This window comes from Thalassospira profundimaris WP0211 (assembly GCF_000300275.1).
Taxonomy (GTDB): domain Bacteria; phylum Pseudomonadota; class Alphaproteobacteria; order Rhodospirillales; family Thalassospiraceae; genus Thalassospira; species Thalassospira profundimaris.
The window spans coordinates 115,344-230,686 of sequence record NZ_AMRN01000006.1; the positions used below are offsets into that span (position 1 = coordinate 115,344).

109 protein-coding genes, 2 tRNA genes and 1 riboswitch (2 of these 112 cut by a window edge) are annotated in these 115,343 nt (G+C 54.5%); of the genes, 53 read left to right on the forward strand and 58 right to left on the reverse strand.

Annotated features, from left to right (window positions below; translation table 11 throughout):
- From TH2_RS12560 to TH2_RS12590, 7 genes are all read right to left on the reverse strand, one after another.
- A protein-coding gene (locus TH2_RS12560; protein WP_008890811.1) for a glycosyltransferase family protein crosses the window boundary here: on the reverse strand, positions 1 to 716 show its 5' portion. 487 nt of this gene lie to the left of the window's left edge; 716 of the gene's 1,203 nt are visible here — the first part of the coding sequence; it begins with the start codon at positions 714 to 716; the stop codon falls past the left edge of the window.
- Between the two features lie 133 nt (positions 717 to 849).
- On the reverse strand, positions 850 to 2,424 hold the full coding sequence (locus TH2_RS12565) for an MBL fold metallo-hydrolase (protein ID WP_008890812.1): 1,575 nt from the start codon (positions 2,422 to 2,424) through the stop codon (positions 850 to 852).
- 85 nt (positions 2,425 to 2,509) lie between these two features.
- On the reverse strand, positions 2,510 to 3,763 hold the full coding sequence (locus TH2_RS12570; RefSeq protein WP_008890813.1) for a molybdopterin molybdotransferase MoeA: 1,254 nt from the start codon (positions 3,761 to 3,763) through the stop codon (positions 2,510 to 2,512).
- Between the two features lie 80 nt (positions 3,764 to 3,843).
- A complete protein-coding gene (locus TH2_RS12575) occupies positions 3,844 to 5,604 on the reverse strand; it encodes an ABC transporter permease (RefSeq protein WP_157194092.1) in 1,761 nt (586 codons plus the stop codon).
- 81 nt (positions 5,605 to 5,685) lie between these two features.
- A complete protein-coding gene (locus TH2_RS12580; protein WP_008890815.1) occupies positions 5,686 to 6,711 on the reverse strand; it encodes a Fe(3+) ABC transporter substrate-binding protein in 1,026 nt (341 codons plus the stop codon).
- A gap of 236 nt (positions 6,712 to 6,947) precedes the next feature.
- On the reverse strand, positions 6,948 to 7,964 hold the full coding sequence (locus TH2_RS12585) for a Fe(3+) ABC transporter substrate-binding protein (protein ID WP_008890816.1): 1,017 nt from the start codon (positions 7,962 to 7,964) through the stop codon (positions 6,948 to 6,950).
- Between the two features lie 201 nt (positions 7,965 to 8,165).
- Entirely contained in the window at positions 8,166 to 8,999 is an 834-nt protein-coding gene (locus TH2_RS12590; protein ID WP_202949020.1) for a 3'-5' exonuclease, read from the reverse strand.
- 367 nt (positions 9,000 to 9,366) lie between these two features.
- Between TH2_RS12590 and TH2_RS12595 the strand changes: the two genes are divergently transcribed.
- Together TH2_RS12595 and TH2_RS12600 are read left to right on the forward strand one after the other, a co-directional pair.
- Positions 9,367 to 10,398, forward strand: a complete 1,032-nt coding sequence (locus TH2_RS12595) for an ABC transporter substrate-binding protein (protein ID WP_008890818.1) — start codon at positions 9,367 to 9,369, stop codon at positions 10,396 to 10,398.
- Positions 10,399 to 10,555: 157 nt separating this feature from the next.
- Positions 10,556 to 12,166, forward strand: coding sequence for a pentapeptide repeat-containing protein (locus TH2_RS12600; protein WP_008890819.1), 1,611 nt, complete (start codon positions 10,556 to 10,558; stop codon positions 12,164 to 12,166).
- A gap of 40 nt (positions 12,167 to 12,206) precedes the next feature.
- Here the strand turns inward: TH2_RS12600 and TH2_RS12605 are convergent, their stop codons facing one another.
- Positions 12,207 to 12,575: a thiol-disulfide oxidoreductase DCC family protein gene (locus tag TH2_RS12605; RefSeq protein WP_008890820.1), complete on the reverse strand. Its 369-nt coding sequence runs from the start codon at positions 12,573 to 12,575 to the stop codon at positions 12,207 to 12,209.
- Between the two features lie 195 nt (positions 12,576 to 12,770).
- Here TH2_RS12605 and TH2_RS12610 point away from each other — a divergent pair, with 195 nt between their 5' ends.
- Complete coding sequence (locus TH2_RS12610; RefSeq protein ID WP_008890821.1) at positions 12,771 to 13,634, forward strand: ABC transporter permease; 864 nt, start codon at positions 12,771 to 12,773, stop codon at positions 13,632 to 13,634.
- Positions 13,634 to 14,659, forward strand: coding sequence for a quaternary amine ABC transporter ATP-binding protein (locus TH2_RS12615; RefSeq protein WP_008890822.1), 1,026 nt, complete (start codon positions 13,634 to 13,636; stop codon positions 14,657 to 14,659). The genes TH2_RS12610 and TH2_RS12615 overlap by 1 nt, the downstream gene beginning before the upstream one ends.
- Positions 14,660 to 14,680: 21 nt before the next feature.
- On the opposite strand, the gene TH2_RS20585 is transcribed toward TH2_RS12615, so the two are convergent.
- Positions 14,681 to 15,184, reverse strand: coding sequence for a M67 family metallopeptidase (locus TH2_RS20585; protein WP_008890823.1), 504 nt, complete (start codon positions 15,182 to 15,184; stop codon positions 14,681 to 14,683).
- Positions 15,185 to 15,211: 27 nt separating this feature from the next.
- Complete coding sequence (locus TH2_RS12625; protein ID WP_040823765.1) at positions 15,212 to 15,583, reverse strand: hypothetical protein; 372 nt, start codon at positions 15,581 to 15,583, stop codon at positions 15,212 to 15,214.
- Between the two features lie 223 nt (positions 15,584 to 15,806).
- Here TH2_RS12625 and TH2_RS12630 point away from each other — a divergent pair, with 223 nt between their 5' ends.
- The gene (locus tag TH2_RS12630; protein WP_008890825.1) at positions 15,807 to 16,778 is read left to right on the forward strand and encodes an RluA family pseudouridine synthase; all 972 of its coding nucleotides are present in this window, start codon (positions 15,807 to 15,809) and stop codon (positions 16,776 to 16,778) included.
- A gap of 119 nt (positions 16,779 to 16,897) precedes the next feature.
- The gene (rpoH, locus tag TH2_RS12635; protein WP_040823769.1) at positions 16,898 to 17,764 is read left to right on the forward strand and encodes an RNA polymerase sigma factor RpoH; all 867 of its coding nucleotides are present in this window, start codon (positions 16,898 to 16,900) and stop codon (positions 17,762 to 17,764) included.
- Between the two features lie 81 nt (positions 17,765 to 17,845).
- On the opposite strand, the gene TH2_RS12640 is transcribed toward rpoH, so the two are convergent.
- From TH2_RS12640 to TH2_RS21535, 10 genes are all read right to left on the reverse strand, one after another.
- Entirely contained in the window at positions 17,846 to 18,331 is a 486-nt protein-coding gene (locus TH2_RS12640) for a hypothetical protein (protein ID WP_008890827.1), read from the reverse strand.
- A 9-nt stretch (positions 18,332 to 18,340) separates the two neighbouring features.
- Entirely contained in the window at positions 18,341 to 20,476 is a 2,136-nt protein-coding gene (locus tag TH2_RS12645) for a serine/threonine-protein kinase (protein ID WP_008890828.1), read from the reverse strand.
- A 246-nt stretch (positions 20,477 to 20,722) separates the two neighbouring features.
- Complete coding sequence (locus tag TH2_RS12650) at positions 20,723 to 22,018, reverse strand: adenylosuccinate synthase (RefSeq protein WP_008890829.1); 1,296 nt, start codon at positions 22,016 to 22,018, stop codon at positions 20,723 to 20,725.
- A 35-nt stretch (positions 22,019 to 22,053) separates the two neighbouring features.
- On the reverse strand, positions 22,054 to 23,220 hold the full coding sequence (locus tag TH2_RS12655; RefSeq protein WP_008890830.1) for an ATP phosphoribosyltransferase regulatory subunit: 1,167 nt from the start codon (positions 23,218 to 23,220) through the stop codon (positions 22,054 to 22,056).
- Positions 23,221 to 23,376: 156 nt separating this feature from the next.
- A complete protein-coding gene (locus TH2_RS12660) occupies positions 23,377 to 24,558 on the reverse strand; it encodes a phosphoserine transaminase (RefSeq protein ID WP_008890831.1) in 1,182 nt (393 codons plus the stop codon).
- A gap of 173 nt (positions 24,559 to 24,731) precedes the next feature.
- On the reverse strand, positions 24,732 to 26,603 hold the full coding sequence (locus TH2_RS12665; RefSeq protein ID WP_008890832.1) for an SLC13 family permease: 1,872 nt from the start codon (positions 26,601 to 26,603) through the stop codon (positions 24,732 to 24,734).
- A 266-nt stretch (positions 26,604 to 26,869) separates the two neighbouring features.
- Positions 26,870 to 27,694 (reverse strand): PhzF family phenazine biosynthesis protein, encoded by an 825-nt coding sequence (locus tag TH2_RS12670; protein ID WP_008890833.1) that lies wholly within the window; start codon positions 27,692 to 27,694, stop codon positions 26,870 to 26,872.
- 78 nt (positions 27,695 to 27,772) lie between these two features.
- On the reverse strand, positions 27,773 to 29,203 hold the full coding sequence (locus tag TH2_RS12675; protein WP_008890834.1) for a pyridoxal phosphate-dependent decarboxylase family protein: 1,431 nt from the start codon (positions 29,201 to 29,203) through the stop codon (positions 27,773 to 27,775).
- On the reverse strand, positions 29,200 to 30,162 hold the full coding sequence (locus TH2_RS12680) for a threonine dehydratase (protein ID WP_008890835.1): 963 nt from the start codon (positions 30,160 to 30,162) through the stop codon (positions 29,200 to 29,202). The genes TH2_RS12675 and TH2_RS12680 overlap by 4 nt, the downstream gene beginning before the upstream one ends.
- A gap of 130 nt (positions 30,163 to 30,292) precedes the next feature.
- Complete coding sequence (locus TH2_RS21535) at positions 30,293 to 30,556, reverse strand: DUF1127 domain-containing protein (RefSeq protein ID WP_008890836.1); 264 nt, start codon at positions 30,554 to 30,556, stop codon at positions 30,293 to 30,295.
- Between the two features lie 79 nt (positions 30,557 to 30,635).
- Here TH2_RS21535 and TH2_RS12690 point away from each other — a divergent pair, with 79 nt between their 5' ends.
- From TH2_RS12690 to TH2_RS12700, 3 genes are all read left to right on the forward strand, one after another.
- A complete protein-coding gene (locus TH2_RS12690; RefSeq protein WP_008890837.1) occupies positions 30,636 to 32,102 on the forward strand; it encodes an aminotransferase-like domain-containing protein in 1,467 nt (488 codons plus the stop codon).
- A gap of 181 nt (positions 32,103 to 32,283) precedes the next feature.
- Complete coding sequence (locus TH2_RS12695) at positions 32,284 to 34,668, forward strand: ATP-binding protein (RefSeq protein ID WP_008890838.1); 2,385 nt, start codon at positions 32,284 to 32,286, stop codon at positions 34,666 to 34,668.
- Positions 34,669 to 34,670: 2 nt separating this feature from the next.
- Positions 34,671 to 35,450, forward strand: a complete 780-nt coding sequence (locus tag TH2_RS12700; protein WP_008890839.1) for an SPOR domain-containing protein — start codon at positions 34,671 to 34,673, stop codon at positions 35,448 to 35,450.
- A gap of 8 nt (positions 35,451 to 35,458) precedes the next feature.
- On the opposite strand, the gene TH2_RS12705 is transcribed toward TH2_RS12700, so the two are convergent.
- On the reverse strand, positions 35,459 to 35,767 hold the full coding sequence (locus TH2_RS12705; RefSeq protein ID WP_008890840.1) for a DUF5818 domain-containing protein: 309 nt from the start codon (positions 35,765 to 35,767) through the stop codon (positions 35,459 to 35,461).
- A 146-nt stretch (positions 35,768 to 35,913) separates the two neighbouring features.
- Between TH2_RS12705 and TH2_RS12710 the strand changes: the two genes are divergently transcribed.
- Positions 35,914 to 36,618 carry a GGDEF domain-containing protein gene (locus tag TH2_RS12710; RefSeq protein WP_008890841.1) on the forward strand — a complete coding sequence of 235 codons (705 nt, stop codon included), beginning with the start codon at positions 35,914 to 35,916 and terminating at the stop codon, positions 36,616 to 36,618.
- 38 nt (positions 36,619 to 36,656) lie between these two features.
- Here the strand turns inward: TH2_RS12710 and TH2_RS12715 are convergent, their stop codons facing one another.
- Positions 36,657 to 38,003 (reverse strand): flavin monoamine oxidase family protein, encoded by a 1,347-nt coding sequence (locus TH2_RS12715; protein WP_120224869.1) that lies wholly within the window; start codon positions 38,001 to 38,003, stop codon positions 36,657 to 36,659.
- A gap of 371 nt (positions 38,004 to 38,374) precedes the next feature.
- Here TH2_RS12715 and TH2_RS12720 point away from each other — a divergent pair, with 371 nt between their 5' ends.
- From TH2_RS12720 to TH2_RS12730, 3 genes are read left to right on the forward strand one after another with little or no spacing between them, the layout of a single operon-like run.
- Positions 38,375 to 40,243: an EAL domain-containing protein gene (locus TH2_RS12720; protein ID WP_008890843.1), complete on the forward strand. Its 1,869-nt coding sequence runs from the start codon at positions 38,375 to 38,377 to the stop codon at positions 40,241 to 40,243.
- Positions 40,240 to 41,976: a sensor domain-containing diguanylate cyclase gene (locus TH2_RS12725; RefSeq protein ID WP_008890844.1), complete on the forward strand. Its 1,737-nt coding sequence runs from the start codon at positions 40,240 to 40,242 to the stop codon at positions 41,974 to 41,976. Before TH2_RS12720 ends, TH2_RS12725 begins: the two co-directional genes overlap by 4 nt.
- Positions 41,977 to 41,988: 12 nt before the next feature.
- On the forward strand, positions 41,989 to 43,383 hold the full coding sequence (locus TH2_RS12730; protein WP_008890845.1) for a DUF2336 domain-containing protein: 1,395 nt from the start codon (positions 41,989 to 41,991) through the stop codon (positions 43,381 to 43,383).
- Between the two features lie 34 nt (positions 43,384 to 43,417).
- Here TH2_RS12730 and TH2_RS12735 read toward each other — a convergent pair whose 3' ends face one another.
- Entirely contained in the window at positions 43,418 to 43,909 is a 492-nt protein-coding gene (locus TH2_RS12735; RefSeq protein ID WP_008890846.1) for a GNAT family N-acetyltransferase, read from the reverse strand.
- 41 nt (positions 43,910 to 43,950) lie between these two features.
- Positions 43,951 to 44,202: a sulfurtransferase TusA family protein gene (locus TH2_RS12740; RefSeq protein WP_008890847.1), complete on the reverse strand. Its 252-nt coding sequence runs from the start codon at positions 44,200 to 44,202 to the stop codon at positions 43,951 to 43,953.
- Positions 44,203 to 44,322: 120 nt separating this feature from the next.
- On the opposite strand from TH2_RS12740, the gene TH2_RS12745 reads away from it, so the two are divergent.
- The 3 genes from TH2_RS12745 to TH2_RS12755 all read left to right on the forward strand — a co-directional run bounded on the left by TH2_RS12745 (position 44,323) and on the right by TH2_RS12755 (position 46,746).
- Positions 44,323 to 45,246, forward strand: coding sequence for a sulfite exporter TauE/SafE family protein (locus TH2_RS12745; protein WP_008890848.1), 924 nt, complete (start codon positions 44,323 to 44,325; stop codon positions 45,244 to 45,246).
- Positions 45,246 to 46,013 (forward strand): TIGR02186 family protein, encoded by a 768-nt coding sequence (locus TH2_RS12750; protein WP_008890849.1) that lies wholly within the window; start codon positions 45,246 to 45,248, stop codon positions 46,011 to 46,013. The genes TH2_RS12745 and TH2_RS12750 overlap by 1 nt, the downstream gene beginning before the upstream one ends.
- 229 nt (positions 46,014 to 46,242) lie before the next feature.
- The gene (locus TH2_RS12755) at positions 46,243 to 46,746 is read left to right on the forward strand and encodes a universal stress protein (RefSeq protein ID WP_008890850.1); all 504 of its coding nucleotides are present in this window, start codon (positions 46,243 to 46,245) and stop codon (positions 46,744 to 46,746) included.
- Positions 46,747 to 46,767: 21 nt separating this feature from the next.
- Here the strand turns inward: TH2_RS12755 and TH2_RS12760 are convergent, their stop codons facing one another.
- The 4 genes from TH2_RS12760 to TH2_RS12775 form a co-directional block, all read right to left on the reverse strand.
- On the reverse strand, positions 46,768 to 48,762 hold the full coding sequence (locus tag TH2_RS12760) for a glycosyltransferase (RefSeq protein WP_238538701.1): 1,995 nt from the start codon (positions 48,760 to 48,762) through the stop codon (positions 46,768 to 46,770).
- An 8-nt stretch (positions 48,763 to 48,770) separates the two neighbouring features.
- Positions 48,771 to 49,994 (reverse strand): HlyD family secretion protein, encoded by a 1,224-nt coding sequence (locus tag TH2_RS12765; RefSeq protein WP_008890852.1) that lies wholly within the window; start codon positions 49,992 to 49,994, stop codon positions 48,771 to 48,773.
- A 97-nt stretch (positions 49,995 to 50,091) separates the two neighbouring features.
- A complete protein-coding gene (locus TH2_RS12770) occupies positions 50,092 to 52,548 on the reverse strand; it encodes a tetratricopeptide repeat protein (RefSeq protein ID WP_338010105.1) in 2,457 nt (818 codons plus the stop codon).
- A 240-nt stretch (positions 52,549 to 52,788) separates the two neighbouring features.
- Positions 52,789 to 53,895, reverse strand: coding sequence for a saccharopine dehydrogenase family protein (locus TH2_RS12775; protein ID WP_274517100.1), 1,107 nt, complete (start codon positions 53,893 to 53,895; stop codon positions 52,789 to 52,791).
- A 140-nt stretch (positions 53,896 to 54,035) separates the two neighbouring features.
- Between TH2_RS12775 and TH2_RS12780 the strand changes: the two genes are divergently transcribed.
- The gene (locus TH2_RS12780; protein ID WP_008890855.1) at positions 54,036 to 54,473 is read left to right on the forward strand and encodes an Lrp/AsnC family transcriptional regulator; all 438 of its coding nucleotides are present in this window, start codon (positions 54,036 to 54,038) and stop codon (positions 54,471 to 54,473) included.
- 46 nt (positions 54,474 to 54,519) lie between these two features.
- Positions 54,520 to 56,364, forward strand: a complete 1,845-nt coding sequence (locus tag TH2_RS12785) for an adenylate/guanylate cyclase domain-containing protein (RefSeq protein WP_157194094.1) — start codon at positions 54,520 to 54,522, stop codon at positions 56,362 to 56,364.
- A 113-nt stretch (positions 56,365 to 56,477) separates the two neighbouring features.
- Here TH2_RS12785 and ykgO read toward each other — a convergent pair whose 3' ends face one another.
- Positions 56,478 to 56,603, reverse strand: coding sequence for a type B 50S ribosomal protein L36 (gene ykgO, locus TH2_RS12790; protein WP_007090004.1), 126 nt, complete (start codon positions 56,601 to 56,603; stop codon positions 56,478 to 56,480).
- A gap of 161 nt (positions 56,604 to 56,764) precedes the next feature.
- Positions 56,765 to 57,823 (reverse strand): methyltransferase domain-containing protein, encoded by a 1,059-nt coding sequence (locus tag TH2_RS12795; protein ID WP_040823880.1) that lies wholly within the window; start codon positions 57,821 to 57,823, stop codon positions 56,765 to 56,767.
- A 182-nt stretch (positions 57,824 to 58,005) separates the two neighbouring features.
- Between TH2_RS12795 and TH2_RS12800 the strand changes: the two genes are divergently transcribed.
- Positions 58,006 to 59,361, forward strand: coding sequence for a DnaJ domain-containing protein (locus tag TH2_RS12800; protein ID WP_008890858.1), 1,356 nt, complete (start codon positions 58,006 to 58,008; stop codon positions 59,359 to 59,361).
- A 48-nt stretch (positions 59,362 to 59,409) separates the two neighbouring features.
- Here the strand turns inward: TH2_RS12800 and TH2_RS12805 are convergent, their stop codons facing one another.
- The 3 genes from TH2_RS12805 to TH2_RS12815 all read right to left on the reverse strand — a co-directional run bounded on the left by TH2_RS12805 (position 59,410) and on the right by TH2_RS12815 (position 63,300).
- The gene (locus tag TH2_RS12805) at positions 59,410 to 60,870 is read right to left on the reverse strand and encodes an aminoacyl-histidine dipeptidase (protein WP_008890859.1); all 1,461 of its coding nucleotides are present in this window, start codon (positions 60,868 to 60,870) and stop codon (positions 59,410 to 59,412) included.
- A 188-nt stretch (positions 60,871 to 61,058) separates the two neighbouring features.
- Positions 61,059 to 61,568, reverse strand: a complete 510-nt coding sequence (locus TH2_RS12810; RefSeq protein WP_008890860.1) for a GNAT family N-acetyltransferase — start codon at positions 61,566 to 61,568, stop codon at positions 61,059 to 61,061.
- A 100-nt stretch (positions 61,569 to 61,668) separates the two neighbouring features.
- Positions 61,669 to 63,300, reverse strand: coding sequence for a sensor domain-containing diguanylate cyclase (locus tag TH2_RS12815; protein WP_008890861.1), 1,632 nt, complete (start codon positions 63,298 to 63,300; stop codon positions 61,669 to 61,671).
- Positions 63,301 to 63,587: 287 nt separating this feature from the next.
- Between TH2_RS12815 and TH2_RS12820 the strand changes: the two genes are divergently transcribed.
- A complete protein-coding gene (locus tag TH2_RS12820; protein WP_008890862.1) occupies positions 63,588 to 64,199 on the forward strand; it encodes an NUDIX domain-containing protein in 612 nt (203 codons plus the stop codon).
- Between the two features lie 138 nt (positions 64,200 to 64,337).
- On the forward strand, positions 64,338 to 65,336 hold the full coding sequence (locus TH2_RS12825) for a cysteine synthase A (RefSeq protein ID WP_008890863.1): 999 nt from the start codon (positions 64,338 to 64,340) through the stop codon (positions 65,334 to 65,336).
- Positions 65,337 to 65,396: 60 nt separating this feature from the next.
- Here the strand turns inward: TH2_RS12825 and TH2_RS12830 are convergent, their stop codons facing one another.
- The gene (locus TH2_RS12830) at positions 65,397 to 66,755 is read right to left on the reverse strand and encodes an MFS transporter (RefSeq protein ID WP_008890864.1); all 1,359 of its coding nucleotides are present in this window, start codon (positions 66,753 to 66,755) and stop codon (positions 65,397 to 65,399) included.
- A gap of 111 nt (positions 66,756 to 66,866) precedes the next feature.
- On the opposite strand from TH2_RS12830, the gene TH2_RS12835 reads away from it, so the two are divergent.
- The 4 genes from TH2_RS12835 (at position 66,867) to TH2_RS21285 (ending at position 70,823) form a co-directional block, all read left to right on the forward strand.
- Complete coding sequence (locus tag TH2_RS12835) at positions 66,867 to 67,757, forward strand: LysR family transcriptional regulator (RefSeq protein WP_008890865.1); 891 nt, start codon at positions 66,867 to 66,869, stop codon at positions 67,755 to 67,757.
- A gap of 130 nt (positions 67,758 to 67,887) precedes the next feature.
- The gene (locus TH2_RS12840) at positions 67,888 to 68,907 is read left to right on the forward strand and encodes an LLM class flavin-dependent oxidoreductase (RefSeq protein ID WP_008890866.1); all 1,020 of its coding nucleotides are present in this window, start codon (positions 67,888 to 67,890) and stop codon (positions 68,905 to 68,907) included.
- 181 nt (positions 68,908 to 69,088) lie between these two features.
- Complete coding sequence (locus TH2_RS12845; RefSeq protein WP_008890867.1) at positions 69,089 to 70,663, forward strand: L-lactate permease; 1,575 nt, start codon at positions 69,089 to 69,091, stop codon at positions 70,661 to 70,663.
- A 1-nt stretch (position 70,664) separates the two neighbouring features.
- Positions 70,665 to 70,823, forward strand: coding sequence for a hypothetical protein (locus tag TH2_RS21285; RefSeq protein WP_157194096.1), 159 nt, complete (start codon positions 70,665 to 70,667; stop codon positions 70,821 to 70,823).
- Between the two features lie 54 nt (positions 70,824 to 70,877).
- On the opposite strand, the gene TH2_RS12850 is transcribed toward TH2_RS21285, so the two are convergent.
- Complete coding sequence (locus TH2_RS12850; protein WP_008890868.1) at positions 70,878 to 71,510, reverse strand: LysE family translocator; 633 nt, start codon at positions 71,508 to 71,510, stop codon at positions 70,878 to 70,880.
- A 355-nt stretch (positions 71,511 to 71,865) separates the two neighbouring features.
- Between TH2_RS12850 and TH2_RS12855 the strand changes: the two genes are divergently transcribed.
- Both TH2_RS12855 and TH2_RS12860 read left to right on the forward strand, forming a co-directional pair.
- On the forward strand, positions 71,866 to 73,539 hold the full coding sequence (locus TH2_RS12855; protein WP_008890869.1) for an inverse autotransporter beta domain-containing protein: 1,674 nt from the start codon (positions 71,866 to 71,868) through the stop codon (positions 73,537 to 73,539).
- A 72-nt stretch (positions 73,540 to 73,611) separates the two neighbouring features.
- Positions 73,612 to 74,775 (forward strand): PA0069 family radical SAM protein, encoded by a 1,164-nt coding sequence (locus TH2_RS12860; protein WP_008890870.1) that lies wholly within the window; start codon positions 73,612 to 73,614, stop codon positions 74,773 to 74,775.
- Positions 74,776 to 74,822: 47 nt separating this feature from the next.
- Here TH2_RS12860 and TH2_RS12865 read toward each other — a convergent pair whose 3' ends face one another.
- The 3 genes from TH2_RS12865 to TH2_RS12875 all read right to left on the reverse strand — a co-directional run bounded on the left by TH2_RS12865 (position 74,823) and on the right by TH2_RS12875 (position 76,678).
- Positions 74,823 to 75,101, reverse strand: coding sequence for a tyrosine--tRNA ligase (locus TH2_RS12865; RefSeq protein ID WP_008890871.1), 279 nt, complete (start codon positions 75,099 to 75,101; stop codon positions 74,823 to 74,825).
- Positions 75,102 to 75,403: 302 nt separating this feature from the next.
- Positions 75,404 to 75,931 carry a hypothetical protein gene (locus tag TH2_RS12870; RefSeq protein ID WP_040823776.1) on the reverse strand — a complete coding sequence of 176 codons (528 nt, stop codon included), beginning with the start codon at positions 75,929 to 75,931 and terminating at the stop codon, positions 75,404 to 75,406.
- An 87-nt stretch (positions 75,932 to 76,018) separates the two neighbouring features.
- The gene (locus TH2_RS12875) at positions 76,019 to 76,678 is read right to left on the reverse strand and encodes a hypothetical protein (protein ID WP_008890873.1); all 660 of its coding nucleotides are present in this window, start codon (positions 76,676 to 76,678) and stop codon (positions 76,019 to 76,021) included.
- 271 nt (positions 76,679 to 76,949) lie between these two features.
- Here TH2_RS12875 and TH2_RS12880 point away from each other — a divergent pair, with 271 nt between their 5' ends.
- The 6 genes from TH2_RS12880 to rpmF all read left to right on the forward strand — a co-directional run bounded on the left by TH2_RS12880 (position 76,950) and on the right by rpmF (position 80,478).
- A complete protein-coding gene (locus TH2_RS12880; protein ID WP_008890874.1) occupies positions 76,950 to 77,660 on the forward strand; it encodes an alanyl-tRNA editing protein in 711 nt (236 codons plus the stop codon).
- Positions 77,661 to 77,675: 15 nt separating this feature from the next.
- Positions 77,676 to 78,014, forward strand: a complete 339-nt coding sequence (locus tag TH2_RS12885; protein WP_008890875.1) for a hypothetical protein — start codon at positions 77,676 to 77,678, stop codon at positions 78,012 to 78,014.
- 139 nt (positions 78,015 to 78,153) lie between these two features.
- Positions 78,154 to 79,011, forward strand: a complete 858-nt coding sequence (gene sseA, locus TH2_RS12890; protein ID WP_008890876.1) for a 3-mercaptopyruvate sulfurtransferase — start codon at positions 78,154 to 78,156, stop codon at positions 79,009 to 79,011.
- Positions 79,012 to 79,055: 44 nt separating this feature from the next.
- The gene (locus TH2_RS12895; RefSeq protein WP_008890877.1) at positions 79,056 to 79,574 is read left to right on the forward strand and encodes a GNAT family N-acetyltransferase; all 519 of its coding nucleotides are present in this window, start codon (positions 79,056 to 79,058) and stop codon (positions 79,572 to 79,574) included.
- Complete coding sequence (locus tag TH2_RS12900) at positions 79,571 to 80,257, forward strand: GNAT family N-acetyltransferase (RefSeq protein ID WP_008890878.1); 687 nt, start codon at positions 79,571 to 79,573, stop codon at positions 80,255 to 80,257. The genes TH2_RS12895 and TH2_RS12900 overlap by 4 nt, the downstream gene beginning before the upstream one ends.
- A 41-nt stretch (positions 80,258 to 80,298) precedes the next feature.
- A complete protein-coding gene (gene rpmF / locus TH2_RS12905; RefSeq protein WP_007090029.1) occupies positions 80,299 to 80,478 on the forward strand; it encodes a 50S ribosomal protein L32 in 180 nt (59 codons plus the stop codon).
- Positions 80,479 to 80,607: 129 nt separating this feature from the next.
- Here the strand turns inward: rpmF and TH2_RS12910 are convergent, their stop codons facing one another.
- Entirely contained in the window at positions 80,608 to 81,564 is a 957-nt protein-coding gene (locus TH2_RS12910) for a threonine ammonia-lyase (protein ID WP_008890879.1), read from the reverse strand.
- Between the two features lie 168 nt (positions 81,565 to 81,732).
- Between TH2_RS12910 and metC the strand changes: the two genes are divergently transcribed.
- Positions 81,733 to 82,917, forward strand: a complete 1,185-nt coding sequence (gene metC, locus TH2_RS12915) for a cystathionine beta-lyase (protein WP_008890880.1) — start codon at positions 81,733 to 81,735, stop codon at positions 82,915 to 82,917.
- An 83-nt stretch (positions 82,918 to 83,000) separates the two neighbouring features.
- Here the strand turns inward: metC and TH2_RS12920 are convergent, their stop codons facing one another.
- The 4 genes from TH2_RS12920 to TH2_RS12935 all read right to left on the reverse strand — a co-directional run bounded on the left by TH2_RS12920 (position 83,001) and on the right by TH2_RS12935 (position 85,697).
- Positions 83,001 to 83,513 (reverse strand): DUF3429 domain-containing protein, encoded by a 513-nt coding sequence (locus tag TH2_RS12920; protein WP_008890881.1) that lies wholly within the window; start codon positions 83,511 to 83,513, stop codon positions 83,001 to 83,003.
- A gap of 81 nt (positions 83,514 to 83,594) precedes the next feature.
- Positions 83,595 to 84,401: a metal ABC transporter permease gene (locus TH2_RS12925; protein WP_008890882.1), complete on the reverse strand. Its 807-nt coding sequence runs from the start codon at positions 84,399 to 84,401 to the stop codon at positions 83,595 to 83,597.
- A complete protein-coding gene (znuC, locus tag TH2_RS12930; RefSeq protein ID WP_008890883.1) occupies positions 84,398 to 85,240 on the reverse strand; it encodes a zinc ABC transporter ATP-binding protein ZnuC in 843 nt (280 codons plus the stop codon). Before znuC ends, TH2_RS12925 begins: the two co-directional genes overlap by 4 nt.
- Positions 85,221 to 85,697 carry a Fur family transcriptional regulator gene (locus tag TH2_RS12935; protein WP_008890884.1) on the reverse strand — a complete coding sequence of 159 codons (477 nt, stop codon included), beginning with the start codon at positions 85,695 to 85,697 and terminating at the stop codon, positions 85,221 to 85,223. The genes znuC and TH2_RS12935 overlap by 20 nt, the downstream gene beginning before the upstream one ends.
- Before the next feature lie 151 nt (positions 85,698 to 85,848).
- Between TH2_RS12935 and hisI the strand changes: the two genes are divergently transcribed.
- From hisI to TH2_RS12970, 7 genes are all read left to right on the forward strand, one after another.
- Positions 85,849 to 86,247 (forward strand): phosphoribosyl-AMP cyclohydrolase, encoded by a 399-nt coding sequence (gene hisI, locus TH2_RS12940; protein ID WP_008890885.1) that lies wholly within the window; start codon positions 85,849 to 85,851, stop codon positions 86,245 to 86,247.
- Between the two features lie 40 nt (positions 86,248 to 86,287).
- Positions 86,288 to 87,421, forward strand: coding sequence for a CobW family GTP-binding protein (locus tag TH2_RS12945; RefSeq protein WP_008890886.1), 1,134 nt, complete (start codon positions 86,288 to 86,290; stop codon positions 87,419 to 87,421).
- 336 nt (positions 87,422 to 87,757) lie between these two features.
- Positions 87,758 to 88,588 (forward strand): aldo/keto reductase, encoded by an 831-nt coding sequence (locus TH2_RS12950; protein ID WP_008890887.1) that lies wholly within the window; start codon positions 87,758 to 87,760, stop codon positions 88,586 to 88,588.
- A gap of 196 nt (positions 88,589 to 88,784) precedes the next feature.
- Positions 88,785 to 89,447: a YitT family protein gene (locus tag TH2_RS12955; RefSeq protein ID WP_008890888.1), complete on the forward strand. Its 663-nt coding sequence runs from the start codon at positions 88,785 to 88,787 to the stop codon at positions 89,445 to 89,447.
- Between the two features lie 99 nt (positions 89,448 to 89,546).
- Complete coding sequence (locus TH2_RS12960) at positions 89,547 to 89,825, forward strand: type II toxin-antitoxin system RelE/ParE family toxin (RefSeq protein ID WP_008890889.1); 279 nt, start codon at positions 89,547 to 89,549, stop codon at positions 89,823 to 89,825.
- Positions 89,825 to 90,148, forward strand: a complete 324-nt coding sequence (locus TH2_RS12965; RefSeq protein WP_008890890.1) for a HigA family addiction module antitoxin — start codon at positions 89,825 to 89,827, stop codon at positions 90,146 to 90,148. The genes TH2_RS12960 and TH2_RS12965 overlap by 1 nt, the downstream gene beginning before the upstream one ends.
- Positions 90,148 to 90,810 carry a hypothetical protein gene (locus TH2_RS12970; protein ID WP_008890891.1) on the forward strand — a complete coding sequence of 221 codons (663 nt, stop codon included), beginning with the start codon at positions 90,148 to 90,150 and terminating at the stop codon, positions 90,808 to 90,810. Before TH2_RS12965 ends, TH2_RS12970 begins: the two co-directional genes overlap by 1 nt.
- A gap of 6 nt (positions 90,811 to 90,816) precedes the next feature.
- Here the strand turns inward: TH2_RS12970 and TH2_RS12975 are convergent.
- The 5 genes from TH2_RS12975 to TH2_RS12995 form a co-directional block, all read right to left on the reverse strand.
- Positions 90,817 to 90,893, reverse strand: a tRNA-Arg gene (locus TH2_RS12975).
- A 142-nt stretch (positions 90,894 to 91,035) separates the two neighbouring features.
- Positions 91,036 to 91,329: an ETC complex I subunit gene (locus TH2_RS12980; RefSeq protein WP_008890892.1), complete on the reverse strand. Its 294-nt coding sequence runs from the start codon at positions 91,327 to 91,329 to the stop codon at positions 91,036 to 91,038.
- A gap of 144 nt (positions 91,330 to 91,473) precedes the next feature.
- Positions 91,474 to 91,550: transfer RNA gene (locus TH2_RS12985), tRNA-Pro, on the reverse strand.
- Positions 91,551 to 91,712: 162 nt separating this feature from the next.
- Entirely contained in the window at positions 91,713 to 92,159 is a 447-nt protein-coding gene (locus tag TH2_RS12990; RefSeq protein ID WP_008890893.1) for a DUF192 domain-containing protein, read from the reverse strand.
- Positions 92,156 to 93,370 carry an acetoin utilization protein AcuC gene (locus tag TH2_RS12995; RefSeq protein WP_008890894.1) on the reverse strand — a complete coding sequence of 405 codons (1,215 nt, stop codon included), beginning with the start codon at positions 93,368 to 93,370 and terminating at the stop codon, positions 92,156 to 92,158. Before TH2_RS12995 ends, TH2_RS12990 begins: the two co-directional genes overlap by 4 nt.
- Before the next feature lie 151 nt (positions 93,371 to 93,521).
- Between TH2_RS12995 and TH2_RS13000 the strand changes: the two genes are divergently transcribed.
- Positions 93,522 to 94,634 (forward strand): alpha/beta hydrolase family protein, encoded by a 1,113-nt coding sequence (locus tag TH2_RS13000; RefSeq protein ID WP_008890895.1) that lies wholly within the window; start codon positions 93,522 to 93,524, stop codon positions 94,632 to 94,634.
- A 100-nt stretch (positions 94,635 to 94,734) separates the two neighbouring features.
- On the opposite strand, the gene TH2_RS13005 is transcribed toward TH2_RS13000, so the two are convergent.
- Positions 94,735 to 95,865 (reverse strand): citrate/2-methylcitrate synthase, encoded by a 1,131-nt coding sequence (locus TH2_RS13005; RefSeq protein ID WP_008890896.1) that lies wholly within the window; start codon positions 95,863 to 95,865, stop codon positions 94,735 to 94,737.
- Between the two features lie 93 nt (positions 95,866 to 95,958).
- On the opposite strand from TH2_RS13005, the gene TH2_RS13010 reads away from it, so the two are divergent.
- The 6 genes from TH2_RS13010 to TH2_RS13035 all read left to right on the forward strand — a co-directional run bounded on the left by TH2_RS13010 (position 95,959) and on the right by TH2_RS13035 (position 102,318).
- Positions 95,959 to 97,314 carry a CoA transferase gene (locus TH2_RS13010; RefSeq protein ID WP_008890897.1) on the forward strand — a complete coding sequence of 452 codons (1,356 nt, stop codon included), beginning with the start codon at positions 95,959 to 95,961 and terminating at the stop codon, positions 97,312 to 97,314.
- Positions 97,315 to 97,383: 69 nt separating this feature from the next.
- Positions 97,384 to 97,495: riboswitch (TPP riboswitch) on the forward strand.
- On the forward strand, positions 97,486 to 98,271 hold the full coding sequence (locus tag TH2_RS13015; protein ID WP_008890898.1) for an ABC transporter ATP-binding protein: 786 nt from the start codon (positions 97,486 to 97,488) through the stop codon (positions 98,269 to 98,271). (Overlaps the previous riboswitch by 10 nt.)
- Positions 98,268 to 99,080: an ABC transporter permease gene (locus TH2_RS13020; RefSeq protein ID WP_008890899.1), complete on the forward strand. Its 813-nt coding sequence runs from the start codon at positions 98,268 to 98,270 to the stop codon at positions 99,078 to 99,080. Before TH2_RS13015 ends, TH2_RS13020 begins: the two co-directional genes overlap by 4 nt.
- 78 nt (positions 99,081 to 99,158) lie before the next feature.
- Complete coding sequence (locus TH2_RS13025; protein WP_008890900.1) at positions 99,159 to 100,112, forward strand: ABC transporter substrate-binding protein; 954 nt, start codon at positions 99,159 to 99,161, stop codon at positions 100,110 to 100,112.
- A gap of 210 nt (positions 100,113 to 100,322) precedes the next feature.
- Entirely contained in the window at positions 100,323 to 101,375 is a 1,053-nt protein-coding gene (locus TH2_RS13030; protein ID WP_157194098.1) for an MBL fold metallo-hydrolase, read from the forward strand.
- A gap of 91 nt (positions 101,376 to 101,466) precedes the next feature.
- Positions 101,467 to 102,318: an EamA family transporter gene (locus tag TH2_RS13035; RefSeq protein WP_040823779.1), complete on the forward strand. Its 852-nt coding sequence runs from the start codon at positions 101,467 to 101,469 to the stop codon at positions 102,316 to 102,318.
- Positions 102,319 to 102,353: 35 nt separating this feature from the next.
- On the opposite strand, the gene TH2_RS13040 is transcribed toward TH2_RS13035, so the two are convergent.
- Positions 102,354 to 103,667, reverse strand: a complete 1,314-nt coding sequence (locus TH2_RS13040) for an NAD(P)/FAD-dependent oxidoreductase (protein WP_008890903.1) — start codon at positions 103,665 to 103,667, stop codon at positions 102,354 to 102,356.
- 102 nt (positions 103,668 to 103,769) lie between these two features.
- On the opposite strand from TH2_RS13040, the gene TH2_RS13045 reads away from it, so the two are divergent.
- On the forward strand, positions 103,770 to 104,924 hold the full coding sequence (locus tag TH2_RS13045; protein ID WP_040823911.1) for a trans-sulfuration enzyme family protein: 1,155 nt from the start codon (positions 103,770 to 103,772) through the stop codon (positions 104,922 to 104,924).
- Between the two features lie 35 nt (positions 104,925 to 104,959).
- Positions 104,960 to 106,009 carry a ChaN family lipoprotein gene (locus TH2_RS13050; protein WP_008890905.1) on the forward strand — a complete coding sequence of 350 codons (1,050 nt, stop codon included), beginning with the start codon at positions 104,960 to 104,962 and terminating at the stop codon, positions 106,007 to 106,009.
- Between the two features lie 30 nt (positions 106,010 to 106,039).
- Here TH2_RS13050 and TH2_RS13055 read toward each other — a convergent pair whose 3' ends face one another.
- The 5 genes from TH2_RS13055 to TH2_RS13080 all read right to left on the reverse strand — a co-directional run bounded on the left by TH2_RS13055 (position 106,040) and on the right by TH2_RS13080 (position 108,816).
- The gene (locus tag TH2_RS13055) at positions 106,040 to 106,600 is read right to left on the reverse strand and encodes a Panacea domain-containing protein (protein WP_008890906.1); all 561 of its coding nucleotides are present in this window, start codon (positions 106,598 to 106,600) and stop codon (positions 106,040 to 106,042) included.
- 122 nt (positions 106,601 to 106,722) lie between these two features.
- Complete coding sequence (locus TH2_RS13060) at positions 106,723 to 107,169, reverse strand: hypothetical protein (protein WP_008890907.1); 447 nt, start codon at positions 107,167 to 107,169, stop codon at positions 106,723 to 106,725.
- Between the two features lie 127 nt (positions 107,170 to 107,296).
- Positions 107,297 to 107,824 (reverse strand): adenine phosphoribosyltransferase, encoded by a 528-nt coding sequence (locus tag TH2_RS13065; protein WP_008890908.1) that lies wholly within the window; start codon positions 107,822 to 107,824, stop codon positions 107,297 to 107,299.
- Positions 107,825 to 107,985: 161 nt separating this feature from the next.
- Positions 107,986 to 108,219 (reverse strand): hypothetical protein, encoded by a 234-nt coding sequence (locus tag TH2_RS13070; RefSeq protein WP_008890909.1) that lies wholly within the window; start codon positions 108,217 to 108,219, stop codon positions 107,986 to 107,988.
- Positions 108,220 to 108,549: 330 nt separating this feature from the next.
- A complete protein-coding gene (locus TH2_RS13080) occupies positions 108,550 to 108,816 on the reverse strand; it encodes a hypothetical protein (RefSeq protein WP_008890910.1) in 267 nt (88 codons plus the stop codon).
- Between the two features lie 247 nt (positions 108,817 to 109,063).
- Between TH2_RS13080 and TH2_RS13085 the strand changes: the two genes are divergently transcribed.
- From TH2_RS13085 to TH2_RS13095, 3 genes are all read left to right on the forward strand, one after another.
- On the forward strand, positions 109,064 to 110,776 hold the full coding sequence (locus TH2_RS13085) for a methyl-accepting chemotaxis protein (protein WP_008890911.1): 1,713 nt from the start codon (positions 109,064 to 109,066) through the stop codon (positions 110,774 to 110,776).
- A gap of 296 nt (positions 110,777 to 111,072) precedes the next feature.
- Entirely contained in the window at positions 111,073 to 111,867 is a 795-nt protein-coding gene (locus TH2_RS13090; RefSeq protein WP_008890912.1) for a motility protein A, read from the forward strand.
- Positions 111,868 to 111,878: 11 nt separating this feature from the next.
- Positions 111,879 to 112,571, forward strand: coding sequence for an OmpA/MotB family protein (locus tag TH2_RS13095; RefSeq protein ID WP_008890913.1), 693 nt, complete (start codon positions 111,879 to 111,881; stop codon positions 112,569 to 112,571).
- Between the two features lie 31 nt (positions 112,572 to 112,602).
- Here TH2_RS13095 and TH2_RS13100 read toward each other — a convergent pair whose 3' ends face one another.
- From TH2_RS13100 to TH2_RS13110, 3 genes are all read right to left on the reverse strand, one after another.
- Positions 112,603 to 113,427 carry an MBL fold metallo-hydrolase gene (locus TH2_RS13100; RefSeq protein ID WP_008890914.1) on the reverse strand — a complete coding sequence of 275 codons (825 nt, stop codon included), beginning with the start codon at positions 113,425 to 113,427 and terminating at the stop codon, positions 112,603 to 112,605.
- A 108-nt stretch (positions 113,428 to 113,535) separates the two neighbouring features.
- Positions 113,536 to 114,261: an SAM hydrolase/SAM-dependent halogenase family protein gene (locus TH2_RS13105; protein ID WP_008890915.1), complete on the reverse strand. Its 726-nt coding sequence runs from the start codon at positions 114,259 to 114,261 to the stop codon at positions 113,536 to 113,538.
- 135 nt (positions 114,262 to 114,396) lie between these two features.
- On the reverse strand, positions 114,397 to 115,343 hold the 3' portion of the coding sequence (locus TH2_RS13110) for an SPOR domain-containing protein (RefSeq protein WP_008890916.1). The gene runs 463 nt beyond the window's last position; 947 of the gene's 1,410 nt are visible here — the last part of the coding sequence; its start codon lies off the right edge, out of view; it ends in the stop codon at positions 114,397 to 114,399.

Genomic DNA, 115,343 nt, shown 5'->3' on the forward strand with positions numbered 1-115,343 from the left:
CAATCGACCAGATTGACGCCATCCCCACCGCCACCGGTCGTCACCAGATAATACGGTTCTTCAAGGCCAAGGGCACCGTGCTCCGGTGCGGGTCTGCGGGTGGCGGTACGTGGCAAATAGCCGGTATAGGACATCTTTTCTTCAACGCCCGGGGGCAAGTCGATCCCTTCGAGCGGATTACAGATTTCCTTGAGGCCATAAACCCAGATTTCATCATAGAGGTTTGCCAGGGCCGGAACGCATTGCTTGCGGTCCCATTCTTCGCGCAGGTTCACCGGATCATCCATCACATCGCGCAGGCCCATCACCAGACGGGTGCGCCGATGGCGCAACATCTGCAACGTAGACTCGACCTCGCCGCGCAAGCCAAGCGGTTCTTTATCGACGATAAAGATGTCCGGGTTAAACACATCGGCTGTGTGCTGAATAATCGATTCTCGCATTGCCAGAATCTGGTCGACATCGATATTGAGGTTAAGCGACGTATATTCGCCGTTAGACAGCTTGATCACGCCCGGAATGCGGACAAAGTCCACGCGCGAGCGGAACTCAAAGCTGCCGATAATTGGTGAGCCCGACAAAATCAGTACAGATACATCATCGCGATGCGATACCAGCGCATGCGCAATGGTACGGCAACGGCGCAAATGCCCAAGCCCAAAGGTATCATGGCTGTAAATCAGAACCCGATATCCGGAATTCCCTACGACTGACATATCCCCGCCCGCATGCGTAGTGGCCTCTGCTCCCCGCACAACCCATTAACAGGGTGACAGGTTCTTTGTTTATGGCAAGTAAATCCGTGAAGTCGGGGTTTGCGCCCTTCTTTCAGCTCCCGGACAATTGCTCTCATACTGAACCGATATCGCGCAAGACTTTTTCGAGCATCTCTTTTCTTTCTTCCGCAGTTTCAAGCGAACGAAGTTTTTCCGAAAGCGCCGTTACTGTACCAGCATAAAGATTATGCCAGTCATCGCGCGAGAGTTCTTCACCCGAAAGACGTGCTTGCGGAATAGCCGGCTGGCCTTTGCCCTTCTTGAGGGTGGCCGTGTCGTCAAGCATCGGCATGGAAATCAGCTTTTCCTCAATGCCCTGCGCCATCAGAACTTCTCGGAATGCCGCGCGTGCGCCTTCTTCACCGTGGGTGAGGAAAATCTGACGCGCGACTGGCAAGCGGTTCTTGGTCCATTGCAAAAGCATATCCTGATCGGCATGGCCGGAATAGACGTCCAACGTCCGAATACGGGCACGCACTTCGATTTCATCGCCGTGAATCCGCACATGTTTTGCCCCGCCCTGCAAAACACGCCCGAAAGAGCCCGCCGCCTGAAAACCAACCAGAAGCACGGTGCAATTAGGCCGCCACAGGTTGTTCTTCAGATGATAGCGAATGCGACCGGCATCGCACATGCCACTTGCCGAAATAATGATCGCACCGCTGGTGACCTGAGCAAGTTGTTTACTCGCCTGAACATCCGGCACCATATGGAACTTCGGATGCGACAGCGCCTGTGCGTCACCGCGCTTCAGGTGCTTGGCAAATACATCGGTCGCACGTTGCGCCAAGGGGCTATCGACAAAGACATTTGCCGGTGGCAACTGGCCGCGGTTGAAAAGATGCGCAAGATCAACAAGCAACTCTTGGGTTCTGGCAACGGCAAAACTCGGAATTACCAGATTGCCGCCATTACCCAGCGCATCCTGAACTTCCTTGCGCAGCATCTCACGGCGTTCTTCGTCGGTCATCACCGGACGGTTACGATCGCCATAGGTGGTTTCGACAAACAGATAGTCGACACCCGTCGGGGCCTCGGGCGCCTCGTTAAATACGGCCTCACCGGTTCCGACATCACCCGAGAACAGCAATCTTGTCGGCTTACCGTCTTTGTCGCCGTTCTCAATCTCCACCTCGATCGACGCGGAACCAAGAAGATGGCCCGCGTCCCAGAATCTCGCCCGCACACCATCAATCACCGGCAACCATTCGTGATATTCGACAGTCTTGAGCTGCGAAAGCGTATTTTCCGCGTCTTCACGGGTGTAGATCGGGGTGACTTCCGGACGACCGCGCCGCGCATTGCGACGGTTAAGGCGTTCGACTTCGCTTTCCTGAATGTATCCGGAGTCCGGTAACATATAGGTCAGAAGATCACAGGTCGGCTCCGTCGCATAAATTGGCCCGCCAAAACCGGCTTTGACCAACTTGGGCACCAGGCCGGTATGGTCAATATGCGCATGCGTCAGCAACACAGCCGAAATCCGGTCCGCCTCAAACGGGAACTTGCCATAGTTCAGTTCACGGACGGTTTTGCTGCCCTGGAACATACCGCAATCGACAAGGAAATTGCCCCGATCGGTCTGCAAAAAATAGCAAGACCCGGTCACCCCACCAGCAGCACCACAAAACGTCACCGATATCGTCATTCTATTCACTTTCGCGGATTGGAAACGATCCAACAGTCCGGCAAACCATGTTCGTTTGCAATGATGTGGATCATTTTTGATGAAGTCACTGCAGGCCTTGCAGCGGCAAATAAAGCACCAGATCTCCCTTGGAGACCTGCCCGCAATTTTCCGGCAGTTCAATCAGACCTTCGGCCCAGACCATTGATGACAACATCCCGGAACTGGTCGAAGAAAAAGCAATCGCTTCGAATTCGCCGTCATCATTGTGCACCAGGCGCGCGCGCAACCATTCCCTGCGCCCCGTGCCACGCTTGAAGTCAAAGCCGGCACGGACCGGAATACGTGCTGGCGTTAGCTCGGAATGATCCGCGCCCATCGCATGGCGCAGCAACGGCAAAACATATAGCAACCCTGAGACCAGGACTGATACCGGGTTCCCCGGAAGCCCGATCACCAGACAATCGCCGATCTTGCCGCGCATCAAAGGCTTGCCGGGCTTGATCGCAAGTTTCCAAGCGGTGATTTCACCAAGGCTCTCGACAACCGGCTTCAGAAGATCGGCCTTGCCGACCGAAACACCGCCAGATGTCATAATCACGTCATGTGACTTTGCCGCGCTCGCCAACGCGGTTTGCAACACATCAAAATTATCAGTGAGCAATCCAAGGTCTGTGACCTCGCAACCGATGGACCGCAACATCCCGATCATTGCGAAACGGTTGGAATCATAAATGCCCCCCGGCGGCAAAGGATCACCGGGCTTGGCCAGTTCATCACCGGTGGAGAAGACAGCAACTTTAAGGGGCCGCGCAACCGACAAGCTGCCAAATCCCTGCCCGGCCACGATTGCGATGTCCTGTGGGCGCAGGACTGTGCCTGCCTTCAAGACTGTATCACCGGTTTTGATGTCTTCGCCCAGCCAGCGGATATTTTGATGCAAGCTTGTGCGTGCGATCACGTCGGCATCAATTTCAATGATGGTTTCATCGGCATTGGCTTTGACGTTTTCCTGAATGATCACGCAGTCCGCGCCATCGGGGATCTCTGCCCCGGTCGCAATACGGATCGCGCATCCCGTTGGCAGGGTTCCGTCATAAGGGTGGCCTGCCAAGGATGCCCCGACCACCGAAACCGGGCCGTCAATCGCGGCCAGATCGGCATGGCGAAGGGCGTAACCATCCATGGCGGAGTTATCCACCGACGGCACGGAAACCCGCGCAATGACGTCCTTGCGCAAAATCGCACCGTAGCAATCACTGATCGGACGTTCTTGGGACGGCGTCATCACCGGCACTTCGGCAAAAGCAATGTCGAGCGCATCGGAAAGTGTTGTCAGTCCCGGTTTGATTGTTTGCATTCCGAAAGTTTCCTGCCGCCCTTGGTCTTGTTTTGTATTCCCATCCGTAATCAGGATAGCCCGATCATCGGCGGGACGCATCAGGATTGTCCGCTATGCCCCGGACGGGATTTTGAAATCGCACGGCTCAGCATAATCACCGGCACCACACCGACAAGCACAATGGTTAGCGCCCCAAGGGCAGCATGTTCAATCATTTCATCCTTGGCAAACTGATAGACATGGGTGGCCAGTGTATCAAAATTGAACGGACGCAGAATAAGCGTTGCTGGCAGTTCCTTCATGCCATCGACAAAGACCAGCACCGACGCCGCCAAAATGCCACCACGCACCATCGGGAAGTGAATGCGTTTCAGCGTTCCCCACGGGCTTTCGCCCAAGGTGCGCGCCGCATCATCCATGCTTGGTCGAACCTTGCCAAGGGCGGCTTCGATCGAGCCATAGGATACCGCCATGAACCGTACCGCATAGGCGAATACCAAAGCGAATACCGTCCCGCTTAACAGTAACCCGGTCGATATGCCGAAGGTATCGCGCATCATCGCATCCAACGCATTGTCAAACCGCGCAAACGGGATCAAAACCCCGATGGCCAAAACCGCGCCCGGCACGGCATAGCCGACCGATGACAGACGGACACAGAATTTCAAAAGCGGTTGCGGGAACAGGCGCAGTGCATAGGCCATAAATATCGCACAACCAACCGCAACAAGCGTCGCAAGCCCGGATACCAAAAGGCTATTGCCGGCAAATTCAAAGAAATCCGCCGTCCAGCTTTGATCAAAATAACCGATGGAATAATAAATCAGCACCAGCGACGGCACGACAAAGCCCAGCACAATCGGCAGGATACAAACCGCCAATGCCCCAGCCTTGGCAAGCGGGCTCAGTTCATAGCCCGGCAGTTCCTGAAAACGGCTGGTGGTGTCATGGAAACGCTGGCGGCGACGGGAATACCGTTCGATCACCATAAGCGCGATCACCACGGCCAACATGGTAAGTGCAATTTGTGCGGCACCACCGGCATTCCCCATCCCCAGCCAGACATTGAAAATGCCCGCCGTCAGGGTATGCACGGCAAAGAAATCAATCGTGCCAAAGTCATTGAGCGTTTCCATCAACGCGATCACGACACCAACAACGATGGCCGGTCGTGCCAGTGGCAAGGCCACCGTCAAAAACGAACTCCAGGCACTCCGCCCAAGGATACGGGCTGCCTCAATCGCACAGATGGATTGCGACAAGAACGCCGCACGCGCCAGCATGTAAACATAGGGATAAAGTGTCAGGCTGAGCACCATAATCGCACCACCCTTGGTGCGAATATCGGGAAACCAATAATCGGCCGCCGATTGCCAGCCAAACAAGTCCCGCAGGAAGCCCTGCAACGGTCCGGCATATTCCAGAAGATCGGTATAAACATAGGCCACGATATAGGCCGGAACCGCCATCGGCAGCAACATCGCCCATTCAAAGAACCGCTTTCCCGGAATTCGGCACATGGTCACAATCCATGCGGATGCAACACCGATCAGGGTCACACCAATACCGACGCCAAGCATCAGGATACCGGTATTCTTGAGGTACCTTGGCAACATGGTGGATGCCAGATGCGGCCAGATATTTTCGGTCGGAAACAGGGCAATCCACGCGACGGCAACAACCGGTGCCGCGACCATTGCTGCCACGATAAACGCGCCGATCAACCAAGCTGCAGACTGGCCACGCGGCAACCACAGCATCGCCTTACGTCCAGTGGGCGTGCGCATCGGATCAAAGGTTTCCGCCATGGCGCTCGGCCGAATGTCGTCTTCCTTTTGCGTCTGACAAGCGTTATTCAAGGCTGTTTCCGTTTCATTCGCCGAGGACTACTCCAAACGGTTCTGTTGGGCAGTCTTGATATCCCTGTATCGGTGTATCGTCTACTCGTTAAAGCCGACCTCATCAATCAAACGAATTGCCGCACCACGATTGGCCGCAACCGTATTGAGCGGCAGATCATCATGGACAAAAGTGCCCCAAGCCCGAACCTGTTCAGACCATGCAACGCCCGGTTTGACCGGATATTCAAAATTGATATCGGCATACATATGCTGGGCTTCGGCACCAGACAGGAATTCCACCAGCTTGATAGCATTTTCCTTGTTCGGCGCATATTTCATCAGCGCCACACCGGAAATATTGACATGCGTGCCACGATCGCCCTGATTGGGGAAAACGATGCGGACCTGTTTGGCGGCATCTGCCTTGTTCGGGTCATCAAGCATCTTGCCGTAATAATAGGAATTGCCAATCGCCACGTCACAGACACCCTGCGACACCGCCTCAATCTGATCGGTATCGGCACCTTGCGGTTTGCGGGCGAGATTATCCTTAAGCCCAGTCAGCCAGGTTTTGGTTTCTTCTTCACCATGATGGGCAAACATCGAGGCGATCAGGGCGATGTTATAAACATGCATGCCGGAACGCACACAAATGCGTCCCTTCCATTTCGGATCAGCAAGCTCTTCATAGGTGGTGATGGCATCGGGCTCCACCCGATCAAGCGAAGTGTAAAGCACGCGGGCACGCGTCGTCATCCCCACCCAAAGCTTGTCTTCATCACGGAACTGATCTGGAATGTTGGCATCCAGAACGGCACTTTCGATCGGCTGGGCGATATCGGCATCAACTGCATCCTGAATGCGTCCGATATCAACGGTCAACAGCAAGTCGGCTGGGGTGTTGCGCCCTTCGTGTTTGATGCGTTCCACCAGTCCACTTTGCGAGAAAAGCGTATTGACGCGAATACCGGTTTCCTCGGTAAAGCGTTTGAACATCGGCTCGATCAGAAAAGGCTGCCGGAGCGAATAGACATTAACTTCCTCTGCGGCATGGGCGGCGGGGAACATGGACAACCCCATCGCGGAAACAACAAGACCAAGAACGGTTTTGCGCAGAGAAATCATAAATGCCTCGTTTGGATCAGCTGCAGGTCGTACAGCAATTAGGAATGATTTGTATTTGCTGTGGCCGAAATTAAAGTGCCCGCACCGCCTTTTGCAAGCAAGAAAACCACATAAGAGCCATACCCGCAGTCACGAGTGCGCGACTGCATCCGGCCTTCGACCGCGTACCCAAACTGAAAAAAGGGGTGGCATTACACCACCCCTTTCAAAAAGCTCATCAGACTCAGTCGGTTTGACTATTCGTTATAACCGATCTCATCGACCATCTTGATCGCATCCGGGCTAAGGCGTGCGATTTCAGCCAGCGACAATTCATCCGCCTTGAACGTGCCCCAGGATTTTACATTATCGGCCCACTCGACGCCCGGCTTGACCGGGTATTCGTAGTTCACTTCAGCATAGATCTGCTGGGCAACGTCACCCGCCAGGAATTCCATCAGTTTGACGGCGTTGTCCTTATTCGGCGCGCTCTTGATCAGGCTCATGCCGGAAATGTTCATCGACATGCCGCGACCATCTTGGTTCGGGAAGACGATATTGACCGACTCTGCCCACGGACGCTGCTCTTCATTGTCCATCATCTTGCCGAAGTAATAGGTGTTGCCGATTGCGATATCGCACTCGCCTTCCTTGATCGCCTTGACCTGACCACGGTCATTACCCTGCGGTTTGCGCGCCAGGTTGCTCTTCAAACCTTCAAGCCACTCTTTGGCTTTTTCTTCGCCGTGAACCGCAATCATGGATGCGAACAGTGCGACGTTATAAACGTGTGTGCCGGAACGGGTGCAAACCTTGCCTTCCCATTTCGGATCGGCCAAATCTTCGTAGGAGGTAATTTCACCTTCTGCCACCCGCTCCTTGGAGGCATAAATCGCACGACCACGCTGGGTCAAAGCAAACCAGTGCCCTTCCGGGTCGCGGAGGTGGGCCGGAATATTGGCATCAAGGGTGTCATTCGAAACGGCCTCAGTCACACCGGCGTCAACTGCCTGCTGGATACGGCTGATATCAACGGTCATAAGGATATCGGCCGGGCTGTTTGCGCCTTCCTGCTTGATGCGTTCGACCAAACCTTTTTCAGCAAAGATCACATTAACGTCGATGCCGGTTTCAGCGGTGAACTTCTCAAAAAGCGGTTCGACCAGAAATTCCTGACGCAGGGAATAGACATTAACTTCCTGTGCCATCGCGGTTGTCGCAGCCATCGCTGTTGCGCCGGATACCGCACCACCGACGAGTTTCTTAATATCCATTTGAACGATCCCTGTTGAGTTTGACCCTGTTGAATTTGGGTGCGCGTTGAAACGTACTGACGTTGCAACTCAATTGCACATCCAATGCAATTAAGATCAACTCGCATTCAATTCAATAGTATTTCGCCCAGACAGACCTCGCAGTGTGACGCAATTCACTTATGCTAATTTGGCGCGCAAAAAAACGACGTTATGCCGCAGTCAAAGAACGTTAAACGACCCGCCACTTGATTGCTTCCATGCATCAAGGAATTCCTGATAGGCGGGAATGTCGCCTGCCCGTTCTTCAAGCCAGCCAACGGTCAGATTGATCGCATGGTTATAGCCATCATGATCGGTCAGCCCGGTATGAAGCGCATGACGCAGATACAACAAATAGGTATTCAAGACATCGGTCTCGCAATAGCGACGAATGCCATCAATCTCGCCATTGTCATACATGTCGGAAACCTTGCTGCCATCGACCCCGGTCTTGCCCGGCAGATCAAGGGCGGCACAAACCTCGTTCATCTTGGTACGGGCCGAGGCGCCATAATCGGATAAGACTTCCGCCAGATCACAATGCCAGTGCGGCGCATAGCGCGCGGTATAGTTTTCCCACTTGTTGGACGCCTGATGCAGCCAACGGGCTGAAACACCATGTTTCATCGCGCGGTATTTCAACACCGGCAAATCAAACCCACGACCATTGAAACTGACCAAACGCGGATAAAGCTTGCCACAATAGGCGAAGAACCCGTTCACAAGGTCCTTTTCCTCCGATGTCAATTCGCCGCCGGATCGCAATTCTTCGATCTCGTACATTTCGGTATCGCCGTCGCGCTGGATGGTCGCGCGCAGGAAGCTGATCGCCACCACCTTGTGAAACGGTTGGCGCGGGAAGCCATTGCGGCCACTGGTGATTTCAAGATGATAGTCTTCCAGCATCTTGCGACCGGTTTCAGGATCCGGCGCGTTTTCCCCGGTCAGCTGCGGCAGAACATCAATGTCGGGCACGGTTTCGATATCAAAAACGAACAGGTTTGTATGCATCATGACGGCCCCCGATTATCTGTGCCCGATTGGTTGGTTTGCCCAACATAACGACAAAGTCCGATAAATTCACGGGCAGAGTTAAACCAATCGCGCCGACAACCGTAAATCACATTACCTGACATCTCCTGCCATTCCTGTCAGGAGCATTCTGCAATGATATCAGCACGAAAACACTTATCACGTCGGCGTTATAATCGACACCGGGGGTTGCGCGCATTCTAACCACACGTCTAGAATTGCCGCACCTGTATCAGGGGCACGGTCAAATCGAAGTTCAGGATCACACCCGATCCCAAGCTTTGCGGGCTTCCCGCACCGACCATGCATTTGATGCGATTCCGGACCGCAACCACGAAGGGACAGAAGGATGAAAACCCTGCCTACCGGAGCCGCAATGCTTTTGGCCGCTGGCCTTGCATTTACTTCTCATTCAAGCGCAAACGCGCAAGATGCCACATGCGAGATTGATCGACCGGTGATGTTTGCCGGTCTCAATTACGACAGTGCGCTTTTCCATAACGCTGTTGCCCGCTTCATCATTGAAAAGGGCTATGGCTGCCAGACCGATGCCCTGCCCGGCGATGTCATCCCGCTTTTGACCGGGGCTGGCAAGGGCGATGTTGATATCGTCATGGAAATCTGGCGCGACAACGTTGCCGAAGCCTGGACCAAGGCCGAAGAAGCCGGCAATGTCAGCCAGATCGGGGTGAACTTCGATGACGCCGTCGAAGGCTGGTTCGTACCAACCTATGTTATCGAAGGCGATGCTGATCGCGGGATTCAGCCGATGGCGCCTGATCTGAAATCGGTCGATGATCTGGCGAAATATACAGAACTGTTCGAAGACCCGGAAGAACCGGGCAAAGGCCGTTTTTATAACTGCCCGTCGGGCTGGGTCTGTGAAAAGGTCAATTCGGCCAAGCTTGGTGCCTATGACCTTGATGACAGCTTCACCAACTTCCGCCCGGGCACGGGTGCGGCCCTTTCGGCTGCCATCGCATCGGCGCATAAGCGCGGTAAACCGGCCCTTTATTACTATTGGGGGCCGACCTGGGTAATGGGCCTTTATGACAGCACGCGTCTTGAAGAACCGGCTTATGACAAGTCGATCTTTGACGCGCTGAAAACAGAAGAAAACCCGACCAAGGCAACCGCCTACCCGCAAAGCACGATCACGATTGGTGTGAATAACGACTTCAAAGCCGCCGCACCAACCCTGATCAATTTCCTGACCAACTACGAAACCAGCAACGCGCTGGTATCGGAAATGCTGGCCTATATGCAGGAAAATGATGAAAAGCCCGATGGGGCCGCGATGCATTTCCTGAAATCCAAGCCAGACGTCTGGAAAGCGTGGGTGCCAGCGGATGTTGCGGCACGCGTTGAAAGTGCGATGTAACCTCGATACCATAACCTTATACAAACACCCCGCTGGAGAAACCTTGCGGGGTGTTTGTTCTTGATCCCCCATTCACATAATTCCCGATTGCAAACCAAGACCAAGGCACGTTTAATCAGTTAAACAGTATAAACCGCCTATTGAGTTGGGGAGCGACATGAATCGGCAAGAAACACTCGCTCTTCTGAAAGAAGGCAAAGATGCTTGGAACTCTTGGGCTACGAATATTCTCCGTAAGCGCCAGGACTTGGAAGATGCCGGGAACTGGTCGTCAACTTTCGATGAGAATACAGGTGCAGAAGTTGCCGAAAATCAGAAAACTCGAAAATGGTTTGAAGAAGCGAAGGCAGTGTTTAAGGGATTTTTTGCCAATGAGATATTTGAGCAACCTGTACTCATTAACGGAATAATATTTCCGGCTGATGTTCAAATGGAAAATCTCACTTACTATGGTGATCTGTTTCTTGAACAATGCGAATTTTTCGGAACACTATTCGCCTCAAATGTCGAAACAAGAAGGTTCACATCCTTTAAAGATTGCGTTTTTCACAAATCGGTACATTTTTCTGGTGCACAATTCGCATCTAATTGTTCTTTTCAAGGTGCAACCTTCAACGGGCGCGTTGAATTTCGAAAAGCCTATTTCGGTAAGGTAGCCATCTTCGATAACAGCACTTTTAGGGGTTTTTGCGATTTCGGAAGCGCGGAGTTCGAGGAAGGCGCGCGCTTTAAAAATGCAGTTTTCGAAGAGATATCGTTTTTCCGGAGCACGAAGTTTCGTTGGTATTCAGAGTTTACGAACACCGAGTTTCGCGCGGGAATCTCCTTCGACGAGGCTCAATTCTCCAAAGAAGTGCGCTTCAACTTAACCCAATTCGAGAAACCCGCATCTTTTAGAAGTTCTGTTTTCAAAGATGAAGTTTGGTTTCAAGGCTCACAATTCAAAAAGGCTTGCAACTTTGAAGATGCAACGTTCGACGGCACAGCACTGTTCAGTAACGCACGCTTTAAAGAAGAAGCATCTTTTGAGAACGTAAATTTCTTAAACCCTACCTCTTTCGAAAACTCTATTTTTGATGGACCTGCATCATTCAGGTACTCTGAGATCGGAAGAAAACTCGATCTTAATCAAACGTATTTCACAGAAGTTCCTGATTTTCGGCAAACCCATTGTGAAGAGGCCCCTTTACTTGACAACGTCAAAATTGATCAACGCATCGCCGAAATTCCAGCTATTTCCAATGGCGAGAACTTCTCCGTCACAGCGAAATATCGTGCACTCAAACGTCTTGCCATTCAGGGACATGATCATAAGCACGAGGTTGAGTTCTTTGCAGAGGAGCTCAAATCTCGCCGGTTGATGATTTACACACCGTGCGATCCGAATTGGTGGCTAAGTTTTCTCTTTGACGAATTATCTGATTACGGACGATCTATCGTCAGACCTCTGATGTATTGGATTGGCGTCGTCATGCTGTCCGCTGTGCATTACATCGCAATGGCGACACCATTGGACATTGTGCGAGCTGAAAAATGCTTTGCGGGTGCAGGTTCACAGGTAAACACCGCTTACCAATTGGCTTTTGCCAAAGGGTTGCTGGTTCCGGGATTAGCAGACCGGACGATTGTGACGCAGGCATATGACTGCCTTTTTGGTGATATCATTCCCGGAAGCGCCACTGTCGTCGCAAGTATCCAAACACTGTTGTCGGCAATCCTGCTGTTTTTGTTGCTGCTTGGTATCCGCAATCGCTTCAAGCTTAAATAGCCCAAGACTTCGCGGCGCAAAAGGATAAGAGGTTCCAGCCCTACTCGTTAGCTGCGGCAACCTGACAGTGCGTAAGGCGTTTGAAGCGCCATGCCGCCCATAGGCGATACACAAGATTTGCGATCTGGCGAACAATCGGCAAGGCAACAATAGCGGCCAAAACACCCCATCTGTCTAGCTGGCGCCAGATCAGAATGAACGCATCAGCACCGGCATGCCATTGCCCATCTGAGTCGAGGGCGCGCATTTGCTTTAAGCCTTCGACAAGGGAAATGCCGTACTTTTCAAGATCACCAGCGTGTTCCGTGACATCGCGCCATTCGAAAACGCCTCTTGGCGCGATCTTGCGGTAGTAATTGATTTCTCTGGAACACAGACCGCATTTTCCATCAAAGAACACAGTGATCATCGCAACCTCTCAGGAAAACAATATTGTCTATCATTTACGGCTTTGGCTGGCCTCTGGATTATCAATCACAGGAATAGGCGACCAAAAGAAGTCAGGAGATGTCAGCCAAAGTTCGATTTACGGTCGCGCGGCCCACATGATCTTGTTAGGCTCTTACGCTCATTGATTTTTTGAGCAGATCGGGCCAATTGCGCCATGTTTCCAGAACAGTTGAATGTGCCTTTGGGCAAGTGGGTCAATCAGTTTGTTGATTGGCTGGTGATCAATTACGGCGCGGCGTTTGAGGCCTTTGCCGACAGCTTGCTAACCGTTTTGGTGGCACTCGAGCAGGTATTGCGTGGTGCGCCCTGGTGGGTGGTTTTGATCGCCATTGCTGCCATCACCTGGCATGCCAGCAAGAACTGGAAACTGGTTACTGGCTTAGTGATCGCGATGTTTGCCATTGGCACATTGGGCCTGTGGGACAAAGCAATGCAGACCTTGGCGCTGATGATTGTCGCCACATCGCTTTCGGTTCTGATCGGCATTCCGGTCGGGATTGCCATGGCGATGTCCAATCGCCTGCGGGCCGTCATGTTGCCGATCCTTGATACGATGCAGACCATGCCGAGTTTTGTGTACCTGATCCCTGCCCTGATGTTGTTTGGATTGGGCAAGGTTCCGGCCATTCTGGCGACGGTGATCTATGCCGCCCCGCCCGTCATGCGCCTGACCGATCTTGGTATTCGCCTTGTTGATCAGGAAGTGCTTGAAGCGTCGCGATCATTCGGCGCCAGCCGCAAGGAGATCCTGTTTGGTGTGCAGTTGCCGCTTGCACTTCCCAACATTATGGCCGGGATCAACCAGACGACGATGATGTCAATTTCGATGGTGGTGATCGCCTCGATGATTGGCGCGCGCGGATTGGGGGAACAGGTCCTGATGGGTATTCAGCGTCTGGACGTTGGTGCGGGGATGGAAGCCGGTGTTGCGATTGTGCTTCTGGCCGTGGTGTTTGACCGGATCGGTCAGGCTTATGGCAAGCGATCACAACGATCGCACGATGCGGAGGACGCGTAATGAGCTACATCGAAATCCGCAATATTTTCAAAATCTTCGGGCCTGATCCGCAATCTGCACTTGAACTGGCAAAGGGTGGTGCTGACAAGGATGAAATCCTTGCCAAGACCGGTCATACGGTTGGTCTTCACGATGTGTCCCTGTCGATTGAACAAGGGGAAACCTTCGTCGTCATGGGCCTGTCTGGATCAGGGAAATCAACCCTGATCCGCCATCTTAATCGCCTGATTGATCCGACAGCGGGTGAAGTATCATTTGGTGGCGAAGATATCCTTGCCATGGATATCCCGACACTGAATGCGTTTCGTCGCAAGCGGCTTGGCATGGTGTTTCAGCGCTTTGGCCTGCTTCCCCATCGCAATGTGATGGATAACGTGGCCTATGGGCTCGAAATCCAGGGTAATGCGCGCAAGGAGCGCGAAGCCGCCGCATCTAAATGGATCGAACGTGTGGGTCTGGCGGGGTATGAGGCCAAATATCCCGATCAACTATCAGGTGGCATGCAGCAACGTGTCGGCCTTGCCCGGGCCTTGGCGACCGATCCAGAAGTTTTGCTGATGGACGAGGCTTTCTCGGCCCTTGATCCATTGATCCGATCCGACATGCAAGATGAGTTGATGAAGCTTCAGGCGGAGCTTCATAAGACCATCGTGTTTATTACCCATGATCTGGACGAGGCGCTTAAGATCGGCGACCGGATCGCGATCCTGAAAGACGGCAAGCTTGTGCAGGTCGGACGGCCGGAAGAGATCGTGCTTAAGCCCGCAGATGACTATGTGCAGGCCTTTACCCGCGACGTGAACAGATCACGCGTCTTGCGCGCAAAGTCGATTATGGAGCCGATCACATCTGGCGAAAACCAAGCGGCACACGAAGACTGGCCAAGCATCGCGGCAAATGCACGTCTTGCCGATATTCTGCCAGTTGCACTTGCGAATGGCACGTCAATGACGGTGCGTGATGCCAAAGACACTGCGATTGGGACGCTGTCGCCACAACAGATTGTCGAAGCACTGGAAGGTTAAGCCAGAGCGCATTGCGAGATCTTAGCGGTCAATAATCTGGCAGCGCCGAAAGTATCGTAGTTGTGATTGCTCTGCCGCGTCGGCGGTTGATTGGTGAATGATGCGATAAAGGCCGCTGTCGCCTGCGCGATTATGTTCGGTGGCAATGATCAGCCACAGAAAACCATGTTCATCAGCGCGTGCGCGGTCTGTCGGCGATGGCAAGGCCTTGCCATTGGGGTGGGAATGAAAACATCCCACAACGCGCTCCCGCTTTTGCCGCGCAGTACGATGCGCATCAATCAGGGTTTGCGGATCAATTTCAAACGTGGTCAGCGGATCTTCCGCGACGTTGCGCGCAAACACAACACGGTCGATCCGGTTCGGGGTATCGATGGCGGCAATCAGAAGGCCGCAGGATTCTTCCGGCCATTTAACAGCGGCAAAATCACGGATTTCTTCGAGAATCACCTTGCCAAGCGCGATGTGGGTCTGATCATCGCCACCTGATGAGCTGTTGTTTGCGATCCCCTGCCCGTTTGCCATCGCTGCCCGCGCCCTTGTGGTTTCAGACTACTGCGCGGCCTGTTGCAAAAGGATACGGCCAAGGACCTTCTTTTCGCTCAGGGAAACGATAACAAGACGCGCGCTGTCACCTTGTGGGCCTTCGATATGGAGCGTGGCCTGCGAACCATCGACAGAATAGCCAACAAGACGTTCTCCTTCATCAAGGTCGATAACAATGTCACCGAATGCGGCAAGAGCACCTTGCGAGGCCGCATTATCGCCACCTGCAAACGGCACGGACGGCGTCACCGTTGGTGTGTTTACCTCAACACTTGGATCGGTGGCGTTCTTGTCGAGCGACAGGCCATAGACGACAAGTCCGATACCCACCACGATCAGAATGCCCATGAACGCGACCAGAGCCTTAACTACACGCATCGTATTTCCAACTGACAAAGTTTGATGAAACCTGCATGCTCGCCAGAAGCGCGATCATACGTACCCTGTTTCAAGGCCATAGCGACAAGCACGATCAATTGCAAGGCAACAACGCAAATGAAGCAAGTTGTCGCAATTCGTTGCAATCGCCGGACAAAGCGCTAAAAGCGGCGAACACATGCATCATTACAGTCACCAAATCAAACCATGCCAATAGCAAACGATGTCTGAAAACCTGACCTATACCGCGACAAACCAGGACGAAGGTGCCCGCCTTGATAAGGTGTTGGCAACCGCGTGGCCCAATCAGTCGCGTTCGCGGATCAAGGCCTTGATCGAAGACGGTCAGCTTTGCGTCAATGGCACGCCTGCGACCAAGATGTCTGCCAAGGTCAAGGCTGGTGATGTTTTTGATCTGAGTGTTCCCGAACCGGAAATGGCCGAACCCACACCCGAAGACATCAAACTTGATGTGCTTTTTGAAGATGAAGACCTGCTCGTGATCAACAAGCCCGCCGGCATGGTTGTTCATCCTGCGGCCGGCAATGAAAGCGGAACACTTGTGAATGCGCTTCTGGCGCATTGCGGGGACAGTCTTTCGGGTATTGGCGGGGTTAAACGCCCGGGGATCGTGCACAGACTGGACAAGGACACCAGCGGTGCAATGGTGGTCGCCAAGAACGATGCCGCCCATCGCGCCCTTTCAAACCTGTTTGCCGAGGACAAGGAAAACATCGAGCGCGCCTACCTTGCGGTCGTGTGGGGTGTTCCCCGCCCCCGTTCCGGTGATATCGAAGGCAATATTGGTCGCAGCCCGCGCAATCGGAAAAAGATGGCGGTGGTCAAAAAAGGGGGAAAATATGCCCTCACACACTACAAGACTCTGCAGACTCGCGACGACTCGTTGGCGTCCCTTGTTGAATGCCGCCTTGCAACCGGACGGACGCATCAAATTCGTGTTCATATGAACCATATCGGGCACGCACTTGTATGTGATCCGGTTTACAGCCGAAACAGACCAGCTGGTAAACTCAACCTAGAAGCGCAACAGATTTTGAACGCATTCAACAAACAGGCGCTGCATGCCCGAACGTTAGGATTTCTGCACCCTCGCACCGGTGCCTATATATCCACAGAGGCACCTATACCAGGTGACCTTTTGGCACTGATGCGGGTCTTGGAACTATACCTTTGAATAGACAATACCAGACCTAACGTCTAATTTTCCATTGACGGTTTCTAATACTCCCGTATAAGCTCCTAAAAAGTGCAAGGGGTAAAATGCACTTTTAGAAAGCAATACGGGAGGCTTTGATGAAGCAAGGAAACGCTCTTCCAACTATCTCTCAAGATGGTCTCACGGTATACCTTCAACGTATACGCCGCTACCCGATGCTTACCCCGGAACAGGAGACGACCTATGCCTGTAATTTCCGGGACAAGGATTGCGATAAATCTGCTGAAAAACTGATTACCAGCCATTTGCGCCTGGTCGCCAAGATCGCGATGAGTTACCGCGGATATGGCCTGCCGATCAATGAACTTATTTCCGAAGGCAATGTCGGCCTGCTGCAGTCGGTAAAACGCTTCGACCCGGACAAGGGCTTCCGCCTTGCGACATATGCGATGTGGTGGATCCGCGCTGCCATCCAGGAATACATCCTGCATTCATGGTCGCTTGTGAAAATGGGTACGACTGCGGCACAGAAAAAGCTGTTCTTCAACCTGCGCAAACTTAAAAGCCAGATGCAGGCGATCGATGAAGGCGACCTTCAACCTGAACAAGTTGAGCTGATCGCGACCAAACTCAATGTGTCCGAAGATGATGTTGTGATGATGAACCGCCGCCTGGCCGGTCCGGATCACTCACTGAATGCGCCGGTCCGTATTGAGGGCGACGGTGAATGGGTCGACTGGATCGAAAGCGATGACGAAGATCAGGAAACCCTGTATGGCAAGCGTGAAGAATTCCTGCAGCGCATGAGCATGCTCAAAAACGCGATGTCGCATCTCAATGATCGTGAACGCGATATTCTGACGCAGCGCCGCCTGCTTGAAAGCCCGGTCACGCTTGAAAACCTGAGCCTTGCCTATGGCATCTCACGCGAGCGCATCCGTCAGATCGAAGTACGCGCCTTTGAAAAGGTCCGCAAATCGATCCATACGGACCTGCCCCACTAATACTGCTTGCTTTGCGTCCCTTCTGAAACAACTTGCGGCGGACATTGTCGCATGGTCTTTTTCAATCAGGTCACGCAGTGATCAGTTCCCGGACCGATCCACTTCCTTGATCAGACTATCGCCCCAGGTTTTGATAAGTCCGCGCTGTTTCTTGCGTAATTCACTGACACGACGCTGGGCTGCCAGGTTCAGAACGTTGGCAACAATTGGTGGCATGGCGAGGTATAAAAGCCAACCAAGGCCCGCTGCCCCATACATGATCGACAGCGCCAGTGGCTGGAAAACGGCCTGCGTTGCCCCGCCAACCGTTTGCGATGGCTGCATCCAGACTTCCAGAATGTAGGGCGCAACCCCTGAAAAGTTCAGACCGAAGACACACCGCGCCATCGTCCTGCCCGCGCTGCGATCAAAGATAAAGGCCACAAGTGACGGTAAAAGCCCGACCGTCAACGTGATAAATGTGGGAAGTGCGACCATGAACAGCAGCACGGCGGATGCAATAACCGACAAGCCGGAAAATGCGCTGCGACCGCCTTTTTTTGTGCCTACTCGTTTACCCTTTGCCATGGCGATCCCTTAAAAGATATGCATCAAGAACAGCGCGGATACTGTCAGTAGTGCGATCATGGTGGACGCGAAAGCAGCCGCCTGTTGCCCGACCTTTTCGGCCAGCTCCATACGGGCAGGCCCCGACGATTCAAGATCAAACACTTCGCTTTCCGCTTCGGAATATTCCGCGACGGCTTCGACAAACTCTGACTGATCCTTGCGACGTTCCTGTTCGTCATTGATCAGGTTATACAGTTCGACAAGATTGCCGCGTTTGGCCAGTTTGGGAATCTCGGTCTCGACCCGTTCACGACGTGCCTTGCTATGGAATACCTTGATCGCCGGTTCCATCAAACGCGCAACCCAATGCGACAGGTTCTGCAAATTGTCCGGCCCATGACGCCACTGCACAATCGCCAGCATGCTGATGATTGCGCGGCTATATTCGACCTCGTCAGATGGGTTTTGCATCGCCAACAACTGCCCCTCGACATCGTCCTCCAGTCGGGCGGCAATGAAGGCGGCGATATGACGATCCACCGGCCAGCTTTCTTCGGATGCGGTTTCGGCTGCCTTTTCAAGGGCTGGCAGCAGATCTGCGATCTCGACGACATATTCCTCTTCGACCAGCGGGCTCAGGCAATGCTGGTTGCGCACGGTTGCATAGAGGCAGCGCTCATACCCGTAACCGGCACTTTGCTGCTGAATGTAATAGCGCAGGTTCTTGTAGAGCTGCTGTTGCCTCTGGACCTCGGGGCTGTATCCCATCTGACGGCCAAACCAGAAAGATGGAATATCGCGCACGATCACGTCGGCAAAACGTTGTGGCCCCTTTCCATGTTGGACATCATAGGACAGCATGAAACCAAGCCCATCGACCATCGACGAAAAACCCTTGAACCGGATCGGGCCTGCCGGATCCAGAATCAGGATGGACCGCGCAACCAACACGTCCTCTGCCGACCGTTTATCCGTCCCGGCCCACTGCAGTTGTCGCATGGCATCCGATAGCGCCTTGGCGCGATCATTATCGCCAAGGCCTCGCCGCAACCAGACTTCGACCGTGCTGTCACGCAACGGGCCAAGCGCTGTTACCCAGTTCTTTGCGATCCCCTGCGCCAATGATCGCACGGTATAATAATCCCGACCAGCCAGGTTTTGAGACCGTGCTGCCCGCTTTTCCGTATTGGCCTGAACCGGCTTGGTCCGTCTTCCGTCCAGCCAGGCGTTCAATTCGGCCAAGCCCCAACGTTCTTCGGGATCATCACACAACAGACCACGAACCGGTTCAATCAGAACAAGCGGAAGCTTTTCGTGTGATGCGATTGCCTGAAACGACCCTTTGGCCAGTTTAAGCTCGATAATTTCCTGATCATTCAGCTTTTTGAGTGGCTGGCGGCCAATGCCAAGCTCGGCCAAAGTCATGCCAAGCGCATAGAAATCGTCGGTCGCATTGCCCGAACCACGACCGGCAGGATCAGCGCTCATACGTGCTGTGGTCTCATAAACCGCTGGCTGATCATAACCGGGCGGGCCACTGGCACAATCGCCAAGCACGACCTTTTCACGCATTGGATCGGCAAAGAACAGGTTATCAGCGCGAATATTGCGGTGTGCCAGCCCCTTCTCGCTGAATGCCTGCATGGCATTCATCAGCGGCTCGACCACAACCGTGGCGATATCATGCTCATCGATGGCGAGTTTCTTGTGTTCGCGCGCAACGACCTTTCCGCCTGCCGGCTTTTCATAAAAAAGCACCATTGTCTTGCGACCAATCGGCGGCCAATAGGCGGTTTCATAATCGATAAGGTCAATCTGACCGGCCATATGCATACCAGCCAAGAAGGTCAGATGGTCATGGCGGGTCGGAAGAACCGGATCGGTTACCAGCGCAAAGGCGCTACCCTCTTCGCGGCGGAGATTGTCAGCCGAATAGGCCTTGCAATGGCCCATGTCGAATTCGGGCATCCGCAAATCCAGAAAGACGCGAAAATTACCGATCTCGACACTTTTGCCGCCTGCATTGATTGCAACACCATCAAGTTCTGGGGATTCTTCGGGTTCCTCAGGCGCAGATGCGCCGCCGCCCGGTGCATCCATCACCGGCCCTGTCGCAGCACCATTCGAAACGTCCTGTTCCTGATCTTCTGCTTGCTCTGCCATGGTCCCGATATTTCTTTACAGGTTATCATTCCCTGAGTGACGCACTTACTTGGGCCAAAAGTCTTCCTGACCTAACCCTCAGAACGCTATCCTCAAAAGGTTGATAAAACGATACTTGTGATCCCCCCTGTCGGCAAGCTGTTATCCCTCAGGCGCAGTCACGGATGAACAGTAAGACCCGCAACTGCAAACAAAAAAGCCACCAGTCATAAACTGGTGGCTTTCGAAGTTCGTAAATTCAGGCGATCAGGCGCTGAACGGATCGTGCACCAGAATGGTGTCATCGCGCTCCGGGCTGGTTGACAGAAGCGCAACCGGCGCTTCAATCAGCTCTTCGATACGACGAACATATTTGATCGCGGTTGCCGGAAGGTCGGCCCAGCTACGCGCGCCCATGGTCGTTTCCGACCAGCCGTCGATGGTTTCGTAAACCGGTTTGGCTTTGGCCTGCAGACGCTGGTTGGCCGGCAGATGATCATAGATTTTGCCATCAATATCGTAACCGGTGCAGATCTTGATTTCATCAAATCCATCAAGAACATCCAGCTTGGTAAGCGCAATGCCGGTAATGCCGTTGACCTTGACCGACTGACGGACAAGGGCCGCATCAAACCAGCCGCAACGACGCTTACGGCCGGTGACGACACCGAACTCGTGACCGCGCTGACCAAGACGTTCGCCGTCTTCATCAAACAGCTCGGACGGGAACGGACCTTCACCAACACGGGTGGTGTATGCCTTGGTGATCCCCAGAACATAACCCACACCAGACGGGCCCATACCGGAACCGGCAGCAGCCTGACCGGAAACAGTGTTCGACGAGGTCACAAACGGATACGTGCCGTGATCGACATCAAGCATCGTGCCCTGTGCGCCTTCGAACAGGATGCGTTTGCCTGCTTCCTTAAACTGATTAAGCGACTTCCAGACAGTGTCGGAGAACGGCAGGATTTTCGGTGCGATTTCCTTAAGCTGCGCCAGCAGTTCCAAACCGTCGACTTCCGGCTGGCCGAGACCACGCAGAAGTGCATTATGGTGCGTCAGAAGGTTTTCGACCTTGGCTTCAAGCAGATCAGTGTCTGCCAGATCACCTACGCGGATGGCACGGCGGCCAACGCGGTCTTCATATGCCGGGCCGATGCCACGACCGGTGGTGCCGATCTTGTTGTCGCCCGATGCAGCCGCTTCGCGCGCACGATCAAGATTGCCATGCAGCGGCAGGATCAGGCAGGCATTTTCGGCCAGACGCAGGTTTTCCGGGGTGATATCCACGCCCTGCTCTTTCAGGCGGCCGATTTCGGCAAGCAGCGCCCACGGATCAACAACGACGCCGTTGCCAATCACCGAAAGTTTGTTTTCACGGACGATACCTGACGGCAGCAGGCTCAGCTTATAGGTGGTTCCGTCGATCACCAAAGTATGACCGGCGTTGTGACCACCCTGGAAACGCACAACAACGTCTGCCCGTTCGGACAGCCAGTCGACGATCTTGCCTTTACCTTCGTCCCCCCACTGGGAACCGATCACGGCAACATTGGTCATCGCAAAACTCCTTGCGCGATAAAAAGTTCGTTCGATTAGGCGTTCAGCGGCACAACCTGACCGCCGATATAAATATGATTGCAGCCCATGCCTTGCGCTTCGATGCGTGCGGCGGCTTCGGTTTTGGCCTCGGCCGCACCTTCAAGCGCGGCAACGGTGTAATGGCCTTCTGCACGCAATTTGCGCGCTTCACGCTGTGGCGTACCAAGCGGCAGATAAACACGATCAACCGGCTCAGCATCAGGAAGACCGCGCAAAATACTGTCCATATAAAGCGACATACCCGTTGCGGCTTCGCCCGATGCACCACCGGCACGATAACGGCCACCACGGCCAATTTCACCGCGGACGTTGCGCGCAAACAATGTAAAGCTGACGCCGGTCTGATAGCGGAAGCCGGCCATCTCGACGGGATCAATGGTAAGTGCAGCATCAAGGCCGGACGCCAGAACGCGTTCAGCAACATCGATCAGACGATAAAGTTCCTCGGAAGCACCAAGCGGCAGTTCGAGCTTTTTGAGTTTCGGCAAAGCGGACTGCGCCGGGCCGGCGGCCTCAAGCAAGGCAACCAGAACACCGGTAACTTTGCCATCGGCGGCACGAAGGGCTGCGACATCACGACGTTCAAGCGCCTCGGTCAATACTTCACGGTCATCGCGCGACACACCAAAGGCATCAAAAAGACGAACCGGGAGTGTTGGCAAATTTAGGTCAACCGAAACATCCGGCAAACCGATGCTTTCCAAAGCTTCGAGTGCGAGCAGAACAATCTCGGTATCAGCAGCAGCACTCGACACACCGATCAACTCGGCACCGACCTGTGCGAACTGGCGTTCCGGGCGCAGATGCGATCCCTTGATCCGCAGGACATCGCCGGAATAGGAAAGACGAAGAGGGCGGGGCGCATCCACCAGACGGGTTGCTGCAATGCGTCCGACCTGGGGTGTCATATCCGAACGAACGCCCATCATGCGGCGGGACTCAGGGTCCATCAAACGGAACGTCTGGGTCGACAATTCCGGTGCAGCACCTTCAAGCAGGCTTTCTTCGAACTCGACCAGTGGCGTTTTCACGCGGTCATAGCCTGCATGTGCCAGACTGGCCATCAGCTTTTCACGGATTTCAGCTTCCCGTGCAGCGGTTCCTGGCAGGACATCCTGCAGGCCGGCGGGCAAAAGAGCTTTCCTGGCAAGTTCGGTCATTTTGTGTGCTTTCCCGGACGAGGCGCGCAGATTTAAATTGATAATATCCCGAGCAACGCTCAGGGCTCACTATCCGGTAGCGGTTACTACCGCGTTGTGCCGGACAGAGCAACGGGGAAAAACCCTTTAACGCAAATAATACGTACGAATTAGTTCCTAGCTGGCCGCAAATTCGGCTTTTACCACCGCATATGCCCAATCCAGCCAAGGCAGCAAAGCCTTGATATCGCTGGGCTCAACGGTTGCACCACCCCAAATACGCAGTCCCGGAGGTGCATCACGATACCCGTTGATATCAAGTGCGACATTTTCCGCTTCAAGAAGCTGCGAAATCTTTTTCGGCAGCAAAGCCTGCTGATCGGCAGAAAGACCAAGCGCCCATGGATCGACAATCTTGATACACATCGAGGTGTTTGAGCCGGTTGCCGGATCCTCGGCAAGGTCGGCCGCCCAGTCGCTGCTGGCAAGCCACGCATCAAGATGCGCCCGGCTTGCGCGGGTACGTTTCAAAAGCCCTTCAAGGCCACCAATCTCTTCGGCCCATTTCAAGGCATCAATGGCATCTTCGACAACCAACATCGATGGCGTGTTGATGGTTTCGCCGCGGAAAATGCCGTCAATCAGTTTGCCACCCTTGGTCATGCGGAAGATTTTCGGCATTGGCCATGATGGCGTATAGCTTTCAAGGCGTTCAACGGCACGCGGGCTCAGGATAATGATCCCGTGACCACCCTCGCCGCCCAGAACCTTCTGCCAGCTATAGGTCACGACATCGAGCTTGTCCCAAGGCAGTTCCATGGCAAAGATGGCCGAGGTCGCATCGCAAATGGTCAACCCCTTGCGGCCATCAGCAATCCAGTCGCCATTGGGCACGCGAACACCGGCCGTCGTGCCGTTCCAGGTAAAGACAACATCGCGAGCAAAATCAACCGATGCCAGATCCGGCAGTTTGCCATAATCGGCTTCAAGGGTGCGTACATCATCAAGCTTGAGCTGCTTGATCACATCGGTGACCCAGGTCGCCCCGAAGCTTTCCCACGCCAGCATATCAACACCACGTGCGCCCAGCATCGACCACAGCGCCATCTCAACGGCACCGGTATCGGATGCCGGAACCACACCCAACAGATAATCTTCTGGCAGGTTCAAAATTTCCCGCGAACGGTCAATCACCTCTTCAAGGCGCTGCTTGCCCAGCTTGGATCGATGTGAACGGCCAAGGATCTCCGTCTGCAATGCGTCTGCGGACCAACCCGGGCGTTTTTTGCACGGACCCGACGAAAAATTCGGGCTGGTCGGACGAGTGGTCGGCTTTGCAAGTACGGCAGTCTGGGCCATCTGTAAGTTCCTGAGAAAGAAGGATAACCAATGCAGGTTAGTCTAGAATATTCAAGCGACCCGATCCTATTGCCCCAAAGGCAAAAGTCAAACGCCTTCCACACAGACATGACAGCCATTTTTGCATGGCTGAAACGAACCGCCGCCAACATTCATTCTTTGGTTTATGCGCCTTAGAACGGGATGTCGTAATACCAAGGCGCAAACAGGCTGAACGCAATCCAAAGAATGATTATCAGCGGCGTCCCTGCCTTCAGGAAGTCAATAAACCGATAGTGTCCCGGCCCCATGACAAGAAGGTTGGTCTGATACCCGACCGGCGACGCAAACGAACAGTTGGCCGCCATCACCACCGCAATCGCAAAAACATGTGGCTCCACGCCAAGTTGCTGGGCCATGCCAATGCCGATGGGTGTAAACAGAACCGCACACGCGTTGTTGGACAGAACGTTGGTAAAGCCCGCCACGATCAGGAAGAACAGTGACAGAATAACCGGTGCGGGTGCGCCGCGGGTTGCCGCCAACAACTGATCGGCAACGAATTCCGCGCCACCGGTCAATTGCAACGCATTACCAAGGGCAAGTGCAGCGGCAACAAGCAAAACAATCTTGCGATCAATCGCACGCGATGCCTGACGCAAATTAAGTGCGCCGGATGCGATCATCAAACCGGCACCAATAAAGCTTGAAACCATGATCGGCACGACACCGGTCGCAGCAAGCGCGATCACGCCAAGGAAAATGGCCGCAGCCCGACGCGCGTGGAATGGACGGGGCAAGGTTCTGGTCGACCATTCCAGCAACACAACGTCGCGGATGGTGCGAAGGGCTTCAACATCCTCTGATCGTCCTTGCACCAGCAAAACGTCCCCGGCCTCAAGCCGGATTTCGGTCATCTGGCTTCGGATCATGCGCGAACGACGCTGGATCCCAAGTACAAGGCACTTGTACTGATAGCGGAAACCGATCTGCTCTAGGTTAAAGCCGATCAGGCGCGACCCCGGTGGCAACATGACTTCGGCCAATAACTGGGTGGATTTCTGCGGGGTTTCGTCGCCATCTGCACCAACGGCGGCCGCATCTGAATGCAGCAATCCCGGGTCCTTTTGCAGGGCCTCGGTCAGTGCCTTGCGGGTGGCGGCAACCACCAGAACGTCGCCCGCCTGAATTTCCATATCATCTTCAAACGGCGGCAGTTCAGCATGTTCGCGCCGCACTATCATCTGAACGGTGATATTGGGCAGGTTCTTGAAGAACCCGGCCACCGGCTTTGTGCCGATCATGTTTGCCGCTGGTCCAACCGTGATCTGGGCGATGAACTGCTTGCCGCTGCTATCGGGGTTGGCAAGCTTGCTACGCATTGATGCCAGCGCCGGAAGCAGGCGCGGCGCAATCAAAAGAACATAAACAAAGCCGGTAAGGGCAAGCACGCTGCCAATCGTTGTGAATTCAAAGAATTCAAGTCCCGGCATGCCGAGTTCGATCAGGGAACTTGATACCAGAAGGTTGGTCGATGAACCGATCAGGGTCGTCATACCGCCAAGGATCGCCGCATAGGAAAGCGGGATCATCAATGCCGATGGGGAACGTTCAATACGCTCGGCAAGTGCCTGAATAATCGGGATAAAGATAACAACAACCGGCGTATTGTTCAGGAAAGCCGACAATACCATAACCACGAACAACCCGACGAAAATCGCAATCGAGGCATTCTTGCCGCCATGTTCGGTAATCAGACCGGCGATGTAACTGACACCCCCGGTCAGGACCATCCCCTGCCCGACAACCAGCAAGGACAACACCGTCAGCAAGGCCGGGTTGGCAAAGCCCGACATGACCGTGGCAGGCCCCATCAGGTTTTCACCATCCGCATCAAGCAGCGGGAAAAAATCAAAGAAAAGCAAAAGCGTTGCGATAAGAGCAATACTGGTCAGTTCGAGCGAAATGCGCTCCAACCCATACAGAACAAGCGATCCGGCAACGAGTGCTAGGACCACCCACATCTGCATCGGCGTTGCAGAACTGGCAACAACACTTTCGAGCACGATAAACTTTCCCCTGTAAAGCCTGCATTCTTGCGGTTATCGCGCACCTTTGCACCGGCGAGATCTGTCCACAATCGTTTCATTTTGCCTTTTACTTAGACGAAAGCCCTATAGCGCGGTCAATAAAAAAACAAAGCAAATCAGTTCGAATGCGGATTAGTCGGTAGAATACCCCAGACAGAATGCAGGCCCCTTGAACAAGCAAGGGCGGGCAAATACTAGATTGCCCGCCCTTTTGAATTCATTGCCCGACACCGCCAGGCCAATCACGCCGGAACCGTGATTTCCCCTTTGAGATACTGCACGGCTTCGCCCTTGAGATGAACACGGTCACCGTCGATTTTGCAGGCAACCACACCACCGCGCGCGGACGCCTGATATCCGACAACATCGACCTGCCCCAGTTTTTCTGCCCAATAAGGCCCAACGACACAGTGCATATAGCCGGTTACCGGATCTTCATTGATGCCAAGTGCTGGCAGGAAATAACGTGAAATCATATCAAGTCCGGTTTTATCGCCGGGTGCCGTAACAATCACACCGCGCCCCGCCAATTTGCCCAACGCCGACATATCCGGGCGCATATTTCGCACAATGGCAGCGTCATCATAGACAATCACAATGTCGGTATCACGGCTTACCACGCCAAATGTCTCGGCGGGCTTAACTCCGCCAAGGGCTTCAAGCACCTCCTCAGAGACAGTTTCACCCTTGATCGGTTGTTTCGGGAAGTTCAGGACAATCGCATCACCTTCGCGCCGGGCGGTCAAAACGCCGCTTTGGCTTTGCAACTTGATCAAATCGCCCTCAAAGCCAAGCCGATTAAAAATCACAAATGCACTTGCAAGCGTCGCGTGGCCACACAGCGGCACCTCGACGGTCGGCGTGAACCAACGAATGTGAAAATCGGCCTCGTCTCCCGCATTTGACACGAAAAAGGCCGTTTCCGAGAGATTGTTTTCCATCGCGATTTTTTGCAGCACGTCATCAGGCAACCAGTGAGATAACGGCACAACCGCCGCCGGATTGCCGGCAAACAAAACATCGGTGAAGGCATCGATCTGATAGATCGGCAGGGTTTGGGTCGTCATCGTCTTATCCTGAACTCGGCATATGTTTGATGTACAAGTCGATACATCGTCTGCGTTATTGATGATTTGGGTTCGCCTTTACAAGGCCGTTTGAATGGCCTGCTTGACGACCACAAGATCTTCGTCGCGGGTCCGCCAGTTGCTGAATGCCGCGCGGAATCCGAAACGACCGCCGTAAACCGTTGGTGTCAGGAAAACCTTGCAGGTCTCATTGATACGCTGGAGCAAGACCCGATTCTCGTCATCGGTGCCACGCGATGCGAACATTGTCACATTGAGTTTGGGTTCACACAGCAGTTCGAGCTTCTCGTGGGTTCGAATCCACGCAGCCAGATTTGCCGCCTGACCACAGTTTGCCCGGATGATGGATGCAATTCCGTCGCGACCATAAGCCGTCATCGCCATCCAAAGCGGCAACGCGCGGAACCGCCTGGAATTTTCGACCCCGCGATTGATATAGCTATTCCCGTCCGCCTTGGTATCAAGATACGGCGCGAAGGCGCGACAGCATGTCTCCAGCACCGAAATATGCCGGGTCAGGAATATCCCGCAATCATACGGAACATTGAGCCACTTATGCCCGTCTGATGTGATGGAGTCCGCGCGCGCTATTCCCTTGGTAAGGTGGGCACGACGATCATCCAGGGCAGCGAAAAAGCCAAACGCGGCATCAACATGAAGCCATGCGCCAAAGTCCCTGCACAAATCGGCAATCGCATCAAGGTTATCGAAATCCGTCGCGTTCACCGTCCCGGCCGACGCAATTACAATCTTGGCGCGTGCATCACTGGCCGCAAGCTTAGCCTTGAGGTCTGCAACATCGGTTTCTTCCGATCCCGGTTTGGTTGCGACCTTGGTAAAGCTGTTGCGACCAATGCCGGCAATCGACAAATCCTTGATCATGCTGGCGTGCGGACTCGCGGCAAAAATCTCGAGATCTGGCAATACGCTTGCACCATCGGCATCGACATTCACACCAATCTGTTCACCACACCACTGGCGGGCCGCAACCAGACCCAAAAGGTTTGATACCGTTGCACCGGTTGTCAACACACCATCAAACGTATCTGACGGCACACCACCCAGTTCACACAACCAGTTGATGACCTGTTCTTCAACCGCGGCATTGACCGATCCTTCCGGTCCGGTGGCGTTCTGATCAATTGCACTGACAAGCCAATCGCCAACAAGGGCCGCTGGCGTCGTACCGCCGGTAACAAATCCAAGATAACGAGGACCAATTGATGCGGCGAGCAGCGGCAGAATTTCTTCCTTCGCTGCCCGCAACGCATCAAGCGCACCGCGTCCCTGCCCCGGCATGGGGCGCGAGGGGTCAAAGGCAGAGAAATCGCGGCAGGTTACATCCATGTTATCCGCACCCTGAATAAAGCTGTGCGCGACATCACCTGTTTCCACAAGAATGCGGCCAAGTTTTTCAAGGTCATCAAACATGAGATGACGTTCATCAACAGTGGGGCTGTCATCTGAACGATTTGAAATGCTGTTCATTTGTTCTCTCCTGAAAGGATGCGCGCAAAGTCGGCGCGATCGATGTTCGCGCCGGTCAACACAACGGCGACCTTCTTGCCAATATTGCTTTCGCGCTGTGCAATCGCAGCCGCCAGCGGCACGGCACCTGCACCCTCGGCAATGGTGTGACACGAACTGAAATAAAGGCGCATGGCATCCGCGATCTGTTCATCATCGACAGCAACAATGTCCGCAGCACCGCTTTTAATGATCGCAAACGCGCCCGGATCCGGGCTACGACAGGCAACCCCGTCGGCAAACGTATTGGCAGTTGGTGTCTGGATGATTTCACCGGCCATGAATGATTGACGTATGGCATCCGCACCCGTTGCGACCACACCAATAATTTCGGTCTTAAGGCCCAGCGCATCACGCACTGTGATCAACGAACAAATCCCGGATCCCATGCCCACCGGTACATAGACACGATCCAGACCGGAAATAGCGTCAAAAAGCTCCAACCCATAGGACGCGACACCACGCACAAGTTCCCGATGGAACGGCGGGACCATTACCAGGTCTTCCTTGGTGGCAAGTGCCTTGGCGTATTCGGCTGCCTCCTGGAAGTCGTGACCATGTTCAATCACCTCTGCACCCCAGGCTCGCATGGCGGCGTTCTTTTCAACGGAATTGCCATGCGGGACAATAATGGTCGCAGGCATGCCAAAACGGCTGGCCGCATGGGCAAGACTTTGACCATGGTTGCCCCGTGTCGCCGAGATAATCCCGCGGTTCACATCAACCGACTTTCCGAGATAACGACAAAAAGTCAGCCCGCCCCGGATTTTGAACGCACCAAGTCGGGTGTGGTTTTCGTGTTTGACATACAGGGACAATCCGGTCGCGCGATCAAGCAGCGGCCACTGAATTGTCGGCGTCGGCGCGACATATTGATGCACAAAATCCGCGGCCTCGCGCAACTCACCTGTATTAAACATTGCATTGTATCCCTGATAGATCAAAATCGTGACAATTTGCGTTTACAGCAGTTTCCCGCCGAACGGAGGCACAATGGGAGCAAAGTGCCTCCGTCAAACGCGGCGGTGGCGAGCCGCGCCGGGGGAAACCTTACAGGAACGGCTTTGACAGTTCCTGTTCGATATCTGATCGGGTCAGCCCGACATCCTTAAGCATATGATCATCAAGCCTTTGCAAAGCGTGACGATCGCGCGAATGCGCCTGCAGACGGGCAAGATATTCAGCCGCAGAGATCATCACACCAATGATCGCGGCACGCCAGGTCACAGGCTGCTTGGCCTGTTTAGAGGTGCTTACTGTGCGCTCAGTGACATTGATGCCAGGAAGCTGGATTGTATCGTTACAATTTACCATCTCCATCTCCTTTCGGTGAATTGTCTCGATATTGTTTTGTCATTGACATTATTATTGTGTCAATTTAAACATTGTCACCATGACAATATGGTTCCCGAAACTTGATGAGGCTGGTGGTCCTGTTTATCGACAGATCGCGCAAGCCATCCGCAAAGCAGTCAAAGACGGCTCTCTGAAACCCGGAGACCGACTGCCCACCCATCGCGACCTTGCCTATCAACTTGGCGTCACGGTCGGCACAATTACCCGCTCCTACCGCGAGGCAGAAAGATTGGGGTTGGTGGCCGGTGAAGTTGGCCGTGGAACCTATGTGCTCGACAATATTCAGTCGGAACTTGATATGGCGGCCACCGCCCCGATTCCGATGGCATTTACCAATAACCTCACCCAGCTGGCACGATCGACCGGTGCTGCGCCATCGACGAATTCCCAGTCAAACGAGACCGAAGATACCGGACCGATCAATTTCAGGATGAACTGCCCTCTCCCGCCAAGGGAAGGCCGCATTCGCGAGACCCTGGTTGAGGTTGCGACCACCATGTCGACAGACGATATGGTGTCGTACAAATCGGAATATGGTGTTGCTCATCAGCGCGAAGCATTGGCTTTTTCCGCCGGAAGACTGGGGCTGGATGACAATCCGGAACGCGTTTTACCAACGGCTGGCGTGCAACATGGCATGACGGTCTCGCTGTTGGCGACAGTGCGCCCCGGCGATCTTGTCCTGTGCGAGGAACTCACCTATCCCAACCTGCGCAGCCTTGCCAATTTGTTGCAGTTCCGTCTGCGTGGTGTGGCCATGGACGACGACGGCATCGTGCCTGACGCGCTCGAAAACATGTGTCGCACACAAAGCCCGCGTGCGATTTATCTGATGCCGACGCTGCACAACCCGCTTTGCAGCACCATGAGCCAGAAGCGCCGCATCGAAATTGCCGAAATCCTGCGTAAATATGATCTGACATTGATCGAAGACGGCATCTACCACTTCCTTGATCCCGATGCCCCACCCCCGCTGTCTTGCTTTGCACCGGAACGCAGCATTTATCTTGATGGCGTATCAAAAAGCATCGGTGGTGGTTTGCGTGTCGGTTATATCCATGCACCGGGCGAAATGATCGGCAAACTTGCCAGTGCAATCCGGTCCACCTGCTGGATGGTTTCAACCATCAACCTTGAACTTGTCACACGCATGATCATGGATGGCAGCCTTGCTCAGTTCGAGGCATGGCACCGCGAAGAAGCGGCCAAACGTCTTGCGATCGTGCTCGGCACGCTCAAGGGTTACGATATCCGTTTCCACCCGACCAACTATCATATCTGGCTGGAACTTCCCGAACATATCGACACTAGTGAATTGGTTATGGATGCGGCCAACAACGGTGTTCTTCTGACCGCGGCACAGCAATTCGCCGTTGGCCACGTGCCAAGGGGTATGCGCCTGTGCTTCGGCGCAGAACGATCCCCCGAAAGATTGCGCCGCGGCGTGCAAATCGTCGACCGACTGCTTCAGAGCAGTGATTTTGGCAATTCCGTCGTCATGTAACGCACGTTTTTCTTGTACATGATGACCGTGCAATTTTGAGGCGAAGTCACGGTTCTTACTGGCATTTCAATTATTTCCGCACGCAACGCTTGACCACGTGATTGCGTTGCTTCCAAGATATGCTGCGGGGGCAAGAAGCCCCTGCTTGATACCTTGATCTTGGGCAGCAGAAAGTCAGCAGATGCCAGTTTCCCGCCTTGACGCAGATGATTGCGGTTTCCCGCATTTCCGTATTCGCAGCCCACACAAAGACCAGCAGCCGAAAATATTCGATTTTTCATCGCATTACCGCGCGGCAGAGGCTCTTAAATTCGGACTTTCGATGTCCGAACCCGGTTTCAACATTTTTGTTCTTGGCCTTGATCGCGCTGGCCGCATGACGGCAACACTCGATTACCTCAACAAGGCCATGGAAGAACGCGAAGCCCCCGATGATTGGGTCTATCTGAACAATTTTTCGCGCACCAATCGGCCGCGCCCCTATGCCCTTCCGGCTGGTCAGGGCCAAAAGCTTTTGGCGGCGATGGAAACGTTGATCACGCATCTGCGCGAAGCTTTTGCCTCGGCCTTCAACGCCCCGGCCCACCTGACCGAAACCCAGACACAGACCGAAGAAGCCCGTGCACAACTCCGCGAAAAGTTCGATGCGTTGCGTGAATATGCCCGTGAACGCGGTCTGGATGTTCAGGAAAACGAAAAAGGCGTGATGATTGTCGCGCTGAACGAGGACGGCGAACCGGTTTCACTCGATGAGATCCCCAAGGATCGCCGCAACGAGGCCGAAGACGCGTTTGAGGAAGTCGCCGAAGAAGCCCGCAAAACGCTGCTTTCCACCCGCGACCTCGAAGAACAGATCGCCGATACGCTTGATAGTTTGCGGCGCGGGGCAGCAAAGGTTGTTCTGAAACCGCGCATCAAGAAATTGCGCGACAAATTTACAAGCCCCGGCCTCAAGGCATGGTTCGACGCGCTTGAAAAAGACATTCTCGACAATATCGACGCGTTCGAGGAAGCCAGTGACCAACCCGCCATCGAAAGCGGTGATGGCAAGATCCCCGAAACGGTCGATGACCGATATGCCGTCAACCTGCTGATTGATCATTCACGTGATAACCACCCCGATGTCGTCCTTGAACCGAGTCCAAGCTACGACAACCTGTTTGGGCAAATTCAGTACCGCCCGATGGGGGGCGGCATGCATCCGCATTTCAGCCTGATCAAGCCGGGCGCCCTTCATCGCGCCAATGGCGGCGTACTTGTGTTGCGTGCGGAAAGCCTTCTGGAACACGAAGAATGTTGGGGCTTCTTGAAAGCAGCCCTTCGTGACCGTGAAATTCGTATCGAGGAAACCCACAAGGGCGGCCCACCGACCGCAGGTGCACCGGAACCGCGCCCGATCCCGCTTGACCTCAAGGTCGTTATCGTCGGCGCGCCGAAGTTCTATTACACCTTCTTCTCGCTGGATGTGGATTTCCGAAATCACTTCCGGGTCAAGGCAGATATTGATGCCGACATGCCAGCAGCAGGTCGCAACATTTCGATCTATACCGGGCTTCTGCGGGCATCAGCCCTGTCACGCTCCGGCATCCCGGTTGATAATGGTGCGATCCGTCAATTGCTTGGTCAGGCGGCCCGTTGGGCAGGCGAACGTGACAAGCTGACAGCCCAGATTGAACGGGTCGAAGATGTCGCGATCGAGGCCGGCGCACTTAGCAAGGCCGAAGGTCGCGAAACCATTCGTGCCGCAGATGTCCGACGCGCGATCGAGGAGCGGCGCCATCGCAATTCACGCCTTGAAGACCGATCCCATGAACGGGTCCAAAGGCGCGAAATCCTGATCGACAGTTTTGGCAGCGTGGTTGGTCAGGTCAACGCACTGACGGTTCTCGATTATGGTGATCATGCCTTTGGCCTTCCAGCGCGCGTGTCGGCACGGTCCTATGTCGGTAGCCTCGGCGTTCTAAACATCGAACGCATGGTCGATATGTCCGGCCCATTGCAGCAAAAGTCTGTGATGATCATCGAAGGCTTCCTGAAATCGCGCTTTGCGCAGGACTTTCCGCTCTCATTCGCCTGTAACGTTACCTTCGAACAGAACTATGGCGGGATCGAAGGCGATTCTGCATCGATGGCGGAACTTTGTGCCATCATTTCCGCTGTTTCCAACATCCCGATGCGCCAGAATGTTGGCATTACGGGGTCGATGAACCAGTTTGGCCAGGCACAACCGGTTGGCGGTATTTCCCACAAGATCGAAGGTTTCTATCGCATTTGCGCTGATCAGGGCTTTACCGGTGATCAGGGCGTGATCATTCCTTCGGCCAATGCGGAAAACGTTGTCCTGCGCGAAGAAGTCGTTCAGGCCATTCGCCAGGGCAAATTCAACATCTGGACGGTGGAACACATCAATGATGCGATTGAGCTTCTGACCGGAATGGCAACAGGTGACCGGACAGATGGTCAATATGCGCCAGACACAGTCTATGGCAAAGCCATGGAACGCCTGCGCAACAATGATCTGATTTTGCGCGAACGCCATGCATATGGCCCGCGCACGGAGATGTAGGAATGGCGAAACCACCCCACGCATATCCAACCCCTGCGACACAGTTGTCGCAGGCGATTGGCTTTGCCGGAATGTGGGGTGGCTTTTCTTTTTCGGTCATCTTTGCTGCGGCACTGATGACCGCCATGATTTTCAATCTGGGTGTAGTGGCGCAAACGCTTGCGCCTGAAACGGGACCAACCGGGATCGATATCATCCCGACGGATTTGCCTGCCCGCGCATCAAGTGTGCGATCAGGCAATCAGCCGCTAAGCCTCCTGCCCGGAACAATTCCAACTGAAACCCGGCTTGAGGAAGAAATCGAAATCCCCTCCTTGGCAGATCAGTATCAACGGACGATCAATGGAAAAGCATCAGTCCGTTCGGTCCAACCTGTCCGTCAAAGGGTGCCAAAGCCCAGGGAAACTCCGATCAGTCCGGCGATTTCAACAAGTTCGCCTGCGCACCAGACCACACAGCCCGCTGTGACCGTGCAACGCACGACGGCATCTGATCTTGTTGAAACAGCAACGCCTGTGTCGGCAGTCAGCGGTGGTGGTTTCCGGATCCAGCTAGGCGCCTTTCGCGACACATTTACTGCTGAAACCTATTGGGCAAGCTTTAGCATCCGCTATCCGGAATTGGCTAAATCGCACGACAAAAAAATCATATCCGCCGATCTCGGCAGTCAGGGCATTTATCACCGGCTGCAGCTTGCCGGGTTTGAAGACTCGGAGTCTGCGCAAAAACAATGCCGCCAGCTCAAGGCTGACGGCACGGATTGTTTTGCAACTGCGCGCTAGACAAGGGCTCAGTCAGCAGGTGCAAGCAGGACAATCTTGTCAACGATCAGGGTTGTTGCCTCGGTACAGGTTGTCATCAGTGCCAGATGGCCGGTGATGCGTACTTTGTCGCCCGGGCGCAGCCTGCTTGCCTTGTTGGCGAGTGCATAAAGCGTCCCGTCTTCGGCACGGAACGTAACGCATTCCTGCCCCTGATCGGTGATTTCACCACCAACCGTAAAGTTTTCTTTTTGCAGGAACGAACACCCTGCCAACGCCAGAGCCACACCCGCAACAGCGATTTTTCGCGCCAATCCGGCCCCAAAAAGGTACTTCATCCGTCGTGCTCCTTTGCGTGATCGACAGTGCTTCGTCACAAATACGCTTCATGTGCGTTAATGTTCTTGTAACGCCATGAAAGATAGAATGGTTCCACCCCTTTTAAGGGTTTCGGTATCCAATGTCATTGAGAACAAGACGCCCAATGGAAAAGTCGCAGATAGATTTGTTGATAGAGCTTGCTGCTGATTTTCAGCATCAGACGGCAATCAACAATCGCGCGACCGAAGAAACAGACGAAAGCGAACAACGTAGTGCGCTTTCGACATTGGTTGATCTTGCCCGTGACATGCAAACCCGACTTGATCAGCAGCAAAACCGGATCAGACAGCTTGAACTCATGGTCGAAACCGATGAGTTGACCGGGCTTTATAACCGTCGCGGCTTCATGAAGCGCACCCGCGAGGCAATCTCACGCGCGTCACGAACCGACGAACGCGGTATTCTGGTCATTGCCGATCTCGATGGTTTCAAACAAATCAATGACATGCACGGGCATGCTGCGGGGGACGCCGTCCTTCGGCACTTTGGCCAGAACCTGCGCACGCACACCCGGTCTGATGATTTTGTTGCCCGCTTTGGCGGCGACGAATTTGCCATCCTGATGACCGGCAGCGATCCTGCCGCAGCGGCAAAACGGATTGTGCAGCTTCAGAATGCGACCGAGCGATTCCCGCTGATATGGCAGGGCAAGGCACTGTCGATCAGGGCAAGCTTCGGGCACGCATCCTTTGGCGCAAAGTGCGATATTGCCGATTTGATTCGCGAAGCAGATGAAGCCATGTATGATCAGAAGCACAGCCGCCGCGAGGCAACCGAGCCCCGCAAAGCCGATCATAACGCAGCCTGATATCCGATGAGACAGGATAGGCTGTCGACTTTCCTCCCCTAACCTTCCTCGTCGATTATATACTCTGCTGCGCGCAGCCCGGTCATGAATGCCCCATGGGTTGTACCGGCATAGTCAAAGATCGTGTGTTCACCAGCCAAGATCAATCGATCTGAAATCGGCTCTCCGAGATCGTCAAAATCAGATTTTCGGTTCCCCGGACGCGGATACGCATATGCGCCAAGTGTGAATGGATCGGTGGCCCAGTGGGTTGCCAGAACATCAATCGGTTCTGTCACGTCATCTTCCCAGACAGTGCGCAGCACATCGAGTGCATCTTCAACCATTTCCGCATCCGTCATACGATCAGCCGTCAATGCATAATCCCCGACACTCAACCCTAGCAAGATGTTCTCATCTGAAAATGTTCGGTAGCTCAGCCAATAGTTCCACCGCCCTTTCGGCTCGGTTGTGATGCCAAAGTACTGGGTTTCGATATCCCAGAACGGTTCCTCGAACTTCAGTGCGAGTTTGGTCACACTGCCAAAGCCGAGATTTTCGATGGAATCGCGATAGCTGCCGGGAAGTTCGGGCGTAAACTTGATATTGTTGGCTTTCAGAACACCGAGTGGCACCGAACAAATGCAATAGTCGGCTTCGAAAGTTCCCTGATCGGTGGTGATCACCACTCCCTCATCGGCACTGTAATCAATTGCCGAGACCACATGAGAAAGCTTGATATCAAGCCCCTCTTTCAGAGGCTTTAAAATCTCGTCATAGCCGGATGTGACGACGACATCCGCACCGTCAAATGCCTCATCCCAGTTAAATAGGGGCGCTGACAATTTTTCGATCGCCCCACCCTTTGAAAATTCGGTAAAGGCAGAAAACGCCCACATGATACCCGGATCATCAAGATACGCCGGACGATAGTCCTTGATCGCTTGCAAAAGACTGCGAGGGTCATTTACCTCATAGGTACCGTCGATGTGTTCAAGAACCCCTTCCCAGGCATCAACAATTCTCTCGACCTCATCCTCATCATATTCATAGCCGTTGATGTCAAAGAACACTGCGTTCTCATCGTCGGTGACGACATATTGGGCATTAACCGCATCAGCGAGTTGCTTGGTCGGGTTGTCCGACGACGGACCGTGGATCCATCCAGCACCGACTTCAAACGGTGCGCCCATAGACCAGTCTGTCAGAAGACGACCACCGGTATGGTCCTTTGCCTCAAGCACGGTCACTGTGGCCCCGTGTTTACGCAACAAATTCGCCGCACCGAGCCCGGCAATACCTGCACCGACCACAACCACAGAAACATTTTCCAACGCATGCGCGCTTTTGACGGCAAATTTTGATGCAAACGCGACAGCCCCGCTTGCCATCAGGACAGACTTCATAAACCGGCGGCGGTTGATGTTTCGGCTTAACACAGCGACCTCACTAAGCTGATGATGCAGTTTCCCGGACAGAAGGTGGAAGGCGCAGAGAACTGTCCAATTCAGAGTTGATAGAACAATCGAAAAAACATCAAGTCTCAATGTCTGCGATGTCATTGAGGTAAAAGTCAGCGTCCCTAAACTTTCGCTTAGAATTGATCGACACTCAGCCCCTTGCGACGTGTCAGAAATCGATCTTTTGAAGCCGGAATGTTTTTTTTGCCATATCAAGTGCAAATCCTTCATATCCTTTGTAAGATCGCTATTTATGAGAGACAGGCAAAGCTGCGGCTTAGAAAAACAAACAGGCGGCTTACGATGACGGGTCGAAAATGACAGACAGCACCGGCCACTCGGCGGAAACGAATGACCAAGACCTTCTGGCAGCCATGGCATTCTGCTGGGCTGACATGCTTCTTGAGGTCGATGAGAACGGCTATATTCTGTTTGTCGCAGGCGCGACCGAAAGCCTTCTGGGATGCACGCCAGACCGTCTGATCGGCGAAGCCTTCGAGAAAATTGTTGTTAAGTCCGAACGTCCTTTGCTGCGCGCCTATCTTCACGGCGGCACTGGGCTGAAACGCCTTGAAGAGCTTGATCTTGATTTCCAGCTTTGCGAGTCCGACGGCAAACCGGTTCAGGAAGCTGTGCCGCTGTCACTCAGCGGCTATATGATCGCCGATCCTTCAAGCCGCTATTACATCGCAGCCCGCCATCGCGCCATTCGTCCTCGCGCCAGATCGGGCATTGACCGTATCATTTTGCAAAATGCCGTCATTCGCCAGAACATGAATGCTGAAACCAGCCAGACCGGTTCAGTTGGTGATCTTTCAAGCATGAACTACCACAACGAAGCTTTGGTGGTGCTCGAAAACCTGGCGGCTTCGCGCTCCCAGGCGGAAACGGCTGCAACCAATGAATTGGCCCGTCTGATCGGAATTGGCGCAAAGCAGTTCAATGCCAGTGTGGTTAAGGATCAGGAACAGTCACGACGACCACATAAAATTCACCCGGTTGACGAACCGATGATCGAACTCGAACGCCGTATCGTGGCCTATGCCAGTGCGCTGCGCGCCGACCTTGAGGAAATTGATAAAACCAGCTCGGCCGAGAATATCAGCGGGTTGATGTCGTTGACCAACACCTCGGGCGTTAACGGCAAAAACACCAAAAAGTCCAAAACAGCAGACCTGTTTGGCAATGACTATGAAAGTGCTCGGAACATTCATCATTTCGATACCGAGAATGCCGAAAGTGACCGTGATACCAACCTGACACGGGCAGTTGCCTATGCGCTCAACCGGATGCAGCGCAAGGCACAGAATGACGTTACCGCCGCCCGCCTTTCGGCAAGCCTGCCGCATCTGATCAACGAAACATTGAAGTCCGTGCGTGCCTTCCGCGAAATCGTGGAAAATGGTTCATTCGCTGTGGCATTGCAGCCGATTGTCCATCTTGGCAATCGGGAAATGCATCATTTCGAAGCGTTGGCGCGCTTTAACATCGGCGACAGCACGTTGGCCGTTGACCAGATCATTCATTTCGCCGAGGGAACCGGTCTGATTACCGAGTTTGATCTGGCAATGTGCAGCAAGGTTCTTGATCACCTGCGCGACAATCCTGACAGCATCCCCTACCCGGTTGCCGTCAATCTTTCCGGCCATTCGCTTGAACAGGCCGGTTTTATGCCAGCCCTGATCGAATTGCTTGGCGACTATGACATCCCCTCGAAACAAGTCCTTTTCGAAGTTACGGAAACGTCGCGTATTCGTGGATTGACCGATGTGAATAACGGGTTGCAAATGCTGCGCGCCCGCGGACATGCTATCTGTCTTGATGACTTTGGTGCCGGGGCTGCCAACTTCGAATATCTGAGCGCGCTTGATGTAGACATTATCAAGTTTGATGGCGGGGCGATGAGAACTGCGCTTGCCAATCCCAAAGGGCGGGCCTTTCTTAAGGCAACCGCCCTGCTTTGTCGCGATCTTGGTATTCATACAATCGCCGAAATGATCCACGATCAGGCCAGTTACGAACTGGTATGTGATCTGGGTATCGACTATGGTCAAGGCTATCATCTGGGGCCGCCAATCACGATTGGCAGCGAAGACGATTATCACAAGACCAATCTCGCCAGCTCAAATAGCAGTGCCGACACCGACGATCAGAACGCGTCGACCACAACAGGAGGACGCGCATGACTTCCCGTCATCCGGTGGATCCGCAAAACCAGAACGCAAACTTTGCAGACGATCTGACAAACTACGACGCCGATGTGTTTACCCTTGACCCAAAAGTCATGGCCGAGGCCGAGGCCCCCGTCATCGTGATGGACGCAAAGGGTGTGCCGCTATTTGCCAACAAAAATGCTGTTGGCTTTGCCAATGGCATTCGTGACGGCCTGTTTCCTGAAATTTATCAACTGATCCGACGCGCCCTGACCACACCGGGCGGTGTGGTTGAACTGATGACCTTTGAAGTCCAGCGCGGCACCGCAACACTGGAGCTGACCGCCCTTCCGACCACAAAGAACGAGGTCATGATCCTGCCGCGTGATGTCAGCATGGATCGGAACTTGCGTGAAGCCCTGATCGACTCACGGCAGCGCTATCGCGATATTGTCGAAGTCTCGTCCGCCTTCGCGTGGGAAACGGATGAAACAGGCAAATTCATCTTCGTCTCGCCGCGCGGGGCACTTGGATACCGTGCCGACGACATCGTTGGACGTTTCCCGGGGAAATTCCTGCTTGATACTGCCGATCAGGACAGCGAACACGTATTTCGCAGCCAGAAGGCCGTGCGTGATGTCCCGGTTTGGTTCCGGCGTTCGAACGGACGCGATGCGTGTCTTTCGGTTTCATCGACGCCCGTCTATTCGCGCGAAGGGGTCTGGATCGGCACACGTGGTCTTGCCCACGACATTACCGAACAGCGCCGCCGCGAAAGCGAAGTCGCAACCGCCCGAAATCGTGACCGCCTGATGACCTATATCGTGCGCACCATGCGTGATGAAATTGATCCGCTTTTGGTCCTTAAGGGCGCATCCGAAGCCAGCACGCGTGCATTGGCCTGTTCCCATTGCGTTATTTTCAAACGCAATGATGAAACCGGCGACCTTGAACTGGCGGCCGGCGATGCAGACAAGACGGCCAACGAGATCGCCCACCAGGCGCTTCATCAGATGCAGAAAACGAATGAAACGTTTGATGCCCATGTCGGGAATTACCGGCTCATTGGTCTTAGCTGCCATTATCATCAGCGCAATAATGGCGCTGTGATCTTTATGTTTGATGCTGATCACCCGGAACCAACCGACGGCGAACGTGCCATCATGACCGAGGTTGCCGATCAGGTCGGTATCGCGATTGAACAGGCCATCCAGCATGAACGCATCCTGACGCTTTCGCGTACAGATGGCATGACCGGTCTTCTGAACCGTCGTGCGTTCTTTGAGGAACTCAAACGCCGCCACAGTCGCCTGCGCCGTGAAAATGCGCCTGCGGCTTTGATGTATGTCGATATGGACAACTTCAAACTGGTCAATGATATCCATGGCCATCAGGCTGGCGACGACGCCATTCTTACGTTAACGCAAGTGTTACTTGATAATGTGCGCCCATCTGATCTTGTAGCCCGCCTTGGTGGCGACGAATTTGTTCTGTGGTTGGAAGGTGCTGATATTGCGGCCGCGTCGGCCCGCGCCAAGACCCTGATGAAGGAAAGTGCCGTTCTTGGAAAATATTCCGGGGATGCCGAACATCCACTGGGCATTTCCGTGGGTATTGCGGTTCACGAACCTGATTCAAAAGAAACGCTTGAACAACTTGTGCAACGCGCAGATCAGACCATGTATCAAGTCAAGAAACTTGGCAAAGGCCGTTTTGGTATCGCTGCCGCGCCGGGGTCAAAAGACCCGGCAAAAATCGAAGTTTAGGAGGAATGCCCGATGAAGGGATTTTTGCAGCGGGTATTTACCAAGCGAAGCGAAACGCCAATCACCTATGACGAAGCCAAGGAAATGGCGGCAAGCCCGGATGCAGATGTTCGCGGCAAACTGGCACAACGCCATGATACACGGCCCGAAATCCTTTATTTCCTTGCCACTGACCACGATTCTTCTGTTCGTCGTCACATTGCAGCCAACCAGGCAACGCCGGTTCAGGCCGATGTCCTCCTGACTGATGACAGCGATGACAGTGTCCGTGGCAGTCTGGCCGAGAAGATCGCACATCTTTCTGCCGGCCTGACCGCCCATGAAACGGATAAACTGCGCCGTATGACTTACGAGGCGCTCGACAAGCTTGTGCGTGACCAGGCTGTTCACGTCCGCCAAGTGATCTCTGAAACCCTCAAAGACATTGCCGACGCCCCGCAGCCAATCATTCAGCAGCTTGCACGCGACGCCGAAAGTGTCGTTTCCGGCCCGGTCTTGCAGTATTCGCCGGTCCTGACCGAGGAAGATCTGCTTGAAATCATTGAAGGTAGCTCTGGCCGCGGTGCGCTCAGCTTTGTGTCGCGTCGCAGAAACGTTGGTGAAAAGCTTGCCGATGCCATTGCCGCAAGTAGCGACAAGGATGCGATTTCCCATCTGCTTGGCAACAAGTCTGCACAGATCCGCGAAGAAACGCTTGATCAACTGATTGATCGCGCACCGGACTACCCGGAATGGCACGAACCCCTTGTCAAACGCCCAACCCTGACACCGACCGCAGCCGGAAAACTGGCGCGCTTTGTCGCCGAAAATCTGATCAGTGTGCTGGAACGCCGCAAAGACCTGAAAAAAGACCAGCTTGATGCAGTCCGCGAGGTCGTTCAGCTCCGTATCGCATCTGGCGAGTTCGAAAAGCGCGACGACGTTGCGACCGATGCGAAAAAGATCAAGGCTGACAAGGACAAGGCCAAACCGTCGGACAAGGCGGAACCGAAGTCTGACAAAAAAGGCGTGGTCGCAGAAGACGGCGACGAAGAGGAAGGCGAGCCTGCCTTTGAAAAGGCACTTGCCATGCATGCCAAGAAAAAGCTGACCGATCAGGAAGTGGCAAAGGCGCTGGCCGCAAACGATGTCAAATTCGCCCGTGCATCGCTGGCAGTTCTGGCCGGAATTTCGCCCGACGCCGTATCAAAGGTGCTTAACACCCATTCGGCAAAGGGTGTTGTGTCGCTTGCATGGAAGGCTGGCCTTCCGGCCGACCTTGCGGTGAAAATTCAGGTCAAGCTTGGTCATGTTCCACCGAGCCAGACACTTAATCCCCGCAGCGGCAATCAATATCCGCTAAGCGAGGATGACATGAATTGGCAGCTTGAATTCTTTACCGGCATGGCGACCAGCGGCGCACGCTAAGGTGCACCGCTACTGGTCATTCCACCTGCTGGACCTATTTCAGGTTCGCCGGGCGTTCCATGCTGATATGGGCGATACCATCCTCGTCATATTCATCGCCAAATTGCACGAAGCCGAGGCTTTCATAAAAACCTCGTAGATATAGCTGCCCGTTCAGATAGATCGGTTTGCCTGCAAACTGCTTTTCACAAACCTCAATCGCACGGCGCATCACTTCGCGGCCAATGCCCTGCCCGCGCAAACGATCGCTGGTGACAACGCGTCCAATCGCAGGACGGTCACCTTGTTCTGCATGGTCGGGATCAATGCCCGGTGCAACGATACGGGCCGCAGCCAGAACATCGTCCCCCTCATAGGCAACAATATGCCTGCATCGTGGGTCAAGCCCGTCTATGTCGGGAAATATGCAGGTCTGCTCGATAATGAAAATCTGCTGGCGGAGCTTCAAAAGGCTGTGCACGTGGCGCGCGGACAGATCATCAAAATCACAATCCAGCCAAGTCAGATTAGGTGGGGTTGGCGACATTCAGGGAACTTTCATCGTGTGGGGCGCTTTAGAAGCCGGTTTCAGGTACCGGATTTTTCAATGTGATAGATAAAAACATCTTCGTCCTGTTCAGACGAAATCAGGCGATTGCCCGTCATCTCGCAAAAGGCTTTCATATCGGCGACAGAACCGGGATCTGTTGCAAGGACTTGCAGAATCTCGCCATCCTTGATGTCGCGCAGTGCTTTTTTTGCCTTCAGAACGGGCATTGGGCACATCAGCCCGCGCGCGTCGAGAACTGCATCATGGGGACCACTTGAAGATGTCGACATAAGAAACCTTATAAAAAATACGAACCCGGTCCGATATAGCGGCAATTGGCGATTGTTGCATTTGCACAATATGTTAGACTGAACCACAACAATCAATCAAACGCTGTTAGCCCGCCCGCGATGCAAATCTATCTCCCGATTGCCGAGATATCGGTAAATATATTTCTGATCTTGGGACTGGGCGGCGGGGTCGGCTTCTTGTCGGGTCTTTTTGGCGTTGGCGGCGGCTTTCTGATTACGCCGCTTTTGATTTTCTATGGTATTCCCCCGGCCGTGTCCGTGGCAACTGCTGCAAACCAGATTGTGGCATCTTCTGTATCGGGTGTGTTCGCCCATTGGAAGCGCGGCAATGTCGACCTTAAAATGGGTCTGGTTCTTCTGGCAGGCGGTATTGTCGGGTCGACCGTCGGTGTCTGGGTGTTTGCCTGGTTGCGGTCACTTGGTCAGATCGATCTTGTCATTTCGCTCTGCTACGTCATCTTCCTTGGTATCATTGGCGGCATGATGCTGTTTGAAGCCACGCGCGCGATTTTCCGTACCCGGCGTCGCGGCGGCCAAATCCGCCGATCCAAGAAACATCAACACAGCTTTATCCACGGCCTACCCTTGAAGATGCGGTTTTATCGCTCCGGGCTTTATATCAGCGCCCTGCTGCCGCTTGCCGTTGGCTTCTTTGTTGGCATGCTGACCGCATTGATGGGGGTTGGTGGCGGCTTTGTGATGGTGCCGGCCATGATCTATCTGTTGGGCATGCCGACCGGGGTTGTCATTGGCACATCGCTGTTTCAGATCATCTTTGTCACGGCCAACGTCACCTTCCTGCAATCGGTGCAAACCCAGACGGTTGATGTCGCACTTGCCATCCTGTTGCTGATTGGCGGGGTTATCGGCGCACAGTTTGGTGCGCAGTTTGGCTCCCGCCTCAAGGCAGAACATCTTCGTGCCCTGCTTGGCCTTTTGGTTTTGTCGGTCTGCCTGAAGCTTCTGTTTGATCTGGTGATAACACCAAGCGACCTTTATTCCGTCATGCCGGGGGATCTGTGATGCCAGTACCCTCAGCCATTCGAGCCGCATTTTTGATTGCCTTGGCGCTGCCGTTCTTGACCATTGGGGCTGGCCCCAAAAAGGCATCGGCTGATCCGCTGGTTGTCGATTTGTCGAACCATCTTGTGGCCATCACCACCGGCTTTACCGGCACCAACGTATTGTTGTTTGGCGCGGTCGAGGAAGAAGGTGACGTCGTCGTCACGGTACGCGGCCCGGACCAGGACATGGTGGTCCGAAAAAAAGAGCGTAAAGTCGGCATTTGGGTTAACAGCGAAAGCGCGCGCTATAAGAACGTGCCAGCCTATTATGCCAGCGCATCAAACCGCCCGATGGATATCATCGCATCCCCGGAAGTCTTGCTCGATTACCGCATTGGCCTTCAAAATCAGCGTTTTATCGGCGAAAGCAAGCTGAGCGATGATGATCAGAAAGTCTATCGCGAGGCGCTGGTTCGCAATATGCAAGGTGCGGGTCTGTTTGGGGAACGCCCGGCCAAGATCAGTTTTCTGTCCAATCAGCTGTTTCGAACGGATATCCATTTTCCGGCCAATACGCCGACGGGAACCTACACCATCAATGTGTATCTGATCCGGGATGGCCGTGTTGCCAGCGTCAAAACCACGCCACTGGTTGTTTCAAAAACCGGCATCAGTGCCGAGGTTTATGAATTCGCCCATCGTTACTCGGCCCTTTATGGCATTATTGCCGTGATCATCGCCGTGGTTGCGGGCTGGGTTGCCAGTGTCGTATTCCGCAAACGCTAACAGCGTGCGGGCCTGCTCACCCTCAAAACGCGCATTCTGGGTCCTTGCTGCTTCGCGACTGCAGCATTACCTCAATCAATAACGCAACGCATAAATCTTTGTCGCTATTACCAAAAATCACTTGGAAACCGGCATTGAGTTGCGGCACAATTTGACTGTCCGCTCGTAACAACAGTCCCACATCTGTTCAGTGTCGCAGCGGTTGAGTGCAACTGTTCAGAGAACCCATATGCCTTCTTTTGATGCCGATCAGGAACTTCGTGCGACTTCGAACAGGACATTTCTTGTTGTCGTGGATGACAGCGATGAGATGACCAAGGCATTGCGTTATGCCTGCCGTCGCGCACAACATACCGGCGGTCGTGTCGCCCTTCTCAGCGTCATTGAACCGGCCGAGTTCCAGCACTGGATGGCGGTTGGCGATCTGATGAAGGAAGAAGCCCGTGACGAGGCAGAATCCCGTGTGAACGAGCTGGCCGCATATGTCCATGAACAAACCGGCAGCATGCCGCTTCTGTTCATCCGCGAAGGACGTCTCAAGGACGAATTGCTGAACCTTCTTGACGAAGAAGAACAGATTTCCATTCTGGTCCTTGCCGCAGGCACGACAAGTGAAGGCCCCGGCCCGCTGATCACGGCATTGACCAAAAGCGATACCGTAGGTCAGTTGCGCCTGCCACTGACCATTGTGCCAGCTGCCCTTTCCGAAGCCGACATTGACGCGTTGAGCTAACCTCAACCCGTCGTTGGCGTCCTAGCTTTTGACAGGACCACGTCCAAAAATCCGGCGCAACAACGCGCCCCAAAGCGCAAAACTGCCTGCCGGTTTTGATGCGTTATCGATCCCGGTTGTGTAAAGCACACGGATCAACGCATCGCGTACGTCGCCGGCGGGCTCCGGCGTGAAGTCGAGTGTCAGGACAAGCTGTTTCTGATCATTCACAAAGGCCCGCGCCAGTTTGGCGTCTAGCGGCGGCAGTTCTTCGGCATCGAGCTTGATTAATGCCCCCTTCTGGAACCTGTCGCGATCAATATCCGTTGCAGGGCAAATCGCGCGTGCGCCGCCCAATGACATATCGGTGATCGTCATATCAAGCGGGTCATCATCACTGTTTGCCGTAATCCTTGCCCGCAAGCTGGTCGGGAAACGTTCCTGTTGGCGCTGCACCGGACTTTCAAAGCAAATCAGTATCGCAACAAGCAATGTCAGCGAATTGATTGCAGCCCATAATCCCCCAACGAGCAGAAAATCGGCGTTATCGATGATCCGGATGTCGGTGTTGATGTTGTAAAAGAACCCGCCAATCGTCAAAACGAACAGTACGCCGAGAATGATTGCCTCGGTCCTGGAGTTCCCCACCCCGGACTGGGATCCCTTGGGTGTCACCTTAAACGGACGCCCGAATGGCCGGATCAAAGATGACACAACAATTGGAAACAGCCTGAGGGATACCAGCACTGCGGGCCCTTCATTGACGATGGGATAGGCTTGCCGGCCATTGTGCCACATCGCCGTTGCCCAGCCGCCGATCAAAACCGGCAATTGCCAATAGAAAATTTCCCAACTTCGCGCATTTTCAAGCGGTTGCAGGCCAAACCAGAAATAAAAGATCGGGATCATGATCACCAGCAGGCGCGCCGGGATATGAAACACCCAATAGATTGGAAACAGCAATATCCGCTGCCAAAGCGAAAGCCCCGGCCCCAACGGCCCCGCCTTTAAAAACAATGTTTGAATACCACCCTGACACCAGCGTTCACGCTGGGTGTGGAATGCAAGAAGGCTTTCAGCGGCAAGACCGATAGACAGTTTTTCATTGAGGTAACGGGTGCGATAGCCTTCGCGCAGCATCTCAAGTGAGGTCAGAATATCTTCGGTGATGGACGCGGTCGGCACACCACCGATGGCATCCAGCGCCTTGCGCCGCATGACCATGCAAGATCCACAACAAAACATTGAGTCCCAAGCATCCACGGACGGCGCAATATGATCAAAGAACAGCCTTTGCTCGTCCGGCCACCGATCGGCAATCCAAAGATTGCGCTGCATCGGGTCCTTGTTGAAGAAATGCTGTGGCGTCTGGACGATACCAATTGTCGGGTCTTCGAAAAATCCGACCACGCGTTTCAGGAAGTGGCGATACGCCACGAAATCTGCGTCAAAAATACAAACCAAGTCACCACTGGAATGTGCCAGCCCATTGTTTACATTACCGGCCTTGGCATGGGTCCCGTCCTTGCGCGTAAGGTACTTGGCCCCCTTTTCCTTACAGAAATCACGCAACCAGTCCCGCTTACCGTCATCAAGCACCCAAACGGTTTTGTTCGGGTAATCAATCGCCAAGGCACCGACAATGCTGCGTTCAAGCACATCAAGCGGTTCGTTGTAACTTGGAATGAAGACATCGACGCTTGGCCAGCTTTCGACTGGTCGGGCGGACAGTCTGGCATAGGCCTGATCGGCTTCGGCACTGCGATTGACAATTTTGCAGTGAATAAGCGACTGACGCAGCATGTCGCACAAAAAAACGATTTCGATCGCAAACAGGAAAACAATCCACCAGCCCTGAAACGTGGTGAGGTCGGCTGGCAAAACTGTTTCGGTGATCCGCCACGGCAAATACCGTGCAATCAGCGCGATCAGGAAAAACACAACCAGCCAACGCGCCCATAACCGGTCACGGCGCAGAAACGGTGACGCCAGCATCATGACACCGACAACGAGTGCCAGCGGTGCGAATTGCGCCATCGCGTTCATTATGACGGGTCGCTCTCGCCAAACCAGCTATGAAGTCGGCTTGGAATGCTGACTTCGGCGCGACGACCGACATTACAGAAGGTCTCCGGGCGATCTTCAAAGCCGGAATCGGGAATGTTGACGACCAGAAGGACTTCATCCTTCTTAAGCAACGGTGGCAAGGCTGCATATTCAAGTTCCGGCGATACCGCACGGGTGCCGATCACGCCGCTGATGATCCCTTCAAACGTTTCGGGTGATCCTTGCAGGCGAACCGAAACAACCGCCCCAATTTCCATACGATCAGACAGGCTTTCATCCACCGGCACTTCGATGCGAATGTCCGAACAATCCAGAATTTTTGCCAAGTCATTGTTTTTGGTAACCGTCGCAAGTTCGGTCGCCATGCGCCGCCATATCAGCCCGTCAATCGGGCTGCGTACCAGCATGGATTCACGCCGCCCCGCACGCGCGCTTTCATCACGGAGCTGCTTTTCAAGTGATGCCATGCGACCATTGGTTTCGGTCAGTTGCACATTCAGATCGGCAATCGCAAGAACGACTTCGTCAAGGCGCTGCTGGGAGTATGGCACATCATTTTGCCCATCCCCGACAAAGACACCTTTTTCAAGCGCCACGGATTCCTTGCGGTAACGTTCTTCATCGGCGCGTGCACGCTCGACCTCTTGCTGGGCCTGTTCAAGCAGGCTTTCGGCTTCTTCCACGCGCGCCTTGGCGACATGACCATCAGCCAACAGGGTTTTCTGCCGTGCAAGGCTCAGATCACGTTCCTTGACGACCGACATCCAGCCTTTCTGGCGCGCCGCTGCCTCAAGCATTTTGTAATGCAGGCTTTCCATTGAGCCGGTCACCATTTCACGGACACGCTCGCCCAGTTCGCGGCGCAGGCCATTCAGGGTCGACAGCTTTTCAACCAACGCCGTTTTTCGCGACCGCAGCAATTGGTATTCACCATCAAGCTGGGCAAGCAGCGCCTGGGGTTCGGTGTCATCGGTTATTCTTGTCACAATCGACCCGGCCGAAACGGGTTCTCCGACATCGGGGATTGCGCGAACAAGCTGACCACTGATCGGTGCCTGAATGGTCACCAATTTGGCATTCACAACGCCGTTCGGGCGAATATCAGAAACGGTAAGTGGTGCGAGTTGCCAGATCGCAATAACGACAATAGCCAAGGCGACAGTCAGACGGACGATCTGCCCCTTGGAAAAACGCAAGGCCATAAAACTACCTCAACCGGGTCTGGCATCACTGCCATATACAAACATCACCTTAGAATTTGTGAGTCGATTGGGTAGTTTCAAGGTTATCTATCGGAAATTAAATCACTTTATCGGCTGGCAATGCGATTGATCGGTCAAGAAACTGCATATAGGCATCAAAGGATGATTTCTGGCCAAACAGAATGTGTGACCGGCTCTTGATGGCATGCGAAACGACCGAGCGACGGCGTTTGTCGGTCGCAAGCGTCAGGGCCGTGTCGACAAAATCGGCCGAATGATAGGCAACGCAATCAAAGACCGATATCTGACGATAGCAGGTATGACTGCGCCGGGATCGCGCCGCATTCCCCGGCAAGGTAACAAGCGGCACACCAAGTCCGAGACAATCAAAGGCCAGCATCGCATCATTCCATGCCGGACTTTCAAGCACGACATCCACAGCACATAGAAGTGTCAGCAAATCGGACCGGTTGCGCACATTCACAAACCGCATCCGGCCGGCAACATCCGCGTGATTAATGGCAAACCGGCGCCCCCATGCCGCATCCCAGCTATCGCGTTCTGGCGCAATCAACAGAAGTTCTGCGGTTTCATCCAGCCGCAAGATTTCGGCAATCAGCGGATCAAACTCTGCCGTCAGAACATCAAGCGGCTGCGGGCACAAATAGGTGTTGCGGTCCTGCGCCAATCGCCAGCGCCGCTGCAAGTCCGTTGTCGACATCTCGACAGGTTCTGGCGGGGTGGCATTCACAAACAGACCCGGAAGACGCACCAGCTTCTCGCTGAATCGCTTTTCACCGCCGGCTGTTTCCCAATCTTCAGCGATCAGATGATAATCAATGTTGGAAAGACCGCTGGTCGCGGCAATCCCGCCCCCTGAAATCTGAAGCGGCGCCAAACGCCAGCTTGCCAGCAACATCGTATAGGCATCGGCCTGTGGATCGACATAGTGCAGAACATCAAGACCAAGCCCTGCAATCACCCGTGCCGAATGCAACGGATCAAGCGGCAATGGCACGACAAGGTCGGCATGTTCGTCAATGCGGGCGGTAATGTCGTCCTCGCCCGTCGGCGGACGGATGATTGTCACATCAAACCGGTCGCGATCAATCGCCTCGGCAAGGCCTTCGATCCAACGCCCCACGCCATTGTCACACATATTGGCCGAAACGATGCCGATGCGGATTTTCCCACCGAGCCGCGTGGAGGATGCACTGACTTCCGGCACATCATAGCCTGACACCAGGCGTTCCCAGTAATGACCAACCGCGCGTAACTGCTTGTCCCCCTCCGGGCGCAATGCGGCGCGCCACACCGGTGGAAAACGGGTCAGAACAATGGGATCGATCCGGTCAGAACCAACAAATTCAAGGTCTGGCTCAAGTGCGTCTTCATCAAGCGTATCATCAAGAAGATCACGCACGACTTCATCATTCTGGGCCGCAAGATCGGTCGGCACGGGGGCAAACAACAAACGGCGTGCTGTGCGGAACAGCGCGGTATTCTCGCCCGCGGCAATTTTGCGATCTATCCCACTTTGCAGGACCGATTGCGCAGAGCCTGTATCGCCTTCTTCGGCCAGTTCGACGGCAAGACGGAAAACCGCGTCATCACCACCACCGGCCCCGATGGCTGCGCCAAACTGTTCAACGGCCTCGCCATGACGGCCAACAAGGCTAAGCGCCTCGCCCATCATCAGCAGTAATTGCGGATCTTCCGGACTGTGTGCCAATAGCGGCTCAAGCGCACCAATCGCCTCAAGCCCCTGCCCGACACGCAAATTAAGCAACGCAAGGGTCCTGCGCGCCCTGGTGTCATCCGGATCAAGGGCCAGAACCTGCCGAAGGCAATGTTGCGCACCGGCAAACTGACCCAGTTGGAAAAGTGCATCGCCATAGGCGGTCAATGCGCGCGGATGTCCGGGTTCAAGCGATAGCGCACGGCGCAACGGTTCGCTTGCGGAAACTGTGCGCCCCTGATCCAGGCGAATTTGGCCGATCAGAACCAATGCATTGACGATGTCGTCGCGCATCTTAAGCGCGGTCAAACAAGACGTTTCAGCGCCTTCGATATCGCCCATTGCATATTGGCAGGCGGCATAATTGGCATGAATTTCGGCGACATCCGGGGCCAGTTCGAGCGCGCGTTCATAATTTTCCCGCGCGTCTTCAAGTTCATCAAGCTGGCGATAGGTATTGGCGATATTGCAATAAAGTGCCGGGGCATCCGGGCACAGACGAATGGCCCGCTTGAACGCACCAACGGCGTCGCGCAATTTGCCGATGGCCTTAAGGGCCTGCGCGTGGTCATGCTGAATTTCTGCATTATTGGCATCGGCAATGGCGGCACGCCCCATACGTTCCGCGGCCAGGGACTGATTACCGTGGCGCATCGCAACGAGACCGGCCAGGTGCATTGCCTCTGCGGCCTGTGGGAATGATCGGATCATTCGCTGACAGGATTCTTCTGCCTCTGCGTATCGGCCTGCCTCATACAGGTTCAATGCAGAACGGTAGATGTCGGCAAAATCAGACAAGGAATACCTATTACCCAAGAGAAAGCAGATTTCGTCCCACTATAAGGTCCAACCGTTAACAAACCACGTCCTTGATGGAATTTTTCAAAACAATTCATGACGGCGAAGTCATCGCTTCTCTAACCGATTGTAAGAACACATTTTTCTAAGACATCAGGAAAACTTCCCCAGATACAGCATTGAAAAGCAAAGAAACCCTCCGGAATTTCCTCCGGAGGGTTTCGGTACAAAATATCAAATGCAGGTCGCTAGGCCCACTCAACCAGCGTGGCTGTAGTATCGACCAAACCGGTTTGCCAGAAAATCTTCCAGCCTGACTTCTTCTTGTCGCACGTAACCGGTTGCGGGCAATTTACCGGTCAAAACCATATCCATAACGGCACATAAACCGGCCGATGTCGTAATCTGGATCGCGGACCAGTCCATATCACCAACGCGCGTGCCATGGACCTTGCGAATAAAGCTCTCTTCACAAAGCTCTCCGCGCCGCGTGCCGACGGCATCGGCAAAGATCACGATCACGTCCTGCTTGGTGACTGGCAGGGCATTTTCGAAGATTTCCTTCATCATCTCGGGACGTTCCCCAAGTCGGAGGTCCTCGATCAGGATTTTAAGAATTTCCTGATGCCCCGGATATCGCACCGTCTTGTAGTCAAGGTTATCAACCTTGCCTTCAAGCATGTCACACAGCGCGCCCACGCCACCCGATGTATTGAAGGCCTCATACTCCGTACCGTCGATGGTAAAGCGCTCATAGCCTTCGAGGGGCAGCACTTCGACACGTTTGCCATTCAGGATCGCTTCACACGGGTTCAGATACTCGTTGATCAGCCCGTCAGTCGACCAGGTCAGGTTATATTTCAAACGGTTGGTCGGGTTTTGCGGCAAAGCCCCGACACGCAAACGAAGCTTGTTCACATGATCAAATCGCTTGAACAAGTCATGTGCCGCAATGGAAATAAATCCCGGCGCCAGACCACATTGCGGGACAAAGGCACATTGCGCACCCCTGGAAATTTCGCGAATGGCGCGGGTGGTTTCGACATCTTCGGTAACGTCAAAATAGGATGCCCCAACCGCGCGTGCGACACGTGCAATCGCCACGTTCAAAAAGAACGGGCATGTCGACAGGATCGCATCATGCCCTTTGGCAACGTCGGTGAGTGCGGTCTCATCCGTGACATCTACTTTTACCAAGGTGGCTGCGTTGTCTTCGGCACAGATTTCCAGCATTTCGCCACTGGCATCGGCCAGCGTCACCGCATAATCGCCACTTTCATTGAGCATCACCGCAGCAATACGACCAATTTTCCCGGCGCCGAGGATCAAAATCTTTTTCATTTTCTCTAACTCCCGAACGAGCAGACACCTTCACCGTCGATGTCGTACCTGCCCTGATCATGTTTTGTTTTTGCCCGATTATGTTCCGCCGCTGGACGAACGCTTTCAACCCGGCAATACTGTCAAAACACAATAAAACCCCGTCATTTTAATGGGTAAAACCGATGAAACGTCAGATTGATGAAGTTGACCGCCAGCTGATCGCACGCCTGCAGGAAAATGCCCGCATTCCTACCGCTGCCTTGGCACGCGAAGTCGGTCTGTCACGCAGTGCCGTTCAGGAAAGGTTGGAGCGCCTTGAAAAGGCAGAAGTTATCAAGGGTTACACCGTTCAGCTTGGCGATGTCGCAAAGCCCGTCTTGCTGGCAGAAGTCCTGATACAGCTTGAACAAAAGCAGTCAGCAGGCGTGGTTGGCGCGCTTCAGAAAGTCCCGCACTGCATTCGGTGCCTTGCGGTTTCAGGCGAATATGACCTGATTGCCGAGGTCGCCGCAAACACGCCTGAAGAACTTGATGGCGTGCTTGACCGGATCGGGGAAATGTCAGGCATAAAACGCACATCAAGCTCAATCATCCTTTCAACAAAGTTCGATCGCCGCTAAGATCGGCGCGGGGTTGGGGAAAACCTCTTTTCTGGAAGAAAACCGATTGAAATCAAAACGCAGATATTCAGTCCTTTCTGTACTGCTTGCCGGTTTTATCGCCACCAGTGTTTTTGGCGTCGGACTATCCCTTTATGTCGGTCTTGGAACGGCCTATGAAAACACCCGCAATCTGTGGGTGATGCTGGCTGATATTGACCTGACATCGGTGCAGCGCACCATGCATGAACGCATGGACGAGGTCGAACAACGTTCTGACTGGGTCGCAGAACAGGTTGCCAGTGGCGCACTTGATCCAAGTTTTCAATATGGCTGGACCAGCACGATGCGCGCCCTTGCAGCCGCAGACATGGGTGTCATGGCCTATGGGCTTGTGACCGGCGAACGCGAATTTATCGGCTTTAATCCCGAAGACATGAGCGACATCCGAAGAACCCTGCCCGAAGACGATATGCTGTTTTCCGAGCTTGCGCATATCCGCGGTCCTATCAGCAACCGCACGGGCTATCCGCGTTGGGACCCCTATTTTGACCGCACCGTCCTGACAAGCTGGGTACCGCTTTTTTATGACGGGCAGTATCTTGGAACGTTCATTCAGTATCTTTCGCTGTCCAATTTGTCAGAAAGCCTGATCCGCGGGCGCGAAGATTTGCCGGGCACGCCCTTTGTCCTGATTGGCGGCAATCGGGTCATGGCCCATCCGGGATTGCGCAACTGGGGGGAAAAAACAACAACCGAGCTGGTTAATGGCGACAACATCGCACGCAGCCCGATTCCCCTGCCCACCATTCATGACATTGGTGACCCTGTTCTTGCCAATATCGGAAAATCCGAAAGCATCCGGCTTGATCCCGATGACGAACGCCACAACAGCGGCATTCGCCTTTCGGGGCTTGAGTACAATGATCGCTATCACCTGATCGTCACGCGCCAGGTTCAAACCGCACCAATTTCACCGGTCGTAATCGGCATGTATTTTGACCAGGAATTGTTTGACGACGAATGGGACAGACTGGTTCTGGCCTCTGTTCTTGGCGGTGCCGTCTTTATCCTGTCGGTGATCGTTGCCATTGTCCTGTCGCGACACTTCACCAAGCCGATCCGCCGGTTTGCCAGTGCTGCACGCGCCTTTGAAGACGAAGACATCGCATCCATCGATGTTCCGCAACTTAAAGGCAGCCGCATTCGTGAATATGATGATGCCGCGCGGTCGTTCAATCACATGATGATGGCCGTACATGATCGTGAACGCATTACCAGCCTGTTTGGTAAGTTCGTACCGCAATCCATTGCCAAAAAGCTGTTGGCATCGGGCAATGATTCCGGCGTTCTGCCGCCGCAAATCTCCGAAGCCACAGTGCTTTTTGTCGATATCGTCGGTTTCACTTCGATGTGCGAAAGCCTTGATCCGAAACAGATCATTGCGATGCTTAATGACTATTTCGACTGTGCGACGCAGATCATCGAACGCCATGGCGGCATCATCACCCAGTTCCAGGGCGATGCGATCCTTGCGGTCTATAACGTGTTTGATGATCTAAAAAACCACGCAGATGCCGCTGTCGATAGCGCCATTGCCCTGCAAGCCGAAGTCGAAAAGCGCAAGTTCGAGGGCCTTGAGTTAAAAGTTCGCTGTGGTGTGAATACCGGCCCGATGGTTGCCGGGAATGTCGGCGCAAAAGCCCGTCTGTCATTCACCGTCCACGGGGATGCTGTCAATACGGCGTCACGCCTTGAACAGGAAAACAAGGTTCTGGGAACACAAATCCTGATCTCGGAGACAACCCGCAACCTGCTGGCCGATCCTGATCGTGTTGCCAAGGCAGGTGACGTGCTTTTGCGCGGGCGCCACACCACGACAGAGCTGTTTACAACCCGGCCCGACAAATAAAGAAAGGGGACATTTGCTGCCCCCTTCATCATTCAAGGAATACAAATAACAAAACGCCGCATTGGATAAACCGATGCGGCGTTTTGTAAAACCTTAGAACAAGGTACCGGGAATTAACCCTGGCGCGCCTTGAAACGCGGGTTCTTTTTATTGATCACGTATACGCGGCCACGGCGGCGCACGATACGGCAGCCTTTTTCCCGCAGCTTCGCGGATTTCAATGAGTTCCGGATCTTCATAATCTTAAACCTTAGAAACTTGGCCCCTTCGAGGAAGCCGGAAAATAGAAGTACGACATGCCCCTGTCAACACCTAAAACAGGTTGCGGCGACAGAAAGTGGAACAAATCCCCTCTGCGTCGCCAGCAGCAGTCTCGGCTCAGGATCTTAAACCTGAGCACTCAGTTGATCGTTGCGTAGAACCGATAAAAGGCCAGGCTGCCATTTTCAAGCATTTTTACGCGATTCATCCACATTTCCATCTCTGGCTCCAGATAATCCATGATATCGGGGTCCAGACCGGCTTTCTGGATGTCTGAAAGCATTGTCATCCAGGCCAGTTTGATATGCTTCAGATGCGTTTCCGACTCATCCTTGGCAATACGGATATCGAATTTCAGCTGACCAAGACGGGATTTGTACTCCTGTGCTGTCCACGGAAACAGCTCTTCACCTTCAAGCCTGGCCCAGTTCGCCAACTCATTTTCATCAAGATCACGCGTCAAAACATAATCCGTAACCAGAAGCTGCCCGTGATCGCGCAGCGTTTCGGCCAAAGCTTTGAGAAAGGTTTCCTTTTCCGGGATCTTATAAAGCTCGCCATAGGAATAAACGACGTTGAAATAGCCCTTGCGAAGCTCTGGCTGAAGCGGGTCAAGCGTTTGAACCGGGACTCTTTTTTGAACACCGGCCTGAACAGATCGCTCCATGCCCAAAAGTGCAAGCTCGCCGTCCGGCTCCAGCGCCGTCACCCAAACGCCAAGACGGTCTGCCAGCAAGCGGGCCACACCGCCAAGCTTTGCACCGATTTCAAGACAACTGAGTGTTTCATCAAGTGCCAGCGGCTTGGCAAGCTCAAGGGCGTATTCATGCCCGCCCGGCATCATGATCCCGTGATCAAACAGTTTGTCATAGAGCCGGATACGATCCGGCGGCCAGCGACCGATTTCATCATCAAGCGCAAGCTCACTCAGCTCCGGCTCGACCGGACGGGCAAGCCAGACACGCATCTTGCGCAACCAGTCGGTATAGGCATCGATTTCAAGCTGCAGAAGGTAGTATTCAACAGGATCGTCGTACCCTTCCCACTTCGCGCGCAACCGCGTGCCGAAATCAAGGTGATGTCCCGGCGGCATTTCGAATTCGGGCGCCTCGCCTTGGGCGACGCCAACGGAACCTCCGCCCTTTTCGGGCGCATCACCATCCGCATCAGACTTGCGTTGCCAAAATTTCAGTTTCAAGGCGTTTACCTGTTTGTTCGCATCGCGTGCACTTGCGATTCCTGAAAATATTGCAATTAGCCAAAAGTGACAACGTGTTAAGATTTCCAGCATATGATTGCACCGCGAAATACAATCGATAAAATTGTCGTTTGCTGGATTACTGCGCTGACAAGCATGCCTGACAGGAATTTTCATTCATCATGAACACCGATAACCTCGGCATTTATTATCGCATGCTGAACATTGCGCCGGGGGCGAGCGCAAAGGAAATCAAACTGGCCTATCGCAAGCTGGCCTTTGAATTTCATCCAGACCGCAACACGGACCCGGACTCCGAGGACAGATTCAAGGACATTACCGAGGCCTATGAAATCCTGATTGGCGAACGTAAAGCGCCCAAGCAATCAGGCAATGCGCCCTCGGGAGCCCAAAAGCCCGGCACCGGCACCAACGGGACATCGACCGCTTATGGCCCGAACGCAACAGGTCCGCAAAACGCGAACCGCCAGAAACAGGGCTTTGCCGGCGCCGGGCGCAAACAGGAAAAAGCCAAAGAAACTGCCGAGGAAAAGTTTGCCCGCGCCAATCAGGCCTACCGCGAACAGCAGGCCAAGGCCAATGCGCGCAAAAGCAACATTCATCCCGGTGCCCGTCGCCACAAAGGCAAAAAGACCGAACCCAACGCACAAGGCTTCATCCAGTGCGCGGTCACTGGCGTGGTATCAGCCCAACCGCGGCAGGTGGAATTCAAGGTCGTGCGTGGTTTTCTGAATTCCTGCAACATTGAAACCATCACCGCCAACCTTGCCCCCAAGGGCGCAAAACGCATGGCGCTTAAGGCCAGTTTCAAGACATGGCTGCGCGGGTTTTGGGGCTGGAAGAGCTTTATACCGGCCTGGAAGGCGATTGTTGGCAACATGCGCGGCGGCACTTTCCCGCCGGAGGGCAACGCCAAAATGCTGTTTACACAGGCCAATGCCTTTGAACGGTCTGGCAACAAGCCGCTTGCACGCGCTGTTCTGATGCAGGCGCTTGATTTTATCGGGTCGAACCGCTCTGCCCTTGCTGAACAGGTGCGCGCAACCCAGCGCCGCCTGGATGACGGGCAGCCCGCACGGCGCGTTCGCGACGAATGGAAGCGTGCTGGCATGTTCGATGCCCTGCTCCATCTTAGTCCGCTGTTTTTGCTAATTTTTGCTGCCCTGATTGCCTTTGGCCCCGGCCAGGGATTTGTCACCCGTGACATCCATGAACTGGTTGCCCGACAAGGCACGGAAATCACCCGTCAGGTCAAGGACCTGATTGGTGAAGAACGCGAACCCTATTATGTCGATCGTGAACTTCTTAACCTTCGCGATGGTCCAAGTGTCAATGACACCATCATTCGCCGCCTGACCCGCTTTGAAACTGTCTATGTCGCCGGCGACAGTCAGGGATTCTGGATCGAAATTGAAACCAGCATTGGTGAAAACGGCTTTGTGAACCTTGACGCACTGGTTCCGGGAAATGGTTCTGATGCCCGCGATGCGTGGTGTGCTGAAAACAAATGCGACTGACCGGTTTCCCGATCAGTCGCATCAACTTCATCAAATTCGATTGAGACCTTATCCCTTGGCCGGGATCGCCTTAAGCGCAGCCAGAAGATAATCCCAGAAGCGCGCAACGCTTGGCACATGGACGCATTCATCCGGGCTGTGCGCGCGTTTGATGGTCGGACCGAACGATACCATGTCCCAATGCGGGTATTTCGATCCCAGTACGCCGCACTCAAGGCCTGCGTGAATGACGCGAATTTCCGGCTCCTTGCCAAACATGTCCTTGTGAACCGCCTTCATCAGGCTGACCACTTCGCTGTTGGCATCAGGCTTCCAGCCCGGATAGGCATCGCCCCAGGCAACAGATGCGCCGATATTCTCAAATACCGCTGTTGCGACCTCGCGCAGGGAATCGCGCGCAGAATTGATAGAACTACGTGCTGACAGCGTCACCTTGGCTTTACCTTCGCCAAGCTTGACGATGGCAAGATTGATCGAGGTTTCAACAACGCCGTTGACCGAGGTGCTCATGGCCTGAACACCGTTCGGCGCACCAACACAGGCATTGTTGAACGCCTTGGAGTCTTTTGCGCTCATTGCCTTTGCAGGGACATCTGCGTTGGTTGCGGCAATCGCAAATTTCGGCTCAATCGCGCCGATTTCATCTTTGATGTCGCTGGCAAAAGCATTCAATGCCGCGTCAAAATCAGAAACCTTGCCTTCCGGCAGAACGATGGTCGCAAACGACTCACGCGGGATGGCGTTGCGGGCGGTCCCGGCATTGATTTTAACAATGCGCGCATCAAAATCACGGATCGCGGAGCGCAGAAAACGCGCCATCAGTTTGTTGGCATTGCCAAGACCAAGAATGATGTCGATGCCGGAATGGCCACCTTTCAAACCGGTCAGCGCGATATCACGGGCCACCTGCCCTGCACCGACGGCTTCTTCGCTGTAGTCATAGCTTGCGACCAGATCACCGCCGCCAGCACAACCAACGCAAAGCTCGTACTCGTCTTCGGTATCAAGGTTGAGAAGGATCTCACCCTTAAGTCGTCCCGGCTCCAGGTTCATCGCACCGGTCAGGCCGCGTTCTTCGTCAACCGTGAAAAGAAGTTCAAGCGGGCCGTGTTCAAGGCCGTCTTCGGTCATGAAGCCCATCATTGCCGCCGCACCGATGCCGTTATCAGCACCAAGGGTGGTATTATCGGCAGTAATCCATTCCCCATCCATCACCATACGGATCGGGTCGGTGTCAAAATTGTGGGTCGATCCAGAATTGGCCTGGGTCACCATGTCGACATGGGACTGCAAGATCACCATTTTGCGGTCTTCAAAGCCGGCTGTTGCCGGAACGGACACAACAAGGTTGCCACCGCTGTCGCGGAAATGCGCAAGCCCCTTGTCATCGGCCATCTTTTCCAGAAGCTTTAAAACAGCTTCTTCTTTATTGGACGGACGCGGTGTATCGCAAAGTTTCTGGAAATTATCCCAGATTGCGACAGGCGCAATTTTACGGATCTCGTTCACGGTGGCGCTCCTGGCAAATTTTCGTCTACGGGTTCTCACTTACCCAGACCAGTTGATTACCTTATTGCCGCGCGAATTTAAAGCGTGCCAAGGACGTTTTCGACCAAGCCAGATACAAATTCGAAAAAACCGCATTCCGCGCGCAATTTACGCACGCAAAGCGGAAAAATGCGCAATATGATTTTAAGTTAGTCGACACCAACCACCTGACTGCGGCGCTGCAAAAGCATGACATCGCGCCATTGTCCGGCCAGCGGCCCATAGCCCATGCGCCCCAAACCACGCTTGCGGCCGACGATCTCGAAGCCCAATGCCTTATGCAGGACGAGGCTCGCTTCGTTTTCCAGGAAAATACCGGCTTCAAGCGACCAGATACCATTTTCCTCGCTGGCAGCAATCAAAGCTGAAAGCAGCGCTTTGCCAACGCCCTTCCCGTGATGATTGGGGTCAACATAGACCGATATTTCGGCAATCCCGCGATAAACACAGCGATTTGAAACGCCAGATAACCCGGCCCAGCCAATGACGATGTCGTTATCGTCGCAGGCAACCAGTCGGCATTCCGGCAAATGTCCCTGATCCCAATCTTCCCAGGTTCCTGGATTTTCCTGAAACGTGGCATGGCCCGATTTGATGGCCTGCCCATAGATTTCAACAACACGATTACCATCAGAAACGGTCATGGAACGAACACGCATTACGGCCTCGCACAGAAACTGCCACGCAACTACCAATCAGGTGCGGCATCGAATGTCAGGAAAACATGATGGAAGGCGATGATAATCGATGATCCGGTGATCAGCTATCTTGTTCTTGCCCGGCGAAGCGAAAGACAAGTTGATCACGTCCGGCATCCTTGGCTGCGTACATTGCTTCGTCTGCGACCTTCATCGCTTCTGATAGTTCGATGAATTTTTGCCGGCCCTCGCCGCCGACGGTTGCGCCAAAGCTGGCCGTGACATTGACATACTCCGTACCGGACTTGTCGATTGGCACCCTGATTTCACGGATCATGTTCGACAAACGCTCGCCAATGCGTTTGGTGACCGCAGCCGTCGCAGATGGCAGCAACACCGCAAATTCCTCACCCCCCAGACGAACGACAAGATCGTCGTCACGCAACGCCTGACGCAAGGTATCGGCAACCCTCTCAAGAACCCGGTCGCCCACCGCATGCCCATGGGTATCATTGACAATTTTGAAGTAATCAAGATCAAGAACGATCAATCCGAACAGCCAGCTTTTATCCTTGAGATGGCGAATTTCGCGCAATCTGCTGACCGCGCTTTCAAAACCGCGACGGTTAAGCGCACGGGTCAACGCATCGGTTGATGCCAGGGTATCTAGCATCTGCTCCTTGCGCTTGTGATCGGTAATGTCAGTCGCCGACACCATGACGCCGCCATCATCCATCATGTTCATGCGGATGTCAGCCAGTCGGCCCGATGGTGTCTGCATTTCGTCGATATTGGCATGGCCATGCCCGTTTCGCATCATCTCGGCACAACATTCATGCAGTGCTGAAATATCAAATATCGGTTCGGAGCCATCCGGTGCTTCTCCACCGAAAAGACGGGAAAACTCGTGATTGAAGTGAATAACCTCAAGCTTGTCATCAAGCATCGCAACAGCCGACGGCACCATCCGGATGACTTCGGTTACCGCCTGTTCAAGGCTTGCTTTGGCCCGAACAAGTTGCTGATGCATTTCGACTTCGTCGCGAACATCATGGGCAGTAGTCAGGATCGCCGGCTTGCCGTCATACCAAAGAATGCGTTCATCGGTCAGATCACGCCAGACCGAACTGCCATCATCGAGAATATCGCGCACACGGTGCCGGTCTCCACGCCGTTCGCCGCTCAGAATTGCCGCGACATGGCGAATTGCGCGCGGACGATTTTCGTCGGGGATAAAGCGAAGGATATTGGGGTTTTCCATAAACGCACTGACGTCCTTTGCCCCCATCAGGCGAGCAAAGCTCTCATTAACGTACAATGCAGTCATGTTGCGATGGACCATCACACCAATGAAAGATCGACCCAGCATATGGTCGACCTGCATCGCAGTCGTACCATTATCAATCATCTGTGCCGTGGTCAGGACCGCATTACCGCCTTCCCATTCGACGGTCTCGTCACTGATTTCCATCCAGACAGGCGTTCCATCCGTCCGGATGTTGTAGACTTTCTTCCAGCCGTGAAAACCGCTGCTTTTCTGGAAACTGTTGGAAAGCTTGTCCGCCTCGTGATGGAAACTTGGCGGAATATACTGGCGCATGTCCGGGTCGCTCATAAAGTCCGAGACATCGCGACGGCCCAGCATTTTCGCATAGGCATCGTTGACATACACAGCTTCGAGATCCTTGTGTACAACAACGCCTACGCGTGACCGCCCATACAGACGTGCGATTTCTGTTGGTTCGAACCGCATCAACGTCCTGTATCCCCCGACACATCTAAACCCTGAATGAAAGCACAGTTATCTAAGACTTGTTTCTCTGCGCACCATATTCGAAAGATTACATCAGTTTTGATGCAATTGAAACCGACGGATGCCACCCTCGCACCAGCAAATATGGTCACGATGAGAAACATCATGCTATCAAATAAAAGCAGATCAGCCCGAATATATAAGAACTACAAAATATTAAGAGCAACGATAAATCAACTGAATAGATCGACAATGTCACATTTTCCGGGAGAAACGCGGTGACAGAAATGAAATTTAAAATAATTGCCAAAAACCGAAGCTGGGACGGTTACTGCAAGATTGATGTCTATCAGTTGCAACATGACCGATTTGATGGTGGTCAAAGCCCTGTCCTGCAACGCGAAGTCCTTGAACGCGGCCACGCTGTTGCCGTCCTTCCCTATGACCCGGTCCGCGATGAAGTTGTACTGATTGAACAATTCCGCCCAGGTGCCATTTCTGTCAACGACAGCGACCCAAAAATGCCGATCTGGCTGACCGAAATCGTTGCAGGCATCATAGAAGACGGCGAAACGGCCGAAGATGTTGCACGCCGTGAAACGTTTGAAGAAGCCGGATGCGAACTTATCGGATCGCCCGAACTGATTTCGCATTATTACGTCACACCGGGCTGTTCGACTGAAACGGTCCACCTGTTTTACGGTCAGGTCGATACCACCAATGTTGGCGGGCTGCATGGTGTCGCCGAGGAAGGTGAAGATATCCGGGTCTTCACAGTATCGGCCGAAGAATGCTTTGCCATGTTGCAGAATGGACAACTCTGCAATGCAATGACGACCATCGCCGTTCAGTGGCTGATGCTAAACCGCGACCGACTTCGGCAGAATTCAGAGGCTTGAGGAAGCCGAAGTGATTAATCAGAAAAACAGTAATCACACAAACTTTACGTTATATTTTTTAATCTGCCTTGACTTTTGTGTGCAAAAAGACCAATCAACTATCAAACACATTTGAAATCACCATGTTTGGAGTCTGTCATGGACATTCGCAATGGCACCATCGAAGCCATTGGCCGCACCCCGCTTGTGAAGCTTAAAAAGGTTTCCGAGCTGACGGGCTGCACCATTCTTGGCAAGGCGGAATACGCAAACCCGGGCGGCTCGGTCAAGGACCGTGCAGCCCTTGCCATTATTCGCGACGCCGAGGCGCGCGGTCTTTTGAAGCCGGGCGGCGTCATCGTCGAAGGTACGGCTGGCAACACCGGCATCGGTCTTGCCGTTGTCGGCAATGCGCTGGGCTATCGCACCGTGATCGTCATCCCGGAAACCCAAAGTCAGGAAAAGAAAGACCTGCTGCGGCTTCTGGGTGCTGATCTGCGCGAAGTTCCGGCTGTCCCCTATCGCGATCAGAACAACTATGTGCATGTGTCGCGCCGTCTGGCCGAGGAGCTTGCAAAGTCCGAACCCAATGGTGCGATCTGGGCCAACCAATTTGACAATGTTGCCAACCGTCAGGGTCACATCGACACCACCGCACCCGAAATTTGGGAACAGACCGATGGCAAGGTGGACGGCTTTATCTGTGCGGTTGGTACTGGCGGCACGCTGGCCGGTGTTTCGATGGCGCTCAAGGATCGCAATAAAAACATCCAGATCGGCCTTGCCGATCCGATGGGTGCCGCCCTTTACAGCCACTACAAGTTCGGTGAACTGAAATCCGAAGGAAGCTCGATCTCCGAAGGTATCGGTCAGGGTCGCATCACCGCCAACCTTGAAGGCGTTGAGATTGACCACCCGTTCCAGATCTCGGACGAGGAAATGTTGCCGATCGTGTTTGACCTGCTCAAAGAAGAAGGTCTGTGCATGGGTGGCTCCACAGGGATCAACATTGCCGGTGCGGTGCGCCTTGCACGTGAACTCGGCCCGGGCAAAACCATCGTCACCATCCTGTGTGATCTTGGTACCCGCTATCAAAGCAAGCTTTGGAACCCTGCGTTCCTTAAGGAAAAAGGCCTGCCGAGCCCTGATTGGCTCTAAGCAGAAACCATCCTGAAAGATAAAACCCCCGTCCGGTTTCCGGCGGGGGTTTTGTTTTAATCAGGTCGCGCGGGCAACCTCGTTTCGGGATTGGCGAGTGTCCTGCACTGCACGCGCCCAAAGGTAAAGCCCGCAGAACAGTGCGCACAGCAACAACGATCCAGCAAAGCCCACCACCGCGTTCCATCCTCCCTGATCCCAGAACCAGCCGCCAACCGACCCCATAATGCTGGAGCCCAGATAATAGGCCAGCAGATACAGCGACGACGCATGGCCCTTGGCCGTTTCGGCAAGCCGCCCGACCCAGCCACTGGCAATCGAATGGGCAACGAAAAAGCCACTGGTCAGGACGACAATCCCGCCAATGATCACCGACAGGCTGTCAGAGACAGTCAGTCCGACACCAAGGGCCGCCAACAACAGCCCCACCACAAGCACCGGGCCACGCCCGATCTTGTCTGATAGCGCACCGGCTATCGATGAGGTCACCGACCCGCACAGATAGACCACAAAGATCAACCCGATCTGACTTTGCGATAGGCCATAGGGCGCATCGGAAAGACGGAATCCGACATAGTTAAACACTGTCACGAAGCAGCCCATGGCAAAGGCCCCGATCAGGAACACGAACGGCAAGCCCGCATGTTTCAGATGCCCGCCCCAGGCCCGCAGGTGATAGCCCACCTGAAAGCCGGGACGTCTCACGAAGTTGCGCGATGCTGGCAACAGAACTGCAAAACCAAGTGCGGCAATCAGACCCAAGGCCCCCATCGCGCCGAGGGCAACATGCCAGCCAAACAGATCGGTCAGAAAACCGATCACAACACGGCCACTCAAGCCACCAATCGCGGTCCCGCTGATATAGATGCCCATCGCCATCCCAAGGCCCTTGGGATCGATTTCCTCGGCCAAATAAGCCATGGCAACGGCCGGAACCCCGCCCAGCATCAGACCTTCCAGCGCGCGCACCACAAGAAAGGCATGCCAATCGGAAAGAAACGGCGCGATCAGGTTCAAAACCGATGCCACACAGATGGAAATAAGCATCAATTGCTTGCGCCCGACGGCCTCGGACACAGCACCGGCCAGCAAAATGGCAAAGGCCAGAAACCCGGTGGTCAATGAGAGTGCGAGCGAGCTTTCAGCCGGTCCAACCACAAAGTGGTTTGCAAGTTCCGGCAACAGTGGCTGCACACAGTAAATCAGCGAAAAGGTCGCGTAGCCTGCCAAAAACAGTGCAATGCTGATACGGCGAAATGCGGCCGATCCCGGTTTAATCCACACCGGATCGGCAGACGCATTTGCGTTGGTGGACGCGAGCGGGCTTTGCGAACGTATGGGGGGCGTTGCATCAGATGACGCCGTATCAGCAGCACTATCAGAATGTTGTTCTGGGTCAGTGTCCCGGGAAACAGACATTTGCGACCTCTTTTGGAATGGTTCGTGGGGTGACGCTTATGATTGCACTATCGCGCCTATCCGTCCAATATATGGAACTGTCTTCTGTGATATCTTTTGGATATACCACCAATGGAACTGCGCCATATCCGCTACTTCCTTGCCGTCGCCCGCGAGGGAAATTTTACCCGTGCTGCGGCCCGCATCGGCATCGGGCAGCCACCGCTTAGTCAGCAAATCCGCGATCTGGAAAATGAAATCGGCACGGCCCTTTTTCATCGCGTCCCCCATGGCGCAGAACTGACGGAGGCGGGCACGGCGTTTCTTGAGGTGGTTGCACAGTTCCCCGATCTGGCAGAGCGCGCCATTCGTGCCGCCCAACGCGCGGGGCGCGGCGAAGTCGGATCAATCCGGGTTGGCTTCACGGCGTCCGCTGCATTCAGCCCGTCTGTTCCGCGCGTGTTCCGTGATTTTCGGCGCAGTTACCCCGGCGTTGAGATGACACTCGAAGAAGCCAACTCCGCCCAACTTGTCGCCGGCCTGCGCGATGAACGCCTTGATGCGGTGTTCCTGCGACAAGATACGATTGCGGGCGATGGCATTCGCCTGCATGTGATTTCAAGCGAACCGATGGTGCTTGTGCTCCCCTCCGGTCATCCGGCTGCCCAACGTGAAAAAGTCGCCCTGTCAGAACTCCGTGACGAGGCGTTGATCCTGACCCCGCGCGCGGTTGGCCCAACCCATTATGACAAGGTGGTCACGGCCTGTCGGGACGCCGGGTTTGAGCCGCAAATGGGCCAGATCGCGCCACAGCTGGGATCCGTGATCAATTTCGTGGCGGCCGAGCTTGGCTTTTCACTGGTTCCCAAACCGATGACACAGCTTCAGGCAAAGGGTGTCGCCTATCGCGAGATCGAAGGAGAAGTGCCCATTGCGCAATTGTCACTGGCCTATCGCAGCAATGATATCTCCACCGCATTGCGTAATTTCGTCAGCCGCACCCTTGCCGCCCATCAAAGCTGACAGGATCAACTGTTCTGCCTTTCGGGGCTGGCATGCTGGCAATTTCGCGCTAGATTAATGCCAACTGTGAAATCCGGCGCGCCGCTGAAATCTGTTTCTGTGATGCCCGCGCCAAACCGAAAGTCTGGCTATGCTAAGATATTCCCTTCTTGATCTTTGCCCGGTAAATGCGGGTGAACATCCCTCTGATGCGCTGCGCAATACGCTGGCACTCGCCCAACATGCCGAAAAGCTTGGCTATCATCGTTATTGGCTGGCCGAACATCACAACATGCCCGGCATTGCCAGTGCCGCGACGTCCGTTGTCATGGCCCATGTCGCGGCGGGCACCAAGACCATCCGCGTCGGATCAGGTGGCGTCATGCTGCCCAACCATGCGCCGCTGGTGATTGCCGAACAGTTCGGCACCCTTGATGCGCTTCATCCGGGCCGTATCGATCTGGGTATTGGCCGCGCACCGGGCACGGATCAACGCACCGCCGCCGCCCTTCGCCGCGATATGCACGGCTCCGAAGAACGTTTTATTCAGGATGTCTTGCAGGTTCAGGCATTCCTCGCCCCGCTTGAAGGAAATCCGCCGATCCGGGCCGTACCGGGCTATGGGTCGCAGGTCCCGATGTGGCTTTTGGGCAGCAGCCTGTTTTCAGCTGACCTTGCCGCACGCCTTGGCCTGCCCTTTGCCTTTGCATCGCACTTTGCACCCGACATGTTGATGGATGCACTGACCCTTTATCGCAACCGGTTTGAGCCAAGCGAAGCCCTTGATAAACCTTACGCGGTTGCCGCGATGGGCTTCTTTGCGGCTGACACCGACGAGGAAGGCGAATATCTGGCCACCTCAATGCAGCAGCAGTTCCTGAACCTGCGCCGTGGGACACCGGGCCAATTGCCAAAACCGGTCAAGGACATGAGCGAAATATGGAACCGCGTCGAAAAGGCTGGCGTTGATCACGCCATGCGCTATGCCGCGATTGGCGGGCGCGATACGGTGCGCAAGAAACTGCGCGAATTCGCCTATATGACCAAGGCCGACGAAATCATGGTCACCGCCAACATCTATGATCAGACGGCGCGCCTGAAATCCTTTGAAATCGCTGCCGAGCTGTTTGGCGAAATGAACGCAAAGTCCGAGAACAAAGACTGCGCCTAAGACCAAGCGACACCTTATTTTTGCAAATGCCGGGTTCCCGAGTGAATCCGGCATTTTGCTTTCATCATACGAAATACCAGAACACACCACTTGCGCTTGCATCATTGGTCGGACAATATGCGCGTCCCGTTGAAGACTTCAACGATAGCCCCTTGTTTCAAAAGGTTATGGTGCGCCCTTCATGACCAACTTCCTGCTGGCAGCCCTGCCAATTGCGACCATTCTGTTTCTGATGATCAAGGTCAACTGGGGCGCTGCGCGTGCTGGTGCGGCTGCCTGGTTTGTTACCGTCATCCTGGCAGTGTTCTTCTTTGGTGCGCCGACCGACATGCTGATCATCGCCCAGGCCAAGGGCGTGATGCTGGCCCTGTACATCCTTTATATCGTCTGGGCGGCATTGATCCTGTATTTTGCGGCCGAAGAAGCCGGCGCGATCAAGACCATCGGGCGCGCCATTCGATCGCTTACCGATGACCGGCCCTTACAGCTTTTGATATTGGGCTACGTGTTCGCAAGCTTCCTTCAGGGCGTCGCAGGCTTCGGCGTTCCGATTGCCGTCGTTGCACCTCTTTTGCTGGGCATGGGTTTCTCGCCAGTACTGGCCGTTGCCGCCCCGATGATCGGGCATAGCTGGTCGGTTCTGTTTGGCAATATGGCAACCTCGTTCGAGGCACTGATTGGTGTTACCGGCATTCCGGGAACAGAACTGACCCATTATTCGGCAATCCTTCTTGGCCTGTCGGGCTTTATGTGCGGAGCGGCTGTTTTGTGGCTGGATGGCGGGTTCCGCACAATTCGTCGCCGCATCGTGCCGCTGGTCCTGATTTCCTGCGTCATGGGCGTGGTGCAGTATTTCATGGCCAACTATGGTGTCTGGACACTGGGTGGCCTGACAGCCGGGATTGCCGGGCTCGTTGCCTCCATCATTGTGACCCGGTTCTGGAAACCGCATCCCGATGATGTCGCTGAACAGGTTGCCGATGATCATCAGCACATGCCCTTGATCGAGGCACTCACACCTTATCTGGTCTTCATCGTGCTGGTCACCATGGCGACCTTTGTCCCAGCGGTCGAGATGCTGCTTGGCAAGATCCGCTTCACGCTTGATTTCCCGGAAACCGCCACGGCAACCGGTTGGGTGATCGAAGCCGAAAGTGCCAAGGCCATCGCGATCTTTGGCCATCCCGGCGCGCTTTTGCTTTATACCGCTGCCATCAGCTTCACGTTCTTCAAGCTGCGCGGTCATTACGATGACGGCATTGGCAAACGTATCTGGCAACGCACGCTGAAAAGCGGTCTTCCGACCAGCATCGGCATGGTGCCAGTGATCGGCCTTGCCATCATCATGGACCATGCGGGCATGACCTATGCCCTGGCCGAAGGTGGCGCTGCGGTCTTCTCCGGGGCCTTTGCCGTCGCCTATCCGGTGATTGCACCGGCAATTGGTGCCCTTGGTGCCTTCATGACCGGCAGCACGAATAATTCCAACGTTGTCTTTGGCATGTTCCAGCGTCACACCGCCGAACTTTCCGGCCTTTCAACTGCCCTTGTTCTGGCCGCCCAAGCAACGGGCGCATCACTTGGCAGCATGCTGGCCCCGTCAAAAATTCTGGTTGGCTGTTCAACAGTGGGCCTGTCAGGCAAGGAAGGACCAGTGCTGTCGGTCGTTCTTAAAACCGGTGTTATCCTGACCGCACTATGCGGCTTCATGGCACTGGGTATCCTTCTGATCACGACGATGAACGGGGGCGCGTAACATGAAAAACAAACTGTTTAATCCCGTCTTTCTGGTCCTGACCTCAATCATCCTGCCGATTGCCGCGTTTGAGGCCCTGGTGACAGACAATATCGCCGCAAGCGACATTCTGTTTGCCCTGTTCTGTGCTGTCATGGCGCTGATTGTCGTGCGCAAATAAAAAGCCCGCCGATCCACCTGACCGACGGGCTTACAAGAATATCTTGGCCAAACCTTATGGGCGAAGGGCTGCCAGCTTGACGCCAAAGGCAATGAATACTGCCCCGGTGGTTGCCTTAAGCGCACGCTGGAAACGACCACTCCCGGCAAAGCGGGTCAGGCGTGCCAGCAACATGATCATGGCTGCAAACCAGATGGCGTTGATCGCCGCATGCAAGCACACCAGCATGAAGGCCGAGGTCATCGCCCCCTCACCCACCGGGATGAATTGCGGAAACGCTGCCAGATAAAAGATCGAGACTTTCGGGTTCAGCGCATTGGTCAGAAACCCCTCGCCATAGGCCTTGATCAGGGTGCGCTTGCGCTTCGCCGGTGATACTTCGGCAACCGTTTTCACCCCGCGCCAGGCATCGCGCAATGCCTTGAACCCGACCCAGCACAAATAAGCCGCCCCCAAAAACTTCACGACCATGAAGGCCTGTGCCGATTGCACAAGAATCACGGAAATACCAAGGATCGACAAAGTCCCATGCAAGTAAAAGGCCGTCACAAATCCGGCCACATTGGCCATGCCGGCCATACGTCCTGATGTCGGCACGGTCTTGGCGACCAGTACACCATTGGGGCCCGGCGACATGACAAGCAGTGACGCAACCAATGCAAAACTCAAAACCTGTGACCAATCCATGGGGCGATCCTTTGCAAATGATCAAACGGTGCGCATTGACTGATGACGTTTCGCACCTTGCATTGACTATATCCGGCCTTGATCAACCAACAAGAAAATCATTGTGACCATACATTTTCCGTGCCCGGTCCGGTCAGCCTGCCGGGATCAGGAAAATGATAACTTCTGGGAAAATGATAAAGAATAGAAGTGGCCGCCAGGATCAGGCGGCACTACGGTCGGTGCAATAAAAATCAATATGGCAAAAGCCATGCAACGGCGGGGCACGAAACTCCCCACGAGCAAAATCTTCTGAAGTCTTGGCAATGTGCCTGCCCCAGCAGGCGCAATGTGAGCCCTGCTGACTAGGTTAAACATGCACGTTACCCGATCCATCCGCTCCATCGCCCTTTGCGCCCCTCTCCTGCTTGCCTCAACGCTTGGTAACGCCGAAACCGCGGGTCCTAAATGGGGACCGCATATTGACCTGGAAGGCAAAGGTGGCACGGATCGTAACCTTGGCGAGACGGACCTGTTCATTCCGCTTTGGCAGGATGAGGACACATTGACCTTCACCAGCCTTCGCGCCCGGATGGATGACAACAACAGCCACGAAGGGAACTTCGGTCTTGGCATCCGGCAGATGCTTGATTCGGGATGGAACATTGGCGGCTATGGTTACTTTGACCGCCGCCACAGCCCCTATGGCAACAAATTCAACCAATTGACATTCGGCGCCGAGGCCCTGTCGCTTGATTGGGATTTTCGCGCCAATGCCTATGTCCCGATCGGCACGACACAATACATGGAAGACAGTCTGAGTACTGTTGATGTGAGCGGCACCTCCTTGATGTACAATCAGGGTGAAGAACGCGCACTACGTGGCTTTGACGGGGAAATTGGCTGGCGCATTCCGTTATTTGCGGCTGATGCCGGACAGCAACTCCGTGCCTATGCCGGTGGCTATCGCTTTACGGAAGACGGTGTTGATACGGTACAGGGTCCGCGTGGGCGACTGGACCTGACCTTTGATGAAGTTCCCTTTTTGTGGGAAGGGTCGCGCTTTTCGCTCGGGGCGGAAATTCAGCATGACAGCCCACGGGGCACGCAGGGCTTTGCCAGCTTCCGTCTTCGTATCCCGTTGCAAGGCTTCGGCGATACGCCGAAACCCCGCCTGAACGCGATGGAACGGCGCATGACCGATCCCATCATTCGCGACATTGATGTGGTCAGTCAGGCCGGACAGTTTTCAGAAGCAAGTGAAATCACCCAGACTGCGGACGGGGAAACGATCACAGTTCTGAACAGCAACTCGACATCGGCGACGAACTTTGCAACTGAAATTGCCAATGCAGGTGCCAATTCCACCGTGATCCTGAGCGGCAATTACACCGCGATCAATTCCGTCACAACGGTTCAGAGTGGACAAACAATTGTCGGGGGTGGCGCACTCGACATCAAAACCCCGACAGGACGGTCAGTTACGGTCACCATTCCGGATGCATCAATCTCGGGCGAGGGAAGCAATGGCAGCGCCGGCGGTGGTAAGCGTTTCTTTAACATGGCCGATAACAGCAGCCTGATTGGTGTGACCGCGAACGTTAACACAACAACCGGGTCAGCATACATCGTCCACATCGAAGGAAAGCAGAACGTTACCATTCGGAACAACAAACTGACAACGCAGAACGTCAACTCAACCGCAGGCGCTATCATAATCAGAGACAGCCAGGATGTTACGATCAAGAATAATGTTTCATCCGTTACCTCCAATGCAAATGGTGCCCGATTCCTGGCGATTATCGGCAACAATTCCAACATCAGCATCGATGACAACAAGCTTTCCGTGAGCGGATCAGGCGTCGACAAGCGATTTGTATTCTTCGCCAATTCATCAACCACAAATAACCTGTCAGGGACAGGTAATACCACCAACAACGTCAACCCATGTGGTGACGGCGGCGGAACCCTTCCCACCGTTACTGGCTCAGTCACGGTAGACGGCACCGCGGTAGACGGCACCGCAGTAAACAACCTCGAATGTCGATAGTTTGATACTGTAAAAATCCGGCCGTATCGGCTTTGACTTGAATGTTCTTCTTTTGTTCCCTATTGTGACTATATGAAGAACAATATCAACCAAACCCACGCCCACACCCGGGCCGCCATTTTTGATGATGGATGGTCAAACGCGAAATGTGATCTGAACATCTTGCCCTCCCGCGGACAAAAGGGACGCGGCGCGGTGTCCAATATTGACGGGCGATTTGAACGTCATATCCATCAGGCGGTTGATGACGGATGGCTGGGCACATTGATGGAAGATCAGGACGCCCCACGCACCAAAACCACCCTTGGCATAGATGGTGCGCGTTCTGTGATCACCCGCAATCAAAGCCCGGACGTGCCGTTTGATCGGTCGATCAATCCCTATCGCGGGTGTGAGCATGGCTGTGTCTATTGCTTTGCCCGTCCGACCCACGCCTATCTGGGTCTGTCGCCCGGTCTTGATTTTGAAACGAGGCTTTTCTGGAAGCCGGAAGCTGCCCAGCTTCTGCGCAAGCAACTGTCATCCAAGGCCTATCAACCCGCCCCGATTGTTATTGGCACAAGTACCGATCCCTATCAGCCAGTTGACCGTGACAAGCGACTGACGCGATCCATCATCGAAGTCCTGTCAGACTGTCAGCATCCCTTTTCCCTCATTACCAAAAGCGCACTGGTCACCCGCGATATTGACCTGATCGCACCAATGGCTGCCAAAAACCGGGCATCCGTCGCCGTTTCTGTCACAAGTCTTGATCATAGGTTGTCAAACCTTCTGGAACCCCGTGCCTCTGCCCCGCACCGCAGGCTTGAGGCCATCCGGAAGCTTTCAGATGCCGGCATTCCGGTCACCGTCCTTTGTGCTCCTATTATTCCGGGCCTCAATGATACGGAGATCGAAAAGATCGTTGCGGCTTGCAAGGACGCCGGTGCGCAATCGATTGGTCACATCGTCTTGCGGCTGCCGCTTGAAATCGCCGATCTGTTCGAAGAATGGCTGGAGGCCCATTACCCTGATCGCAAGGCAAAGGTGATGTCGCTGATCCGTCAGATGCGCGATGGTCAAACCTATCAATCGGAGTTCGGCACCCGCATGCGCGGCACGGGTCCGATTGCCGATCTGATCGCCAAACGCTTTGACGCTGCGCGCAAAAAGCATGGCCTGACCAACCGGTCTCTCAACCTTGATTGCAGCGGCTTCAAACGTCCCAGCGCGAACGGGCAAATGTCGCTGTTCTGACATCAACAGCAACATTGCCATATCCCGCAACAGATACCCCATCCGGTTCAGTCCGCGCGCCGGATCAGCATCGTGCTTTTGCCCCCAACCGTGAGGCGCAGCACTTCGCCATCATCAAAGGCGTAGCTCAGGATATGATGGTCGGGATCAATGATCTGTTTGCCTTCGATGGTGACAGCACCACGTGCAACCAGTTCACTTGCCGCCGTGCTGGTCTCGGCAAAACCGGCCATCAGAATAAGCGGCACCACACCAATCCCGTCTTTCAGGGCGTTCGGCGTGAAATCAAGTGTCGGCATGCGATCCGCAAGAGAGATATGGGTCATTTTCCGGTTTCCTTGTTGGTGAAGCCACCTCGGGCAAACCGGTTTATGGAAAAAACAAAGGCCGCCCTGGGGCAGCCGGTCTTGGTTTAATTTACAAACACATCAACAGGCGCCGCGCTATGTGCACGACGTAAAATAGGCGTTCTGATGTGTAACAATGTTTTCCATGCTTTTATGCATATGGCGCTTTTTTCGTTTGGTCAAGCCGCTTGTTGATCACACCCCAAACCAAAGAAAAACACCCGCCAGCAAAACCGGCGGGTGCAACGAAACATTGATGGCTTGGCCAAAAAGCGAAGATCCTAGCTGACAACCCGATAGCGGGCATGCACTGCCGGTTCGCTGATGATGGCGGGATCGATCATGGCATTAACCGCGTCTTGTGCTTCGCTGGCGGCCACACCTTCGCGGTCCTTGGCGTTTACATTTCCATCTTCGCAAAGCGCCCTGGCACGTGCACTTTCAAAGAATCGCAAACCACGTTTTTCCATGACATACAGGGTTTCACCACCCCACTGTCCGGTCCAGACAAGACCAGAAAGACCTTCCATTTCCCGTTCAATCCGGGTCGGAGAAATCGGCATCCCGAGACAGGTGGTCAAAAGGAAGGAAAGTTCGGCTGCAGTCACCCCGTCTTCGCAGCACTCCTCGGCCAGAACCGACATCACCGCCATGGTCACAACCCGAAGCGAAACCTTTTCCGCATCAAGCCCCGGGAACCGGTTTTGCTGAAGTTCGACAATGTCGTTGGCAATACGATCAACATCGCCACGAATGACATAACGGCCCCGCCATACCCGGCAGCTGCTTCTGACTTCCCACGCGCTCATGATTTGGTCCCACCCGTTTTTGTTTGTCCCTGCTAAAAAAGATACAACAAACATACATAACGTCAATATCTTTTTCGACTTTTTGTATTATTTCATACACTCATCACGAAACCAGCGGAAGCCATCAGTTGCAACGGTGTAACCGTCTTCGCCCTCGACTTCTTCAAGGTAGCCTCTTGCCACGGCTGCATGGAAATCCCGGCTAAAATTGCGCGGCATCCGCAGATGATCCTGGCGGCGCAAAAGGCGGCGCACATCACCGCGCGTTACAAAACTCCTGCCATCGCGATATTGCAGCCAGATTGCCGCCAGCAAGATTATCTCGGCAAAGCCACGTGGTTGCAGGCGTCCGACCAGATCGGCAAAACTGCCAACAAACCCCGTAATGAACATGCCGGGATCTACTGCGCCGGAAAATGCCGCATCGCCTGTATTTCCATTGGCAAAATATGCCTCGCCTGCCCCCTGCACGCCACTGACTGCGGTCGGGGCGCGATCATTCGCCTTGCCCCCCGCACCTTCCTTTGCGAAGCCATCAACCGCGCCGTTCTCGTGCGGGCGACCGCCACCCGAAACACCAGGTACAGAACCATGCACCGCGCCAACAGCCATTCCCGGCACTGACGGCGCCTGCCCGAACAATGCAGCCATCACCACCGGCAAACGCGCAGGCGGAATCGCGCATTCGAGATCGACTGGCCCGAAGTCCCCTTCGCCGGAAAGCTTGACATGGATAATGGCTGGCACGGCTATATCACTCCTGAATTACACCGCAGCGATACCATACATTACGTACAATTTTCAACATCAATATTACATTTATGTATACTAACTTACATTTAAGCCGAAGGATTGCCGTAACTTTGGCCTCGACAATTGCCGGTCCGCCACCGCACCATAATCCCGGCAATCAACCCATTCGCACCAATCCTGCGTGACGAACGGACGCCCCGGCACCAAACGCAGGGCGGTAAAATCAAGAACGCCATCAACCGCCACCAACGGGAGACCAGAAAACATGACACGCCTGATGTTTCGCGAAGACGCCTATGCAAAGAATTGCAACGCCACCGTCACCAGCATTTCGGATCGCGGGATCGAACTTGATCAAACGGTGTTTTACGCAACCGCTGGCGGCCAATCGGGTGATATCGGCACACTAACCCTTGGCGATGGCACGGCCCTTCCCGTCGTTACCACGGTCAAGGATCGCGAAACCGGGCGTATCTTGCACATCATTGCTGATGATCATCCCCTGCCCGCGGTTGGCGATACGATCACAGCCGAACTTGATTGGGACAATCGCCACAAGCTGATGCGCTTTCACACCTGCCTGCATCTTTTGTGTGCCGTCATCGAAGGTGATGTCACGGGTGGCAACATCGCCGCCCACAAGGCGCGGCTGGACTTCAACCTGCCAGAGGTCACACTCGACAAGGATGAAATCAGCGAGAAGCTTAACGAACTGATCGCACGCGATGCCGATGTCTATGACGGGGAAATCTCCGTGGCCGAACTTAAGGCCAATCCGGAACTGGTGCGCACCATGTCGGTACAGCCGCCGATGGACGGACATTCCATCCGGACTGTCACCATCGAAGGGATCGATTTCCAACCCTGTGGCGGCACCCATGTGCGCAAAACCGGCGAGATCGGCAAGGTCATGGTTGCCAAGATCGAAAAGAAAGGCCGTCAGAACCGCCGGATCAATATCGTATTTAACAACTAAGACAGGACCGTTCGCATGGAACAGCCATCACTAGAATTTAACGGTTTCAGAGGGGCGTCACCAGAAGAAGGCTTGTTTCTTGAGTTTGACGTCATAGACCCGAACTTGGGTTTTTGTAGCCCTGACGCGCCTCAACCAGACCGTAAACAAACAACGATTTTAGTGATAGTTGAGCCGGACGCTGTTCTCGAACTATCAAAAGATAGCCTGTTGCCACAGCTCCCCGATGAGGTGACATACCAGCTTTTCAAAGAACCGCTACTCCGCGCTATCTATAACAATCATTGGAACCTGGAGACAGGAACGCCTCTGCAAACAAAGATCATAATCACTAGAAATGACATCATAGGTTAGAGAGTGGTCACTGGCAGATTGCACGCGATCAGTTGCCTGCTTCAAGCTATGCCGTTACAAATTTAAATAGATTCAGGACCAAATTTAAAACAATCCCGGAACCAACCGGAAATCCACCACCGTCAATCGGAGCTTGTCCATGACCAACCCACTTTCCGACGCCCTTGTGTCCACCCAATGGCTTGCGGATCACCTTGATGCACCGGATGTACGCGTCGTCGATGCCAGCTGGTACATGCCAGCCGAAAACAAAAATGCCCGCGACTTCTATGATGCCGAACACATTCCGGGCGCGGTTTTCTTTGATATCGATGATATCGCCGCCGATGACAGCGCCCCGCTGCCGCACATGATGCCCGATGCGATCAAGTTTTCCGCCAAGGTCCGCAAACTCGGCCTCGGCGATGGTGTCCGTGTGGTTGTCTATAGCCAGAAGGGTTCCGCCCTTGCCGCCTGCCGTGCATGGTGGATGCTGCGCCATTTCGGCCATCATGATGTCGTCGTGCTTGATGGCGGCCTGCCAAAATGGATCGCCGAGGGACGCCCGGTCACCGACGCACCTACCCCGCCGCGCGAACGCCACTTTACCGCACGCGCCAACAGCTTTTTGCTGCGTGAATATGATCAGGTTCTCTCGAACGTCAAAACCAAACGCGAACAGCTGGTGGATGCCCGCGCGGGCGAACGCTTCCGCGGTGAAGTTGACGATCCTTGGGGCAAATCTGGCCACGTTCCCGGCTCCTACAACCTGCCCTTTACCGAACTTCTGAACTCAGATGGCACGTTTAAGTCGGCGGATGAAATCAAGGCCGCGTTCGACGCAGCAGGTGTCGACCTTAACAAACCGATTGTTGCAAGTTGCGGTTCGGGCGTTACCGCCTGTGTTCTTGCCATGGGGGCCTATATTTCCGGCCACAAACAGGTCGCGGTCTATGACGGATCCTGGGCGGAATGGGCCACCACGGAAGACAGCCCGGTTGATACCGGCCCGGCCTGAAAATCCGGCCCCGTCCGTATCACACATTTAAAATGAGAAACCCGATGCCCGCCCCATCCCCGTTCGGTTCGGATATGACCAACCATACCGCCGATGGCGCGGGCATCAGACTTGAACAGCTTAAAGCGCCCTCAAACGACGACATTGCCGCCATCACCCGCCTTTGGATTGCAACCGGCCTGATCCCGGCAATCCGTGATACAAGGCAGGATATCGAAAACTGTATTGCGGCCGATAATGGCAGCCTGATTGTCGCGCGCATGCCAATTGATCAGCGAATCTTTGCCACCATGATGACCGGCCATGACACTGTCTTTGGCTGGATTCATTATCTGGCGATCGCCAAGCACGCCCAAGGCAGTGGCATTGGCCGCGAACTGGTAAGTTTGGCCGAGGATATCCTGCGTCTTTCGGGCTTAAGTGAAATTCGGGTCACAATTGAAAATGCCGCAGCGGGTGATTTTTACGCCAAACTCGGCTATGACTTTATAGCAAGCGTCACCGATCAGGCTGATCCTGATCCGCACCAAAACAAGATAATGCGCAAGAGTTTAGACCAATGACCCCATCCAATCCGCGCAAGCTGGAAGTTGTCGTCAGCTTCCTTGAAATGCAAAGCCCGCCCGAACGCGCACCGGCCATCGTCCCACCCGGCAAGGTCGCGATCATCCGGGCTGAAAACCCGACCCTGTCATTTTATCGCTACCTATATAATACGGTCGGCGAACCATGGCTGTGGTGGCAACGCCGCCTGATGAGCGACGAAGAACTCTCTGCGATCCTCGCCAAGCCGGAAACACATGTTTATGTGCTTTATGTTGCTGGCGTTCCGGCGGGCTTTGCCGAGCTTGATCTGACGGATTTTGAATCGGATAACGTCATTGATCTGCACTATATGGGCCTGATGCCGGAATTCATCGGCAAGGGCTTTGGCAAATACCTGCTGGATTGGGCGATTGATACCGCCTGGAGCTTCAAGCCCACCCGTATCACGGTCAATACCTGCACGCTTGATCATCCAAGTGCACTTGGGGCTTACCAAAAGGCAGGATTTGCTATATATGATCGCCGAACCGATATTGTTGATGATCCGCGCGACACAGGACTGATCCCGCATATCGATCACCATGTCGATCATGATGGTCATCCCGCGAGAGATACACCTGATCGCGAAAGTGATCCGAAAAATGCAAATAATGCAGATTCCGACACTTTGATCGTTGACTTTCCCGACCGCGCACGGTAACAAGCGCGCCTGAGTTTACCCAAGCCAGAGGATGATGACCCATGGCAGTGCCAAAGAAAAAAGTGACCAAGTCCCGTCAGGGCATGCGTCGCTCGCATGACAAGCTCGCCAAGGGCTCGTACCGCGAAGACAAAGAGACCGGCGAACTGCATCGCCCGCACCACATTGACCCGAACACCGGTATGTACCGTGGTCGTCAGGTGGTCGAGCCGAAGATGTAATTCCGCACCGGAGAGCTTTTTGCTCTTTGGCGGTTTGCGACGCTATATATTTCCGCGCCAGTCCTATCGGACTGGCGTCTGGTTTAAAAAGGGATGAAACCGTTTGGTTTCATCCCTTTTTATTTATCCCTACTCAAAACCATCCATACCGGTTCCGCACACAATCACCCCGACCCGCCCAGGATTTGGATCGCCCAGGCGATCATTCATAACAGCCGCAATACCGGCGGCGGCCGAAAGTTCGACCGAAATGCCGAACTCCTTCCAAAGCCACTTGGCAGATTTTTGCATTTCCTCGTCACTGACCAGTGCGATGCGATCCACATTCCCGCCAATCAGATCGACATTAAGTGCCGATGACTGACGCGGTGCCAGACTGGTGGCGGCTGTATTCACGCTGGGCAAAGTCGCGACCTCGTTGGCCTTAAGGCTTTCAAACAGGGTTGCCGCCCCGGTCGGCTCCACACCGATCACCCGGATCGATGGGCGCAACAAGCGTGCGGCTGTCGCCACACCGGCAATCAGTCCACCACCACCAATCGCAACGACCAGCGTATCAAGGTCGGGTTGCTGTTCTAAAAGCTCAAGCGCGATGGTTCCCTGCCCGGCAATCACCTTGGGGTCGGCGAACGGGTGGATATAGGCCATACCGCTTTCATGTGCGTGCCCCATCGCGGCACGGTTGGCGTCATCCCAAACGGCCCCGATCAACGCCACATCAACACCCTGCGCGCGCAGTTTTTTGACTTTGGGCTGTGGTGTATTGGTCGGCAGGAAGATTTTCACCGGTACACCCAGTGTGCGGGCCGCATTGATCACACCCAAGCCATGGTTGCCACCCGATGCGGTGCACAGCCCGGCAGAGCGTTGTTCCGGTTCAAGGGCCAGTGCGGCATTCATCGCCCCGCGTGCCTTAAAGGACCCGCTGACCTGCATGTTTTCAAGTTTCAGGAATATCTCGGGGATGCGATCACGCGCGACAAAGCCCGATGTATCGCCAAAATTGCTGGCCTCAAACACCGGGGTCAGGCGCATATGGTCCGATATCGCCTTGCGCGCAGTGCGAAAATCCTGAAGTTCAATCACGGGGCCCCCTTGCTGTATTCTGTGTCATTCGGTGCTGTTATCGCCTGTAAAAAATAGCCTGATATCAGGCATTAACAATGGCTTTGACGCAAAAAGCCTTGAACGGCCGCCGCCAAGGTGGTTTGTCTTTGAGGCATAAGACGTCGCGCCCAAGGAGAACCGCCTGTTATGTCATCGCAAAGCCCCAAACATACCGCAACCAAACTGGTCCATGCCGGTCGCCGTTCCAGCCAGTATCACGGCGTGGTCAACCCGCCGGTTCTGCATGCCTCGACCATCCTGTTTGACAGCCTGGCAGAACTTGAAAAGGCTGGCGCCTCGGTCCCCGGAAAAACGACCTATGGCCGCCACGGAACGCCGACGCGCTTTTTGCTGGAAGAAGCCGTTGCCGAACTTGAAGGTGGCTATGGCACGCTATGCGTTTCATCGGGCGTTTCGGCCATCACCAATGCGATCCTCGCCTTTGTGAAGCCCGGCGATCACATCCTGATCACCGACAGCACCTATTTCCCGACTCGCAACCTGTGCAATACGTTCCTCAAAAAGTTCGGGGTCGAGACGGAATATTATGATCCGGCGATTGGCGGCGACATTCCCGGCCTTATTCGCGATAACACCGCCCTTGTCTGGTGCGAAAGCCCGGGGTCACTGACCTTTGAAATGCAGGATATCCCGGCAATCGCCAAGGCCGCGCACGCGCGCAATGTAAAGGTGATGCTTGATAACACCTGGGCTTCCCCGATCCTGTGCCGTCCGTTTGAATTGGGTGTTGATGTTTCGGTTCAGGCGGGCACCAAATACATTGTCGGTCATTCCGACGTCATGCTGGGCACCATCACGACCGCGACTGAGGAAGACCTTCTGACCATCAAGAAGCAGGTCCTGATTTCCGGTGATGCAGTTGGGCCAGATGATTGCTATTTGGCCCAGCGCGGGCTTCGCACCCTTGCTGTGCGTCTTAAACAGCATCATGAAAGCGGCCTTAAGGTCGCAAAATGGTTGCAAACCCGCCCGGAAGTCAAACGCGTGATACATCCGGGCCTCCCCGATGATCCGGGACACGCCATCTGGAAACGCGATTTCACCGGTGCCTGCGGTCTGTTTTCCTTTGTCATGCAGCCGGTCGAAAAGGCGCAGCTCGCCAATATGGTCGATCATATGGAGCTGTTTGGCATGGGCTTTAGCTGGGGCGGCTTTGAAAGCCTGATCTTGCCGTCCGATCCGGCCAAAATCCGCACTGCCACCAAATGGGACGAAGATGGCCAACTGGTCCGGCTCCATATCGGCCTTGAAGACCCCGATGATCTGATCGCCGATCTTGAAGCCGGGTTTGATCGGCTGAAAACGGCCTAAATCCGAAAAGCACACCCGAAAATGACAAAGGGCGCTGAACTTTCAGCGCCCTTTTCAGTTCAAACCTTTAAACCTTCGTGGCCTTAGAGCCACGCAAACAAAAGCGATGCAATCACAATCACCGACAGGATGACGCGCAAGTTGCCATACCATGATGGAAACTGCTCGCTTTTGACGGTCTGCAAATCGATCAACAGCATGGCCGCAAAGCTTGCTGCCAGAACAGGCAACCCAATCGCCAGCGGCACAAGCAGTGTCAACCATCCGATAAGCGACGGCACCACACTGATGCCAAGCGCAACCCACAGGAACTTGTCGGCAACGGCCCCCTGATCAAAGGCCTTGATCGCCCTTCCCCAATGCACACCACCCAGAAATGACAAAATCACCGCGCCATAGGCGACAAGGGTGAAATAGGCCAAGGATTGATGCGCACCCGATAAGAATGCGCCGCCAATCGACAAGCCAACAAACGGGATCGCACCACTTAGCCCGAACCAACGTGCGGGCACCGGGATGGATGTAAAGAAAGGCGCACCTTCCCGCGAGCCCGAAGCGGATGCTGGATTACGATTTATTGATGAATGCTGCGGCACGCCGATATCCTTTCACGCGGTTCTATCTGCGCTTTACGGAATCGGGTGCCGGGCTGATCACCGCGTTTGCGGCGATAACGTTTAGCTACCTGCAAAGTGGCGCTTGGCACTCATCACAATGCCGCTGGCAACAAAGATCGCCGCGGCTGAAATCACGATGCTGGGCCCGGCTGGCGTATCAACATGCCAGGACAGGGAAAGACCCGCCAGAACCGACGCCGCGCCAAACAGCCCCGCACCAATCGCCATCTGTTCAGGTGTGCGGGCAAAGAAACGCGCACTTGCGGCTGGCACGATCAAAAGGGCTGTAATCAGCAAAACCCCGACAATCTTGATCGCCATACCGATCACAAGCGCCATCAGAAGCATGAAGATCAAACGCAGACGTTCGACCGGGATGCTTTCGGCCGCGGCAATTTCCGGGCTGACTGTCAGCGCAAGCAACGGCCGCCACATCCATGCAAGGATGCCAAGTGCAAAGGCGCCGCCAACCGCCAAAAGCAAGATATCCCCGGTATTGACCGCCAGAATATCGCCAAACAGATAAGCCATCAGATCAACAGCCACCCCTTGCACAAAGGCAAGCGCGACCATGCCCAGTGCCAGCGTGGAATGCGCCAGCATGCCCAGCACCGTATCACTGCCAATCCGCGATTGCCGCTGCCCATAAGCCAGAATAAGGGCAGCCGCCAGACAAGTCGCGATCATGCCGATCCGCACATCGACCCCGATCAGAAGACCAAGCGCCACCCCCAGCAATGCCGTATGCGCCAGCATGTCGCCAAAGAACGCCATGCGTCGCCAGACGATAAAGGCGCCAAACGGTCCACAGACAATGGCCAGCAAAACACCGCCCAAAACGGCGCGAAACAGGAAATCGTCCATCATTGGTTTGTTCCCGCCCCTTCTTTGACGGCATTATTGTGATCATGCGCGTGATCATCTGCGTGATGGTGATGCGCATGGTCATGCGAATGATCGTGACCACATCCGCCAACAACATGCCCCGACAGATCATGTTCGTGATCATGTTCGTGGTGATAAATGCCGATCGCATCGGCCTCGCGCACACCAAACAAGGACCGGTATTCCGGATGCTGGCGCACGGTTTCGGGAATGCCTGAACAACAGACATGGCGATTGAAGCAGACCACCTGATCGGTCTTGGCCATCACCAGATGCAGGTCATGTGAAATCATCAGAACGGCGCAATCAAGTTCACGGCGGATCTCGTCAATCAGGCGATAAAGCTCCGCCTGCCCGGAAACATCGACGCCCTGCGTCGGCTCATCGAGCACCAGCAAATGCGGGCGCAGCAAAAGGGTGCGGGCCAGCATCACACGCTGCGTCTCGCCACCTGAAAGCTGGCTCATCTGCGCGTCAATCACATGCCCTGCCCCGACCTGCGCCAGAACGCCTTCGCAATCCGCCCGGCTCACGGACCGGGTCAGGCTCAGAAACCGCTTCACCGTCATCGGCAAAACCTGATCAATGGCAAGCTTTTGCGGCACATAGCCAATCGTAAGCCCGCGTTTGCGCACGACCTCGCCACTATCGGCTTTCTGCAAGCCCAGAAGCGTCTTGACCAATGTGGATTTGCCAGCACCATTTGGCCCGATCAGGGTAATGATCTCGCCCGGATGGATGGCAAGCGATACCTGATCAAGCACCCGCTCATTGCCAAAGGACAGAACAAGGTCACGGCCTTCAATGAGTGGCGCAGTCATGGCACAGCCCCTTGATCTCGACCGTGGTCGCCTGAATGGTAAAACCGACACTGCGGGCTGCCTTGCGCACCGCGTTGCTCATGTCTTCGTTGACCGCCTCGGCCACGCGCCCGCAATCAGTACAGATGAAATACTGCCCCAAATGTTCGCAATCAGGCCGGTCACAGCCGAAATAGGCATTAAGCGACTCAATTCTGTGCACCAGACCAAGCTCGGTCAGGAATTCCAGCGCGCGATAAACCGTCGGTGGCTGCACCCGCTGCCCTTCGGCGGTCAGCGCATCCAGCAGCTCATAGGCCGTCACCGCCTTATGCGATTGCCAGATAAGGGTAAAGACCTTGCGGCGCATGTCGGTAAAACGCGCATTTTCGCTGTCACAGACTTTCTCTGCCTGCGCAAGTGCGCTATGCACACATCTGTCGTGATCATGGCCCTTTTTCGGGAAAAGATCGCTCATAGCTGAATATCTCGTATCGACGGCCATCTGGTTTCGGCGGTTTCGGCCCAACCGATTTCAAAAAGCCGTGGCATCTGATGAAATGTTATAATATATCATTTTCTGACGCGCCGAACGTCAAAAGTCAACCACCATCGACCGGAGCTTCCCCATGACGGGCTCAAATGCACTGATTGCCGACAAACTGAAATTCAACGAAAACGGCCTGATCCCGGCAATCGCCCAGCAACATGACAGCGGCGAAGTCCTGATGATGGCGTGGATGAACCGCGATGCCGTGCTTGAAACACTTGAAACCGGCCGGGTGTGTTATTTCTCGCGCTCTCGCGGGAAACTCTGGCGCAAGGGCGAAAGCTCCGGCCAGGTGCAGAAACTTGTCGATTTTCGCTATGACTGCGACATGGACACCATTCTGGTCGAGGTCGATCAGATTGGCGTTGCCTGTCACACCGGGCGGCGCAACTGTTTCTATTTCGCCGCACGTGATGGCAAGGAAGTCGTGATTTCCGAACCGGAAGTTTCGGCCGAAGAGCTTTACGGCAAGAAATAAGCCCCAAATCCCACGCCCAGCGCAAAAGACCTGATTGATCATGGCCCTTTCCAACGAACATTTTGACCGCATCGCCACCACCGTCATCACCGGCTTTCTTGGCAGTGGCAAGACCACGCTTTTGAATGCCCTGCTGACACAGGATGGCATGGATAAGACGGCCGTGCTGATTAACGAGTTCGGCGAAATCGGGCTCGATCATCTTCTGGTGCGCGAAGTGTCCGAAGATGTGGTATTGCTAAATTCCGGCTGCATTTGCTGCTCGGTGCGCGGTGATCTGATTTCGGGCCTGCGCGATTTGTTTGTCAAACGCACGCGCGGTGAAATCCCGGAATTTGATCGGGTGATCATTGAAACCACCGGCCTTGCCGACCCGGCCCCGATCCTGCACACCCTGATGACCGACCCGCTTCTGACCACCAAGTTCCGCCTTGATAGCGTGGTGACCACCGTCGATGCCATCCACGGCGCAGGCCAACTTGATAACCATCCCGAAAGCGTCAAGCAGACGGCCGTTGCCGACCGCATCCTGATGACCAAGGCCGATCTGGCCGATGAGGCAACGCGCACAGCCCTTGAAACCCGCCTGCGCGCCCTTAACCCGGCCGCCCCGATCTATCCGGTGGTCAATGGCGACATTGCGGTTTCAAAGCTGTTTAATGCCGGGCTGTATGATCCGACAACCAAAAGCATGGATGTGCAGAAATGGCTGCGCGACGAAGCCTATGAACAGCATGGTGATGCGCATAACCATCATCATGACGATCACGGGCATCATGACCATCATGATCATTCGCACGACCACCATGATCACAGCCATGACGTCAACCGCCATGATGACCACATCCGGTCATTTTGCATTACCTTTGACGAACCGATCCATTGGGATGCCTTTGTCACCTGGGCCGAAATCTTTACCCAGATGCGCGGCGAAAGCCTTTTGCGCGTAAAGGGCATCCTTAATCTGGTCGGTGAAGATGCGCCTGTCGCCATTCACGCCGTGCAGCATGTTTTCCACCCGCCGGCATCCCTGCCCGCATGGCCAAGTGATGATCACCGGTCCAAGATCGTCTTCATCACCAAGGATCTTGGGCCCCAGGTGATCCGTGAATCGCTTTATCACCTGAATGCCGCGGTCAGCGAAACCAATGATGGCAATACGGTCAAAGAATAATCGACTGCGTTTGAGCCACATCAAGGATCATTACCCGTGATTGCGGCAATCTCGTCCTTGGCTTGATACAGCCTCACTCTAAGTCCTGAACTTCGGGCGACCCATTAATTTGGTCGCCCTTTTTCTTTGCCTGAAAATCCCCACCCGCACACGGGACAACCCCGGGCCTCTCGCCAATTGCACAGCCTGTACCATCCTGATGTACAGGTTGCGATCGGCGACATGCGCACTAAATCTGGCGCAAATCGGGCAAACTGACACCGGATCGTCATTTGCACATGACACCGCGAAGACCCAAAATCACAACAATCAAACGAAACAAGGGGGTACACCAGTATGATTTACCGGAACTGGCAGGACACTAAAATCCCGGCCCTTGGCTTTGGGACGTACGAGCTCAATAACGATGAAGCGTCGAAAATGATCGCTGAGGCCGCCAAGATCGGCTATCGCCATTTCGATACCGCCCAGATGTATCACAACGAACAGGGCGTTGGTCAGGGCCTGAAAAACTCCGGCCTCGCGCGCGATGACTACTTCCTGACCACCAAGGTCTGGTACGACAAATTCCAAAGCGGTGATTTGCAGACCTCCGTGGTCGAAAGCCTGCGCAAGCTTGATCTGGACCATGTTGATCTGCTGCTGCTGCACTGGCCCAATGATGACGTGCCGCTTGAAGAAACCATGGCTGCCTTGAACGAGGTCAAAAACCTCGGCATGACGCGCCTGATCGGGATTTCAAACTTCCCGACCGCCCTGATTGATCAGGCCGTGTCACTGACCGATGCGCCGCTGACGGTCAATCAGGTCGAATATCACCCCTATCTTGACCAGTCCAAGGTGCTCGAAAGTGTGCGCGCACACAACATGCTGCTGACGGCCTATTGCCCGATTGCGCGTGGCAATGTCATGAAGGACGCAACACTTAAGGCCATCGGTGAAAAATACGGCAAGTCGCCCGTGCAGGTAACCCTGCGCTGGTTGCTGCAACAAGAAAGCGTCATGGCGATCCCGAAATCGGGTTCCCCCAAAAATGCCGCGGCCAATTTCGATATCTTTGATTTCGAGCTGTCTGAAAACGACATGGAAGCAATCCATGATCTTGCCAATCCAAACGGTCGCCTGATTGATCCGTCCTTCGCCCCGGAATGGGACAAGGCCGCCTGATCACCATCTGGCGTAACAGCGGACTGACATACAAAATTACCAAGACCGGCTTGCTTTAAGCCGGTCTTTTGCGTTTGGCGACACCGTTACATCAAAAACACGCGATTTACGCCGCGATCTTGCCCACCGCTTGTTTCGCACCTGCGAAAAGCGTATTTTAATTCAATCTAATCAACCAACTGGCAGCACACCGCTTATGAGCACCGTAAACACCAACGATAAAACCGACCCGGCCGCAACCAGCGAAACACCCAAAAAGGACGATATCGCCCATCGCCCGTATGAGGATGTGCTGGCCCTGCTGCTGGGCACCATGGTGGTGTCGCTTGGTGTCACGCTATATAGCGAAAGCATCCTTGTCACCGGCAGTACCGCCGGCGCTGCCCTTCTGATTGAACATGCCACCGGGCTGTCGTTTGGCGTGATCTTCTTTGTGATCAACCTGCCGTTTTACTGGCTGGCTTTCAAACGCATGGGCAAGGCCTTCACCATCAAGACCTTCATCGCCGTTGGTCTGGTCTCGGCCTTCTCGAAACTGACTCCGATGCTGGTAGAATTCAACACGCTCAACCCGATCTATGCCGCGGTTGCCGGGGGTGCGTTGATGGGGATTGGCCTGCTCATGCTGTTTCGCCATCGCGCCGGCCTTGGCGGGGTCAATATCCTCGCCCTGTACCTTCAGGAAAACTTCAACATCCGCGCAGGCTATTTCCAGCTCGCGGTCGACATGGCGATCCTCGTCTGCGCCTTCCTGACCCTGCCCTTTGACAAGGTCCTGCTCTCGATCCTGGGCGCTGTCATCCTCAATCTGATCATTGCTCTCAATCATCGTCCGGGGCGGTATTTCACGGCACGGTAATTAAGTCTCTTTACCATATCGGTAAATCAAACTGGACAGGATCGGCATTTTGGATTACCATTTTGGTAATCTTATAGTGCTTCCTACAAAGGAACTGATTTGCCAATCAAGGATATTAAACACAAAGGATTGCGTGAACTGTTTGAACAGGGCCAATCGCGGCATGTCGACAAACGGTTTCAGAAAAACTCCCTTCTGATCCTTGATCATCTTGATGCGATTTCAGATTTGGCAGACTGCATGGGCGTCAGGAAATTTCATCCCCTGATCGGCAAACGGGCCGGACAATACGCCATGAGCGTTTCGGGAAACTGGCGCATAACCTTTACATGGAATGGCAAGGATATCGTGATCCTTGACTTGGAGGATTATCACTGATGGATACGAACCGCCCTATTCGCCGTAACCGCAGGCCAACCGCCCCCGGCGAGATCTTGCGTGAACACTACCTTATGCCACGTAAAATCCTGCAAAAAGATTTCGCCTGCGATATCGAGATCAGCGAAAAACATCTAAGCCGCATGATCAACGGACATGTGCGTATTGATGCATCTCTCGCTGCCCGCATTGCCAAAGTATTGGGAACAACGACTGCCTTCTGGGTCAACCTGCAGGCAGCGGTCGACGCATGGGATGGTGAACAAGCGGAAGCAAACTGGCAGCCGCAAACAACATATCCACCGGAGCGCGCAGCAAGCTGATGGCTAAAATAAAGCACTGGTGGCCCCTTCCGGTATCACTGCTTGCAACAGGTTTACTGGTCAGTGCTGCATTGTGGATTGATCTACAGTGCACCCCAATATCGACAAAACTCTGTCTTGCTTGGAATAAATTCAACTGGGAAACAGTGCTAGCAGGCACAATTGGCTTGCTAGGTGGATTGTTTGTAATAACCTCCACCCGTATAATGATAGAAAATCAACGCACTCAATCAATACAAACGGCAATAGACAGGGAAATATTTGTTTACTTGGATATTGTTGCGGAAAGTCGACGTTACCTAGAAATTTTGAGAATCGCAATAAACACAGTGAGATCGGAAGAAGATGAAATTGGGATCACTGAAAGCGAGAATATTAATCGCATAATTGAGAACAAACAAAATCTCAGAACCATCGAGAAGTATCGACACCATCTCGATCACCACATCAATGAAAATCTTGACGTTCCACCTTCTATCGCAACTGAACTTGAAGAACTAGTTGACTATATGGGGATGTTTGATGACCTCACTGGGCACCCCAATGAATCCCTGATAGCGAAAACATTTGAGATGCACATCACCAACTTTGAAAACGCGGTTGACCGATACAGGCAGCGCCTAATCGAAACGAGAACACGCTTAAATCCGCACAAAATCTAGGAAAAATGGCGATCCCTGCAGGACTCGAACCTGCAACCTACAGATTAGAAGTCTGTTGCTCTATCCAGTTGAGCTAAGGGACCGCTGGGTGGGGTGGTTACGAACCCCGGGGCATGGCATTGGACGCCTGCCCGACTGTCTTCACAGGCTTTAACGTCTCCTGTTAGACGAAACGGGGCGGAAATCCGCCCCGAGAATTGGTCAAATACGCTGACGAGAGCCAGATCAGACGACGCGTTTGAACGCGAAGTTGTCGGCATATGCCTTGAGCTGAAGTTTGCGCGGTTTCGGCATTTCGATGTCCGCGATCAGCTTGTGCTTGGCGGCAAAGGCCTGCGCTTCTTCGAGGGTTTCGAAATACATGCGGACCTGACCACGGGTATCGGTCGATCCGATCCAGCCCATCAGCTGATCCGGGACCTTTTTCGCACCCGGTTCAAATTCCATGACCCAGTGCTTGGTCGCAGCCTGACCGGACTGCATGGCGTTCTTGGCAGGTTTGTAAACACGGACCTTCATCGGGACCCTCGTCTTGACCTTCGGGATAAGATGATGATGGCAGTTAAACGGGTCTTTCTAACCCCTGCTATCAGTTCATCTTTTACACCTTTTATCGTGACTTGGAAATCCCGTTGGGCATCCGAAAAACGATAAAAGGGGAAATGGTCGGGAAGGCGAGATTCGAACTCGCGACCCCCTGCTCCCAAAGCAGGTACGCTACCAGACTGCGCTACTCCCCGACGCGGATGTGGATTTAGCACCATCTTGCGGGGTGGGCAAGACCGCATTGCGTGTTTTTCTCGAAAATATGACACAAAAACCGACGCAAAAACCAAAGGCCGCAGATATCACCTGCGGCCTTGCTATTGCTGATTGAGTGTGTGGCGTATCGATGGCGTGGCCTAGCGCGGCAGTCCTTCGACCTTTTCACCAACCTCAAACCCCATCCGGTCAGACGACCCACCATTGAGTTCAAGCACAAAGCGCACCGGCCTTGGCGATGGAATGATGGTTTCTGATTGCGGTACGGTGCGCTTTTCAATGCCGACAATCGTGCCGTCGGCCGCGATGAACAGCATATCAAGCGAGATAAAGGTGTTTTTCATCCACATCGAAATGTCGCGTGGTCCGCCGAAATCAAACAGCATCCCGGCGTCTTCAGCCATTTCGGTGCGGAACATCAGGCCGCGTGACCTTTCTTCGGGTGTGATGGCCAGTTCAACATTGAACACTTCGCCATCAACAAGAAGACGCGACCGTTCATAACCGGTTGCCTTTGCATTCAGCCCGGCAACAACCGCCGCGCTGACAAAGCACACAACCAAAGCCATCTGAAAGAACGACTTCATACCCCATATCCTCTTAGTCTTTTGACGCGCTCCCGGACCTCGTCCCGGATGGCGCCACCCCGCCATGGATCCGCAAGCGTTGTGAACAACTCACTTGCCGGCTGTCTTCCACGACTATGCGCCCATTTTATGACACGCAGGATATTTTCCGCTGTGATGGGTAACACATCAGGTATTTCGATCCCGTTAATGGTTGCCCACACCCCGGACCAACAGCGTGCAACGCCATATGGACTATATCCTCCGCCGCCAAGAACAAGACTTCGGGGCGCCAATCGGGTCATCGCCCACACGACTTCCCAGATCGACTGATTGCCCAAAAGCTGTCTGGACAGTGGATCCTCTGCAAGAGTATCACATCCACATTGTAAAACAATAGCTTGAGGTGCAAAACTTAATCCAAGCGGAATCAAATATTCAAAAAGGATGAAACGCATCTCGTCATCATGCATGCCGCCCGGCATCGGAAGGTTGCGCGCCATACCGCCTGCAATGTCATCAATTGCGCCGGTCTTGGGCCACAGGTCTTCCTGATGGATGGAAACAGTCAGAACGCGCTCATCCTCGGCAAAGGCAATCTGCACCCCGTCGCCGTGATGGGCGTCGATATCAACATAAAGCACCCGGTCCAACCCGCTATCGAGCAAGGCATAAATGCCCAGAACCGGATCGTTGAAGTAACAGAACCCCGATGCCCGATCGCGCAAACCGTGATGGGTGCCCCCTGCCGGATGATGAATGATCCCGCCATCCTTGATCAGGTTGGCGGCCATCACCGATGATCCGGCGGCAGTCGCCGGACGCCGGAAAATTTCCGGATAGATCGGATTACCATTCTTGCCGAGCCCGAACCGCTCCATCAGATCATCAGGCAGCGATTGATCGCGCTCGGCCTGCATGACGGCGGCAATATAATCCGGGTCGTGGAACCGTGCGAGCTGATCGGGTGTTGCCACCGGCCCGGTCAGATAGGTGGTTTCATCCACCCAGCCCAGCGCATGCACCATATCGACCACCAGCGACACACGCGGGATCGCCAGCGGATGTTTGGGACCATAGCTTGAGCCACGATAAATCTCGGCCGCGATCATGCGCGGGGCAGGATCGGAAATACGGTGGTCAGGTATCTCGTCAGAAAGGATCACAATGGCACGCAAGGCAGATTTGGTTGCAGTGCCGAAAGCATTGACCGTTTCATGATGCTCTTTCAAGTTCTGTTTTGTGCAATTCTAGGCTCAGGACCTAGGGCCTTGCACTTATGATCCGGATGCTTTTGGGCTAAACACCTGATTTCATCGACATAACCGGTTGCAAGGCAATTGACGGGCACCCTGACTTCTCGCAATCTGCGAACACTGCCAAATGGTCCTTGCTGCCACCAACCTGAAAGGCTGTGCCGTGCCATCACCCCGCCGCGTTCGTTACCGCCGCCTTGTCAGGGTGGCGATTGTTCTGTTTGGGCTGCTTGTTGCTGTTCCCGGAAGTCTTGCACTTGTCGGATTGTCTGACTTTGATATCAGCAACCGCCCGACCAAACAGATCAGCTTTGCACATGGTGATGCTGTTCTGTCTGGCAGCCTGATCTTGCCGGATGCGCAGCATACAGGCCCGATTGCCCTTCTGGTTCACGGCGATGGTCCGCAGGACCGCTTTGCGGGCGATGGCTATTTACCCCTGATCAATGCCCTGCTGGATCGCGGGATCGGCATTTACAGCTGGGACAAGGCAGGCGTGGGCGAAAGCACGGGAAACTGGCTTTCGCAATCCATGAATGACCGCGCTAACGAAGCCGTTGCGGCGTATGACGCAATCAAGACGGCCCATCCCGACGGCGGACAACAAATCGGCTTTATCGGTTTTTCCCAGGCGGGCTGGGTGATTCCCAAAGCGTCGCGAATGATCCCGGACAATGCCTTTAATGTCATCATAGGCGGGGCGGTGAACTGGCAAGACCAGGGTGATTTTTATACACGCCAACGCCTCTTGGCCGATGGTGCAACACAAGAAGTTATCGAACGTCAAATTGAACGCAACCACGTCCGGGACAGCGTGATCTTTGCGCCCGATGCAAGTTACGAAACCTACCTTGCAAACACCAATGATCCGTCGCCGATGGCGTCAGACCGGTACGAATTTGTAAAACGCAACATCACATCTGACGCAATAGCAGACCTGGCACAGCTTGAAACACCGACACTTGCCATGTGGGGGCGCGATGATCTGAATGTCGATGCAAAATCCGATGCAGACATCTATCGCGATATCCTGATCGGTCGACATCCTGAAAATGAGGTAGTTGTCATCCCTGATGCCACGCACGGGCTGCTTAGAAGCAATTTGTTTAACTACCAGCTCAGCAGTGAAATGCCGACATCCCGCCAGATGCTTTATGTCGCCCTTGGCCGGTATGCCTATGCGCCCGGCACGTTTGACAAGATCGCGGGCTGGATCAAGCAGGTGATTACCCGCCCCTAACCCGACGCCCGGAGATCAAACTACAGGGTGGTTGAGGCTTCGATCCCGTACGGATGACACAAGGAACCGATGTAACCTATGCTGCGCAATTTGGATCACATCAGGACACGCTGGCGCGTGGCCGAATGATCTTGCCACTTTTGCGCTGTTCAAAAAGATGTGCGATCCAGCCTGCCATGCGCCCAACGGCAAAAATACCAAGTCCCGCCCCCTTCGGCAGACAAAGTTCGCGTTCAATCAAGGCCAATCCGAAATCAAGGCTGGGATGCTGCCCGGTATTTTGCGTGACCAGATTTGCAATGCGTGCCCAGAACGCATCGCCAGTCTGACCACAGGCCTGCATGAGTGCACGGGTGCGCGGATCGCCATCGGGGTAAAGCGGATGACCAAACCCCGGCGGCACATGATCGGGATCAATCTTGCCGCCAGCTTTTTCGACCTGATCCATCCACGCCCGACATCTCGGTGTCAGGCCGCCATGGCGCGTACCCGACAGGGTCGACAACCCCGCCATCAGGGACGCCGGTATGGTCGCCCCGGCCGATGCAGCAACACGCACCGCATAGGCCGATGCATTAAGCTCGTGATCGGCACAAAGTACCAGGGCCCGACGCAACAAGTCCGGTGCATTTTCATGGTCTGACCATGCGTTTGCCAGGACCAAATGGATCGGGCTTTTCCCGTCGTCTGAGACCCCGGCAGCGGCCAAGGCACCCAGCCGAACAATCCGTGCGGCGATCGGACGACCATCACCACGGGGCGACCCGGTCATCAGCTCTGCCAGCATCTCCACCATACGCGGAAGCGCCAAATCATGTTTGCCCGCAACAAAGTCCGGCATGGCATTCAACACAGGATCGCATCGAAGTCCGGCCAAAAGACCGGCCGCATCCTCAAGCGTCATGGTGTGGGACAGCTCGACGGCGTTTTGACCGCGATAGTAAAATTGCCCATCGGCAATGCGGGTAATGCCCGACACCAGGATCGGCTCCCCCCAGTCAATGGTCGAGGCCGCAACAGATTGCCGTGAGCGTCCACGTCGTTTGCGATCATGCAGTTTGGCAACGTCGCGCCGGTCATACAGGCTTTTGCGTGCATCACCCGGATGGGCAACAGCACGCACAATCCCCCGACTGACATAGGCGTAAAGCGTGTCGCGCGATATGCCGACCTGCGCGCACACATCTGCTGCCGACAATGTGCAGAATGATCCGTCATCGATTTTTTTCATATTGATTATCTTGATCAAGATTGACGGTTTGTCCAGTCCGGCATGATGCTTTGATCATTCCTGGTTCCGCCCCTTGAGAAAGGAAACGCCATCATGCCCAACCGGTTCACACCCCAGATCGCCAATGCCCTTGGTCTATCTGAAACACCTGCAATCACGACCATCGGCACAGATGCCTTGCCGTCCTATTTCGCAGTCACCGAACTCGCCTGCGCAAGTATCGGGATGGCCGCCGCGATGATTTCAAACTGGCGCGCCCTTGAAACCGGATCAGACGCACCGATAACGGTTGATCAGCGACTGGCGTCGAAATGGTTCAATATGACAATCCGCCCGCAGGGCTGGACATTGCCAAACGTCTGGGACCCGCTGGCGGGCGACTATCCAACCCGTGACGGTTGGATCCGGTTACATACCAACGCGCCACATCACCGCGCGGCGGCACTTTCTATTCTGGGCGATCACGAAACCCGCGATGATCTGGCGATGGCGGTAAGGGATTGGCAAAGTGATATGCTTGAAAGCCAAATTGTTGCGGCCAATGGCTGTGCCGCAACCATGCACAGCCTTGAGGAATGGCAGGTACATCCGCAAGGAATATCCATCGCTACCGATCCACTGATCTGCTGGGACCAGCACGCAAACACCAATGTCACCCCCGCGTCAATTGACCCGGCCCGCCCGCTGCGTGGCATCCGCGTTCTTGATCTGACCCGTATCTTGGCCGGCCCCGTCGCCGGGCGTTTTCTGGCAGCATTTGGTGCGGATGTGTTGCGCATCGATCCGCCGGGCTGGGACGAAGGTGCGGCCATTCCCGAAGTCACACTTGGCAAGCGGTGCGCGGGACTTGATCTGCGGGACCGGGAAGACCGCAAGCTGTTTGAAGACCTGATTAGCGGTGCTGACATATTGCTGCATGGCTATCGCCCTGATGCCCTGGCCGAACTGGGGTATGACGCCAAAACGCTGCGCGCGATTAACCCAGCACTGATTGATGTGACGTTGTCTGCCTATGGCTGGACCGGGCCCTGGGCCAAACGCCGCGGGTTTGACAGCCTTGTGCAAATGAGCTGCGGCATTGCCGATTGGGGGATGACACATTCAGGTTCTAAAAAGCCCCTGCCGCTTCCGGTACAGGCCCTTGATCACGCGACGGGATATTTGATGGCGGCCAGTGCGGTTCGCGCCCTGATCCGCCGCGCCACCCGTGGCGAGGTCACAACCGCCCGCCACTCATTGGCCCGAACAGCACATATGTTAAGAAAGACAGCGACGCCTGACTGCATTGGCATGATCGCCGCGGAAACAGATGCTGATATTGCCCCGCATGCAGAAGTCACAGACTGGGGCCCAGGCCGACGCATCGCCTTTCCGGTTAACATCGCAGGAACACCACATTACTGGCATCATCCGGCGGGAAAGCTGCATCGTCATGCTGCGCACTGGTAAGCTGTGATCAGGATCAAGTCCAAGAACTGTTACAAAACTTGACGGCAGCGATTTGTCTGCGCATAGTCCCCTGATCTCCGGGGGGGCCGATCGTAAATCGGCTGAGAGGTTCGGTGTTGCCGAACGACCCTTTGAACCTGAACCGGTTAAGACCGGCGTAGGAAGGATCGAATGCGCAGCACAGAACACGCGCCCCAGATGGCGCAAGACAATCCAACCAGATTTGATATTGCGCTCCGTGCGGCCCGCGTGGCTTTCAACGGCGTCGATATTTTCCATGATCTCGACCTGACCTTACAGGCGGGCAGCTTTACCTGCCTGCTCGGTCCAAGTGGTGTCGGCAAAAGCACGCTTTTGCGCTATTTCGCTGGCCTCGTCGAAGGCGATGTTAGCGGTACCATTACCTGTTCGGACAACATCGCGCTTACCGGTCGGGTCGCCTATATGGCGCAACAGGACCTGCTCTTGCCATGGCGCAGTGTTCTCGAAAATGTCGTACTCGGTGCCGTTTTACGCCACGAAAAACCCGATTATGAGAAAGCCTCACATTTACTGACCGAAGTCGGATTGCGTGACGCGGCAAACTTGCGCCCGGCTGAACTGTCTGGCGGCATGAAACAGCGTGCGGCCCTTGCCCGCACATTGATGGAAGATCGCCCGGTCGTTTTGATGGACGAGCCGTTTTCAGCCCTTGATCCGCTCAATCGTCTGCGTTTGCAGGAACTGGCCGCACAGGTACTTCGGGGCAAGACGGTGTTGCTTGTGACCCACGACCCGCTTGAGGCATTGCGCCTTGGTGATCGGGTTCATGTCCTGACCGGTAGCCCGACACAATTGCAAGACGCCATCACGCCCAAGGGCCAAAGCCCGCGCAACATTGCCGATCCCGAAATCCTGGCACAGCAGGCCGAACTGCTCGGTCAACTCGGTGCCGAGCGGTCGGAGGGCGCGGCATGAGCACGCAAAACAATCCTCATACAAATAGAAAAGCACTGTCGGATCGTCGATGGCTGATCCTTGCGCGACCGCTGATTATTATCATTGCGCTGATTGCCACCTGGCAATTGTTGGTGATTGTAACCGGTGCACCGAAATACATGCTGCCACCGCCCGCAGATGTTTGGCACACGCTGATCGCCCGCCATGCCGTCCTGTTCGATCATGCGAAATACACCATCGCAGAAACCGTGATCGGCCTGTTTGCCGGTGCCGCCCTTGGCACGCTGGCCGCCATTCCGATGGCGCTGTTTTCGCCGGTGCGTTTCTGGCTGATGCCGATCCTTTTGGTTTCGCAGGCCATTCCGTTCTTTGCATTGGCCCCGCTTCTGGTTCTTTGGCTCGGCTTTGGGCTGGCGTCCAAAATCGCCATGGCCGCCCTGATCATTTTCTTCCCGGTCACGGTTGCGTTCTTTGACGGCCTGTCACGGACTGAAACCGGCTGGCTCGATCTGGCGCGCACCATGGGAGCCAGTCGTTGGCGGCTTTTGACCCATATCCGATTGCCCGCCGCCCTGCCCGCGTTTGCATCTGGTTTTCGCGTTGCCACCGCCGTTGCCCCGATCGGGGCGGTGATTGGCGAATGGGTCGGGTCCAGTCACGGGCTGGGTTATCTGATGCTGCATGCCAATGCGCGGGTTCAGATCGATATGGTTTTTGCCTGTCTTCTGATCCTGTGCGCGTTTTCGATCACGCAATATTTCATTGTCGATCGCGTGCTGCGCGCGGCCCTGCCCTGGCAACCCGACAGTCTGAAACCGGTTCGGTAAGACCCCACACGCCTGCCTGTTTAGCAGCGATTTAAATCCTCATACTATTTATTTGGCGCATCTTACGGAGGTTCATCCATGTCACGCCTTAAATCCATGATCACCGCGACCGCACTGGGCGCACTTGTTCTTGGAACGTCTTCAACCGCATTTGCGGCGGACAAGCTGGTCATTCTTCTTGACTGGTTTGTGAACCCCGATCACGCACCGCTGATCGTTGCCAAGGAAAAGGGCTTTTTTGCCAATCATGATCTGGATGTCGAGCTGATCGAACCATCCGATCCGTCCGCCCCACCGCGCCTTGTTGCCGCCGGTCAGGGCGATGTTGCCGTAAACTATCAGCCTCAACTTCATGTTCAGGCCTCTGAAGGCCTGCCGCTGACGCGTATCGGTACGCTGGTTGCCACACCGCTTAACAGCCTGATCGTTCTTGAGGACGGTCCGATCAAGGAAATCGCCGATCTCAAGGGCAAGAAGATCGGTTATTCGCTGGCCGGATTTGAGGATGCGCTTCTGGGCACCATGCTCGGCAATCATGGGGTTTCGATCGATGATGTCGAACTGATCAATGTGAACTTCTCGCTCTCGCCGTCGCTGTATTCCGGCCAGGTCGATGCGATCATTGGCGGCTATCGCAATTTCGAGCTCAACCAGATGGAAATCGAAGGCAAACCGGGCAAGGCATTTTATGTCGAGGAAGAAGGCGTTCCGCCTTATGACGAGCTGATCCTGACCGTGCGCAACGACAAGGTCGATGATCCGCGTTATGCCCGCATGCTGGCCGCCCTTGAAGAAGGCGTGCAGTACCTGATCAACCATCCTGATGACAGCTGGCAGGCCTTTATTGCCGCCTATCCGAACCTTGATGATGAACTCAATATCAAGGCATGGGCCGATACCCTGCCGCGCTTTGCACTGCGTCCGGCCGCCCTTGATAAGGCGCGTTATGCCCGCTTTGCCGATTACATGGTCAAACAGGGCCTGATCACCGAAAGCCCGGCGCTTGAGACCTATGCGACCGTGATCGAATAAAATTCAGTCCCCCCTGCTTTCGCAACGCTCGCCCCAGCAACTGCGAAAGCATTGGTCTGCACCCCGCATGGGCAGACCACCAAGAAAGGCCGGAATGTGTGTCCCGCGTTCCGGCCTTTCGCTTGCGCAGGTCAAATTCCCAGTTACCTTATGGTCACCCGCGCAAAATGCAGAATGGCGATCATAAGCAAACCGGATCAGGACCCAAAAGTGCAGCAGCAAACAAAACCAGCCCATCACACCGATAGCGGCTTTGAAAACCGTCACCCCCTGCCCGATCCGGTCAAACGGTCGTTCTGGCATTTCTTAAAGCGGCGCTATTTCGGTGATGATAACTGGCCGAAGGCCAAACATCAGATCGGTAAAATCCCCAGCGAAACACCTGATCATAATGCCATCCACAACCCGGACCCAAAACGCCTGCAAGTCACATGGGTCGGGCATGCCACGGTGCTGGTGCAATATGGCGGGCTTAATATCCTGACCGATCCGGTGTTTTCCGACCGCGCGTCGCCGTTCAAACGTGTTGGACCAAAACGCTATACCCGACCGGGCCTTGCCATCGATCAGTTGCCCAAGCTTGATCTGGTGTTGCTGTCACATAATCACTATGACCATTTCGACCTGGCCAGCCTGACGCAGCTTGGCAACGCGCCGTGCTATGTCTTGCCGCTGAAGAATGGTGCACTTCTGGAAAAGGCCGGCATTAAGGCGGATCGGTATACCGAACTGGATTGGGATGAAAGCCATCATCACGATGATCTGAAAATCACCCATGTGCCATCAAATCACTGGTCAAGCCGCACCACCAAGGACCGCAAGGAAATGCTGTGGGGTGGCTATATTCTTGAGTTCGCTGACGGCTACCGGTTCTATTTTGTTGGCGATACCGGCTGGAACGAAGCCTTGTTTACCGAAATGGGCGCGATCCATGGCGGGATCGATTTTGGCCTGATCCCCATCGGGGCCTATGACCCGCGCGACTTCATGCGTAATGCGCACTGCAACCCCGAAGAAGCCATTCAAATCATGCAGAAAATGGGAGTCAAACAGGCGCTTGCCATTCATTGGGGGACGTTTGTCCTGACGGCTGAGCCGGTGGATGAGCCGCCGGTCCGGTTAGCGGCGGCCCGTAAGGATAGCGGGATTGCAGATGGCGATTTCGTTGCCCCGCCAATCGGGGCGACCCGGTTCTTTGATGGCAAAGCCGCACCCGCATCGACAACCACGCAAAAGGTCGAGCATACGGAGTCTGGCTCATAGCTGCCCTTTCAAGTTCGGTTTGGTGGTTTTTCAAACTGCATGCTAAGCATCAATGATTACGTCACAAAACCGTAACATTGGTCGCCCCGCCATGAGTTTGACTGTCTTTCTTGCCGTAATGGGCGCTGCCCTGATGCATGCCATGTGGAATGCACTGGTCAAGGGTGGCTCGGACAAATTGATGAACATGACGGCAATCGTGCTGGGTCATACGCCGATTGTTCTGACCCTGTTGCCGTTTGTTGAGCTTCCTGCCCCCGAAAGCTGGCCTTATCTGCTGACTTCGCTTGGACTTCATATCGGCTATCAGTTGTTTCTGATCCTGGCGTATCGTTTGGGCGATCTCAGCCAAGTTTATCCGATTGCACGCGGGTCTTCGCCGCTGATTGTTGCGGCAGTGTCCGTGTTGATCATGGGGGTTACCCTGCATGTCAGCGAGTGGCTGGCGATTGTAATCATCGGGGTTGGCATCATCAGCATGTGCATCACGCGACAAGCCGATGGCATGCGTAACCGCAATGCTGCCCTTGCCGCGATCATCACCGGTTGCTTTATCAGCAGCTATTCACTGGTCGATGGCACCGGTGCAAGGCTGGCCGGAACGGCGCTTGGCTATTACAGCTATCAGACGATTGGCAACGTTGTGATCTTTGCCGTGATCGTGACCTTCATGCGCCCGCGCATCCTTGCCGATATCGCGCGATCTGGCAAAAAGGTCTTTGCGATTGGTGGCACCGCGTCCTTTGCGGCCTATGCCACTGTGATGTGGGCCTTTACACAGGCGCCGATCCCACTTGTCGTCGCCCTGCGCGAAACCGGTATTGTCTTTGCCCTTTTGATCGGCGTGTTCTTCATGGGCGAGAAGCTTAACCTTGTGAAGCTGTCCTCGACCATGATGACACTGGGCGGGGCGATTATCCTGCGTCTGGCACGCAGCCTATAACCACCCCTGCCCAATATCAGTTTCAGGACACGCGATCAGACCCGTGTGCGCGGAACACGACGGGTGCCGTCTTCGAACCGGGCAAGCTCCATCCCCTTTAGCGTGATGGATGGCTGCCCGGTGGTGATCCAGTCTGCCAGCACCTTGCCGACCACCGGCCCCATGGCAAAGCCATGGCCCGAGAAACCGGATGCGACAAAGAAGTGTTTGGGGTTATCGAACTGATCAATCACCGGCACGGCATCCGGGGTGACATCAATGTCGCCCGCCCAGGTATCGACAATGCCGACTTTCTTGATCTGTGGCAGGACCTTTTGCAGGTTGCGCATGGCGTTTTTAACCCGCACCTCATACGGCTCCGCCTGATTGGTGCGTCGCCCGATCATGGGTTGCCGTGATGCATCCGATCCCGGCATACGATCCACCAGATCATCAAAGAACCGCTTGTTAAAGTGGAACTTGAAAGTCGCCCAGTTATCGAAAAGTCCCGGCATGAAATCACGGGCATACTTGAACCGGCCCAGTGTCAAATCAATGTCGGTCATGAATTCATCGGCGATGTTCATCGACCCATCTGCACGTTGACGAAACGCCAGACCAGCCGCCAGCATGCCCGCCGCCGAGATATCGGGCACGGGTGTGGTGCGGATCACCGTCCCGCGCGTGGTTTGCTGCGGCAAACGCCGCCCGAACTTGGCGACAAACTTATGCGTCGCGGCCCCGGCCGCACAGATGACGTATTTGCATTTGATTTCGCCCTTCTCAGACACCACCGAACCGATCGCGCCGGCCTCTGTTTCAATTGAAAGTGCGCCGCAGCCCTCGGCGATCACAGCACCCAATTCACTGGCGCGTTTGGCGATTGCCGGGGCAGCCTTTTTCGGTTCGGCCTGCCCGTCTGAGGGCGTGTAGATCCCGCCAACACCCGGTGTTGTGATCCCCGGTGTCAGTTTTTCCACCCCCTTGGGGTCAAGGACCCGGGTTTCGATGCCAAAGTGCTTGGTGTCGTTGATCCAGCCTTCGAATTCCGACATTTCCTTGTCGTCACGGGCAACAAACAGCACCCCGCCCTGGCGCCATTCCAGATCGGCATTTAGTTCTTTTTCAAGACCTTGCCAAATCTTGTTGCATTCAATCATCAATGGCAGTTCTACCGGGTCACGCCCCTGCTGGCGGACAAAGCCCCAGGCACGACCGGACTGGTGTGACGCGATGGTATCCTTTTCCAGAAGCACGACTTTCATGCCGGCCTTGGTCAGGTAATAGGCGCTTGATGACCCGTGAATTCCGCCGCCGATGACAACGACGTCGCATTCCTTGGGCAGGGTGATTTTCGGATAATTCGTCATGTGGGGACCTAAAGATTGGTTTTGGTGGCAATTCAATTTGGTGTGTGGCGGGAACCACGTTATGTTGCGCGCCAACAAATCTCAACCAAATCAGGTGCCACCATGTCTGATCATGCAAAAAAACAGTCCCCCGCCACCGTAAGTGCACAGGCGCTTGGCTGGGTCGATGAAGCCACCAAATCCGTCACACCGCCGCTTTATCCGTCCACCACGTTCGAACGCAACACAGATCTGAGTTATCATGACGGGCGCTGCTATACCCGTGCGGACAACCCGACCTATGATCAGGCCTGCGCGGTCCTGAACGAACTTGAAGGCGGTTCTGAAACCCGCCTGTTTGCATCGGGCATGGCGGCTGCCGTTTCTGTTTTGCATGCGTTGAACCCGGGTGATCATGTTGTAGCGCCCAAGGTGATGTATTGGGCGCTGCGCAGCTTCATGCTTGATAGTGGTGTGCGCGCCGGGCTGAGCTTTGATTTTGTCGATAACGCCGACATCGCCGATTGGGACAAGCACATTGTTGCTGGCAAGACCAAGCTGGTCTGGCTTGAAACCCCGGCCAATCCGGATTGGCAAATCACCGATATCGCCGCAGTTGCCAAACTGGCCAAGGCCGCTGGTGCCTTTGTGGTTGTTGACAACACCGTTGCCACGCCGCTTCTGACCCGTCCGATTGATTTTGGCGCCGATATCGTCATGCATTCGGCGACCAAATATTTGAACGGTCATAGTGACGTTTTGGCGGGGTCCCTAACCACAGCCAAGGACAGCGAGTTCTGGCAGCGTGTTTGCAAACAGCACGCATCGGGCGGTGCCGTTCTGGGCGTGTTTGAAACATGGCTTTTGCTGCGTGGCATGCGCACCCTTTCGATCCGTGTGGAGCGCGCCAGTGCCAATGCCATGGCGATTGCCAAGCATTTCGAAAACCACCCGGAAATCGAACAGGTTCAGTATCCAGGCCTTGAAAGCCATGTTGGTCATGACATTGCCAAAAAGCAGATGTCAGGCGGTTTTGGCGGGATGTTGTCGTTGCGCGTCAAGGGCGGTGAAAAGCGTGCGGTTGATTTCCACAACCAGTGCAAACTGTTTAAACGCGCGACATCACTTGGCGGGGTTGAGAGCCTGATCGAACATCGATCCTCGGTCGAAGGCCCGACCAGCCCGGTACCGGCAGACCTTCTGCGTCTTTCGGTCGGGATCGAAGATTGTGGTGATCTTGTTAACGACCTTGAAACGGCCTTGCGCTTAAGCAAATAAGACACATCCGTTTTCAATCAGGAATCAACTGATCGATGCCCAAGTCGATGCCGATCCAAATCGCAGTCAGATCATGGACACGTGCCGTCAAACGCACTGTCGGTGTCTCTGTGGTTGCGCTGGCATCGACTATCCTTCCCATGGCCCCGACGGTTGCACATGACAGCAACACCCCCCAGGGCAGCCTGACCGACGTCAATGCCCTGCCCCCGGCGCCAGGTTTGATTTTTGACGTGGTGGCTGGCGAATACATCATGTTTGATACGCTGGTCGAACGGCTGTCAGGTCGCAAATATATCCTGATTGGTGAAAAGCACGACAATCCCATCCATCACCATCATCAGGCACAGCTGGTCAATGCACTCAGCAAGTCGGATGAGCGTGAACGTGCGATTGTCTGGGAAATGTTTACCCGTGATCAACAGGCATCGCTTGAAGACAGCTGGCAGACGCTTCCGGTTTCGGAACTCGGTCCGGCGATGGCGTGGGAAGATCGCGGTTGGCCGTCATGGCATGACTACGCGCCGATTGCGCAGGCTGCACGCGATAACGGTTTGATGATGGTGGCGGGCAATCTGCCGGATGATCTGCTTAAATCCATGATCAGCAATGGCAACGATGCCCTGCCCGATGATCTGGCTGCCAAGCTTGATTTGCCCGATATGCCGACAGAAATGCTTGATCGCTTCAATGTCGAAATCGCTGAGGGGCACTGCAACATGTTGCCCAAAAGCATGCTGGGTGGTTTTTCCGCCGTTCAGTTTGCCCGCGATGCGTCGCTTGCGCGTGCGATGAGCGATGCGGCAAATATTGACGGCATTGATGGTGCCTTCCTGATTGCAGGCGCCATGCATGTCCGCCACAGCATTGCCACCCCCTGGCATTTGCAGCGCTATGAACCGGAACTTGAGGCACGCGATATCGCAATCGTCAGCCTGATCGAGGCCGATGATCCCGGCCCGGACGCGTCAAGCATCGAGGATTACGCCATGCGGTTTGGCGCGCCCGACGATATCGATTTCATGTGGTTTACCAATGACATCGCGCGTGGCGATCCCTGTCAGAACCTGGGGATGGGGCAATAGCCCAAAACCCGTTCAGCCAAGCTTTTCGGATTACTTGATCTTGCGCGGCAACCAGTCGGTGGTCGCAACCGGTTTGCCTTTGTGGGAGCGCATGACGCGCGGGCGCACGACTTCCTTGGCCTCGGGCGTGGTCGCGGTTTTGCGGACCGAGGCATAAAATTCAACCAGTTCGTCGAACGGAATGATCGTTCCGATCCCTTCCTTATAAGCCTTGGTAAAGGGCGGATGATTGCGCACGGTCACGCTGAGATGTTCGACCGTGTGATGACCGAACTGCGCCCAGATGCTTTCAAGAAAATGGATGGTTTTCGGATCAACCGATTTCAGCCGCACATCAGGCCGGGATTCTTCCATCACGGCATAAAGGTTGGGTTCGACCGGTCCGAATTCCTCGGCGACAAAAATGGCGGGCATCAACATGTTGCCGTGATAGTTCGCGCCGTAATAGGCCTGCGCCAGATACAACAAACGATGCAGTTTTTGCGGCTGCAGATATTCGTTGTCATTGAGTGCGAGGTCAATGAACCTGAATGCGGCATCAAATACCGTATTGAGAACCGGCTTGTTCTTCATGCTGTGCCCGATGGTCATGGGATACGATCACGTGTTGCCAAGGATTATAAAACCTATGGCAGATACCAACAAGCATCACCGATCAGGTTTATAAATTTTCGGGGAACGTCGTGGTTTGAAGTGCCTGTGGGCAGGCCTGCCTAAACGGTCGCATCCAGATGCTTGCCGCGTACGCCGACACCGTGGGCCACTGCATTGACCACCGCATAAAACGATGTACCGCTATTGGCCGACAGATCAAACGGGATCGACGGATCAAGCAGGCTGGCAAAATCAATCTCGCTGGGCATATCGACAGCCCCCTCGCGATCACTTGCGCGACGCGCGGCTGACAGGTTGCGCTGTTCGGTGCGCTGGTCTTTCTGTTCGCCGGGATTGCCCTGCCCCGATTGACGTTTGTTTTTGCCATCGACATAGGCATTAAACAGAATACCGTCATCATCGGGGTCATAGGTATAGTTCTGAGACGATGCCTCAACCTGATTGTCCCGGTCGGCTGTTGCCACACCGCGCGCACCAGCAGGCGCAAGTCGGCCATACTGGCCAACCTGTGAAACTGTCTGTGCGTTTTGGACCGGTGCGATCATGTTCCTCTGCCTTGGCGAAAGACCAATATGGGCTAAGACCTAATTCAACCCATGCATTATACATGAATATATAGTGATACGGCAGGAAATTCGCAATTCCTGCCACTCACCCAAGTTTCTCGGCGTCTTAATCGCCTTCGAATTCGACCAAGTGGAATTCTTCGATACCACGATCGCGGATTTTCTGCGCCCCGCCAAGATCCGGCAGATCAATGATGAAGGCGCAACCCGCGACCTCTGCCCCGATCTTTTCGACCAGATCAATCGCGGCAAGGGCGGTGCCACCGGTTGCAATCAGATCATCCATGATCAGAACGCGACTGCCCGGTTTGACGGCATCCTTGTGGATTTCGATGACGTCGGTGCCATATTCAAGTTCATATTCGACACCGACCGTTTCAGCCGGAAGCTTGCCCTGCTTGCGGATGGTGACAAAGCCGACGCCAAGGGCCACGGCAACCGCCGGGCCGATGACAAAGCCACGCGCTTCGATCCCGGCGATCATGTCGATCTTCTTGTCCTGGAATTCAGCGGCGAAGCTGTCAATCACTTCGCTGAGACCATAGGGGTCCTCGAACAGCGTCGTGATATCCCGAAACATGATGCCCTTTTTCGGGTAATCGGGAATGGTACGAATCAACGACTTGATCGACATGGGATACTCCGGCCAGATATCAGGAAATACGACGTCGCAGATCAAAAGCCATGACTATCACGGCCAGATCACATACGGCGTCACTTGATGCCTGAAACAGAGTGAATTGGCAAGGTACATCCCATCACCCGTACCTTGCCAGAGCCAAGCTTTAAAGCGCGTCAAGCCGCGTGCGGTGTGGACAGACGCGGGTTGATATGTGCGACAGACGGTACCGCCGCAACAAAGTCATTGGCGAGCTTCTTGCTGATTTCTGCGCGTGTTCCACGCGGCAAGCCCGTTTGCGCCGCCTGACGATTGCCCCAAACGGCCCGGTAAAGGCGATAATCATGGTCATTGATCTGACCGAATACTTTTTCGACTTCCATCAGAGTCTGGACGTAACTCTTTTTCATGTCAGTCATCCTGTTGCTCGTTGGTTTTCGACGGTTTTGCCCATCGAATTTTGTCGCATCGATTTTTGTGATGCGGCGTTTACAGAAGCCATATAGTCCTAACTTCATGGCCGCTCAACTGCAGCACGGTGACAAGATCAGGAAGAATTTGTGACAGTTTGCCCAATTCTTCCGATGCCGCAAAATCAGCCTTTCCTGAGGTTAGAAGATTTGTGCCAGTTTGCGGCTTACCAGCCATATAAAAACGGCCCGTCTTCAAAACAGAAGACAGGCCGGAAATAAATTCGATCAATGCGCAAACGACGCGCCCAGAACGCTAGGCTCAGAACGCTAGTTCAGTTTTTTGGCCGCTTCGGCCTGTTTGGCTTCTTCGTCGATCTGCTTTTGCAGGGCGTCGCCATATTCACCGTATATCCGGCCCTCAAGCGACAGCTCCAGAAAACGGATGTAATCGTTCTGGTCGGTGATCTTTGCGCGCGCGACTTCGATCACGTCAAACGGGCTTGCCGCATCCAGACCGTATTTGCGGATCAGTCCCAGCATTTCTGCGGTGATCTGATCAAGCTTCTTGCGGGTGTCGCTATAGGAAAGCGTCATCAGATTGTCCTGTGTACCGAATGTGTTTGTTGGGCTGCTTATGCCTGTTTGTCGTTGGGCTTGCAAGCCCCGCAACGTTGAAAACAGCCCGTTTGGCGTTACGAACTATACCAATTCAATTCGCCCCGCTTGAGGCATATCAAAGCACTTTTTCCGCGATCATGCATGGTTCACAAGCCCGCGAAACAGAACAAAAAACATCCTGTTCCGTCGGGTTTATTGAAGCCTATGCCATCGGGGAGTTACCATGCGCATCCTGTCTGCCTTCAACGCCATGAGCATTCGCAAACGCTTTATGTGGGCGTCCGCATTTGGCGTCTCTACCACTGTGATTATTGCGCTTTTGATGATGACCGTGGTCGAGGAAAAAGCCATGGATGAAAAGCTTCATCAGCTTAGTGAAAACGAGCTGACGTCGCTGCATGCGCTGATTGTCAACGTGATGGCCGCCCGCCCCGATGATGTCGACGATATCGGCATTCAGGTTTTCAACAACTGGTTTGACAGCCGCAACGGTGATTATCCGGGCGAACTCTGGTCCGCATGGGGACCGACCACCATGGCTTATATGGAAGAATTCGGCGAGAAGCCGCTTAAAACCCCGCGCGACGAGCTTGATATCGAGGCCATCGAAACCGGCAAGATGATTGGTCGCTATACCGATAATGGCACCTATCGCCTGTCGATGCCGATTGTGCTGGGTAAAACCAAGGGTGCGGATCGCGAAGTTTGCTTTAGCTGCCATGGCGCGATGGAGGCCGACACCGGTGACGTAATTGCCGTTCTGTCCTCAAGCCTTTCCGTTGCGCCCGAACAGGAAAAAACCAACCGTATCCTGATCGGTATTGTTCTGGGTGGTCTGGCGATCGCGATTGCCACCATCATTGGTATGCGGGTGCTGCTGTCGCGCATTGTCACCGGTCCGCTTTCTGATCTGGGCAATGACATGAATGCCCTTGCCGACGGCAACACCAACTTTGAAATCAACGCCCTGTCGCGCCAAGATGAAATCGGCGAAATGGCGAAATCGGTTGATGTCTTCCGCACCAATGCGATTGCCAAAAAACAGATGGAAGCCGAACAAAAAGAAGAATCCCGCCGCCGTGAAGAACGCATGCAAAGCCTTGAACGCCATATCGGCAGTTTCGAAGGCGTTATTGCGCAAATCGTTGGTGCAGTCTCGGCCTCGGCCGAACGCATGCAGACCACGGCACGCGGCCTTGTCGACTCAGCCGACCGGGCCAGCAAAAGTGCAACCACAGTTGCTGCCGCTTCCGAACAAGCGACCGTCAATGTCCGTACTGTGGCCGATGCCGCCGACCATCTGTCTGAATCCATTTCCCAGATCGGGGAACAGGCACAGCAATCAACCCAGATTGCCGCCGAGGCATCGCGCGAAGCCGCCCAGTCGTCCGAAACCGTTCAGGGTCTGTCGGAAGTTGCCAACCGCATTGGTGAAATTGTCGAGCTGATCAGTGACATTGCCGGCCAGACCAACCTTCTGGCCCTCAATGCCACCATCGAGGCCGCCCGCGCAGGCGAAGCAGGCAAAGGTTTTGCTGTGGTCGCGGCAGAGGTCAAAAACCTTGCCAACCAGACGGCCCGCGCAACCAACGAAATTGCCGAACAGATCACGGCCATTCAGGAAGAAACCGGCAAAACGGTAAGCTCGATCGGGGATATTTCGGATGTGATCAGCCGCATCACCGAAATGGTCAACACCATCTCGGCCGCGGTTGGCGAACAATCCGATGCCACCGACGAGATCGCACAAAATGTCGAACAGGCTGCCATCGGCACCCAGGAAGTCAGCAGCAATATCGAACGGGTCAGCAACACGGTCGCCGATACCGATCAGGCTGCCCATCTGGTTCTTGATGTTGCCGAAGAACTTGCGACGCTTTCCAACGATCTGCGTGCGCAGGTCGATCAGTTCCTTGCCGACATCCGCAGCAGCTAGGCACAAACCTGCGCTGAAATCGTTCACCATTGACCGGCGGCAAGACAGTTGTTTTGCCGCCGGTTTTGTTTTTGGCAACCATCGGCTGCACCGAACTTATGCCAGAAGTTGCACTGATCACGCCCCCTGCATCTGCCCCCGGCCGACATTATCGACTTTGAATTGAATAAAATTAACTTCAAAACAACGAAACGCGGGCCTATTCTTACGTAAAATAATAATATTCTTTTTTCTAATGTCTGGTGTCTTTGACACAGAAAAGCGCCATGTCGACGACCCGGGAGATTGTGGGGACAATGTCGTTTACGACGATTTTAGGCATTATGGTCGGCCTTGGCCTGTTTGTCGGGTCGATCTTTATTTCGACCGATAACTATCTGGTATTCTTAAGCCTTTCGAGTGCACTGATGGTGGTTGGCGGGACGCTGGCCGCGACATTTATTGCCTATGAGGCGCGCTATGTGCTGCTGGCGCTCAGACTGATTTTCAAGATTTTCCGCGCCCCGCAAATGGGCCGTGGCCAACTGACCGGCGAAGTCGGCCGTGTGGTGAAATGGGGCTATCTGTTGCAGAAAAAGGGCATCAACGCGCTTGAACAGGAAGCCGAACGGGTCGGCAAGGACGAACCGTTTCTTGGCTGGGCGATGGAGGTCGTCATCACCGGCTATGATGGCGAGGAAACCGCCGAGATGCTTCACAATGCCATCGATAACGCCTTTAGCCGCAACCTGGTACCGGTTGCTATCCTTAAGAGCATGGCCGCCGCCGCCCCGGCCTTTGGCATGATCGGGACACTGGTCGGCCTTGTCATCATGCTTGATAAAATGGCCGATGATCCAACCTCGTTGGGGGCCGGTCTTGCGATTGCGCTGATTACGACATTGTATGGCATTGTTGCCGCCCGGTTCTTTTTCCTGCCAGCGGCCAGCAAAATCCAGCAGCGCGAGGAAATCATGCGGTTTCGCAACTACCTGATCGCTGAAGGCCTGATCATGCTGGCTGATCGCAAAGGTCCGCGCGCCATACAGGACAGGATGAATTCCTTCCTTGATCCGGCCATTCATTTCAATATCGACAAGTCGTCGAAGTAAGGGGATCGATCATGGCCCGCGGCAAAAGGCGTCTGCAATTCAAGGAAGAAGAACCGCTCAATGAGGATTGGCTTGCGACCTATGCCGATGCCATCACCCTTTTGATGGCGTTTTTCGTCATGCTGGTCAGCTTTTCCAAGGTCGAAATTCCGATGTTTGAAAAGGTCCAGGCCGGCATTGCCGAACAGATTGGCAAACGCGAAGTCGTCCGCCCGACACAGGTGCTTGAGACAGATCTGCGCGATGTCGTTTTCAACATGGCGCTGGACAGTGCTGTCAATGTGTCGACCGATGACGAAGGCATCCTGATGGAAATGGGCAGCGCGTCGTTCTTCCAACCGGGGTCGGCTAACCTGACCAATGATGCTGTCCTGTTTCTCAAGGATGTCGGGGATCTTCTGAAAGAACCGCGCTATCTCGGTTTTCAGGTCGAAGTTTCCGGTCATACCGACGATAGCCCGATCAATTCACCGCGGTTCCCGACAAACTGGGATCTGGCGGCGGGTCGTGCCATCGCAGTTGTCCGGTTCTTTGCCGCCCTTGGCGTTGATCCCGACAGCAAACGCATGCGCGCCATTTCTTACGGCGATACCAAACCGAAATTACCAAACCGCAATGATTTCGGCGAACCGATTCCGGAGAACCGCGAAGCCAACCGCCGGATTGAAATCCGTGTCTTCCCAAAATACTCGCGCGTGTTTTGAGGCCGAAGTTCAGGTCCGGAAACTGGCACCGCTATTCGATGTGCAACACCATTTCATCGCGGGCGGCAAAGGCACCTGACCAGGTGGCGCGAGCCTTTTGCTCGATAACGGTCATTGCCGCATCATCATGTTCCGGATCGTGATGGAACAGTGCCAGTTGCTTAGCATTGGCAGCCCTACACAGGCGAATGCCTTCCTGCCATGTCGAGTGCCCCCACCCGACTTTCTGCGGAAATTCTTCGTCGGTGTAGGTGCAATCGTAAATCACCAGATCGGCATCTTCGATGAAATCAAGAATGATCGGGTCCGGGGTTTCCGGATCATGTTCGGTATCGGTCACATAACACACCGCATTGCCATCATACTCGACACGAAATGCCGTCGCCCCGTTGGGATGACGCAAAGGTGCCGTCTTGATCACGATACCGTCGGCGGGGTGCAATTCATCCCCGACACTGAAATCCTCAAATGTCAGCTTTGATTGCATGGCAGACAGCGGCACGGGAAATGTCGGGTCGGCCATTTGCGCCGAAAACACGCGTTCCACCCCGCCCTGATGGGTCAGATGCCCCGCCATGACCCGGAAGGACGCGTTGGGGTTATAGGCCGGCACAAAGAACGGAAATCCGTTGATATGATCCCAGTGTGTATGGGTCAGGAAGATATGGGCATGAGTGACATTGCGCCGGATCAAATCCTTGCCCAGATTGCGGATCCCGGTCCCGGCATCAAAGATCAGGACCTCGTCACCGACACGCATTTCAATGCAACTGGTATTGCCACCATAAACAACATGGTCAGGTGACGGGCATGCAATGCTTCCACGAACGCCCCAGAATTTAACCTCAATCGCCATTCACCAAGCCCTGCTCAAGGATTGATTGCATATCGCAAACACCAGTTCACACCTTCAAACGATCACATCACACACTTACGAACCAATCATCGATTGCGCGTAACATATTCAATTCACGCCAACAGTGCTTCCGATCACAGCGCCCATCATTTTATCGGCGCGTCCGCAATTCACCGCCACTTCACAGAGCCCGATCGAATTGCGGTAATGGAAAGCCGATCCTTCCGGAACGTCGGAGAATGTCCGCGCCCCGGAAACGATATGCACATTGACCGTGATCTTTTCATCAAGTGAACGCGTAGAAAGTCCCGTCATCAGGTTGCCATAAGGATCGACATAGATCACTTCGGCCAGTTCATCGGGCCAATCCTGTGCCGGACCGAACCGCGCATCAAGTGCGATCGGATGCGATGCAAAAGCCTGATCGGTTGCGATCCATGCGGCGACCGGGGCAAAGATATCGCGACCATGGAAGCTTGCCGATGCGTCATCGGGCATCCAGTCAATGACCTTGATCGATACCTTTTCGGCACGCCTTATAATCATTTCAAACAAACCATTATCCGGCCCGACATATGAAACGCCATCGGCCGTAACAACAAGCCCCCGACGCGCACTGCCTACCCCCGGATCAACAACCGCCAAGACCACATCGCCCGCCTGAAATTCGCGGGTTAAGGCCGCCAGAAGGTAACTTGCGGCTTTCGGGTTCCGGTCCGGCGCATCACACATCAGATCGCAGATCGGCACATCCGGCGCATGGCGCATCACGACCGACCGCATGGTGCCGCTATAGGGGCCGTTTACACCAAAATCGCTAAAGACAAAGATCATGGCATGTTACCGGAATATCGGTTGAATAAGGTTAGGCTCAGGACCTAGCTTGAAGACAACAACGCCGGTGGCAACATTTTGATCCCACCGGCGTTGTCGCTATTCTTTTAAGATAAGGTCCATGGACCCGAAGTGCTACTTAACCTCGCAGAACTGGCCGCGTCGTTTCAGCTCCGCACACAGCGAGCTTGCCGCACTATCGCTTAGCCCCGTTGCCATCAGGCGATAATAGGTGCCCTTGCCCGGAATGCTGGCGCGCGTCACACCATGTTGAAGCGGGGCAAGCTGGCCATAACGGCTGCTCAGGATTTGCCAGCCGCGTTCAGCCTGTGCCTCATTGCGATAAGACGCCAGATGAACGGATTTGGAGCCACTTGCCATAGCGGCAGGCGCGCTTGCCATTTCCTCAGCCGCCTGAACCGGGCGGCTTTCACCCGTGGCAACACGGCGGACCGGTTCCCCGGAATTAAGCGTCATTGCCGTGCCCTGTGCCGGTTCGACAATGGCGGCTTCAATCGCGTCACGTTCGCGCTTGAACTCATCAGGTGTGACCAGTTTCATCTGTTGCAGGTCTTCGATGCGTGCGATCTGGCGTGCGGCATCCATCAGACCTTGCGGGGCTGGCGGCGGAGTTGCGCGTTGGCGCGGCTGGGCTGGCAATAACGCATCGAGAATGGCGGTGCGTTCTGCAACATGTTCCTGCACGGTAATCGCCCCGATCTGAAGCGCACGGTTTAGCTGATTAAGGCGTTGTTCGACCTGTTCGCCATCTGGCGGCGGGTTATTCAAGAATGCCGACGGTGCCGGTTGGCTCATGGGCAGCAACGCACCAAGGTTTGCCGAACGGCGGGCGGAATATTCCTCGGGCGTGACAAGTCCGGTGGACTGGAGATTGCGCAAGATCGCAAACCGTTTGGCAATTGCCTCGTCCCCTGCCGACAGGGCTGCACCGGCCGGAACATCCATCGGCCTCGTTGACGCGCTGGTCATGGACGAAACCGGGTTGCCCGTCATCGGCGCGTTTGTGGCACGACCGGCGGCAACAGCCGCAGCACCATTGCCAAGGCCCGACGGCCCGCTAA

Coding starts and splice junctions, on each gene's coding strand:
- TH2_RS12895 (WP_008890877.1), top strand. CDS start 79,056: ATGCCCGCCCCATCCCCGTTCGGTTCGGATATGACCAACCATACCGCC.
- TH2_RS12965 (WP_008890890.1), top strand. CDS start 89,825: ATGGATACGAACCGCCCTATTCGCCGTAACCGCAGGCCAACCGCCCCC.
- TH2_RS12750 (WP_008890849.1), top strand. CDS start 45,246: ATGCCAGTACCCTCAGCCATTCGAGCCGCATTTTTGATTGCCTTGGCG.
- TH2_RS12980 (WP_008890892.1), bottom strand. CDS start 91,329: ATGAAGGTCCGTGTTTACAAACCTGCCAAGAACGCCATGCAGTCCGGT.
- TH2_RS12755 (WP_008890850.1), top strand. CDS start 46,243: ATGCCTTCTTTTGATGCCGATCAGGAACTTCGTGCGACTTCGAACAGG.
- TH2_RS12715 (WP_120224869.1), bottom strand. CDS start 38,003: ATGAAGTCTGTCCTGATGGCAAGCGGGGCTGTCGCGTTTGCATCAAAA.
- TH2_RS13000 (WP_008890895.1), top strand. CDS start 93,522: ATGGTCCTTGCTGCCACCAACCTGAAAGGCTGTGCCGTGCCATCACCC.
- TH2_RS12700 (WP_008890839.1), top strand. CDS start 34,671: ATGGCGAAACCACCCCACGCATATCCAACCCCTGCGACACAGTTGTCG.
- TH2_RS12830 (WP_008890864.1), bottom strand. CDS start 66,755: ATGTCTGTTTCCCGGGACACTGACCCAGAACAACATTCTGATAGTGCT.
- TH2_RS12880 (WP_008890874.1), top strand. CDS start 76,950: ATGACACGCCTGATGTTTCGCGAAGACGCCTATGCAAAGAATTGCAAC.
- TH2_RS12630 (WP_008890825.1), top strand. CDS start 15,807: ATGTCTGAAAACCTGACCTATACCGCGACAAACCAGGACGAAGGTGCC.
- TH2_RS12605 (WP_008890820.1), bottom strand. CDS start 12,575: ATGATCACTGTGTTCTTTGATGGAAAATGCGGTCTGTGTTCCAGAGAA.
- TH2_RS12970 (WP_008890891.1), top strand. CDS start 90,148: ATGGCTAAAATAAAGCACTGGTGGCCCCTTCCGGTATCACTGCTTGCA.
- TH2_RS12825 (WP_008890863.1), top strand. CDS start 64,338: ATGGACATTCGCAATGGCACCATCGAAGCCATTGGCCGCACCCCGCTT.
- TH2_RS13005 (WP_008890896.1), bottom strand. CDS start 95,865: ATGAAAAAAATCGATGACGGATCATTCTGCACATTGTCGGCAGCAGAT.
- TH2_RS13080 (WP_008890910.1), bottom strand. CDS start 108,816: ATGACGCTTTCCTATAGCGACACCCGCAAGAAGCTTGATCAGATCACC.
- TH2_RS12865 (WP_008890871.1), bottom strand. CDS start 75,101: ATGACCCATATCTCTCTTGCGGATCGCATGCCGACACTTGATTTCACG.
- TH2_RS13070 (WP_008890909.1), bottom strand. CDS start 108,219: ATGAAAAAGAGTTACGTCCAGACTCTGATGGAAGTCGAAAAAGTATTC.
- TH2_RS12955 (WP_008890888.1), top strand. CDS start 88,785: ATGAGCACCGTAAACACCAACGATAAAACCGACCCGGCCGCAACCAGC.
- TH2_RS12675 (WP_008890834.1), bottom strand. CDS start 29,203: ATGAACAGCATTTCAAATCGTTCAGATGACAGCCCCACTGTTGATGAA.
- TH2_RS13025 (WP_008890900.1), top strand. CDS start 99,159: ATGTCACGCCTTAAATCCATGATCACCGCGACCGCACTGGGCGCACTT.
- TH2_RS13065 (WP_008890908.1), bottom strand. CDS start 107,824: ATGTCGATCAAGTCGTTGATTCGTACCATTCCCGATTACCCGAAAAAG.
- TH2_RS12740 (WP_008890847.1), bottom strand. CDS start 44,202: ATGTCGACATCTTCAAGTGGTCCCCATGATGCAGTTCTCGACGCGCGC.
- TH2_RS12730 (WP_008890845.1), top strand. CDS start 41,989: ATGAAGGGATTTTTGCAGCGGGTATTTACCAAGCGAAGCGAAACGCCA.
- TH2_RS13020 (WP_008890899.1), top strand. CDS start 98,268: ATGAGCACGCAAAACAATCCTCATACAAATAGAAAAGCACTGTCGGAT.
- TH2_RS12670 (WP_008890833.1), bottom strand. CDS start 27,694: ATGACGACCCAAACCCTGCCGATCTATCAGATCGATGCCTTCACCGAT.
- TH2_RS12710 (WP_008890841.1), top strand. CDS start 35,914: ATGGAAAAGTCGCAGATAGATTTGTTGATAGAGCTTGCTGCTGATTTT.
- TH2_RS12990 (WP_008890893.1), bottom strand. CDS start 92,159: ATGAAGTCGTTCTTTCAGATGGCTTTGGTTGTGTGCTTTGTCAGCGCG.
- TH2_RS12820 (WP_008890862.1), top strand. CDS start 63,588: ATGAAATTTAAAATAATTGCCAAAAACCGAAGCTGGGACGGTTACTGC.
- TH2_RS12840 (WP_008890866.1), top strand. CDS start 67,888: ATGCTAAGATATTCCCTTCTTGATCTTTGCCCGGTAAATGCGGGTGAA.
- metC (WP_008890880.1), top strand. CDS start 81,733: ATGTCATCGCAAAGCCCCAAACATACCGCAACCAAACTGGTCCATGCC.
- TH2_RS12680 (WP_008890835.1), bottom strand. CDS start 30,162: ATGTTTAATACAGGTGAGTTGCGCGAGGCCGCGGATTTTGTGCATCAA.
- TH2_RS12565 (WP_008890812.1), bottom strand. CDS start 2,424: ATGACGATATCGGTGACGTTTTGTGGTGCTGCTGGTGGGGTGACCGGG.
- sseA (WP_008890876.1), top strand. CDS start 78,154: ATGACCAACCCACTTTCCGACGCCCTTGTGTCCACCCAATGGCTTGCG.
- rpoH (WP_040823769.1), top strand. CDS start 16,898: ATGAAGCAAGGAAACGCTCTTCCAACTATCTCTCAAGATGGTCTCACG.
- TH2_RS12720 (WP_008890843.1), top strand. CDS start 38,375: ATGACAGACAGCACCGGCCACTCGGCGGAAACGAATGACCAAGACCTT.
- TH2_RS12815 (WP_008890861.1), bottom strand. CDS start 63,300: ATGCGGTTCGAACCAACAGAAATCGCACGTCTGTATGGGCGGTCACGC.
- TH2_RS12765 (WP_008890852.1), bottom strand. CDS start 49,994: ATGGCCTTGCGTTTTTCCAAGGGGCAGATCGTCCGTCTGACTGTCGCC.
- TH2_RS12835 (WP_008890865.1), top strand. CDS start 66,867: ATGGAACTGCGCCATATCCGCTACTTCCTTGCCGTCGCCCGCGAGGGA.
- TH2_RS13010 (WP_008890897.1), top strand. CDS start 95,959: ATGCCCAACCGGTTCACACCCCAGATCGCCAATGCCCTTGGTCTATCT.
- TH2_RS12950 (WP_008890887.1), top strand. CDS start 87,758: ATGATTTACCGGAACTGGCAGGACACTAAAATCCCGGCCCTTGGCTTT.
- TH2_RS12705 (WP_008890840.1), bottom strand. CDS start 35,767: ATGAAGTACCTTTTTGGGGCCGGATTGGCGCGAAAAATCGCTGTTGCG.
- TH2_RS13090 (WP_008890912.1), top strand. CDS start 111,073: ATGTCGTTTACGACGATTTTAGGCATTATGGTCGGCCTTGGCCTGTTT.
- TH2_RS13040 (WP_008890903.1), bottom strand. CDS start 103,667: ATGACGAATTATCCGAAAATCACCCTGCCCAAGGAATGCGACGTCGTT.
- TH2_RS12600 (WP_008890819.1), top strand. CDS start 10,556: ATGAATCGGCAAGAAACACTCGCTCTTCTGAAAGAAGGCAAAGATGCT.
- TH2_RS12660 (WP_008890831.1), bottom strand. CDS start 24,558: ATGGCCCAGACTGCCGTACTTGCAAAGCCGACCACTCGTCCGACCAGC.
- TH2_RS12855 (WP_008890869.1), top strand. CDS start 71,866: ATGCACGTTACCCGATCCATCCGCTCCATCGCCCTTTGCGCCCCTCTC.
- TH2_RS12850 (WP_008890868.1), bottom strand. CDS start 71,510: ATGGATTGGTCACAGGTTTTGAGTTTTGCATTGGTTGCGTCACTGCTT.
- TH2_RS21535 (WP_008890836.1), bottom strand. CDS start 30,556: ATGGTAAATTGTAACGATACAATCCAGCTTCCTGGCATCAATGTCACT.
- TH2_RS12810 (WP_008890860.1), bottom strand. CDS start 61,568: ATGCGTGTTCGTTCCATGACCGTTTCTGATGGTAATCGTGTTGTTGAA.
- TH2_RS12845 (WP_008890867.1), top strand. CDS start 69,089: ATGACCAACTTCCTGCTGGCAGCCCTGCCAATTGCGACCATTCTGTTT.
- TH2_RS13035 (WP_040823779.1), top strand. CDS start 101,467: ATGAGTTTGACTGTCTTTCTTGCCGTAATGGGCGCTGCCCTGATGCAT.
- TH2_RS12725 (WP_008890844.1), top strand. CDS start 40,240: ATGACTTCCCGTCATCCGGTGGATCCGCAAAACCAGAACGCAAACTTT.
- TH2_RS12800 (WP_008890858.1), top strand. CDS start 58,006: ATGAACACCGATAACCTCGGCATTTATTATCGCATGCTGAACATTGCG.
- TH2_RS12780 (WP_008890855.1), top strand. CDS start 54,036: ATGAAACGTCAGATTGATGAAGTTGACCGCCAGCTGATCGCACGCCTG.
- TH2_RS13105 (WP_008890915.1), bottom strand. CDS start 114,261: ATGATCTTTGTCTTTAGCGATTTTGGTGTAAACGGCCCCTATAGCGGC.
- TH2_RS12585 (WP_008890816.1), bottom strand. CDS start 7,964: ATGGATATTAAGAAACTCGTCGGTGGTGCGGTATCCGGCGCAACAGCG.
- TH2_RS12625 (WP_040823765.1), bottom strand. CDS start 15,583: ATGCGTGTAGTTAAGGCTCTGGTCGCGTTCATGGGCATTCTGATCGTG.
- TH2_RS12945 (WP_008890886.1), top strand. CDS start 86,288: ATGGCCCTTTCCAACGAACATTTTGACCGCATCGCCACCACCGTCATC.
- rpmF (WP_007090029.1), top strand. CDS start 80,299: ATGGCAGTGCCAAAGAAAAAAGTGACCAAGTCCCGTCAGGGCATGCGT.
- TH2_RS12900 (WP_008890878.1), top strand. CDS start 79,571: ATGACCCCATCCAATCCGCGCAAGCTGGAAGTTGTCGTCAGCTTCCTT.
- TH2_RS12870 (WP_040823776.1), bottom strand. CDS start 75,931: ATGAGCGCGTGGGAAGTCAGAAGCAGCTGCCGGGTATGGCGGGGCCGT.
- TH2_RS13055 (WP_008890906.1), bottom strand. CDS start 106,600: ATGACCATCGGGCACAGCATGAAGAACAAGCCGGTTCTCAATACGGTA.
- TH2_RS12735 (WP_008890846.1), bottom strand. CDS start 43,909: ATGTCGCCAACCCCACCTAATCTGACTTGGCTGGATTGTGATTTTGAT.
- hisI (WP_008890885.1), top strand. CDS start 85,849: ATGACGGGCTCAAATGCACTGATTGCCGACAAACTGAAATTCAACGAA.
- TH2_RS13085 (WP_008890911.1), top strand. CDS start 109,064: ATGCGCATCCTGTCTGCCTTCAACGCCATGAGCATTCGCAAACGCTTT.
- TH2_RS12615 (WP_008890822.1), top strand. CDS start 13,634: ATGAGCTACATCGAAATCCGCAATATTTTCAAAATCTTCGGGCCTGAT.
- TH2_RS12570 (WP_008890813.1), bottom strand. CDS start 3,763: ATGCAAACAATCAAACCGGGACTGACAACACTTTCCGATGCGCTCGAC.
- TH2_RS12610 (WP_008890821.1), top strand. CDS start 12,771: ATGTTTCCAGAACAGTTGAATGTGCCTTTGGGCAAGTGGGTCAATCAG.
- TH2_RS12860 (WP_008890870.1), top strand. CDS start 73,612: ATGAAGAACAATATCAACCAAACCCACGCCCACACCCGGGCCGCCATT.
- znuC (WP_008890883.1), bottom strand. CDS start 85,240: ATGACTGCGCCACTCATTGAAGGCCGTGACCTTGTTCTGTCCTTTGGC.
- TH2_RS21285 (WP_157194096.1), top strand. CDS start 70,665: ATGAAAAACAAACTGTTTAATCCCGTCTTTCTGGTCCTGACCTCAATC.
- TH2_RS12590 (WP_202949020.1), bottom strand. CDS start 8,999: ATGATGCATACAAACCTGTTCGTTTTTGATATCGAAACCGTGCCCGAC.
- TH2_RS12745 (WP_008890848.1), top strand. CDS start 44,323: ATGCAAATCTATCTCCCGATTGCCGAGATATCGGTAAATATATTTCTG.
- TH2_RS12650 (WP_008890829.1), bottom strand. CDS start 22,018: ATGACCAATGTTGCCGTGATCGGTTCCCAGTGGGGGGACGAAGGTAAA.
- TH2_RS20585 (WP_008890823.1), bottom strand. CDS start 15,184: ATGGCAAACGGGCAGGGGATCGCAAACAACAGCTCATCAGGTGGCGAT.
- TH2_RS12640 (WP_008890827.1), bottom strand. CDS start 18,331: ATGGCAAAGGGTAAACGAGTAGGCACAAAAAAAGGCGGTCGCAGCGCA.
- TH2_RS12885 (WP_008890875.1), top strand. CDS start 77,676: ATGGAACAGCCATCACTAGAATTTAACGGTTTCAGAGGGGCGTCACCA.
- TH2_RS13100 (WP_008890914.1), bottom strand. CDS start 113,427: ATGGCGATTGAGGTTAAATTCTGGGGCGTTCGTGGAAGCATTGCATGC.
- TH2_RS12935 (WP_008890884.1), bottom strand. CDS start 85,697: ATGAGCGATCTTTTCCCGAAAAAGGGCCATGATCACGACAGATGTGTG.
- TH2_RS12695 (WP_008890838.1), top strand. CDS start 32,284: ATGCCAGTTTCCCGCCTTGACGCAGATGATTGCGGTTTCCCGCATTTC.
- TH2_RS12760 (WP_238538701.1), bottom strand. CDS start 48,762: ATGGCGCAATTCGCACCGCTGGCACTCGTTGTCGGTGTCATGATGCTG.
- TH2_RS12690 (WP_008890837.1), top strand. CDS start 30,636: ATGACAATATGGTTCCCGAAACTTGATGAGGCTGGTGGTCCTGTTTAT.
- TH2_RS13095 (WP_008890913.1), top strand. CDS start 111,879: ATGGCCCGCGGCAAAAGGCGTCTGCAATTCAAGGAAGAAGAACCGCTC.
- TH2_RS12595 (WP_008890818.1), top strand. CDS start 9,367: ATGAAAACCCTGCCTACCGGAGCCGCAATGCTTTTGGCCGCTGGCCTT.
- TH2_RS12580 (WP_008890815.1), bottom strand. CDS start 6,711: ATGATTTCTCTGCGCAAAACCGTTCTTGGTCTTGTTGTTTCCGCGATG.
- ykgO (WP_007090004.1), bottom strand. CDS start 56,603: ATGAAGATCCGGAACTCATTGAAATCCGCGAAGCTGCGGGAAAAAGGC.
- TH2_RS13050 (WP_008890905.1), top strand. CDS start 104,960: ATGCCCAAGTCGATGCCGATCCAAATCGCAGTCAGATCATGGACACGT.
- TH2_RS12925 (WP_008890882.1), bottom strand. CDS start 84,401: ATGATGGACGATTTCCTGTTTCGCGCCGTTTTGGGCGGTGTTTTGCTG.
- TH2_RS13045 (WP_040823911.1), top strand. CDS start 103,770: ATGTCTGATCATGCAAAAAAACAGTCCCCCGCCACCGTAAGTGCACAG.
- TH2_RS13015 (WP_008890898.1), top strand. CDS start 97,486: ATGCGCAGCACAGAACACGCGCCCCAGATGGCGCAAGACAATCCAACC.
- TH2_RS13060 (WP_008890907.1), bottom strand. CDS start 107,169: ATGATCGCACCGGTCCAAAACGCACAGACAGTTTCACAGGTTGGCCAG.
- TH2_RS12655 (WP_008890830.1), bottom strand. CDS start 23,220: ATGACCGAACTTGCCAGGAAAGCTCTTTTGCCCGCCGGCCTGCAGGAT.
- TH2_RS12645 (WP_008890828.1), bottom strand. CDS start 20,476: ATGGCAGAGCAAGCAGAAGATCAGGAACAGGACGTTTCGAATGGTGCT.